Here is an 83017-nt window from a genome sequence, read left to right on the forward strand (position 1 = left end):
CGGTTCCCGCCTCGCTCGCCGGCCTGCCCGCCAGCAGCGTGCCCGCAGGCCTCAACAAGCAGGGCCTGCCGCTGGGCCTGCAGCTGATCGGCAAACCGCTCGACGAGCAGACCGTGCTGAACGCCAGCCTGGCGCTGGAACAGCGTTCGGCCTTCGACGCCAAGCCGCAGGAGTGGTGGACATGAGCGACTATCGCATTCAGGGCGAAACCGGCGAATGGGAGGTCGTGATCGGCCTGGAAGTCCATGCGCAGATCAGCAGCATCTCCAAACTCTTCTCCGGCGCGGCGACCGATTTCGGGTCCGAGCCGAACAGCCAGGTCTCGCTGGTCGATGCCGCGATGCCGGGCATGTTGCCGGTGCTGAACGAGGAATGCGTGAAGCAGGCGGTGCGCACCGGCATGGCGATGGGTGCGCAGATCAACCGCTATTCGCGGTTCGACCGGAAGAATTATTTCTACGCCGATCTGCCGCAGGGCTATCAGATTTCGCAGCTTTATCACCCGATCGTGGGCGAGGGCGAAGTGGTCGTGACGCTGGACGAGAAGGACCCGGACAGCGAACAGAAGACTATCGGTGTGGAACGCATCCATATCGAGCAGGATGCCGGCAAGCTGCTGCACGATCAGCACCCGACCATGTCCTATGTCGACCTCAACCGCTGCGGTGTGGCGCTGATGGAAATCGTGTCCAAGCCGGACATGCGTTCCCCGCAGGAAGCGGGCGCTTATGTGCGCAAGCTCAGAAGCCTTCTGAGATATGTCGGCTCGTGCGATGGCAATATGGAGCAGGGCTCCATGCGCGCCGATGTGAATGTGTCCGTGCGCAAACCGGGTGATGAATTCGGCACCCGTACCGAGACCAAGAACGTCAATTCCATCCGCTTCATCCAGCAGGTGGTGGAGGTGGAAGCCCGCCGCCAGGTCGATCTGATCGAGGATGGCGGCACGGTGGTGCAGGAAACGCGGCTGTTCGATGCGGCGCGCGGCGAAACCCGCTCGATGCGCAGCAAGGAAGATGCGCATGATTATCGCTATTTCCCCGATCCCGATCTGCTGCCGCTGGAGCTGACCGAGGAATTCTTGAGCGAATGCAAGGCGTCGCTGCCCGAACTGCCCGATGCCAAGCGCGCGCGCTATGAAAGCGAACTGGGCCTCAGCGCATATAACGCCGCCGTGCTGACCGCCGATGTGGAAAGCTATCGCAGCTTCGAGGAACTGCTGTCGGTGACCGCAGACAAGCTCGGCAAGAGCGAGAAGGATATCGCCACCAGCACCGCCAACTGGGCGCTGTCGATTGCGCCGGGCGTGCGCAACAGCCTGGGCGAAGACGCAGACCTTTCGCACGATACGGCAGAGGCCAGCGCGGCGATCCTGCAGATGCAGGCGGCGGGCGATATCTCCGGCGGACAGGCCAAGGAGATTTACGAGATCGTCCTGAAAACCGGCCGCGAACCGGCCGAGATCGCCGCCACCGAAGGGTTGCAGCAGACCAGCGACACCAGCGCGATCGAGGCGGAGATCGACAAGGTGCTGGCCGACAATCCGGACAAGGTGGAGCAGTATAAAGGCGGCAAGGACCGATTGTTCGGTTTCTTCGTGGGCCAGACGATGAAGGCCATGAAGGGCCAGGCCAATCCGCAGATCATCAACGATCTGCTGAAGCAGAAGCTGGGCTGACATGGCCGGGGCGGCGCGCGCAGAAGGCGACGCCGCCGCCGACCACGTCTCCGCCGACGACAGCGCCGACGCGCCGGTGCCGCCGCGCGGGCTGGCCCGGCTGCGCACCATCGGCCCCGGCATCGTGGCGGCGGCGACCGGGGTGGGCGCGGGCGATCTGGTGGCCACCCTCATCGCGGGCACGCGCTTCGGCTATGCGCTGCTGTGGGCGGCGGTGATCGGCTGTATCGTCAAGATCGCGCTGGCCGAGGGCACGGCGCGCTATCATCTGGTGACCGGACGCACGATCTTTCAGGGCTGGCAGACGCTGGGCCGCTGGACCAGCGTCTATTTCGGTTTCTACATTCTCATCTGGGGCGCGCTCTACGGGGCCACCGCGATGAGCGCGACGGCGCTGCCGCTGACCGCGCTGTTCCCGATCCTGTCCTTGCGCGGCTGGGCCGTTCTGGCGGGATTGTTCGGGCTGATCTTCGTCTGGTTCAACCGCTATCAGGCGTTCGAAAATGTGATGAAGCTGCTGGTGGCGGTGATGTTCGTCGTCATGGTGGGCCTTGCCATATTGGTGCTGCCCGATCTGGGCGCGATTGCCGAGGGGCTGATCCCGCGCATCCCGGACAATTCGCTGTTTTACACCCTGGGCCTGATCGGCGGGGTGGGCGGCACCATCACCACCGCGGCCTATGGCTATTGGGTGAACGCCAAGGGCTGGCGCGGCCCGGCCTGGATCCCGATGATGCGGCTGGACAATGGCACGGCCTATGTCGCCACCGGCATCTTCGTCATCGCCATGCTGATCGTGGGTGCGGAGCTGCTCTATGCGGCCGATATCGCGCTGGGCACGGGCGATGAAGGGCTGCTTGGTCTGTCGGACGTGCTGGCCGCGCGTTTTGGCCGCCCGATCGCGATCACCTTTCTCATCGGTTTCGCCGCCAGCGCGCTGTCCTCGCTGCTCGGCGTGTGGCAGGGCGTCAGCCTGATGTTCTCCGATTTCGTCCATCAGTTGCAGGGCGCGCAGGAGCGCCCGGAAGAGGCCGAGCGCAGCCGGCCGTTCCGCTTCTATCTGCTGTGGCTCACCTTTCCGCCGATGCTGCTGCTGCTGTTCGACAAGCCGTTCTTCCTCGTCATTCTCTACAGCGCGTTCGGGGCGTTCTTCATGCCGTTTCTGGCGATCACGCTGATCCTGCTGCTCAACCGGCGGGACATCGCTGCCGAGCATCGCAATGGCTGGATGACCAACGGGCTGCTGGGGGCATCGGCGGCGCTGTTTATCGCGCTATGCGGGCAGCAATTATGGGCGCTGGCGCAGTAAGACCGGTCCCTTGAAACTGGCGCCATATAGACGTCTCCTGTGCGCGCGCGGCACAGGCGCTCAATCGATCCAGCGCAATTCGGCCATGATCGGATAGTGATCCGAGGGATAGCGGCCATCCCGATGCGCGGCGATGGTCCGCGCCTGCGTCACCGCGAATCCCCGCAGCAGGATCCAGTCGATACGGCGCGTCGGCGTGCCGCCCAGAAAGCCATGATGGCCGGGCGTTGGCCCGTCGATCCGCGGCGCGAATTGCCAGACATCATAGAGTTGACGGGTGAGCAGGGCATGTGCGTCGCTGCCGGCCCCGGCGTTGAAGTCCCCGGTCAGGATGGCGGGCAGCCCGTCGTCGGCGGCGATGCGGTCGGCGATCAGCCGGGCCGCTTTGGTGCGGGCGCCGTCATCTTCCGGCCGATAGGGGAAATGCGTATCGTAGAGGCGGAAGCGCCGGCCATCGCGCGTTTCGAACAGCCCCCAGGCCAGCGTGCGGGGAAAGGGATGGCCCCAGCTGATGCTGCCCGGCACGTCCGGTCGCTCGGATAGCCAGATCTGGCCCGAATCCAGCAAAGTCAGCCGGTCGCGCCGGTAATATATGCCCATATGCTCATCGCCATGGCCGCCGCGACGATCGACCCCGAACCAGGCATAAGCGGGCAGTCTTTCGGTTATATAGTCGCCCTGCAGCTGGAACAGCTCCTGCGTGCCGATGAGATCGGGCGCGGCGTCGCGGATGACATCGACCAGCAGATCGCGCCGCGCCTCCCACCGGTTCTCCCCGTCCTGCGGACCCGGATAGCGCACATTGACGCTCATCACGCGGAGGTCCTGCGCCGCCGCCGGCGCACCCGCCGCAAGGCCGGCGGAAAGCACCAGCGCCAGCCAGATCATGATATGTCGCATCGCGCCCGCTCCCTGCGTCTTTAGATAGGCCTAGGCCCATAGCAGACCCGATGCGCAAATTTAACGACAGCGGATTTTGGCGACCGCAAGCCGCAGGGACCGGCTGTCAGGCCATCGGCTGACCGGGGGCAGGGGTGCCGGGCGGTTGCTGCGGGGAAGGCACATCGATATCCGGCGTTGGCGGGCTGATTTCCGGCGGCGGGGCGCTGGGTTCGCCGGGGTTCGGCGCGCCGGGGTTCTCCGGCGGCGCGGCGGGCGGACTGGCGGGCGGCGCGGATGGCGTGCCGGGTGTTTCCGGGATCGGCGGGGCCGGGGCCGGGTTCGGCTGGGGTTCGCTGGGCGGAATGGGGGGTTCTACGGGCATGGTTTTTCTCCTCTGAGTATCAGAAACCCGCTAAAAGCGCCTTGGCTCCCACGCAGATGGCTTGCCCTCATGCGCGTATCTCGCTAGACGCGCGGGCTTCGGCCCGGGCCGCGCGGGCGTGGCGGAATTGGTAGACGCGCTTGGTTTAGGTCCAAGTATCGCAAGATGTGGGGGTTCGAGTCCCTTCGCCCGCACCAAACCGCTACGCGGGAGGCGACCGGCATATCCGGGTCGAAACGGAATTCTTGAAGGCGCGGGCCGGCCAGTCCGGTGGCGCCCAGACATAAACGGAAAGAGCTTGAACCAGTCATGCAGAGCAAAGAGACGCTGAACGAAGGCCTGAAGCGCGCCTACACCATCACCATCCCTGCGAGCGAAATCGAAGCGCGTGTGGACAGCGAGGTGAAGAAGATCGCACCGCAGGTCCGCATGCCTGGCTTCCGCCCCGGCAAGGTGCCCGCCAATCTGGTGCGCAAGATGCACGGCGAGGCGCTGATGCAGGACGCGCTGAACGCTTCCATCCAGGACGGCATCCAGAAGACCATCAGCGACAACAATCTGCGCCCCGCGATCCAGCCCGATGTCTCGCTGCAGGACGGCTATGAGGCCGGCAAAGACGCCACGCTGGACATGAGCCTGGAAGTGCTGCCCGACGTGCAGGCCCCTGCGCTCGACGGCTTCAATCTCGAGCGTCTGACGGTCGAGCCGACCGATGTCGAAATCGAGGAAGCCCTCAGCCGCCTGGCCGAGAACCAGAAGAATTTCGAACCGGCCGCCAAGAGCTACAAGGCCAAGGATGGCGACATGGTCATCATCGATTTCGAAGGAAAGGTCGATGGCGTGCCGTTCGATGGCGGCAAGGGCGAAGCGATGGCCGTGCAGATCGGTTCGGGCCAGCTCATTCCCGGGTTCGAGGACCAGCTGGTCGGCGTGAAGGCCAATGACGAAAAGATGCTGAACGTCACCTTCCCCAAGGATTATGGCAATGACGATCTGGCGGGCAAGGATGCCACGTTCGACATCGTGGTTGGCGAAGTGCGCAAGCCCGCCGAAGTGGTGGTGAACGATGATTTCGCCAAATCGCTCGGCCTGGAAAGCGAAGAGCAGCTGCGCGGCCTGATCAAGGGTCAGCTGGAGCAGGAACTCAACGGCCTGACCCGCACCCATATGAAGCGTCAGTTGCTCGATCAGCTGGCTGGCAGCCATGATTTCGACGTCCCGCCGACCATGGTGGAAGCCGAGTTCGACCAGATCTGGCAGCAGCTGCAGGCCGAAGCGGCCAAGGAAGAAGACAGCGAGACGGCGCTGAAGGAAATGGAAGACGAGAAGGACGAGTATCGCGATATCGCGGTGCGCCGCGTGCGCCTCGGCCTGCTGCTTTCCGCCATCGGCCAGGACAATGGCGTGGACGTTTCACAGAACGAAATGAACATGCTGATCCAGCAGGCCGCGGGCCGCTATCCGCAGGAGCAGCGCCAGCAGTTCATGCAATATATGCAGCAGGACCCGATGGCCGCCGCGCAGCTGCGTGCGCCGCTGTATGAAGACAAGGTGGTCGACTTCCTGTTCGACAAGGCGGACGTGACCGAGCGCACCGTGACCCGCGAAGAGATCGAAGCGGCGATCGAGGCGGAGCCGGAAGCGGACGACGCCAAGAAGAAGCCGGCCGCCAAGAAGAAGGCCCCGGCCAAGAAAGCCGCAGCCAAGGACGCCGAAGACGACAAGGCCGACAAGCCATCCGCCAAGAAGGCGCCGGCGAAGAAGGCCGCTGCCGCCAAGGCGGATGCGGACGACGCTGCAAAGCCTGCCAAGAAGGCACCGGCCAAGAAGGCCGCCGCCAAGAAGGCCGACGAGCAGGACGCGGATGCGGACGACAAGCCGGCTGCCAAGAAGGCGCCCGCCAAGAAGCCTGCCGCCAAGAAGGCGCCAGCGAAGAAATAAGGGCAGGGGCGCCAGCGCCCTTCCCGCCGCGTAAAGATCATGTCGTCCCGGGCTCGAACCGGGGTTCGGGGGCAGGCCATGCGAAATGGTCTCCCTGGATCCCGGATCAGGTCCGGGACGATGCGTTTTGGCCAATGCGCAAGGGCGCGGGGCCGGATCGAACCGGACCCGCCACATCGCTGACAGCGCGATGATGGTTACCGCCCTTGACGCATAGGGCCGGGCATCCGATCTAGGCTCCAGAACAATTCTCTCCAGCAGCCACGGAATATTTATGCACGATCCTATTACCGACGCGATGGTCCCCGTTGTCATCGAACAGTCCAACCGGGGCGAGCGCAGTTGGGACATCTTTTCCCGCTTGCTGCGTGAGCGCATCATCTTCGTGACCGGCCAGGTGGAAGACCATATGGCCTCCATCATCACCGCCCAGCTTCTGTTCCTGGAATCGGACAATCCGAAGAAGGACATCTGGATGTACATCAACTCGCCCGGCGGCGTGGTGACGGCCGGCATGGCGATCCACGATACCATGCAATATATCCGTCCGAAGGTGGGCACGGTCTGCATCGGTCAGGCCGCGTCGATGGGCAGCTTCCTGCTCTCCGCCGGTGAACCGGGCATGCGTGTGGCCCTGTCGAACGCCCGCGTGATGGTGCATCAGCCGTCGGGCGGCGCGCAGGGCATGGCATCGGACATCGAGATCCAGGCCAAGGAAATCCTGCGGATTCGTCGCCGGATGAACGATCTTTACGCCAAATATACCGGCAAGCCGCTGGCGGAGATCGAAAAGGCGATGGACCGCGACACCTTCCTGGAAGCGGACGAGGCCAAGGCCTTCGGCATCGTGGACGAAGTGTTCGAAAAGCGCCCGGCCACACCGGACAGCGAGTCCGGCAGCTAGGCCGCGCGCGTCCGCGATAAAGCTGAATTGTTAACGGGCATGGGGTAACAGGAGACGTTGATTGCTCTTGCGCCCCTGCCGACCGGCGATAGGATGCGTCTTTCCGGTCGACGCGATACGCCCCGAAATGGCGGAAATGGAACGAACTGAATGACCAAATTAAGCGGCTCCGATTCGAAGAACACGCTCTATTGCAGCTTCTGCGGCAAGTCCCAGCATGAAGTGCGCAAGCTGATCGCGGGGCCAACCGTGTTCATCTGCGACGAGTGCGTGGAGCTGTGCAACGACATCATCCGGGAAGAGACCAAGGGTGGCCTGGTCAACAAGAAGGAGGGCGAAGTCCCTTCGCCGCAGGAAATCTGCGATGTTCTGGATGATTATGTCATCGGTCAGGCCCGCGCCAAGCGCGTGCTCTCCGTGGCCGTGCACAATCATTACAAGCGTTTGAACCACGCCGCCAAGAGCCCGGAGATCGAGCTCGCCAAGTCCAACATCCTGCTGGTCGGCCCCACCGGCTGCGGCAAGACGTTGCTGGCGCAGACGCTGGCCAAGACCTTTGACGTGCCCTTCACCATGGCCGATGCGACCACGCTGACGGAGGCCGGCTATGTCGGCGAAGATGTCGAGAACATCATCCTGAAGCTGTTGCAGGCGTCCGATTACAATGTCGAAAAGGCGCAGCGCGGCATCGTCTATATCGACGAGATCGACAAGATCACGCGCAAGACCGAAAATCCCTCGATCACGCGCGACGTGTCGGGTGAAGGTGTGCAGCAGGCGCTGCTCAAGCTGATGGAAGGCACCACCGCGTCGGTGCCGCCGCAGGGTGGGCGCAAGCATCCGCAGCAGGAATTCCTGCAGGTGGACACCACCAACATCCTGTTCATCTGTGGCGGGGCCTTTGCCGGTCTGGAAAAGATCATCGGCAACCGTATGGAAGGCAAGTCCATGGGCTTCGGCGCGCATGTCGCCGATCCGGACGAGCGCCGCACGGGCGAGGTGCTGGCCAAGCTGGAGCCGGAAGATCTGCTGAAATTCGGGCTCATCCCGGAATTTGTGGGTCGTCTGCCGGTCACCGCGACGCTGGAAGATCTGGACGTGCCTGCCCTGGTGCAGATCCTGTCCGAGCCGAAGAACGCGCTGGTGAAGCAATATGGCAAGCTGTTCGACATGGAAGATGTCGAAATCAGCTTCACCGACGATGCGCTGCAAGCCATCGCCAAGAAGGCCATCGAACGCAAAACCGGTGCCCGCGGGCTGCGCTCCATTCTGGAAGCCATCCTGCTCGATACCATGTTCGATCTGCCATCCATGGAAGGCGTCAGCGAGATCGTGGTCGACAAGGATGTGGCCGAGGGTCGCAAGGAACCCGTCCGCGTGTTCGCCGAATCGACCAAGGCGAAAAAGGAAGACGCTGCCTGATCATACTGTTGCTGCGCTGCAACAGTAACAACCCAAAGTGATTGTCGGCGGAACCGCCGGCTACGCTCAAGAGCCCGATTACCGCTGGTTTTCGGGCTCTTTTGTTTTTTGCAACTTGATCCAGGGCAAATGACAACTGCGCTTTCACAAAGCTGACAAATTCCATCGCCAATGGGCCCTCAACGCGCCGTCACGAATTTGGTTCTACGCTATCGTGGCGCGGGAGTTTTCGAACGTACAAAGGGGTACCCCATGAACTGCAAGACCTATCTCGCCGCCAGCGTGGCGAGTTTTACCTTGGCCATTGCGCTTGGCGCACCGGCACACGCACAGTCCACCGGCTCTATCGAGTTCAACGACGATGATGCGATCATCGTGACGGGTGCGCGGGAGCAATCGGTCGGCGGTATCGAAATTCCCGATACGTCGAAAGCGAAGCAAGTTCTCGATTCGGAGATCATTCGTCGCCAGCGTCCTGGCCAGACGGTTAATGATATTCTGAACCTTGTTCCCGGTGTCAGCTTCCAGAACAACGATCCTTTCGGTTCGGGCGGCGGTTCGTTCACGATCCGTGGCTTCACGTCCGATCGTATTTCGCAGACACTCGACGGCCTCCCGCTCAACGATTCCGGCAACTACGCGATTTACACTAACCAGCAGGTCGATCCCGAGACTCTGGAAGAAGTGAACGTGAACCTCGGCGTGACTGACGTGGACAGCCCCACCGCTTCCGCGGTTGGTGGAACGATCAACCTGCGTACGCGTGTGCCAGGTGACGAGATTGGCGCAGTGGCCAGTGCTTCCTACGGCAACATTCTTGCAAACGGTTCGGGTGATCGCCCTTATATCCGCGCGTTCGGGATGTTCGATACTGGTGATCTCACCGGTTTTGGCACCAAGGCGTTCGTGTCCGCCAGCTGGACGTCTTATGACAACCCGTTCAACAATTATGGCAAGGTCGAAAAGCAGCAATATAATGGCCGCCTGTTCCAGGAAATCGGCAATGACGGCGATTTCGCATCGGTGTCTTTCTATTATAATGAAAACCGTAATAACTTTTTCGGTTCTTTCGAACTGCCGGATTTCCCGACTTCCAAAGAGGGTCGCTTTTACGACATCAATTATCCCTGCACGAACAGCACGTTCTCGCCAGGTACCTCGGTGCAATATAGCGACCGCGATGGCTGCGGTGCCGAATTCGATCGCCGCTATAACCCGTCCGATACCGGCAACATCCGTGGCGCGTCGCGTTTCACGCTGGGGGACGGCATTACGCTGACGGTTGATCCAAGCTATCAGTATGTCAAAGCTAATGGCGGTGGTCCCGAGGACCTTCGTGAAGGTTTCGCCAACATCAATGGCACACCCTACACAGGCTTCTATCGCGGCGGATATTATTATGGCCGTGATCTTAACGGAGACGGCGATTTGCTCGATCGCGTTGCCGGCAATGACCCGAGCCACACCACGACTGATCGCTATGGCGTGATTTCATCGCTCGCTTACGAGATCAACCAGGATCATCGCGTCCGTATCGCGTATACGCTCGACCATGCCCGCCACAGGCAGACTGGTTCGACCGCGCTGCAGGCTGGCAATGGGGAGCCGACCGAATTCTTCCCGATCGATGATCCCCTGTTGGACGTGAACGGGAATATCCTCCAGAAGCGTGATCGTCTGTCCTATGCCATTCTCAATCAGGTATCTGGAGAATATCGTGGGCGGTTCTTCGACGAGCGGCTGGTCACCACGCTGGGTGTTCGCGCACCTTTCTTCAAGCGTGAGCTGAACCAGTACTGCTTCACCACCTCGGCGAACGGTTTTATCGACTGCATCGGCAACCAGGATCCGACGGCTTATCTTGCCGCCAATCCGAATGCCGTTCCCCCGATTTCACGCGATTATACTTACAACAAGGTGTTGCCGAACGTAGGCCTGGTCTACAAATTCACGCCTGCTGCTTCGGTCTTCTTCAACTTTGCCCAAGGCCTGTCGGTCCCCGGCACGGATCCGCTCTACGCTTCGCTATTCTTTGACGAAAATGCCGGCAGCGCGCGTCCCGATCCGGAAACCACGGACAGCTTCGATCTCGGTGCTCGTTTCACGAGTGGCAAGATCCAGGCACAGGTGGCTGGTTTCTACACCAAATATCAAAATCGCCTCGCAACGGCTTTTGACCCGATCCTCGATCAGGTTATTTTCCGCAACCTGGGTGCGGTCGACAAATATGGTGTAGACGGCAGCATTGCCTTCCGTCCGAACAGAAACCTGCTGCTGTATGTTTTCGGTTCTTATCTGAAATCCGAGATCAAGCAGAACGTTCAGGGCGGGACCTGCGGTCTCGATGGTGACGGCGCGCCTACGAATGCGGCATTTGGCTGTTCGCTCGGCAATGTTGGTCAGCCGTTTTTCTACCAGACTGAAGGCAAGCGCGAGAGCGGCTCTCCCGACTTCTCGCTTGGCGGTCGCGCGCAGGTTACCTTTGGTGATCTGGAAATAGGCGGTCAGGTGAAATACACCGGTCAGCGCTTCGTCAATGACGAGAACGTGCCGATCGCTGGCTACGGTGCAACCGTTGATGGTTATACGCTGGTCGATCTGGATGTCCGTTACAATCTGGGTGATCTCGGATTTGGTCGTAGTGCTGCAATCCAGTTGAACCTCACTAACCTGTTCGACGAACTTTATGTCGGTGGCTTCGGCGGATCTCTGGATCGCACCCAATCCCCGTTCGTGCAGATTGGCCCGCCGCGCGCTGGCTCGGTTTCTCTGGTGATCGGTTACTGATCGACGGAACGACTAGCGATAGAATTGAAGGCGCGGGAGGTGACTCCCGCGCCTTTTTTTATGGGCCCGCTAATGACAGAACTCACTGCGGGGTTTTGTCGTCATGTGTAGATACACCCATCCAGACCGTCGCGCTTCACCACGCCGATGCGTTTGGCGATGCTGTTACCGTAGCGGCGGACGAAGCCGGTGGGGTTGACGACGGAGCGGCGCTTGGGGAGTGGCAGGGCGGCGGCGATGCGGGCGGCTTCGGTGGGCGTCAGGTCGGCGGCGGATTTGTTGAAATATCGCTGCGCGCCCGCTTCGGCGCCATAGGTGCCGATGCCCGTCTCGGCGAGGTTGAGATAGACTTCCATGATCCGGTGCTTGCCCCAGATATTCTCGATCAGGAAGGTGAACCAGGCCTCCAGCCCCTTGCGAAAATAGCCGCCGCCCTGCCACAGAAAGGCGTTTTTGGCGGTTTGCTGGCTGATGGTGGAGCCGCCGCGAATGCGGCCGCCCTGCGCGTTGCGGCGCATGGCCTTTTCGATCGCCTCGGTATCGAACCCGTTATGGGTGCAGAATTTGCCGTCTTCCGCGCCGATTGCCGCGCGCACCAGATTGGGGGAGATGTTGGACAGCGGCTCCCAGTCCTTGGTGATGCTATGCTCGTCCATTGCCATGGTGATGGTGAAGGGCGGAGGTACGACGGCGTAGAGCAGCACCCACAGAACAGACAGGGCGATGAAGGCGATGACCAGCTTGAACAGCCAGGTGAAGAGGCGGGCGATAGAGCATGTCTCCTGATGGCGGTCGCTCAAGGCATATTCGCCCGGCGATGCGGTTGATCAGGAAAGGATGGCGGGTCCGTCTGCGAAACCCAAGAAAAAACCGGCCCGCCACGGGGGCAGGCCGGTCATATGTTCGGCAGTGGGTATAATCAGGCGGCGGCGGGGATCAGGCGCTTTTCGCCCGCGATCCGCAGCATGGCCTTCTGCACCTTTTCAAATGCGCGCACTTCGATCTGGCGGACCCGTTCGCGGCTGACACTATAGACCTGGCTAAGCTGTTCCAGCGTCTGCGGGCTCTCCGTCAGGCGGCGCTCGGTCAGAATATGCTTCTCCCGATCGTTCAGGCCGTCCATCGCCTCGAGCAGCATGTCATGGCGCACATCGGCTTCCTGCGCATCGGCCACGACCTTGTCCTGCAAGGGCTGCTCGTCGGTCAACCAGTCCTGCCACTGACCATCGCCATCCTCGCGCATCGGCACGTTGAGCGAGGCATCCCCGCCCATCGACATGCGGCGGTTCATGGAGTGAACCTCGTCCTCGGTCACGCCGAGATCGGTGGCGATCTTGTTGACGTCTTCGGGGCGCAGATCGCCATCCTCGAACGCCTGCAACTGGTTTTTCATCCGGCGCAGGTTGAAGAACAGCTTCTTCTGCGCGGCGGTGGTGCCGATCTTTACAAGGCTCCAGGAGCGCAGGATATATTCCTGGATCGAGGCGCGGATCCACCACATCGCATAGGTGGCGAGGCGGAAGCCGCGTTCGGCATCGAATTTCTTCACGCCCTGCATGAGGCCAATATTGCCTTCGCTGATCAGCTCGCTGACCGGCAGGCCATAGCCGCGATAGCCCATCGCGATCTTCGCCACGAGGCGCAGATGCGAGGTGACGAGCTGCGCTGCCGCGTCGCTGTCCTGATGCTCGGCATAGCGGCGCGCGAGCATATATTCCTGCTCGGGCTTCAAAATCGGGAATTTGCGGATTTCGCTCAGATAACGATTGAGGCTGTTTTCCCCCCCAAGGGCAGGGACGACCGCTTTTTTCGTGCTGGTAGCCATGATAATCTTCCTTCAGATGGTCGCCCAACGGCCTCATCAAGCACCGTAGAACAGACCGGTTTCGCTTTCCTGTATCTATACGCAAAGCGCCCTTAACAGTTCCTGCATATCGGCAGGAATCGGGCTCTCAAACCGCAGCTTTTCCGCAGTCAAGGGATGGATAAAACCAAGTACCGCGGCGTGCAAGGCCTGGCGGGGGAAGGCCTTCCTCTCGGCGGCCATGTTTTTCTTGGGGGTTCGTCCGTAAAGCGGATCGCCGATCAACGGGTGGCCGAGATGCGCCATATGCACGCGCACCTGATGGGTCCGCCCGGTTTCCAGCGTGCAATCGACCAGCGCGGCCTGCTTCAGCGCCTGCCGCGTCGCATAATGGGTTATGGCATGCTTGCCCTTGCCCTCGGCAACCACCGCCATCTTCTTGCGATGGTTGGGCGCGCGGCCCACCGCAGCGTCCACTGTTCCGGCCAGCGGCATGGGCACGCCGTCCACGATCGCCAGATAATGCCGATCGATGTCGTGTGCCTTGAACAAGGCGGCCAGCCCGCGATGCGCCAGATCGGACTTGGCGGCGACCATCAGGCCGGAGGTATCCTTGTCGATCCGGTGCACGATTCCCGGACGGCGTTCTCCACCGATGCCCGAAAGTGAGCCGGCGCAGTGGTGCAGCAGCGCGTTGACCAGCGTGCCGCTTGGGTGGCCGGGGGCCGGGTGAACCACCAGCCCGGCGGGCTTGTCGATCACGATGAGATGCGCGTCTTCGAAGACCACGGTGAGCGGGATGTCCTGCGGCACCAGATCGGTGGTAACGGGCGGGGGCAGGTCCAGCGAAAAGGCCTGGCCTTCGAACTTCCTGCTGGAGCCGGCGGTGATCGTGCGGCCATCGATCTGCAGACGCCCTTCGGCGATCAGCGCCTTCACCCGCTCGCGCGACAGATCGTCCGCCGCGTCGGCGATCGCCGCATCCAGCCTGCCGGGGGGGACGGTTCCTTCGATCCTGTTCATCACGCGGTGCATGTTGCACAAGGGACAGGCTATGACCATTCGGATCGCACACCAGACCGCCGCGATGATGCGCGCGCATGCCGATCGGGCCGCTCCGCTGGAATGTTGCGGGCTGTTGCTGGGGCAGGGGGACAGGATCGAAGCGGTGCGCGCGGCAGACAATGTCGCGGCGCAGCCGGAACGGCATTTCGAGATCGATCCCGCCGCGCTGATCGGTGCCGAACGGGCCGCGCGGCAGGGGCATGGCCTGGCCGTGATCGGCTATTATCATTCGCACCCCAATGGCCGTGCCGCCCCGTCGCCGACCGATCTGGCCATGGCAGCGCCGGACGGGCGAATCTGGCTGATCCTTGCGCAGGGCGCGATCGCTGCTTTTCGCGCGCCGGAGAGGGCGGGCGACACATTTCGTCGCTGCGGACTGCAGATCGATCCGTGAGGCCTTGCGCCGCACGCATGTGCGGGCCATGTCCGGCGCGCACCATTTACCGCTTAATGCTGGAACATCATGCCTGAAATGTCCGACGACCAAGTCGATCTCGCCGCCCTTCTATGCTCGCGCCTCTGCCACGATCTGTTGAGCCCTGTCGGCGCGATGAACAACGGGCTGGAGCTGCTGGCGGACGAAACTGACCCCGCCATGCGCGCGCGTTGCATCGATCTGCTGAACGAAAGTGCCGCGGCGGCGGCGAACAAGCTGAAATTCTTCCGGCTGGCCTTTGGCGCAGCGGGTGGCTTCGGCCCGACGGTGGACCCCACCGATGCCCGCGCGGTGGCGCAGGGTCTGGTGGAGGATGCGCGCACCAAGCTGGTATGGGATGTGCCCGAAGGGCCTTTGCCCAAGGCGGCGGTCAAGATCCTGCTCAACATGGTGCTGATTGCGCGCGAAGCCCTGGTGCGGGGCGGCACGTTGGCCGTGGGCGCGGAAAGCCGGGACGGGGAGACCGAAATCGTGGTGCGGGCCGAGGGGCCCAAACTGGTGCTCGATGCACAGGTGCGCGCCGCGCTGGAAGGCGGGCTCGACCCGGCGCAGATCGATTCGCGCACGGCGGCGGCCCATATGGTGCAGACGCTCGCCCAGCGCGGCGGCGGCATGGTGCAGATTGCCGGCGGGTCGAACGAGCCGCTGCTGATGGGCGCGCTCATCAAGTCCTGAGCGGGCGGGCATGGCCGCGCCCGGATGTGGCGGCTGGCTGCGGCACATCAGGGAAAGCGATTTCTTAACCATATGCGCTTTAGGACTGTCCGGAAACTACCGGGCGGAACGATGGACGATCTTCTTGACGATTTTATCGCGGAAACACGCGAGACGCTGCAAAGCATAGAAGGTGCCGTGATCGCCTGGGAGCGTGCGCCCGACGACCGGGAGACGCTCGACAGCATTTTCCGCTTCGTCCACACTGTCAAGGGCAGCTGCGGCTTTCTCGATCTTCCGCGCCTCACGACGCTCAGCCATGCCGCCGAAAACGCCCTGGATGCGGTTCGGCAGAACGAGCTGGTCGCCTCCCAGGCGCTGGTCACCGCAGTGCTGGCGATCATCGACCGGATTGCGGCGGTTACCAATGCGCTCGACACGCAGGACGCCATATTCGACGACGATCATCTGCTGATCCAGCGGCTGGCCGACGTCTGTTCCGGCGCGGCGATGATTCCGGTGCCGGCGCCCGAAGTCGAGCCGCCTCGCGAACGGCGCGATCCCCAGCGCGCGGCGCTGCAGCGCAATCGCTCGGCCAGGCTGTCGCTCGATCTGCTCGACAATCTGATGAGCGGCATTTCCGACATGGTGCTGGCCCGCAATGAAATGGCCCGGCGGCTGCGCGAGGACGATGTCAGCATCGAGGTCGACCAGCTGTTTTCGCGGCTGTCCTCCAGCATTGCGCAGATGCGCGATTCGATCGGGCTCGTCCGCCTGCAGCCCATCGACCGGCTGTTCGTCAGCTTTCCCCGGCTGGTGCGCGATACCGCGCTGGACCTGAAGAAGGATATTCTGCTGAAGGTCGAGGGCGGCGATGTCGAGATCGACCGGGAAATGGTCGACGTCATCCGCGATCCGATCATGCATATCCTGCGCAACAGCGTGGATCATGGCATCGAAACGCCCGAGGTGCGCCGCGCGTCCGGAAAAGCCGCGCAGGCGGTCATCCACCTGTCCGCACAGCAGGCCGGCAATCAGATCGTGATCGAAGTGGCCGACGATGGCCGCGGGCTCGATACCGAGCGGATCTGCGCCAAGGCGATTGCCAAGGGCATCATCGGGTCCGAGCAGGCCGCCACGATGAGCCAGCGCGACATGGCCGAGCTGATTTTCGAGCCGGGCTTCTCGACCTCCGAGGCGGTGACCGATCTGTCCGGGCGGGGCGTGGGCATGGATGTCGTACGCCACGCGATCGACCAGATGGGCGGCACGATTGAACTGCGCAACAATCCCGGCCATGGGCTCACCATCGTGATGCGCCTGCCTTTGACGCTCAGCATCATGCCAGGCCTCACCCTGCGGTGCGGCAACACCCTGTTCGCCATCCCGCGCAGCACGGTGACCGAAATCCTGTCGCTGAAAGGCGGGCAGGTGCGGATCGATCGGGCGGGCGGCAAGCAAGTGGCGTCGATCCGCGGCGCACGCATGGCCTGCGTTTCTCTCGCCGGCGTGCTCGGGGTCGACAGCGACGGTCCCGGTACGGTGATCGTCGTATCGATTTCGGGCGGGCGCCGTTATGCGCTGGCGGTCGATGCGGTGGTGGATCATGAAGAACTGGTGGTCAAACCGGCACCGCCGCTGCTGATGGCCTCCGGCCTCTATGCCGGCATTTCGCTGCCCGACAACGGGCGGCCGATCATGCTGCTGGATGCATCGGGCATTGCCGAGGCGGGCAAGGTTTCCGACCAGATCGACATGGCGGCGCCCAAGACAGCCGATGCGACGCATCACAAGGCCAAACGCGCGCTCATGTTCCTGTCGATGACGGGAGAGCGCAAGGCGGTGCGCCTGTCCGTGCTCGATCGGATGAAGGAGGTTCCGGCCAGCACCGTGCGGCATCGCGGCGGCGCGCTGCGATTTGCCCATGAAGGCCGGCATGGCGTCGTCCTGGGGTGCGAAGGCGAGCCGCAGGGAGAGAATGTCAAACTGCTCCGCCTGATGAGCGGCGAGAACGGCGTGCTCATGATGGTCCAGGAAATCCTCGATATTATCGACCTGGAAGTCGTGCGACCGGCAATCGGCACCCCCATGGTCGAGGCGGTGATCGAGCATGAAGGCGAACAGATCGAACTGATCGATGCGCATGCCTGTCTGGCGGAAGGTGCGCGTCTGCAGGGCAGTGACCTGGGGCAGGCGGGCGGAGCACTCTGTTATCTGGAGGCCGATCAGCAGGGCTGGATGGGCAATGTGTTGAAACCGCTGCTGGAGGCGGCGGGATACCGGGTGACGCATGATCCGGAGCAGCGCGCGGCGGCCTGGGCCGAATTGCTGAGCGAGGACGGCGGCAACGGCGCAGCGATCGATCCATCGCGCACCATCCTGCTGCACGATCGTCCGGGCCAGTCGGCAGACCGCAGCATCTATCGCTATGACCGCGCAGCCATCCTGCGCGCGCTGGCCGACAAGGCCGAGCCTGGCGGCATCGCGCCCGACGGCATCCGACAGGAGTATGTCGCGTGAAGGATCTGTATCTGATCGCTGAAATGGCCGGGACGATGGTGGCGATCCCCACGCAGGATGTGGAGGCGGTGGTATCGGTCGGCGAAACCGTGCCGGTGCCTGCTGCGCCGAGCCATGTTGCCGGTCTGTTTGCGCTGCGAAGCCGGGTGATCACGCTGATCGATCCCGCGCAGCTGATTGCCCGGAAACAAACCCGGCTGGATGCGGACAGCACGGCGATCATCGGTTCGATCGGCGGGAATGTCTATGGCTTCCTGATCGACAAGGTGGACGATGTGCTGACGATCCCTTCGGATCAGATCATGGATGTCGGCGGTGCGACGGACGCCTGGGCCAGATTGGCCACCGGGGTGGCCGCCGTGGAAGGGCGCGACATGATGATGGTGGTTTCCTTGGGCAATTTCATCCACTTGCCCCGGCAGATGGCCGCCTGAATTAATGATGCGCTAACGCGTTTGGTGCATGGTCCCGGGAGATTATAGCCCCGGAGTGATGCGCAATGAAAACATGTCTTGTCGTCGATGACAGCAAGGTGATCCGGAAGGTGGCCCGCCACATTCTGGAATCGCTGGAGTTCCAGGTCTGCGAAGCGGTCGACGGCCAGGACGGCGTGGAGCAATGCGAGACGGTTAATCCCGATGTCATTCTGCTGGACTGGAACATGCCGGTCATGGGCGGGATGGATTTTCTGAGGGCCGTGCGCGCCAAGGGCCAGACGGCCAAGGTGATTTTCTGCACGACGGAAAACGGTCTGCCGCAGATCGAAGCGGCCATTGCCGCCGGGGCCGACGAATTCATCATGAAACCGTTCGACCGCGACATGCTGCAATCCAAGCTTGAGCTCGTGGGCGCTGCCTGACATTCCATGAACGTTGCCGCCGCCCTGCATGCCCAAGAGCGGACATCCGAAGCCCCGGCTTCCGGATGCGATCAGCCGGTCCGCATTCTGGTGGTGGATGACAGCAGCGTGGTGCGCTCGGTGTTCGAGCGGATCATCCTGCGGAACAATCGCCTGGCCTTTGCCGGGAGCTGTGCCTCGGTGGACGAGGCGCTTCAGTTTCTCGCCAGACAAAAAGTCGAAATCATCCTGCTCGATATCGAGATGCCCGGCCGGAACGGCCTGGAAGGGCTGCCGGAAATCATCGCACGCAGCCAGGGCGCAGCCGTGTTCATCATCTCGTCGCATATCGAGGAGCAGGCCCCCAAGGCGGTCGAGGCGCTCACGCTGGGCGCGCATGACATTCTGGCCAAGCCGGGGGGCGCGGCCAACCGCCTGCGCTTTACCGATGCCCTGCTCGCCAAGATCGATGCCGTGATCTGCAAAACGCGCGCCGTGCCCGCAACGGCGCATCCACAGCCCGCAACAAGGGCGCCGGAAATGCCGCCAACGCCGGTCAGCGGCGGCGAGTTGGAATGCATCGCGATCGGCAGTTCTACCGGCGGGATCATCGCCATTCAGCAGTTTCTCAAAGCCCTGCCGCCGGCGATCGATTGTCCGATCCTCATCACCCAGCATCTGCCGCTGGACTTTATGAGTTACTTCGCCCGTCAGCTCGATCATCACATCGCGCGCACCGTTCTAGTGGGCAGGGACGACATGCCGATGGAGCGGGGCCATGTCTATATCGCCTCTGGCCTGGGGCATCTGGGCTGCGCCTATGTCAATGGCGTGCCCCGGTTGAAGGCCCTGCATGGCCTGACCGAGAGCAGATATCTTCCGGCTGTGGACCCGATGCTGCAATCGGTCGCGCAATGTTTCGGTGCGCATGCGCTTGGCGTGATCATGAGCGGTATGGGCCATGACGGGCTGATCGGTGCGGGCGAACTGCGCGCGCAGGGTGCCGCCGTCATCGTGCAGGATGAGCAATCCTCGGTCGTCTGGGGCATGCCTGGTGCCATCGCGAATGCCGGGCTGGCGTCGGCCGTCCTGCCGCCTGCCGCCATGGGCAGTCATCTCGCCAAGAAAGGCCTTGCAGCATGAACCGCCTGGTACCCGAAGGGGCACTTTCCATGCTGTCCGACCTCATTGAACGAAACGCAGGACAGGTTCTGACGCCGGATCGTTACTGGCGTGTGGAAACCATGCTGGCACCCATCATGCGCGCCCATGCGCTCTCTTCGGTCGACGATCTGGTTGCCGCGCTGTCCGCGGGCGGCAATCGTCTGCTCGAGCGGCAGACCATCGACGCGATGCTGAACCACGAGACCAGCTTCTTTCGCGATCAGGCGGCCTTCGCCCTGCTCACCGGCCCGGCGCTGTCCTCGCTGCGCGAAAGCCGCGCGGCGGACCGTCGCATCCGGATCTGGTCGGCCGCCTGCTCGACAGGGCAGGAAGCCTATTCGGTAGCCATGTCGATCCTGGAAAACCGCCGGCAATGGGACGGCTGGGATATCGAGATCATCGGCAGCGATGTGTCCACCTCGGTCGTCGAACAGGCCCGCGAAGGGCGCTATTCGCAGCTCGTTATCCAGCGCGGCATGCCGATCACGCTCATGCTGCGCTATTTCGCGAAGGATGGGGAGGACTGGGTTGCCAAGCCGGAACTGCGCGACATGGTGCGCTTCCGCCAGCACAATCTGCTCGATCCGGTGGAGAACAGAAACGAATTCGATCTGGTGCTCTGCCGCAATGTGATCATGTATCTGTTGCCGGAGCACCGGCCACGTGTGTTCCGGAACCTGGCACGCAGTATCAGGCCGGAAGGGCTGCTGATGCTGGGGGCTGCCGAGACGATCATGGGGCAGACCGATCTGTTCCGATCGAGCAAGGATTATCGCGGACTCTATCGGTTCGATGCCGACCAGCAGCATCTGAGCGCCGCCTGACCTGCGGGGCCGACGGGCGGTGCCTGGCAGCCGCCACGGCGCGTCCTGCCGCCTGCCATCTATGCAAGCAGGGCCTGACCACCTAAAGCGTTGATCCATGCTGTGGAAGCCATCGCCCAACTTCAACGATCGCGCATTGCCGATCTCCATGATCGTTCTGCATTATACCGGCATGAAGGACGCCGCGAGCGCGATTGAGCGGATGACGAGCGCGGAGGGCGGCGTCTCAGCCCATTATTGCATTACCGAGGAAGGCGAGATCGTGCAGATGGTGCGCGAGGAAGACCGCGCCTGGCACGCCGGGAAAAGCTATTGGTGCGACATTACGGACGTCAACAGCGCTAGCGTGGGCATCGAACTGGTCAATCCCGGCCATGAATGGGGCTATCGCCCGTTCCCCAAGGCGCAGATCGATGCGCTGGTGCCGTTATTGTCCGAACTGGTGCAGCTCTATCATGTCGATCCGTGCCATGTGGTCGGCCACAGCGACATCGCCCCGGCGCGCAAGGACGATCCCGGCGAGCTGTTTCCGTGGGATCGGCTGGCAAAACTGGGTCTGGCGGCGGAAAAACCGGTCAAGGCGCATGTCGATCCGGGCTGGGCCGATGCCAATTTCCTGATGGCGCTCAACCGCTATGGCTATGATGTGACGGATGCGCCCGCGGCCATTCGCGCATTCGAGCGCCGCTTCCGGCCCGAGTTGATCACCGGCGTGCCCGATGGGCAGCTGAGGGCCATGCTGTTCGCTTTGCTCTTGGAACGCGATACGGAAAGCTCTACCGGCTGATCTGTCAGGGGGCCGGGCAATCGCGGGCGGGCCGGCAGCAATGCCGGTCTGCGCGAGGAAAGTCCGGGCTCCACGGAAAACGGTGCCGGATAACGTCCGGCGGGTGCGCGTCTTCGGACTGGCATCAAGGGACAGTGCAACAGAAAGCAGGTCGCGCAGGCTTCGGCCCCGCGACAGTGAAAGGGTGCGGTAAGAGCGCACCGCGCGCGCCGGCAACGGCCGCGGCACGGTAAACCCCACCGGGAGCAAGACCGAATAGGGGCGGCACAGGGTGGCAACACCCGCTTTTATCCGGAAGGCCGCCCGGGTTGGTCGCTGGAGCGGCGGAGCAATCCGTCGCCTAGAGGAATGATTGCCCAGCTTCGTCAGCGAAGTGGACAAAACCCGGCTTACAGGCCCCCTGACAATCGATCTGCCCCGATCATGCAAAAAGGGCGGCGGCTATCTAGCCACCGCCCCTCGATGCGTTTCAGCGATAAAACCACCTAGTCGGTCTGTGGCAGCAGCACCGATTTGGGGGGATGGTCGGACCGGTCATAATTGTCCTTGTCCAGTTCCAGCAGCGGCTTGATCAGGCCGTCGCGCAGATCATAGACCCATCCGTGCAGCAGCAGGGGCTGGCCACGTTCAAAGGCCCCGCGAATGGTGTCCGATCGCGCCAGCGTCAGCAGTTGATCGCGGACATTGCATTCGACCAGCCGGTTGACGCGGTCGTCATTCTCGCCGGCACTGTCGACATCCTGCTTATGCGCGGCATAGACGTCCGCCGGGTTTTCCAGCCATTTCGCAATCGGGCCGGAAACGCCGCCGTTCAGCGTCGCAGCGATGCCGCCGCACCCATAATGGCCGCACAGCACGACATGCTTCACCTTCAGCACATCGACCGCGAACTGCACCACCGACATCAGATTGATGTCATCGAGATGCACCACATTGGCGATGTTGCGGTGGATGAAGATCTCGCCCGGCTTGGTCTGCGTCATCTGATCCGGGCTGACCCGGCTGTCCGAACAGCCGATCCACAGAATCTCCGGTTTCTGGCCGATGGTCTGCTGCGCAAAGAATTCGGCATTGCGCTCCTGCATTTCCTGCGACCATGCCCGGTTGGACAGGAGGAGTTCCTTGTAGCTTTTCATGAGTACACCACCTTCTTGCGCGGAGCCTTGATCAGTTCGTCGGTGCGATCGCCAAATTCGCCGCGGACCGAAACCTCGATATCGCGGAATTCGGCGTTGCGCGCGAAGGCGTTGATGATGTCGAAATTGTCCGGATCGACAAATTCCGCGCGGTCCAGATTGATAACGACTGTGGCACCGTCCGGAATGCCGGTCAGCTTATTCTGCAATTCATATTTATGGATGAAGTACAGGTTGCGCCGCGCGCTGACGAGCCAGCTGTCGCCATCGTTCACCACGCTCACGGCGGTGCGGAAATTGCGTGCCACCACGAAGACGAAGCCAACGGCCAGACCGATCAGGATGCCGATCAGAAGATCGGTCAGCAAAATGGCCACCACGGTCACCACGAACGGCACAAACTGGTGCCAGCCCTGGCGGTAGCGCTGCTTGTAGAGCTCGATCCGGGTCAGCTTGTAACCGATGTGCAGCAGGATCGCCGCCAGCGCCGCCAGCGGAATGAGGTTCAGCACGACAGGGATCAGAAAGACGCTCAGCAGCAGCCAGAAACCGTGCAGAACGGCCGACGTCTTGGTGATGGCGCCCGCTTCGACATTGGCCGAGCTGCGGATGATGACCGAGGTCAGCGGCAGACCGCCGATCAGGCCGGACACCAGATTGCCCCCGCCCTGCGCCAGCAATTCGCGGTTCTTGTCGGTGGTGCGGCGGCGCGGATCGATTTCGTCGATGGCCTTGACGCTGAGCAGCGATTCCAGGCTGGCAACGATCGCCAGCGTCAGCGCCGTGGTCCAGACCAGCGGCAGGCCGATGGCGCCGAAGTCCGGCGTGGCGAACTGACTGGCAAAGTCCCGCAGACCTTCGGATACGGGCACCTGCACCAGATGCGTCGGCGCAATGGCCAGGCTGGGCACCGCGGCGATGAACAGGGTGTTGGCCAGCACGCCGAAGATCACCACCACCAGCGGACCGGGCAGGAAGCGCAGCAGACCTTCGCTGGGCCGGGCCTTGTCCCACCAGAACAGGAACACCAGCGAAATGGATGCGATGATCAGCGGACCGGCCAGCAGCGACTGCGCGATCGCATGGGGCAAGGCGGACAAGGTGTTGAACCCATCCGTCTGCAAAAAGCTCAGGCTGCCCTCAAAATCACCGTCATAACCGATCGCGTGGGGGATTTGCTTCAGGATCAGGATCAGGCCGATGGCGGCCAGCATACCCGTGATGACGGAAGAGGGCACGAACTCGGCCAGTACACCGCTCTTGGTGAGCGAGAAGAGCATCTGCATCACGCCCGACAGGCACACGGCGATCAGGAATGCCTCATAGGTCGGCAGGGATTCGATCGCGGCCAGCACGATCACGGTAAGACCCGCAGCCGGGCCGCTCACGGACAGTTGCGATTTGGACAATATGCCCACGACAATGCCGCCGACGATGCCGGCGATCAGGCCGGAAAACAGCGGGGCGCCGGATGCGAGCGCGATGCCGAGACATAGCGGCAGGGCAACCAGGGCCACAACGATGGAGGCAGGAATATCCTGCCACAAATGTTTCAGAAATTCGGGGGATTTGGTCACAGAAGTCCAGTCCGTGTTTGAGTGCGCGGAGGCTTTGGGTGGCCTGTCGAGATGTTATATCGTGGGGATATAACAGCACATGGCTATCGTTTTTCGGTTACATTGCAAAGGATAATCGCTCGCAGCAACGATGGTCGGAAAGCTTGGCGAGACAAAGGCTGTTTTGCAAAGCGATGGAAATCCGGCGCTAATGTCCTTACCTACGGAAGCGATGGCAAAAGCAAGACGATCGAACGACTGGGGATTTCCCCGCTGGCGCGGCTATAGCGAAGGGCGTGAGGCCGAGGCGGTGCGCATCTGCGACCGGGTCGGCTGCAATGAAAAGGGCGATTGCCCGGCGCCAAAATCGCCCAACAGCCCGGAGCGCTGGTATTTCTGCCCAACCCATGCGGGGGAATATAATCGCAACTGGGATTATTTTGCAGGCCTGAGCAAGGAAGAGGCCGACAAGCGCGCGCGCGAAGAAAAGCGCGACGCTGGCGGCTATCAGGAATCGGCGCATTATGCCTGGGCGGGCCCCGGAGATGGCAGCCGCAGCCGGGATGAGATGCATGCGCTGGAATTGCTCGGGCTGGAGCCGGATGCCGATTTCGATACCGCCAAAAAGGCCTGGCGCGATCTGGCCAAGCGGACCCATCCCGATGTGAACCCCGGCAATGCCGAAGCGGCTGCCGAATTTCAGGCGGGGCAGGCGGCCTATGATGTTTTGAAGGCCGCCGAAGAACGCAAGCAGTGGCAGCCGGGGTGAAGCAGCAGGTCGACGCCAATTGGAGTCACGCCATTCTGGTTTGCAAGAAATGCTCGAAGAAGCTGAAAGGCGGCTTTGGCGATGGTGGCAAGACCAAATTGGCGGCGGAATTGCGGGGGCGGCTGGGTTCCGGAAAAGGCCGCAAGGGGCGGCTCGGCGTGGTCGAAGTGCCCTGCCTCGACGTGTGCCCCAAAAAAGCGGTGATGCTGGTCGACAGCCGCCAGCCCGGCGTCTGGCGGATCGTGCGGCCCGATGCCGATCTGGACGTTCTGGCGGCGGAGCTGACCGCAACGGAATGAGCAGCGGTCGCTCTCGCCCTAGATGGAAGCGCGCAATGGGTCGGCGAGAAGACCCCGCCGGAATGCCTATCGCAAGCGTGCAGCCGTCTCGTGGATCAGCGCAATCATGTTGGGGATGCCCTGGGTGCGATTGCTGCTGAGCTGATTTTTCAGATCGAACGGCTCCAGCGCCCCCTGGATATCGGCATCGGCGACATCGGCTGGCGCCCCGTCCTGCACCGTCTTCAGCACCAGCGCGATGATGCCCTTGGTGATCGCGGCGTTGCTGTCCGCCAGGAAATGGAGATGACCATCGTCGCGCCGGGTGGGATAGACCCAGACCGCTGCCGAGCATCCACGCACCAGCGTGGCATCAGTCTTCAGCGCATCGGGCATCGGCTCCAGATCGCGGCCCAGCTCGATGAGCAGTCGGTAGCGGTCGTCGGGATCGAGAAATTCATATTCCTCGCGGATGTCGGAAAGGCTGCGATCAGTCATGACGGGGCTGTAGCAGCGGTGCGGGGGCGGTGGAAAGAGCTGTCGAGAGCAATCCCGCCGCGCCTCAATATTCGATGCCGCTGGCAATCGCTTCCAGCTTGCGGACCCGCTCTTTGAGCGCGGCCACCTCGATCCGTGCGCCGCCCGCGGGTGAGCCGCGATCCTCCGACATCACGGCGTCGATTTCAGCCCGCTTGAGCTGGATCCATTCGCGCCAGCCGCGCAGCGCGATGAGGGACATGGTGAGCAGCGCGGCGAAGGCAAAGCCGGATATCACCAGAATGTTGGTCGGATCGGTCGTCATGACGGTCTCCTCTTCGGTCGCGCGCGATCAGCTGTCGCGCAGCTTGGCGATCTCGCGGTCCAGTTCGCGTGATCCATGTTCGTCGGTGATGAGGCGCTCCAGCACCGCGATGCGTTCTTTCAGCTGCTTGATCTCGGCCTGGCTCTGGGCGCCGTTGGGGTCGGTCACCCGGACATCGCGGCCCTTGTCATCCTCGTAAATGCCATGCTGGGCCTTGAACCTGGCGCGCAGGACGCCGGCAATGGAAACGATGAGGACGATCGCGACGACCATCGAGAAGGGATTGTTGAACATGACGGCGTTTTCCTTTCGGCAGTCGAGGGGGATCAGTTGGCGGAAGTGCGCAGGCTGTCGATCTCATCGCTCAGCCGGTGGCTGCTGTCGGTCACGATGCGCTCTACATTGGCCAGCCTGTCCTTCACCGCGCCAAGTTCGGCGTGCAGCTGGGCATTTTCCTGGCTGAGCAGCTTGATGCGCTCGACGGCCTGATTGTCGTTCTTGGGATAGAGCGCCTTGCCCCAACCATTTTCCAGCGGATAGCCGTTCTTGATCTTGAGATGCGTGGTGATCACCCATCCGCCGATGGCGATGGCGGCGACCAGGACGAAGCCGAGATTGTCAAAAAAGTCCATTTCATCATTCCCCTGTTTATATGCATTGCGTGTCGTTCAGATCAGCGCAGGCTTTCGATCTCGTCTGCCAGGCGCGTATTCTTGCTGGTGTAATAGACTTCCATGTCGGCCAGTCGGCGATCGACATCGCGAAAGCGCGAGCGGACTTCACGGGTGGTGCGGGTTGGCGACTGGCGCACGCCCTGCCAGAATTTGCGATCATTCTGATCGATATACAGGTCGATCGGCTTCTGCGGGGCGGCCCAGGCGGCGGCGATATAGGCGATCACCGTCCAGGGAAATCCGCCGGCCATGGTCAGGATCACGGTGGCGATGCGAACCCATACCACGTCCACGCCGGTATAATCCGCGATCCCCGAGCAGACGCCTTTCCATTTGGCATTCTGTTTATCGAGGTAGAATTTGCTGTGTAGGCCGGTCATCTTAGCGGTTCCTTTCCATCGCGCGGATCGTGTCCAGAGTGCGGTGCGGATCGTTGGTATCGGTGCGGCTGTCGTCCAGCCGGGTGGGGCGCCAGTCGGGATTATCGGCGGCAATGATGCGTTCGATCGTCTCGATGCGTTCTTCATAGCGGCGGGCGGTCTCGTAGAGATCGGACAGCAGCTGTTCGTCGTCGTTCGTCAGGGTGGCGGTGGTTTTCCATTTCGTGATGTAGTGGAAGATCAGCCAGGGCAGCCCGATGAAGATGGCCGCAATTGCAAAAATGCCTTCCATCGGATCAGCCCTCCTTCTTCATGGCTTGCTTCATCGCCTGCAGCTCGTCGTCGACCTGATCGCTGTTTTCCAGCGCCGCGATTTCGTCGCCGAGCGTTTTGGGGCCTTCGCTGCCGAGGCGCAGGGCATCGGCGCGGCCCTGCGCTTCATCGACGCGCCGTTCGAGTATATCGAAGCGCGAGAAGGCATCCTTGACCTTTTCACCATTATACATGGAGCGCAGGCGCACCTGATTTTCGGCGCTTTCCAGCCGCGTCATGATGTTGCTCTGGCGGCTGCGGGCATCCTGCAGCTTGTTCTGCAAATTCTGGATGTCGAGTTCGGACGCCTTGAGCGCGTCTTCCAGCACCGTGATCTCGGCGCGCAGCTGATCGCCCATATCGGTAGCCTTGCGCTTTTCGACGAGCGCGGCCTTGGCCAGATCCTCGCGGTCCTTGGACAGCGCGAGCTGCGCCTTTTCGGTCCAGTCCTGCTGCAGCGTATCGAGCTTGTCGATATGGCGGCGCAGTTCCTTCTGATCGGCGATGGTGCGGGCGGCGGATGCGCGCACCTCGACCAGCGTCTCTTCCATCTCCAGAATGATCATGCGGATCATCTTGGCCGGGTCTTCGGACCGGTCCAGGATTTCGGTGACGTTCGCGGCGACGATGTCTCGCGTGCGGGAGAAAATACTCATCAGGCGTACTCCTAGGTTACTGTTACGGGCGGGGGCGCTCAGGCCAGATAGGTTGCGGTCTGCCCACCAGCCTGGCTCGGCTCGGCGGCCGCCATCAGTGAGGGGCCGAGCGCGTTCAGCAGAACCACCGATGCCATAAGCATGAATGCTAAGGCTGCGGCTGCCAGTCGCTGGCTCTTGAAATCGCGCATGAGACGCTCCCTGAAAATGTTTATGTTCCATCTATCACCAGCTTTGCGAAAAGCGTGCCAAGCTCAGAGAACGGCGGTTTTCGGCCATATTTCACCAAAAGAGCATAACATATCTAGGTTTGTATTGCGACAGGTTGGTGAAATATGCCATTATTTGGGGATGGACCATAGCAGCAAGTTTATCGGACAATCCGGCGCCTTCCTGGACGCGGTCGAGCGCGCGTCCAAAGCCGCCGAGCTGAACCGTCCGGTGCTCGTCATCGGCGAGCGTGGCACGGGCAAGGAATTGATCGCGGAACGGCTGCATCGCCTGTCGCCGCGCTGGGGTGGTCCGCTCATCACGATGAACTGCGCCGCTTTGCCGGAAACGCTGATCGAGGCGGAATTGTTCGGCCATGAACAGGGCGCTTTTACCGGTGCCACGCGGGCCCGGGAAGGACGGTTCGAGGAGGCCGATGGCGGCACCCTGTTCCTGGACGAGCTGGGCACCTTGTCGATGGGCGCGCAGGAACGGCTGCTGCGCGCGGTGGAATATGGCGAAGTGACGCGGATCGGATCGTCGCGCCCGGTGCGGGTGGATGTGCGCATCGTTGCCGCCACCAATGCCCATCTGCCGGCCATGGTAGAGCAGAACAGCTTTCGCGCCGATCTGCTCGATCGGCTGAGCTTCGAGGTGGTCACGCTGCCGCCGCTGCGCGCGCGGGAAGGCGATGTGGCCGTGCTCGCCGAACATTTCGGGCGGCGCATGGCGGCGGAAATCGGCTGGGAGAGCTGGCCGGGCTTCGGCAAGCTGGCGGCCGAGGCGCTGGAGCGCCATGCCTGGCCCGGCAATGTGCGCGAGTTGCGCAATGTGGTGGAGCGCGCCGTCTATCGCTGGTCGGAAGCCGACGGCCCGGTCGATCACATCATTTTCGATCCGTTCAATTCACCCTGGCGCCCCGCCGTTGCCGCGTCCGCAGAAGAGGGCAAGGCGCGCAAGGATCTGTCGGAAAGCGTGGCGGATCACGCGCCGGCATCGAGCAGTCTCGATTTCGAGCAGATCACCGACCTGAAAGCGGCGACCGAAGCCTATGAGCGCAGCATCGTGGAATATGCGCTGGCCGCCAACCGCTATAATCAGCGGCAGACGGCCAAGGCGCTCGGCCTCAGCTATGATCAGATACGCCACTGCATCAAGAAGCACGATCTGGCGAGCTGAAGCCCGGCAGATCGCCTTGGATCAGTCGCCGAAAACCCGCGCAAAGATCGTGTCGATCTGCTTGAAGTGATAATCGAGGTTGAAGCGCTCCTCGATCTGTTCGTCGGACAATTTGGCCGTCACGTCCGGATCGGCCTTCAGCAGATCGAGCAGGCGTTTCTCGCCATCGGACTCCCACACCTGCATCGCGTTGCGCTGCACGATCCGGTAGGCATCCTCGCGGCTGATCCCGGCCTGCGTGAGCGCCAGCAGCACCCGCTGCGAGTGGACGAGGCCGCCCATCTTGTCGAGATTGGCCTGCATCCGCTCCGGATAGATCACCAGCTTGTCGATAACGCCGGTGAGGCGGGCGAGGGCGAAGTCCAGCGTGATGGTGGCGTCCGGCCCGATATAGCGTTCGACCGAACTGTGCGAGATATCGCGCTCATGCCATAGCGCCACATTCTCCATGGCCGGCACGGCATAGCCGCGCACCATGCGCGCCAGCCCGGTGAGATTTTCGGTCAGTACCGGATTGCGCTTGTGCGGCATGGCGCTGGAGCCCTTCTGGCCCGGCGAGAAATATTCCTCCGCTTCGAGCACTTCGGTGCGCTGCAGATGGCGCACCTCGGTCGCCAGCCGCTCGACCGAGCTGGCGATGACGGCCAGCGTGGCGAAATACATGGCGTGCCGATCGCGCGGGATGACCTGGGTGGAGACAGGCTCCACGCTCAGCCCCATTTTCTCGGCGACATGCGCCTCCACCTTGGGATTGATATTGGCAAAGGTGCCGACCGCGCCGGAAATGGCGCAGGTGGCAATCTCCTCGCGCGCCAGCTTCAGCCGCGCGCGGTTCCGGTCGAACTCGGCATAGGCCTGTGCCAGCTTCATGCCAAAGGTCAGCGGCTCGGCATGGATGCCGTGGCTGCGCCCGATGGTGGGGGTGAACTTGTGCTCCAGCGCGCGGCGTTTGATGGCGTCCAGCAGCTTGTCCATATCCTCCAGCAGGATATCGGTGGCGCGCGCCAGCTGTACCGCCAGACAGGTGTCGAGCACGTCGGAGCTGGTCATGCCCTGATGCATGAAGCGTGCTTCGGGGCCGACATGTTCGGCGACATTCGTCAGGAAGGCGATCACGTCATGCTTCACCTCGGCCTCGATCGCGTCGATCCGGTCGACCTCGAACGCGCCCTTGTCCCAGATCGCCTTGGCCGCTTCCCTTGGAACCACGCCCAGCTCGGCCAGCGCGTCGGTGGCGTGCGCCTCGATCTCGAACCAGATGCGGAACTTCGATTCCGGCTCCCAGATGGCGGCCATATCGGGGCGGGAATAACGGGGGACCATAAGAGCACCTTCAGTTCTGCGAGCGATGCCGCGCGGCTAGCAGAGCGCGCCGTTCCGGGCAAAAGCAAATGCAGTTGCAGCCAGCATGCGCAAGGTTTATGCGTATGCTGCTGTTGAAAGGAGCTTTGCCATGAATGCCCTGCCGCCCCGCAAGGCCACCAATCTCTCGCTGGATGCCGCGCTTGTCGACGATGCGCGCGCGCTCGACGTCAATCTGTCGCGCGCTGCAGAGGAAGGGCTGCGCAAGGCCGTCGCCGCGGAGAAGGGCAGGCGCTGGCTGGAAGAGAATCGGGCGGCGATAGAGAGTTCGAACGATTATATCCGCAAGCATGGATTGCCGCTCGCAAAGTACCGCCAGTTCTGATGGCGCAATATGATCTGCATGAAAGCGATGACCCGGACACGTTGCTCCTCGACGTCCAGTCAGACATCCTGTCCGGATATGAAAACCGGATCGTCATTCCGGTGCAACGGCCCCACATCGCGCCGATTGTTGCCAAGCGGCTGAATCCGGTGGTGGCGGTTGCGGGAGAGCCACATGTGCTGGTCACGCAATTCCTGGCTGCGGTACCCGTGGAAGCGCTTGGCGCTATGGTGACCAGCCTCAGCGAGCGGCACTTGGAAATTACCGACGCGGTAGATTTCCTCCTGCACGGTTACTGACCCCCGCTCAGATCAGCCCCTGGCTGCGCATGCTGCTGTGGCCGTCCTTGCCGATGATCAGATGATCGTGCAGCTGAATGTTCAGCCGCTTGCCCGCCTCCAATATATCGCGGGTCAGCGCGATGTCGGCGCGGCTGGGCGTGGGATCGCCGCTGGGATGGTTGTGCACCAGGATCAGCGCGGCGGACCCCAGATCCAGCGCGCGGCGGATGATCTCACGCGTATAGACCGCCGCTTCGTCGATCGAGCCCTCGCTGACCAGATCATCGCGAATCAGGCGGTTCTTGCTGTCCAGATGCAGCACGCGCACCCGCTCTGTGGTGCGATGGGCCATATCGGCATGCAGATAATCCGATAGCGCCTGCCAGCTGGACAGGACCGGCCGTGTGCGCGCCGGCTCGCTGATCATACGCAGCGCTGCAGCCTGCACGATCTTGAGCGCTGCCGTGCTGGTATCGCCCATGCCCGGCTGTTTTGCGATGGACTCGCTGTCGGCGCTCAGCAGCGCCGAAAACCCGCCAAATTCCCCGATCAGCGTCTTGGCCAGCGCTTTGGTGTCGCGGCGCGGAATGGCGAGCGCCAGCAGATATTCGATCAGCTCATGATCGCTCAGGGCATCGCCGCCCTGCCGCAACAAACGCTCGCGCAGGCGTTCGCGATGCCCCTTGCCGTGATGTGCCTGTGTCTCGCTCATGATTCGTCGCCCCCTCGACTGACGTAGCGAAAGCCATAATGATTGAAACCCCGCCGGCTTTGAAGCAAAGCCCTGCCCGTGGAAGCTGCGGATGAGCCCCAACCCAGAAGCCGGCGTTTCCGGCGTCGCCATATATTTTACGGCGCGCTGTTCCTGTTCGTGGCACTGCTGCTGTTCGCCTGGGTGCAGCGCGCGCAGATTGCGGACGGCTTCGTGCAGGACGAGCTGGCCAAGCGCGATGTGCGCGCCGCCTACAAGATCGCCGAAATCGGCCTGAAAACCCAGCGTATCGAGGATGTGGTGATCGGCGATCCCACCCGGCCCGATCTGACGGCCAACTGGGTGGAGATCGACGTGGTGCCCAATGGGCTGGGCGCCAAGGTGCTGCGTGTGCGCGCCGATGGAGTGCGGCTATATGGGCGATTGACGGACAAGGGCCTGAGCTTCGGGGAGATCGACAAGTTTCGCGATCCGGCCAGCACCGCCCCATTTTCCCTGCCCGACATCTTCGCCACGCTGTCCGACGCGCGGGTCCGGCTAACGACGGATTTTGGCGATGTCGGGCTGAAGCTGGTGGGGCAGGGTCGGCTGGCCGATGGGTTCGAGGGGCAGGTGGCCGCGGTGACGGACCGGCTGACGCTGGCCGGTTGCAATGCCGGGCGATCGACCTTTTTCGGCACGCTCTCCATCAAGAAGGGGCAGCCGCATATCGCGGGGCCGCTGCGCAATGGCGGCGTAACGTGCGACGGTTTTGCCGTCGGCGGCATGGAGCACGCTTTGCAGCTCACCCTGTCCGACGATCTGAAAAGCTGGACCGGCGATACCCGCTTCGATGCCGCCCGCATTTCCGCGCGCGATTACCGCGTGGCCGGCATGACCGGGTCGGTCGATTTTTACGGCAATGGACAGCGCAACCAGTTCCAGGTCGATCTGGATGCGAACGGCCTTGGCGGGCCGGAATTCTCCGCGCAGCGGGCGGCGTTGAAAGGCCAGCTGCGGCTCAGCCAGGGCGATCAGGGAATGCGCGCCAGCTTCAACGGCGAACCACGGGTCACGGGGCTGCGGCTGGCCGGCGATCTGGTGGCGCCGGTCGATGCGGCGGCGCGCGGCCTCGGGTCCACGCCGCTCCAACCCATATTGCGCCAGTTGGCCACGGCAGGGCGCGCCGCGCTGCGTGCGATCGATCTGTCGGCTACGCTAGAGGCGGCGGTTGGCGGCGCGGGCAAGCAATATGCCCTTCTGAAAGGTCTGCGCGCGGACGCCGCGTCCGGTGCTTCGGCGCGCCTGGTCGATGATCTGCGGATCGAGCGGACGGCCAGTGGCTGGAGCCCGCGGCTGGACGGGCAGATCCGGCTGGCCGGTGGCGGCCTGCCGGAAGCGGTGCTGGACCTGACCCCTTCCGGCAATGGATTTGCCGGACGCTTGCAGATGGCCGATTATGGCACGGCCGATGCGCGGCTTTCCCTGCCGGAGCTGGCTTTCCGTCCGGTGCGCGGCGGGACCGATCTTGCCGGACGGGCGCGGATGACCGGCCCGCTATTTGGCGGTTATGTCACCAATCTCGATCTGCCGGTGCAAGCCTTGATTGCAAGTGGCGGCACGCTGGCCCTGTGGAATAGCTGCCAGTCGATCGGTTTCGATGCCTTCCGCCTTTCCAGCCTGAGCCTCGGCGCGGATCGCCTGCGCGTCTGCCCCCGCTCCGGATCGCTGCTGCGCGTGGGCAATGGTCCGGCGCGCGCCGATGCCCGCGTCCTCTCACCCGCTGTGGAAGGCCGGCTTGCGGGCACGCCGATCAGCATCGCCGCCAATGGGGTGGACGTGACGCTGAAGGGTTTCGCGGCGCAGGCGCTGGCGGTGCGGCTCGGCACGCCGGAAAGCCGCACGCTGTTCGATGCTGCAAGCTTTACCGGGCGGTTCGGCGGCCAGGGACTGAGCGGCGACATGACCGGCGGGGCAGGGCGCATCGGCAATGTGCCGCTGCTGCTGAGCGAAGCCGATGGCGACTGGACGTTGCGGCAGGGCGTGTTCGATCTGGCCGGAAGCCTGCGCGTGGACGATGCCGCCCAGCAGAACCGGTTCGAACCGATGCGCGCGCGCGACGTCACGCTGCGCTTTGCCGACAACCGCATCACCGCCAGCGGGGTTCTGGCCGAACCGCGCACCGGCACCCGGGTCGCCGATGTGGATCTGATCCATCGCTTCGGCGATGCTTCGGGGCAGGCGGACTTCACCGTGCGTGCGCTGCGGTTCGACAAGGATCTGCAGCCCGACGCCCTGACCCGGCTGGCGCTCGGCACCGTGGCCAATGTCGATGGCAGCATATCCGGCACCGGGCGGATTAACTGGACCGGAGACCGTGTGACCAGCACGGGCACGTTCACCACCGATGGGCTGGATCTGGCCGCGCCCTTCGGCCCGGTGGAAAATCTGGCCGGCACGATCCGCTTTACCGATCTCCTCGGTCTGGAAACCGCGCCGGGCCAGATACTGACGCTGGGCACTGTCAGTCCCGGCCTCGATGTGTTCGACGGCGTGCTGCGTTACCGGCTGCTGCCGGGCCAGCGGGTGCAGATAGAAGGGGCGGACTGGCCCTTCGCCGGCGGCGTCATTCATCTGGACCCCACCATATTGGATATGGCGGGCGATGCGCCGAAATTGCTGACTTTTGACGTGACCGGTATGGACATTGCGGTGTTCCTGCAGCGCTTCGGGTTCGACAATCTGCAGGCGACCGGGGTTTTCGACGGCACGCTGCCGATGATTTTCGACCAGTCCGGCGGACGAATCGAGGGCGGGCGGCTGGTCTCGCGCGAGGGCGGCGGGACGATCGCCTATATCGGCGATCTCACCTATAAGGACCTGTCCTATTTCGCCAATCTGGCCTTCGACATGCTGAAGTCGATCCGCTACCGCGATCTCACCATCGGCCTGGACGGCGATCTTGGGGGCGAAATGGTGACGCAGGTGAAGTTTTCCGGTCTGCAGCAGGGGGAGGGCGCACAGCGCAACTTCATCACGCGGGAGATCGCCAAGCTGCCGATCCAGTTCAACGTCAATGTGCGCGGGCCATTCCTGCAGCTCATCGGCGCGGTCAAAAGCTATTATGACCCCAGCCTGCTGATCAAGCAGAACCTGCCCAGCCTGATCGAACAGCAGCAGAATTTGAATGAAATCCAGAAGCGGCTGGAGGAGGATAGCGCTCCGGGCGTTCAGCCAAGGGAAAGCGAGAGCATGCCATGAACACTATAAAGGTTTGCGGTCGGTTTGGTGCGGCGCTCCTGTACGGCGGCCTCTTTTCCCTAGGGGGGTGTGTCAAGGTGGAAGCGCCGACCAAGCCGATCGTGATAGAGCTGAACATCAACATTCAGCAGGAAGTCGTGTACAGGCTCGATAGTGATGCCCAGGCACTGATCAAAAAAGAAGCGGAGATATTCTGATGGCAAAGCGCATGATGAAGATGGCCATGGCCGCCGCAGCGCTGACGATGGTGGCGGGGGCTGCCTATGCCCAGCGTGATCCGGCCTATCAGGAGGCCCGCACGCAGGGGCTGATCGGGGAAAAACCGGATGGCTATCTGGGTTTTGTCGGTTCGCCTTCTCCGGCCATCCGCGCGCTGGTCGATGATCTCAATATCAAGCGCAAGGCAGCCTATACACGCAGCGCGGCCGGGGCCGGCTCCACAGTGGAGCAATTTGCCTTCACCACCGGCTGTCGCCTGATTCTCCAGACATCGCCCGGGGAAAAGTATCAGACGCCCGGCGGCCAATGGGCCACCCGCGACAATGGCCCGCCCACGCGCGATCCACGCTGTCCGTAACGGCAGGCGGCAACATATCCCTGGGGGAACGGCGCAGTCGCTCCGTCACCGGGAAAGCTTGCCCGCCAGTCTGTTGACTTGACCACGCGCCTTTCCTAAACGGGCCGCGCTTTTGCGGGGCGGTTCTCGCCATGTTTAGCCAGATACCGGTTTTTCCGAGTAAGGTACGCTTCCATGGAAGAGAAACGACCCGCCCGAACCAAGCTTGAAGAGGATGTGCGGATTGATTCGCTGCAACAGCGGATCGATGATGCACAACGCGAAGAGCTTGGCCGATCGGGGCGGAAAGACGCGCACGGGGTTGATAACAACTATCAGCTCGGCAGCCGCGTTCTTTCCTATCTGGTTGGCGGGATCGGTGGAGGCGGTTTGATCGGCTGGACTTTGGACCGGCTGATCGGAACGTCGCCTTGGCTGCTGCTTCTGTGCCTGTTTCTGGGTATTGGGGTGGCGTTCAGAAATGTGTACCGGATCGCGACGCGCAAATAGCGGCGGGCGCGATGCGGCAAGTTCGTTTCGCCGGATAGTGCCGGCGTAAAGATCGGATAAGGGTTTCAAGTGGCAGAAGCAGGTACGATCGATCCGATGCACCAGTTCGAGGTGCAGACCATTTTTGATGGCTTCCGTATTGGCGGTCATGAAATTGGTTTCACCAACAGCGCGCTCTGGATGATCGTGGCGATGCTGTGTCTTGGTCTGTTCATGCTGGGCGGCATGCGCCGTTCGCTGATTCCCGGCCGTTGGCAGATGATGGTGGAAAGCTTCACCGGCTTCATTGATGGCATGGTGACCACCAATATCGGCCCAGAAGGCCGCAAATATGCGCCCTATGTGTTCTCGCTGTTCATGTTCATCCTGGTCGCCAATCTTGTCGGCATGGCGCCGGTCGGCGTGATCGGCCTGCACCCGTTCACGGTGACGAGCCACCTGACGGTCACCGGCATTCTGGCGATCATCAGCTTCTCCATCGTTCTGCTGGTGGGTTTTGCCAAGCATGGCTTCAAGTTCCTCACCCTGTTCGTGCCGGACGGCACGCCGGTGTGGTTGCTCTGGCTCATTCCGCCGATCGAGTTCTTTTCCTTCATGGTGCGTCCGTTCAGCCTCGCGCTGCGGCTCTTCGTCGCCATGACCGCCGGGCATATCCTTTTGAAGGTGCTGGCCGGCTTCATTATCAACAGCACCAATGCCGGTGTGGGCTACGGCCTCCTCGTCGGCATCCCCAGCTTCACGCTGATGCTCGGCATCACCGCGCTGGAGCTGCTGGTGGCCGGCGTGCAGGCTTATGTCTTCGCGCTGTTGACCTCGCTTTACATCAACGATGCGGTGCACCTGCACTCGCATGAAACCATCGGCTGAGCGCCGTAAATCTAGGGAGTTTTATCATGGATCCAGAAGCAGCAAAATTGATCGGTGCCGGCCTTGCAGCCATCGGTGCAGGCCTCGCCTCGCTCGGTGTGGGCAATGTGTTCGCCAAGTTCCTTGAAGGCGCGCTGCGCAATCCGGGAGCGGCCGATCAGGAACAGGGCCGTCTGTTCATCGGCTTCGCAGCTGCCGAGCTTCTCGGCCTGCTGTCGTTCGTTATTGCCATCATTCTCATCTTCGTTGCTTGAGATAGATCAGGCGGGAATGGCCATGGTGCCGTTCCCGCCCGGTTCTGACCGGAGCATGTCATGCCTCAGATAGCCCAGGTTGCCGCAACCTACGCATCGCAGCTGTTCTGGCTGCTGCTGGTGTTCGGGACGATTTTCGTCGTCATCGGCCTCGGTATGTATCCAAAGATCCAGGGCACGGTCATCGCCCGCGATCGCAAGATCGAGGACGATCTGGCCGAAGCCCGCCATGCCAATGAGGCGGCGGACCGGCTGGAAGAAGATTATCGCAAGAAGCTGAACGACGAGCATGCCGCTGCGCATATCACCGTCGAAAAGGCCCGTAACGATGCCGCCCGGGAGACCGAGCGCAAGCTTGCGATTGCGAATGAAGAAAATGAGGCGCTGCTGGCTTCGGCCATGGCCGATCTGGCCCAGCGCCGGAAGGCCGCGCGTCAGGAAATCGAGCAGGTCGCGGCCGAAGCGGCCCGCGATCTCGTTGCCAAGGTATCGGGCGTTCAGGCCGATCCGGCCGAGGCGGCCCGCGAAGTAAAGGAGGTCATGCATGGCGCAGACTGACGCAGTTTCCGGCACGGTGGTGACCGGTGATAATGGCGCTGTCGTGACCCAGGAAGCCCCCGTCAGCGGCGGTAGCCCGCTCAATGACGAAGGCATGCCGCAGACCGGGATCGAGGCCATCGAGGCTGGCCATACCGTGGTGCATGACGAGCCAAGCGCGCTCGGCATGACGGCCACGGCATGGGTTTCGGTGGCGATGCTGGTGCTGATCGCGGTGGTCCTTTGGAAAAAGGTGCCGGCAGCGATCGGCAAGTCGCTCGATGGACGGATCGAGGCCATCCGGCACCAGCTGGCCGAAGCGTCCGAATTGCGCGCCGAGGCCGAAGCGCTGCGCACGCAATATGAAAAGCGCCTGGCCGATGCCCAGCAGGAAGCCGCCGACATCCGCGAGCAGGCCGAGAGCCAGGCCGCGGCCATGGTGGCCAAGGCGCAGGAAGACAGCGCCGCGCTGATCCGTCGCCGCAAGCGGATTGCCGAGGATCAGATTTCGGTCGCCGAACGCGCTGCCATCGCCGATCTGCGGGAAACCGCCGCCACCGCCGCTGCGGAGGCTGCGCGCCGCCTGATCGCCGAAAAGCATGACGCCAGTGCCGACAAGGCGATGGTGGATCGCACGATCCAGCAGCTCGGCACCAGCCTGCACTGACAATCCACGCATAATTGAACGCATGGGCGGCGCGCTCCCTTCCACAGGGGGCGCGCCGCGCCTATGTTCGGGCCATGCCGCCATCTGACGACAAAGCCGGTCGCCCGGATCAACCGAACGCGCCGAGCCGGTTCAACGAAGAAAAGTCCGCTTACACCGTGCGCGGGTCCGACAAGCCGGACCTGGAGGCGGGGGTGGCCGCGATCCGCAATGTCTGGAAAACATTGCCGCAGCGGCCCGGCGTCTATCGCATGCACGATAGCGGGGGTGAGGTGCTGTATGTCGGTAAGGCGCGCAGCCTGAAATCGCGCGTGGTGAACTATACCCAGTGGCAGCAATTGCCCGCACGGCTGCAGCGGATGGTTTCGCAGACCCGGACGATGACGATCGTGACGACGGAGAGCGAGGCCGAGGCGCTGTTGCTCGAAGCGCAGCTGATCAAACGCTATCGCCCGCCCTACAATGTGTTGCTGCGCGACGACAAAAGCTTTCCCTACATCCTGCTGCGGCAGGACCACGCCTTTCCGCGGATCCAGAAGCATCGCGGCGCGCGGCGGGCGAAGGGCAAATATTTCGGGCCGTTCGCCAGCGCCGGATCGGTCGGGCGGACGTTGAACGCGCTGCAGAAGATGTTCCTGCTGCGCAGTTGCACGGACAGCTTTTTCAACAACCGCTCGCGCCCCTGCCTGCTCTATCAGATCAACCGCTGTTCGGCGCCTTGCGTGGGCCGGATATCGGCGGAGGATTATGCGGAGCTGGTCGGAGACGCGGAGAATTTTCTCAACGGCAAGTCCACCGGGGTGCAGGAAAAGCTGGGCAAGCAGATGGAGCAGGCGGCGACCGATCTCGATTTCGAGATGGCGGCGCTGTACCGGGACCGGTTGAAGGCGCTCACCTTCATTCAGGGCAGCCAGGCGATCAGCGCGCAGGGCCTGTCCGATGCCGATATCTTTGCGCTGGCCAGCAAGGGCGGGCAGGTCTGCATCCAGGCCTTTTTCATTCGCGCGGGCCAGAATTGGGGGCATCGCAGCTTCTTCCCCAGCCATGTGAAGGATGTGCCGGAAGAGGAGGTGCTGGCCAGCTTTCTGGCGCAATTCTATGAGGAAGTTCCTCCGGCGCGCTTGCTGCTGCTCGACCGCGAACTGGCGGAGCCGGATCTGTTCTGCGACGCGCTGTCCGAACGCGCTGGCGGCAAGGTATCGATCAGCGTCCCGCAGCGCGGCGACCGGCGCAAGATGATGGTGCAGGCCGAACGCAACGCGGTGGAAGCGCTCGACCGCAAGCTGGCCGAGGGCGCCAGCCAGACGCGTCTTCTGGCCGAGGTGGCCGATCTGTTTGATCTGGAAGGCCCGCCGGACCGGATCGAGGTTTATGACAACAGCCATATCCAGGGCACCAATGCGATCGGCGCGATGGTCGTCGCCGGGCCCGAGGGTTTCCGCAAAAATGCCTATCGCAAGTTCAACATCAAGCGCCCCGAAACCGCGCCGGGCGATGACTTTGCGATGATGCGCGAGGTGCTGGAACGCCGCTTCGCCCGCGCGCAGAAGGAAGATCCGGACCGCACCAAGGGCGATTGGCCCGATCTGGTTCTGATCGATGGCGGCAAGGGCCAGGTTTCCGCCTCGATGGACGCGCTGGAGGAGCTGGGGATCGAGGATGTCGCGCTGGTCGGCGTGGCCAAGGGGCCGCATCATGGCCGCGACGGGCGTGAGATTTTCCACATGCCCGACGGGCGCGAGCTGACGCTGGCCCCCAATGCGCCGGCGATGTTCTATCTGCAGCGTCTGCGCGATGAGGCTCATCGCTTCGCTATCGGCGCGCACCGTCAGAAACGCGCCAAGGCCATGGGCAGCAGCCCGCTGGACGAGGTGCCCGGCATCGGCCCCGCCCGCAAACGCGCGCTCCTCATGCATTTCGGCACCGCCCGCGCGGTCAAAAGCGCCAGCCTGGACGATCTGAAACGCGCGCCGGGCGTGAACGACAGCGTGGCGCAGACGGTGTACGACTTCTTCCATGTGCGTTGAGCGCGTTCGTCAATCAGCGGATTGCCGTTCCGGCGAAGGCCGCAATGACGGCGGTTTGTAGATAGCCGCATGCCGCAGCTTTCCACCCAGGGCATCGTCTGCTCGGTCCGCCATCATGGCGAACATGGCGCGATCGTGCGGCTCTTCACGCCGGATGACGGGCTGGTGGCGGGCTATGTTCGCGGCGGGCGATCGCGCCGGATTCGACCGATCCTGATCCCGTCGAATCTGGTGGCGGCGGAATTCCGGGCGCGCACGGCGGACCATCTGGCCGGGCTGACGGTGGAGCTGGTCACCAGCCGCGCCCCGTGGATCGGCGAACCGCTGGCCTCCGCCGCACTGGACTGGGCGACGACTCTCACGGCGGCGACGCTGCCCGAGGAGAACGCCTATCCGCGGCTCTATTCGGCCTTGTCCGCGCTGCTGGATGCGATCTGTCATGCCCCGTCGGCACGCGGATGGGCCACGGCCATGGTGCGGTTCGAGCTTCTGCTGCTGGCGGAACTCGGCTTCGGGCTCGATCTCAGTTGCTGCGCGGCGACGGGCCAGCTGGACGATCTGGCCTATGTCAGCCCGCGCAGTGCGCGCGCCGTCTCACGCGGGGCGGGGCAGGGATACAAGGCCAGGCTGCTGCCCCTGCCGCCCTTCCTGCTGCCATCCACGGACGCGCAGCGCCGCCCTGAATGGCCGGATATCGTGGCCGGCTTTGCCCTCACCGGATATTATCTGGAACGCAGCCTCCTGGCCGATCGGCGCGGCGACGTCATGAGCGGGCGCACGCAAATGATCGCGCGCCTGCAACGGATGCTTGAATGAGGCGTGGCCGCAGGGCAGGGAAGCGCGCATGAAATCAGGCGATCATTCCGAAGAGCACCCCATCGAGCTGGCGGTGGTGCTGCCCACCTTCAACGAATCGTCCAATGTGGACCGCGTCATCGCGACGCTGGACCGCGTGCTCGCCGGCATCTCCTGGGAAGCGGTGTTCGTCGATGACAACAGCCCCGATCACACCGCGCAGATGCTGCGGGACCGGGCGCGCGAAGACCGCCGGATCCGCGTGATCGAACGACTCGGGCGGCGCGGGCTCAGCTCCGCCTGTATCGAAGGCATGATGGCCACCGGCGCGCCGCTGGTGGCGGTGATGGACGCCGATCTGCAGCATGATGCCAATCTTCTGCCCAAGATGGTCGCCGCGCTGAATGGCGATGCGAATCTCGATATCGTCGTCGGCTCGCGCTTCGTGGAGGGCGGCGGCACGGGCGACTGGGATGAGGCGCGCCTGCGCAAATCGCAGTTCGCCACGCGGCTCGGCACCAAATTGCTGAACCTCACGCTGAGCGACCCGATGAGCGGCTTTTTCATGATGCGGTCCGACCGGTTCCGCCGGATTGCGCCCAAGCTGTCCGGCATCGGCTTCAAGATCCTGCTCGACATCGTCACCGTGGCGCGCGAGCCGATGACGATTGCCGAACTGCCCTACACCTTTTCGGTGCGCGAGGAGGGGGAGAGCAAGCTGGACCGGGTGGTGGCGTTCGAATATCTCGTCGCGCTGTACGACCGTATGTTCGGGCGCATCCTGCCCGTTCGATTCGCCCTGTTCGCCACCATCGGCGTGCTCGGCATTGCGGTGCATTTCGCGATTCTGACGAGCCTGTTCGAGGGGCTGCAAACGAGTTTCCTTGCCGCGCAGGCCGCCGCGACCATTGCCGCGATGACCTTCAACTTCTTCCTGAACAATGCGCTGACCTATCGCGACAAGCGGCTGTCCGGTTTCACCCCGATGCTGCGCGGATGGATCAGCTTTTGCCTCTTCTGTAGCGTCGGCGCGATTGCCAATGTCGGCATTGCGGCATTTTTGTACGACGTGTCCGGCGTGGTCTGGACGCTGTCTGCCATTGCCGGAATCCTGGTCGGCGCGGTGTGGAATTTTGCGCTGAGCAGCCGGTTCGTCTGGGGCCGCTACTAGGCCCTATCGCCAGCTGTCGAGCCACATCCAGTGGTTGAAGGCCTGCGGGCCGCCCAGCGGTAGCGCGGCGATGATGGGATAGAAATCCACGAACACCGCCAGGATGGCGATCAGCAAGAGCGCAGGCGCGGCATATTTCCGGTCGCGCAGCCAGAGATAGTCGATCGCCGCCGCCAGCGCGATGGTAAGGAAAAAGCTGGGGATCAGATAATGGTGATAGAAGGTCACCTTTTTGGGCAGTACCGCCCAGATGTCCACGCCCACCAGCCATAGCCCGGTGGGCACGAACAGCGCCCAGTTGCGCTGCCTTTTGCCGATGATCACGCTGATCACCATCGCAGCAAGCCCGCCCCACATGATGATCGGGTTGCCGAGCAGCACCACGCCGCGAATGGCCCCTTCGGCCTCTTCATAGAGATACCAGATCGGCCGCTCGTCGATGATCCACTGCCACCACTGGCTGGAATAGGTATGTTCGGCCATATAGCCCGCCTGTCGCCGGGCCATCTCCACCTGATAGCTGAGATATTCGGACGGTGGCACGGCGTTTTCGGCGAAGAAGGACATGGGAATATAACAGGCGAGATAGGCGAGCGCCGGCAGCAGGCCGAGCAGCAGCCCCGCCTCCAGCAGCGATACGCCGCGCACCGGCCCGGCCCTGCGATCGAGCAGCAGCGTCTTCGGATTCCATGCCCGCTTGCCCAGCATGGCCGCGCGCCAGATGAAAAAACCGAGGCCGATGACGACGCCATAGGGCGCGGCGGTCCATTTGCAGCCGATCGCCAGGCCCAGCATCACCCCGGCCCAGGCCAAGCGCTGCCACGCCTGCCGCTCGGCGCGCACCGCTGCGGCGACCTGCCAGAGCGCCAGCATCAGAAAGGCCGCCATGAAGATATCCAGCATGGCGATGCGCGACTGGATGAACAGCAAATGCCCCGCCACCAGCAACACGCCCGTCAACACCGCGATCCGCGCGCTGCGATACAGTTCCCAGGCGAACATGACCGACGCGAACAGCGTGATGCCGCCGAACAGTGCGCTTGGCACGCGCCAGCCGAAATGATTGTCGCCCAATATCCGCATGCCCAGCGCGATGATGAACTTGGCCAGCGGGGGATGTTCCTCGTTCAGCGGACTGCTGAGCGCCAGCACATGCCGCGCGGCAGGCACATAATAGATCTCGTCGAAAAACAGCGAACGGGGATGCTGGATGTTGATGAGGAAGAACAGGAAGGCTGCCAGCCCGCCCAGCGCTGCCCACCCCTGCGCGCCCAGATCGCCACGGCGCAGACGTTCCAGCCAGCCGCTGTTCGGCAATGTCATTTTCGAACCCACGGCCATGTCTGCGCGTCTCCCTGTGCCCGCCCGATAGAAAATCGCGTGCGCCGCGACAAGCGCCCGCATTGACGCGCGGGCGCTGAAATCCCAAAGCAGGAAGCATGAAAAGACAGACCGGCCAAGACCCCGAGATTACCCGCCACTGGCGCCCGGCAACGCAGGCCATTCGCGGCGGCACCGCCCGCAGCGAATGGGGCGAAACGTCCGAGGCGCTGTTCCTCACCTCCGGCTATACCTATGATTGTGCGGGCGACGCGGCGGCGCGCTTTGCCGGCGATCAGGCGGGCATGACCTATTCGCGCCTGCAGAACCCCACGGTGGAGATGCTGGAAAAACGCATCGCCATGATGGACGGGGCAGAGGCGTGCCGCACGATGGCCAGCGGCATGGCCGCCATGAGCGCCAGCCTGCTGTGTCAGCTGGAAACGGGTGATCATGTGGTGGCGAGCCGCGCGCTGTTCGGCAGCTGCCGCTGGCTGACCGATACGCTGCTGCCCAAATTCGGTATCCAGACGACGGTGATCGACGGGCGCGATCTGAAGAACTGGGAGGCGGCCATCCGGCCGGAAACCAAGGTGTTTTTCTTCGAAACCCCGGCCAACCCGACATTGGAGGTGCTGGATCTGCGTGCGATCTGCGGTCTGGCCAGGGCCCATGGCATCACCAGCGTGGTCGACAATGCGTTCGCCACGTCCGTGCTGCAGCGCCCGATCGATCTGGGCGCCGACGTGGTGGCCTATAGCGCCACCAAAATGATGGACGGGCAGGGCCGCGTGATGGCCGGCGCGGTCTGCGGCACGGAAGAATTCATCGAAGGCGATCTGCTGAAATTCGTGCGCAACACCGGCCCAACGCTCGCGCCGTTCAACGCTTGGGTGGTGCTGAAGGGGCTGGAAACGCTCGATCTTCGGATCCGGCGGCAGAGCGAGAATGCGCTGGCCGTGGCGCAGTTTCTGGAACAGCGGGTCGCCCGCGTGAATTATCCGGGGCTCATGGCCAATCGCTATCACGATCTGGCCATGCAGCAGATGGAACTGACGGGCCCAATCCTGTCCTTGCATGTCGGCGGTGGCCGCGCGCAGGCCCATGCGCTGCTCGATGCGCTGCAGCTGATCGACATCAGCAACAATATCGGCGATTCGCGCAGCCTGATGTGCCACCCGTCCAGCACCACCCATGCCGGGATGGAGGCCGAGGCGCGCGAAGAGGTTGGCATTACCGAAGACATGCTGCGGCTGAACGTGGGGCTGGAAGATGTGCAGGACGTGATCGAGGATCTCGACCGGGCGCTTGGGGCAGCCGGGCTATGATCGAGCTGATGTTTCCCTATCAGGAAACGACCGACGGTATCACCGTGCGCGTGTCGGTCAGCTATCTGCCGGATCAGTCCGCGCCAGAGCAGAGCCGCTGGTTCTGGTCCTATCATATCCGCATCGAAAATCACCGGGAGGGGCCGGTACAGCTGATCACCCGCCATTGGCGCATCACAGATGGCATGGGCCTGATGACGCCGGTCGAAGGCGCTGGCGTGGTCGGTGAACAGCCGGTGATCCGCCCCGGCGCGGCGCATGATTATGTCAGCGGCTGTCCGCTGCCGACGCCCGATGGATCGATGCGCGGCCACTATATGATGGTGGACGAGGGGCCGGACCCGATCCTGGCGATGATCCCCGAATTTCCACTCGAAGCCCCGGCGAACGCCCGATGAAACGCACGCTCCTCCCGCTTAACGGCCTGCGAGTGCTGGATGCATCCGCCCGCCATCTCAGTTTTACCCGCGCCGCCGATGAGCTGGCGGTAACGCCCGCCGCCGTGGGCCAGCAGATCCGCGCGCTTGAAGATACGCTGGGCGTGGTCCTGTTCCGCCGCACGCCCAAGGGGCTGGAGCTGACGCCCGAAGGCGCACGGGGCTTGGATGCTTTGCGCGCAGGCTTCCTGCAGTTCGAGGATAGCGTGCGCGCGATGCAGCAGGGGCAAAGTTCCAAGCGCCTGACCATTGCAGCGCCGCGCGATATCACCCGCTACTGGCTGCTGCCACGCCTGGCCGCTTATGCCGAGACCGATCCCGATTTCCGCTTCCAGCTGATCGCGGCGGACGAGCCGCTCGATTTCACCGAAGCCAATGTCGATCTGGCGATGCGCTATGCCGCCGAACCGGATGAGATCGAGGGCCTGCCGCTGGGCGAGGCCGAGGCGGTGTGGGTCGGCACGGGCGATCGTATTTGCTGGGAAGGCGGCCATGGCGGCGATGTGCGGCTGTCGGTGGCCGATGCCGGGCTGGCGCTGGAGGCCGCGCGTGGTGGCCTGGGCCGCGCCCGCGTGCCGCGCCTGCTCGCCGAAGCGGCGGGCATGGCATGGGCAGAGGCCGAGCCCGCGCGCCGCCGCTATTGGCTGCTCGCCCCGCTGCCGCAATGGCGCCAGGCCAAGGTCAAGGCGCTGGTCGGCGCACTGACGGCCTGATGGCGCAGACCACGCCCATCGACAGCGAGCGGCTCCATATGCGCGCCACCGCGATCGAGGATGCCGAGGCGCTGCTGGATATCTATTCCGATGTCGACCTCATGACCTATTGGTCCAGCGCGCCCAAAACGACGGTCGCCGAAGTGCGCGATTACATGCGGCCGTTTCTGGCGCTGCCCGATGCGCGCAGCTGGTCGATCTGTCTGCGTGACGAGGACCGGGCGATCGGGACGCTGGCCGCGATGGAAAAACGCAGCGGCGTCACGGAGATTGGCTATACGCTGGTGCGGCATCATTGGGGCACGGGTCTGGCCAGCGAGGCCGTTACCGCGCTGATCGATCGCCTGTTTACTGATGAAGGTTATCGGCGGGTGATGGCCGATACCGATCCGGATAATGCCGCATCGAACCAGCTGCTGGAACGACTGGGATTCGAGCGTGAGGGCCATCTGCGCGAGGAGTGGGAAACGCATATCGGCGTGCGCGACAGCATCATCTGGGGTTTGCTCGCCAGCGAATGGCGGCGTTGACGCCTGAACGCTTCGGCTACTCGGCAGACGCCTTATTCGGCAGGAAGCGTCAGCTGCAACAACCGCCCCATGAGAGCGGTGACGGCGTCATTGTCCACCGCCGCATCCGGATCGGTCTGGCCGCCGACTATGGCATAGCATTCGCCGCTTTTCGCGCAGGCGAGCCAGGCCAGGAAAATCACGCCGGGTTCCGAACCGCCCTTGTATCCGACATAGTCCCAGCCATCGGTATGCGCCGCGCCGAGGCCCGGATTGACCGCCATGATCGCGCGGGCCAGCGGGGCATCGGTGGTGCGCAGATGGTCCAGCAGCGCCACCATGTCGCGCGGTGAGGCAGGCCATTCGATGGCCTCCACGAAGCGCGGCGCGCCGGTCAGCTGCACGATGTCGACCGAGCCGAGGCCGAGCTTGTCCTGATTCTGTTCCAGGATATCGCGCTGCTGCGCCTCGCTGGCGGCCATGAAGCGGTTCCGCAGATCGGCATTGCCGTCCATTTTCAGCGCAAAGGCTTCCACCGTGCTCAGAAAAGGCAGGATGGCGGCGGGATCGCTATGGCCGATCTTGGCCAGCCGCGCCTCCACCCGTTCGCGGCCCAGCGTTTTCAGCAGCATGTCCGTCGCCGTATTGTCGCTGATCGAGATCATCATGGTCGCCAAGGTGGCCAGCGTGACCGGCGACCCCTGCGGCCATGTCTGCAGGACGCCGCTGGGAAAGCTCTTGGTGTCGAGCATTACCACATCGGACCAGCTGCGCTCGCCCGCCGCGACCTGATCGGCCAGCTCGGCCAGAATGTAGAGCTTGAAGGCCGAGCCCGTGCTCAGCAGCGCGTCGCCCCTATAGTCGGCAACGGTGACCGGCCCCTGATCGGTCAGGCGGGCAACGGTGAAGCCAGCCTTGCCGCTCAGCGCCTCGAAATCCGTCCTCACGGCCTCGATGCTGTCATTCTCGGTCCTGAAACCGGTGATGAGCAGGCCCACAACCTTGTGGTCGCCTTCCTCGCTCACCGTCATGCGGATGTCGCCAATCGCGTTGGCAAACGCCAGATCGAACTGACCCTGATTGGGCGTGGTCATGCGATACGCGCTGGCGGCGCCGGCTTGGCCCTGCTGCGCCGTGATCTGCGTGCTCAGAATGCGGAACTGCGCGGCAGGCACCTGCGCCAGAAAGCTGGGCGCGAAATAATCGTTCGGATCGCCTGCGCCATTGATGATGGAGGCCAGCTCCTGCGCGCGCTGCTCGAACGCCGCGCTCGGTTCGATGTCCTGCGCCTGTGCTGGCAGCGCGGCACTGGCGGCCAGTAGCAACGCCAGCATCGCCCTCGAAAACATCTTAAGCATCGATGGCGTCCTCCTCAAGACTGGCCGCATTTTCCTGAATGAAGGCGAACCGCTCTTCCGGGCGCTTGCCCATCAACCGATCGACCAGCTGCGTCACGCCTGCGCGCTGCTCATATTCGGTGGGCAGGGTGATGCGGATCATGGAGCGAGTCTTGGGGTCCATGGTCGTCTCGCGCAGCTGCGAGGGGTTCATCTCGCCGAGCCCCTTGAACCGGCCAACGTCCACTTTCTTGCCCTTGAACAGCGTCGCCTCGATCTCGGCACGGTGCGCGTCGTTCGCTGCGTAGACGCTGGTCGATCCGCTGGTGAGCCGGTAGAGCGGGGGCCGCGCCAGAAACAGATGCCCGTTCTTCACGATGTCCGGCATTTCCTGAAAGAAGAAGGTCATCAGCAGCGTGGCGATATGCGCGCCGTCCACATCGGCGTCGGTCATGATGACGATGCGTTCATAGCGCAGATTGTCCGAATCGCAGTCCTTGCGGGTGCCGCAGCCGAGCGCCTGGATCAGATCCATGATTTCCTGATTGGCCACGATCTTGGCCGTGGTGGCCGATGCGACGTTCAGGATCTTGCCGCGGATCGGCAGGATGGCCTGCGTCTTGCGGTCGCGCGCCTGCTTGGCCGATCCCCCGGCGCTGTCACCCTCCACGATGAACAGCTCGGTACCGTCCGGCCCGGCTTCGGAGCAATCGGTCAGCTTGCCCGGCAGGCGCAGCTTGCGTGCGCTGGTGGCGGTCTTGCGCTTCACCTCGCGCTCGGCCTTGCGCTTCAGCCGCTCTTCCATCTTTTCCTGAATGAAGCCCAGAAGCGCCCGCCCGCGCTCCATATTATCGGACAGGAAATGGTCGAAATGGTCGCGCACCGCCGCTTCGACGAGCCGCGCCGCCTCGGGCGAGGTCAGCCGGTCCTTGGTCTGCGACTGGAATTGCGGCTCGCGGATGAAGACGGACAGCATCAGCTCGCATCCACCCATCACATCGTCGGCGGTCAATTGCGCAGCCTTCTTGTTCTGCGCCAGATCGGCAAAGGCGCGCAGCCCCTTGGTCAACGCCGCGCGCAGACCCTGTTCATGGGTGCCGCCGGCCGGCGTGGGGATGGTGTTGCAATACCAGTCGGTCATCCCTTCGCTCCACAGCGGCCAGGCGATCGCCCATTCCACGCGGCCCTGTTGATCGGGAAAATCCTGGCTGCCCGAGAAAAACTCGGAAGTGGCGCATTCACGGCCTTGTAAAAGCTCGGAAAGATGATCGGACAGGCCGCCGGGAAACTGGAACACCGCCTCTTCGGGCACATCGTCGCTGGCGAGAGACGGCGCGCATTTCCAGCGGATCTCCACGCCCGCATAGAGAAACGCCTTGGACCGGACCAGCTTGAACAGCCGCTTGGGCCGGAACGCCGCGCCCTTGCCGAAAATCTCGTCATCGGGAACGAAGCTGATCATCGTGCCGCGCCGGTTGGGCGTGCCGCCCAGCTCCTCCAGCTTGCCCTGCGGCGCGCCCTTGCTGAATATCTGCCGATATAGTTGCTTGTTGCGCGCAACTTCTACCACCGTTTCCGAAGACAGCGCGTTGACCACCGAGACGCCCACGCCGTGCAGGCCGCCCGAGGTGGCATAGGCCTTGTCCGAGAATTTGCCGCCTGAATGCAGCGTGGTGAGGATCACCTCCAGCGCGCTCTTGTCCGGATATTTGGGATGCGGATCGACCGGGATGCCGCGGCCATTGTCGGTGATCGTCAGGCGATTGCCTTCGCCAAGCTCCACCTCGATCCGATTGGCGTGCCCCGCCACCGCCTCATCCATCGCATTGTCGAGCACTTCGGCGGCAAGGTGATGCAGCGCGCGTTCGTCGGTCCCGCCAATATACATGCCCGGCCGCCGCCGCACCGGCTCCAGCCCTTCCAGCACCTCGATGGAGCTTGCGTCATATCCGGAGCTGTCAGCGGAAGCGCCCGCAGGGGCGCCGAAAAGATCATCGGCCATGAAGACCGGTATAGGGGGAGGGTGTTCGCGCTGGCAAGCAGGTGGCGCGTTTATCCACAGAGGGTGAGGCGGGCCGGGCCAATGCGGACCGCACATGTGTCAGCCGGAATGGAGAGATCGCCTGCGATCGACGAGCTTCGTTGCCATAGCGACTGCAATTGGGCCGGTTGCGGTCAGTCTTCTTTGATCAAACTTGCTCGGAAAGCCGCCATTTTCCGCTAAGCGGCCGTGTGACGACTTTCCGCGCTTGTCGAGAAATTAGTGAAAGCGTCCATTGCTGGGGAGGTAGAGCTCAGCGGCGCTGACGGATCTCTGGGATCAGATGGAGGACCACCGCCGCAACCCAGATTGCCAAGGTAAAATGCAGCAAGTTTGCCTTAGCAGAAAAGCCCCCGTCCCACAGCTGCGCGCTGAAGGCGGTGGTGCCGAGGGCGTTGATCAGGCCGTGCATCCACACTGCCGCCAGCGTGCTTCGGCGCGCCAGCAACCAGATCCGGGTCATCAGCAGCGAAAGGCCCATCACTGTCACCGTATAGGCGGGAAGGTAGATGGCGAAGCTCAGGCCGTCGCGCCATGCGGGAATCAGTGCCATGATCGGCAGATGCCAGGCCGACCAGATCACCCCAAGCAGGAGCGAAGCCGGCACTTCGCCGAGCCGGTCGAGCAGGCGCGGCAGCAGATAGCCGCGCCACCCGCCTTCCTCGCCCAGCGGACCGGCGCCGAGCACGGCGGTGACCACGCCGTTGAGCACCACTGCTAGGAACAGGGTGAGATAGGACATGACCGGGGGGACCCCTTCCATTGGCACCGGCCTGTAGCCAAGCGCCGCGGTCAGGCCGAGCACGGCCAGCGGCAACGGCAACGCAATTGCCGCGACACCCAGCCAGCCCATGCGCCAGCGCAGGAAGCCAGCCGCCCATTCACGCAGCCTTCCTTCGCGCGCGCTGAGCACCGCGCCGGCTAGGCCCGGGCCGAAGGAGCCTGCATAAAGCGCGATGATCATCGGCGTGGCAGTCAGCGAATCCGGCTGTCCGGCAGCCCACCAGCCAGATGGTCCAGCTGAAACCGAAAGCGAGTGCGAGGAAAGCCGGAACGGTGGATGCCCGCGCAGCAGAATTCGGGCGCGCTTCGGCGGCCCCGGAACCGAGGATAGTCATGACAGTCCTTTCTTGTATTACAAGGTAATGGGGTAAATTTTTTCGGAGGATATTACGTCGGCGGCAGGCTGCGCCGCAGCAACCGCGTAAGGAGAACATAGAGCAGCGCACAGAGCGCCAATGTCAGTGGCACCGACCATAGGCCGAGCAAGTCTTCCCCGCCGCCCGTGGACACCATACCGAAGGTCAGCGAACCGTTCGCCCCGCGGATCAGGCCGACATGATCGCCGAAGAATGGTTTGAGTACGGTCATGGCCGCAAAGATCACGAGCAGCAGATAGCCTAGGGCGAACAGTCCTGCGCGCCCGGCACGACCCGAGCCGGAGCGGATCGCGTGATAAAGTCCGCGTGAGATGAGCGGCGCTGAATAGCGCGCGGCGCCGCGCTCAATCAGTCCGTCGGCCAGCAATGGACGCAGGAAATCCTCCGGACGGCCGAGCCGCTGAATGGCGCGCTGCAAACGCGCTGCCTCCGAGCCGGCATCCTCGCTGGCGAAACTGTCCGCCAGATGCATGCGCAAATCGTCCGCCAGCTCCGCCGCGTCTGGCCCGATCAGCGCCACCATCCGGTCTATCTCGGAGACATAGCCGGTCCAAAGGGCGCGGGCGTCTGCTTGTGTGAAAGCGGGCGCGAAAGAGGTGCTCATTGATCGGTCTCCGGTGCGGTCAGCGCATCGACCGATGCAACCAGTTTAGCCCAGCCCGTGGTCATCGCTTCGAGCATGCGGCGACCATACGGCGTGACCGAGTAATATTTGCGCGGTGCCCCGCCATCTCCCTGCGCCAGTCGCGACTGGATCAGATCTTCTTTCGCCAGGCGCAATAGCAGCGGGTAGATAGTGCCCTCCGACAGTTCGAGCGAGGAGCGCTTGGCAATGCCGGAGATGAGTTCGAAACCGTATTTCTCATGTTCGCGAAGCGCCAACAGTATGACCATTTCGAGCACGCCCTTGCGCAGCTGGGTTTCCCAGCGCGCCACCGAATTATCAAGTCGGGTCTGTGCCTGCGTCATGATAACCTTGTATAACCATTATACTTGCATTGCAAGGGTACTGGTTATTCGCCTGATACGAATGGCAGCTTCCGATGTGATGCTCGAAAACTCTGTACGTCCGGAATTGGGCGTATTCTGTTGAAAAACTCCCGCTTGCGATCGGCGTGAAGTCCTGATTCAGTCATCCGCAGGCAAGCGGAGACGTGACGATGATGGGCGAGCGGACGGTGATGCAGGAGGCGCTGTTTTACAGCTTCCGCATCGAGGATCACGTGCCGGGCGATCACCTGCTGCGTTCGATTGATCGGTTCGTCGATCTGTCCTGCATCCGCGAGCACCTGAAGCCGTTCTACAGCGCGATGGGGCGGCCATCGATCGATCCCGAGCTGATGATCCGGATGCTGATCATCGGCTATTGCATGGGCATCCGGTCCGAGCGGCGGCTGTGCGAGGAGGTCCACCTGAACCTCGCCTATCGCTGGTTCTGCCGGCTCGACCTGGATGGCGCGGTGCCCGACCATTCGACCTTCTCGAAGAACCGGCACGGGCGGTTCCGCGACAGCGATCTCTTGCGCAAGCTGTTCGAGCTGACCGTCGAGCGCTGCATGGCCGAGGGACTGGTGGGCGCCGAGGGCTTCGCGGTCGATGCCAGTCTGATCCGCGCCGACGTCCACCGCCAGCGTTCGGTGCCGGGCGAGGAAGGTCTTCCGTCCGAAGCCACCGGTCGCGCGGTTGCCGAGTATCTCGACGTGCTCGACGATGCGGCGTTCGGCGGATCGACCCCGGTCACGCCCAAGCGGATCAACCTGACCGATCCCGCTGCACGCTGGACCGCGGCCACGCGTGAGCGGGCCTTCTACGCCTACAGCACCAATTACCTGATCGATCTCGACCACGCGGTCATCGTCGACGTCGAGGCGACAACCGCGATCCGTCAGGCCGAAGTGTTGGCGCAGCGCCGGATGATCGAGCGGACGCAGGAACACTTCGGGCTGTGGCCCGAGAAGCTCGTGGCTGATACCGCCTATGGCTCTGCGCCGAACCTGGCCTGGCTGGTCGAGGATCGGGGCATCGAGCCGCATATCCCGGTGTTCGACAAGTCCGCGCGGCGCGATGATACTTTCGAGCGATCGGCGTTCACCTTCGACCATGACGACGACAGCTACATCTGCCCCGGTGGCAATCGCCTGCGCCCATCGAACCGCAACTTCAGCACGCCGCGTCCCCGCGCCAACGCCGATGGCTTCATCCGTTATCGTGCGCGCGAGAAGGACTGCGGCGCCTGCAATCTGAAGGAACGTTGCACGCCGAAGCTTGCCGCGCGCAAGATCATGCGGTCGGTCCACGAGGCCGCCCGCGACCTGGCCCGCAATATCTCCACCAGCGATGCCTATCTCGTCTCACGACGCCAGCGGAAGAAGGTCGAGATGCTGTTCGCACATCTCAAACGCATCCTGAAACTGGACCGCTTGCGCCTGCGCGGTCCCAACGGAGCCAAAGACGAGTTCCACCTCGCCGCCGCAGCCCAAAACCTCCGCAAGCTCGCCAAGGTGAAGCCGGTCACAAGCCTCGCACCCGCCTGAACGCGAGGGGGAGGCTGCTCGCCCGCTGTCAGCCACGAGCCACACCGAGCTCCGGCAGCGACTTCTTCAACAGAATAGGGCGCAAAGCGGTCTCGACAAGAACCAGGTGCGACGCTGAATTGCTAAGTCGCGGTTCTGAGGGATATCTGTTTCTAGCATCTCAGAATGTCCAAGTCGCAAGGCAGAATGCATTCTCCATAACCCACTGTCCTACATCGGGCCGCTTCGGCATAGGCTGGTGGATGACAGACCCATCAGCACCCCCCTCCGCCCCGATCGACTTCACTCCTGCCGCCATCCGCACGCGCCGTGATGGCTGGACGCCGGAGCGGCAGCGGGCGTTTATTGCGGCGCTTGCGCTGCGGCCATCGGTGACCGCTGCGGCGGCCAGCGTCGGGCTCAGCGCGCGTTCGGCCTATAAGCTGCGCCAGAAGGTGGGGGCGGAAGGGTTTGCGGCGGCCTGGGACCGGGCGATCGAGGCGGCCTTTGCGGGCCGCATCGCGGCCGCGGCGGCGGCTGTGCCGGATATAGTAGGCGGCTCTACCGTGCCCTATTTCTATGGCGGACGGCAGCGCGGGGAATTTCAGTCGCTCGATAATGGCCGTCTGATCGCGCGGCTGCGCAATCTGGAACGGCAGCAATCGGCGCGCCTCGGTTCATCGATGAAAAGTAACGGTTGAACGGAATTCTGGCGGAACGGGGTGTGCCGAGTGCGAACTTCCAGCCGAACGAAAAAGGGCGCATCCAGCTGGACGCGCCCCCGATCTTCAATTCGGTCTGTTGCAACTCAGCGCACGCGTGGGCCGCCGAAAGGCAAGGGCGGCGGGGGACGGCGCGATCCGCGGGGCAGCTGTGCCTGATAGGCCCGGCCGCAATGTTCGACGCAATAGGGGAAGCCCGGGTTCACGTCCTGTCCGCAGAAATGGAAGTCGGCCTCGCCGGGATGGCCCATCGGCCAGCGGCAGACGCGCTCGTTCAGCTCCAGCAGACTGGTCTTGTCGGCAATCTCCGGGCTCGGCTTGGCGGGCACCAGACGGCGCGGCGGGGCCGGGGGGATCGGCGGCTGCTGATCGCCGGGGCCCTGGCGCATGAAGCCGCCGGGGCCGATCGAAACGATCTTCTGCTGCGGCTTGGCTTCTGCGGCTGCCGCTTCAGGCGCGGGTTCGTCCGGCGTGATCGCGGGGGCCGGCTCGGCAGCCTTGGGTTCGGGCGCGGCAGGTTTGCTGTCCGGCGCGGCCTTCTTCTCCGGCTCGGCCGCTTTCGACTCGCTGGATTTGACCGGGGAGGGGCGTGCCTTCAGGCCCAGCCGGTGCGCCTTGCCAATCACGGCATTGCGGCTCACCTCGCCCAGTTCCTCGGCGATCTGGCTGGCGGTAAGGCCTTTTTCCCAAAGGCTCTTGAGCAGGTCGATCCGTTCGTCGGTCCAGGCCATGACTGTCTTTCTTAGCTGTAATCGATCGCCGCGCGTGCACGGCAGTTGCGACATGAAGCGGCACTCGTTAGGCGATTGCACCATGTCCTCAAAGAGCGAATTTAGGGAACAGGCCGGTCCGGCGCAACCGGGCTTCGGCGTGGCGACCATATCCGGCGTGAATTGGGCGGGGCTGCGAACGCTCTATATCAAGGAAGTGCGCCGCTTCATGCGGGTGCAATTGCAGACGGTGTGGGCGCCGGGCATCACCACCTTGCTCTATCTCATCATCTTCACCGTGGCACTGGCGCGCGGCGGGCGCACTGCGCTGGGCGTGCCGTTCGTGGACTTTCTGGCGCCCGGCCTCATCGTCATGGGCATGCTGCAGAACAGTTTCGCCAATGCCAGCTTCTCGCTGCTGGTGGGCAAGATTCAGGGGACGATCGTCGATTATCTCCTGCCGCCGCTGAGCTATGCCGAGCTGATGTTCGCGCTGATCGCCGGATCGGTGACGCGCGCCTGCGCCGTGGGCGGGGCGGTGTGGCTGGCCATGGCGCTTTGGCCCGGCGTCTCGGTCGATCTCGCCAAACCCTGGGCGGTGATCTGGTTCGGCCTGAACGGCGCGACCTTTTTGGCGATCCTCGGCCTGTTCACGTCGATCTGGGCCGAGAAGTTCGATCATGCGGCCGCGGTGACCAATTTCGTGATCGCCCCGCTCGCGCTGTTGTCCGGCACCTTTTATTCGGTGGAACGTCTGGCCCCGACATTTCAGGCGGTGAGCCATGCCAACCCATTTTTCTACATCATCTCCGGCTTTCGCTACGGCTTTCTCGGCGTGGCCGATTCGCCCGTCATGATCGGTGCGGTGGTCGTGCTGGCGCTCAATCTTGTGTTCGGTACGGGCGTCTATCTGCTGCTGCGCTCGGGCTGGAAAATCCGCAGCTGACCGGACTGAAGCGTCCGATCAGTTACGGCGATGGGCGGGCAGGGCGTATTTCTCGCCCGACCAGGCGGCAAAATACTGGCCGACCTCGGGATGATCGACAGGGCCGCCGTCATGATCGTCCAGCAGATTGCCCTGGCTGACATAAGCGATGTAGCTGGAATCCTCGTTTTCGGCGAACAGGTGGTAGAAGGGCTGATCGCGCGCCGGTCTCAGCTTTTCGGGAATGGCCTCGTACCAATCCTCGCTGTTGGAAAACTCGGCATCGACATCGAATATGACGCCGCGAAAGTCGAGAAACCGGTGGCGCACGACATCGCCGATGCCGAACCGCGCCTTGGGGAAAGAGATATTGCTGTTCATATGGCCTGTCATATCGGTGAAACGCGCGAGAAATTCAACTGATCCGCTTGGCAAGTTGGATCGAACGCGTTAGGAGCCGCGCCTTGCCGAACGGTGGCGGGCCTTGTGCCCTTGACCAATGCCCCGTTCGCCTTGCGGAGAGGTGCCGGAGTGGTCGAACGGGGCAGTCTCGAAAACTGTTGTGCTCTTACGGGTACCGTGGGTTCGAATCCCACCCTCTCCGCCATTTATGCTTCCAGCCCGATCCGTGGTCATCCATAATACCCCGAAAAGCTTGCCGAATCTCTGGTTTTTCGTTTTTTTCCGTTCACCGAATTCCACGCCGAGCCAACGCAAATGGGGGTATTCTGGGGGTACAGGAAGCGGCAGATGGGCGTATTGGATGCTGACGGACAAACAGGTGCGGACGGCAAAGCCGAAGCCGAAATCCTACAAGATTACGGACCGAAACAGCCTGTTCCTTCATGTAAGCACCAAGGGCCATAGAACCTTCCGATACAAATACCGATTCGACGGGAAGGAGCAGTTGCTTGTCATCGGCGCTTCACTGGATGTCAGTCTTGCGCAGGCGCGCGGGACCGTTGAAAGTGCGCGCAAGTCAAAAGCATTCTTGAAACAGAAGTCGGGTGGTTGGGAATCCCTTCTGTCAACACGGCCTAGGTAGGCAAATTTGGAGGGCGCGCGCCTAAAAGCTTGTTGGAAATATTATGTCCGTACCGAATCAGTGGAAGTTCTAAAAAATTATAGGAGATGACTGCAATGGGAATGAACATGAGAGACGTTAACACTGGATAATCTGCATACAAGCCAGATGCTCCAGTTGAACGCCCTCCCCAATCGTTCGGAGCAAGACTGAGTTGCTGCCAAAGATAAAGACTATAGGAAATCAAGCCAACTTTGACCAAAACCTTATTGCTCAGAAATATTCTAAACCGCGAGCAGGATTGGTTATAAAGCGTTCCAAAAAGAATAAAAGAAACCAATATAGGTTGTAAGATAAAAACTAAATTAGAAATCATTGGAACGGGAAAAGTCAGAGGTTTAACCAATAAGATAACGGCCATCACAGCTACTATTCCCTTTGAAGAAAGTCGAGTGATTAGTTCTTTGAGGCTGTTGATTAGCGCAACCGCTGCGCCGATTGCGATATGGGCAAAAGGCAATAATATATCGAGCCAAGCAGAGCCAATGATTAGTGCCGTGGCAATTATTGCAATCCCGGTTTTGCGTCTCGTGCCTAACAGCGCAAACAATATCGGCCAACATAAGTAAAACTGCTCTTCTACGCTCAGGCTCCACGTATGTGCTAACCACCAAGAGCAAGAGAAGCCAGATACGTTGCAGATGTATAAGCTACTTCTTACAAAAGCTTCCGGCTTGGCTACAAGTGGTCCCCAAACTGTCAGGCAAAGCACGGCTATGATATACACATAGAATGCTGGCGAAATCCGAAATATTCTTCTGACGTAGAAGGCTTTAAAGCTAATTTTTCCCCGCTTGCGCTCTTCCGAAAATAGAAGGCTTGTTATGAGATAGCCGCTTATAACGAAAAAAAACTCTACGCCAACTTCGCCCAAACTGCCTGCGACACGTAACAGGAGGTTTAAAAAAAGATCTGCTGGGCTGTGCAATACATTTTTGATCGGCTCAACGTCTACACCGATCCGATAGCCTATTGCATGGCCGACCAGGACGAGAATGACGCTTACGCCCCGCCATCCGTCTATGATCTGGTTCCGACTACTGCTGGCCATCTGACATTAATCCAACAAGAGTTCGTGCAGGGCGAGTTCGGGAGTGCGATGTTTGGCCCAAAATCATGGAGCATCAATTATCGCAATTTGCCACAGAAAATGTGGTATTTGGACTGCTGAGACTTCGAGCTTTGCTTCAGCTGTGATTGGAGCCGGGCCGCGTTGTTGCGCATGAGCACGGTTGAAGCAATATGCTGCATAGCGAAGCCCGTAGGGCGTGGTATGAAGCAGCCCATTGCTTTTACATCGGAACGTCGAACGCAGCCGGTGCCCTGTAACCACGGAATGAGTGTAGCCAGAAGTGGCTGTAGTCATCGACCAGGCTAGCGATCTTGACTCGCGCGTAAGCCATGCTGAGGCACTGCGCCTCATTGAGAAAGTCGTGGAGCATCCGCCAATTAAAGCTGTCGCAGAAACCGCTCTGCATCGGCTTGCCTGGCGCGAGTTGATGTCATTCCACACCCATCTCCCCGCATCATGCCAGTACCTTGTTGCTGGTGAGCTCGGCGTCGTTATCGCTGACAATTATTCCCGCCTTGCTGCGCTGGACGAATGCCTGGCCCAGTTTCTCGCGAAGCTCGCCCTCAAGCGCCGGGCCTTGGACATCTCTAAATCGCCATACTTCGACGTTCAGTTGTAGGTCATCGCTTCCGATACGCCGTGCCGACGAGCGAGGTCATCGATCCTCGCGACCGCTCCAGCCTCATTCAACACGCCGATGATCTGCTCCTTTGTAAACCTCGTTCTCTTCATCCTATCCGTCCTTATGTCAGGGCCGGACTTTAATTGCTCGTTGATAAAAGTCAGGGGGTCACGTCATGATCAATCACCCGATGAATTTTCGTATGATAGCGCTCCTCTTATGACGTCTCCTCTCTGCAATCAGTAATTGCTCAAGCCGAAAAACTTATATATGTCGGACTTAATAAAGTCGGACCTCGTCGTGGGATCCAGGCATCGGGAGAGAGAGAATGTTTCGTCGAGCCATGCACCGCAGCGCCTTGGCTGTCTTGCTCAGCGCATCGATGCTGTCGAGCACCGCGCAAGCCGATACCGGCGGCAAGCCGACCAGCGCTACCATCCAGGCTGATCAACCTGGTCCGGTTTATCACAAAGAGATGTTTACCCAGTTCGCCGAGCATCTGGGCACAGGAATCTATGGTGGTCTGTGGGTCGGTGAGGACAGTCCGATCCCCAATACCCACGGTTTTCGCAACGATGTGGTCAGCGCATTGCGCGATCTGTCCGTACCGGTGATCCGCTGGCCAGGGGGCTGTTTTGCGGACGAATATCACTGGCGCGAAGGCATCGGCCCGCGCAGTGAGCGGCCGGTCAAGATCAACACGCACTGGGGCGGTGTGACCGAACCCAATACGGTTGGCACACATGAGTTTTTCGAATTGGTCCGTCAAATAGGTGCGAAGGCCTATGTCGCCGGCAATGTCGGCGATGGCTCGCCGCGGGAGATGGCGGAGTGGGTGGAGTATATCACGTCGCCCGCTGGCAGCCTGGCCGAAGAGCGCGCCGAAAATGGCCATCCCGAACCTTGGGACATGCCGTATTTCGGGGTCGGTAACGAGCTTTGGGGCTGCGGCGGCAACATGCGGGCCGAATATGCGGCGGACCTGACGCGGCGTTATTCGACGTTCATAAAGGCGCCCGACGGCACCAAGGTGCTGAAAATCGCCGCCGGTGCGAATGTCGATGATTATAATTGGACTGAAACGATGATGCGCGTTGCGGCCGCGCAGCTCGACGGCGTGTCACTGCATTATTATGTGCTGCCCGACGGGGGCTGGCCGCCGCATGCACCGGCCACCGGTTTCGACGAGACGGCCTGGGCGGACACGCTGCAGCAGGCCTGGCGCATGGACGAGCTCGTGACCAAGCACAGCGCGATCATGGACAAATATGATCCGGAAAGGCGCCTGTTTCTCGCCGTTGACGAATGGGGTGCCTGGTATGCCCAGGATGAGGGCACCACGCCCGGCTTCCTGCGTCAGCAAAACACGCTGCGCGACGCGCTGATCGCGGCGATCAATCTCAATATCTTCGCCAAGCATGCGGACCGGGTGCGGATGAGCGCCATCGCGCAGATGGTGAACGTGCTGCAGGCCATGATCCTGACCGATGGAGACAAGATGGTGCTGACGCCCACCTATCATGTGTTCGAGATGTACAAGCCTTGGCAGGACGCCACGGTGCTGCCGATCACCATCGACACGCCGACATACAGCAAGGGCGCATTCGCTTTGCCCGCCGTCAGCGGATCGGCGGTGCGGGGCAGGGATGGTAAAATCCATGTCGGTCTGGCCAATGCGGACCCCACGCAGGCCAACCGCGTCACGATCGCGCTGGACGGCGCGGCCGCACGTAGCGTGACCGGGCGGGTCATCACGGCGCAGGCCATGGACGCGCATAACAGTTTCGATGCGCCGCAGACGGTCGGGCCAGCAGTCTTCAACGGCGCCAGCATGCAGGGCGGCAAGCTTATGGTGACATTGCCGGCCAAATCGGTCGTCGTTCTGGAACTCCAGTGACTGCCGCCGCCGGAAATCGCGCCACCTCGCCTTGGCGCACGATGGTAGCGGCCTGCTGCGCATTGATCGGGCTCGGCATGCCATGCACGGCCATGGCGCAACCGGATGCCGCGCCAACATCGCTGAATGCGCGGCTGACCGGTGCAATCGTGCCGACGCATGATCCGGTGCTGATTCGTGAAGGTGACACCTATTATCTGTTCGCCACCGGTGGCCAGTATATCCAGGCCAAGACATCGACGGACCTGATCGCGTGGAAGGATGCCGGTTCGGTTTTGGATAAGATCCCCGACTGGGCGCTTGAAGCGGTGCCGGGTACCAAGGGCATCTGGGCCCCCGATATCTCCTATGTCGATGGGCAATATCGGCTCTATTATTCCATCTCGACCTTCGGTTCCAATCGATCGGCGATCGGCCTTGCCACCAGCCCGACGCTGGACCGGAGTGCGCCCGATTATGCGTGGACCGATCAGGGGCTTGTCGTGCAGTCGGTGCCCGGCGATGATTTCAACGCGATCGACCCCAATCTGGTGATCGATGCCGAGGGCGGGCAGTGGCTCTCGCTCGGCAGTTTCTGGACTGGCATCAAGCTGTTCCGTCTGGACCCGGCCACGGGCAAACCGTCGCCCGGCGCCACCCCATATGCGATCGCGCGGCGTCCCGCCCCCAATGGCGGACCCGCCCCGGTCGAGGCCCCGTTCATTTTCAGGCACGGCGGTGATTACTGGCTGCTCGTGTCATATGACTATTGCTGCAAAGGCGTGAACAGCACCTATTATACGGTGGTGGCGCGCGCCAAGGATGTCACCGGGCCCTATCTGGGCCGGGACGGCAGCGCGATGATGGAGGGCGGCGGCACCATATTGCTACGCGCCGATCTGCAAGAGCAGGAACGCTTTCGCGGCCCGGGCCACCCTGGCGTTTTTACCGATCAGGATGGCACCACCTATGTCGTCTACCACGCCTATGACCGGGAAAAGGATGGCGCGCCCACCCTGCGGATCGCGCCGCTGCGCTGGGATGAGGACGGCTGGCCGGTCGCCATGCCGTGACCAGAGCCATGCTGGCGAACGGCGCTGGAACTGATCGAGCATAAGGAGAGAGATGATGAGCTTCACCCTGACCCGGCGCGCTTTCGCGGCTGGTGCCGTCGGCCTTCCGATCGCGCTAAATGGATGGGCTGGATCGGCGCTTAGCGCCAAGGCTGCCCCCGGCTTGGCAGGGCTGAACAATCCGCTGATCAAGAACCGCGCGGATGCGCAAATCTTCCGGCATGGCGATGGCAGCTATTATATGACCGGGTCTGTGCCCGAATATGACCGGCTGATCCTGCGGCGCGCGCGCGCCATCGCCGGACTTGCCGACGCCGAAGAGCGCGTCCTGTGGCGACATGAGGCCAGCGGGCCGCTGGGCGGATTCATCTGGGCGCCAGAACTGCATGAAATCGATGGCCGCTGGTACGTCTATTTCGCGGCGGGCCCCAGCGGCGGCGGCGATGATGTGTTTCGCATCCGCACCTATGTCGCTGTGTGCGACGGTTCTGATCCGATGTCTGGCACCTGGTCTATCCTCGGCGAATTTCAGACGCCGTGGGACAGTTTCAATCTCGACTCCACGCTCTTCACGCATCGCGGGAAACGCTATTTCGTATGGGCACAGCGCGAACCGGATATCGAGACCAATTCGAATCTCTACATCGCGCCGCTTGCCACGCCGCTGACCCTGGGGGCCAAGGCGGCGCGTCTGACGGTGCCGACACTCGATTGGGAGGTGCGCGGATACAAGGTGAACGAGGCTGCTGCCGTGCTGGAGAAAAACGGGCGGCTCTTCATGACCTATTCGGCCAGCGCGACCGATGACCGCTATTGCCTCGGCTTGCTGACCGCCGATGCGGACGCGGATATCATGGACCCCCATGCCTGGACCAAATCCGGCGAGCCGGTGTTTCAGAGCAGCGTCGCCACATCCGTATACGGCCCCGGCCATAACAGTTTTACCGTGGATGAGCAGGGCCGCGACATTCTGGTCTATCATGGGCGGGACTATAAGGAGATCGAAGGCGATCCGCTGTTCAATCCGGATCGGCACACGCGCGTACAGCGGCTGTATTTCAAGCCGGATGGCACGCCCGATTTCGGTGTGCCGGTCGGCAACGGTCCGCTGCCCGAGCGGTTCTCGCCGGTCGGCGCGCCGGAACGCTATCTCGCGCATCAAGCCGAGCAACCGGTCGTCGCATCGCTGCCATTGGCCCAGACACAATATCGGTCCGTCGCGCATGAGGATGGCACGGTCAGCCTGTCGCCAATCCTGCGGCGGGATCACTGTCTCGGATTGAGCAGCGACGGCAAGATCACGCTCACGGCTTCCACCAATCGCGCTGCGATGCTGCGGTTTCGCCGACATGCTGGCAGTGATGGCTCCACGATAACATTGGCCTTGGCGAACGCGCCGAACAAGGCGCTGGCGTTTGCGGATGGCGCGCTGAAGATTGGTCAGGCTAATGATCGGTCTGCTTCATGGCGTGTGGATTGATCAAACGGGCTATGGGGGCGGAATCGGCATCGCGCGGGCGAATTCAGAGCAAATAGCGTGGTAAATTCGCCACGATCGACCGTAGACATGAGGTGTGCGTAAATTTCGCTTGCCAATAATAAATCAGACAAATAGCTAGTAGCTTACAAAAAGGCGGGATCTATACCGGCTAAACAGGAGAGGCTAGCTATGGCAATCAGAGCATTTGCATTGGGGTCCGCGTCGTTGTTGGCGCTCGGCCTGGCATCCGCCGCGCATGCGCAGACGACCACGGATAATTCGGGCGTCGACGTCGTCACCGACGAAGGCGATCAGGACGCAACGGCAGACAATGACGCCATTGTCGTCACGGGCGTGCGCGCATCGATCGTCGGGGCGCTCGACGTACGGCGCAATTCCACGCAGATCGTGGATTCCATCGTCGCGGAAAATGTCGGTAAGCTGCCCGATAACAATGTTGTCGAGGCGCTCCAGCGCGTCACTGGCGTTCAGGTGACTGATCGTGCCGGCGGCGAGGCGGCTGCCATCACGATCCGCGGCTTGCCGGATTCGCTCACCACGTTGAACGGGCGCAACATCTTCACCGGCGCTGGCCAGGGCTTTGCCTTGCAGGATATATCCGCCAATCTTGTAAAGCAGGTTGATGTATACAAGACACGCTCCGCCGACCAGATCGAAACCGGCCTGGCTGGGCAGATCGACGTCAAGACGCGGCGTCCACTGGATTTTGACGGATTCACCATATCCGGTCTCGCCCGCGCTATTTATAATGAGCAGGCCGATACGTTTAATCCCAACGCCGCACTGCTTGTCAGCGATCGCTGGGACACCGGCGTCGGAGAAATCGGCTTTCTGGTGAACGCCAGCTACGCCAAGACCGATTATCGCAACATGTCCACGACGGCAGGCGCCCTCATCCCTTTTGCGACCGAAACGCCGCCTGCAGGATCGGGCCTGGCGCCTCTGGAACGGATATTTCCCGGACCGAACAATCAGAACTGGCGGCCCGGTCTGGATGCTGGCTTGCCGACCGCACCCGGCTCCACACTGTCGATCAATGGCGTCGATACGCCCTATTATCTGTCACGCGATGCCGTGTTCAGCTCCGACCTCTATGGTGAGCGCGAGCGTCCTTCCGGGAACGCTGTGCTGCAGTGGAAGCCGAACAGCAGCTCGGTTTATACTGCGGAAGTGTTTTACGCCGGTTTCCGTGGAAACACGTTCAACTCACTGCAATTCAGCTTTGCCGACTGGTGGGGAAATCCCGGCCCGGTCGGGCTGTATGATGGAACCAACATCATCAAAACGCGCGTGGTGGACGATGTGTTCGGCTTCAACAGCGGCGATTACGGCTCGGCCAAGACCGATAGCCTGGTCTATGGCCTGAACGGCCAATGGGAGGTGGGCGACCGTGGTTTCCTGGTGGCCGATGTCGCCTATCAGGACAGCACGACGGAAACGACCTTCATTGCCCAGCGGATCAGCCGAGTGGCAAGTCAGATTACCGTCGATTTCAATCAGGCCGATGGCATTCCAAGCTTCAGCTTTTCGGATAACACGCTCCTGAACGATCCCTCGGCCTGGAATGTCGGCGAACTGTACGACAACGCCAATCGCGGCGAGGGCAGCGCGCTCACTCTCTCACTCGACGGCGGATATGACTGGGATTTTGGATTCCTTCGCCGGATCAAGGCCGGCCTTCGTTATGATGACCGCAAAGCGTCCACTTTCGTGCGCGATCAAAGCGCCGGCGCGCTCGGGGTAGGCTTCGATACCCTGGATGCCAATTATCAGTTCTATAATTCCGATTTTCTCGATGGCGTCGCCGATGTGCCGCATAGCTGGGTCGTTCCCAACGGGAACTTCATTGGCGAAAATCCGGATGTCGTTCGCACCCTTTACGGTCTGCCGACGTCGGAGTCGCTATCGCTGGAGCGCGTGTTCGATATCGACGAAATCACGATGTCGGCCTATTTCCTGGTCGATACCGAGATCGATCTCTTCGGCCGGCCGCTTCAGGCCCAGGCGGGTCTGCGCTATGTCAGCGCGACCACCAAATCCAATTATTTCGACCGTCTGAATGACAGCGCCTTGACCCGCGCGAGTACGGTGACCGAGGAGTTTCTGCCCAGCTTTACGCTCCGTTACGAGCTGACCGACGACATCAAGCTGCGCTTCAATTATGGCGAGACGCTGCGTCGCCCGGCCTTTGCCGACCTCAACCCGAACCCGACCCTGACCGGGGATCTGACCAATCTCGGTTATGGCAGCGGCTCAGCCGGCAATCCCGATCTGCGCCCGACCTTGTCCAAGAATTACGACGTCGCGGTCGAATGGTATTTCGCGCCGGACAGTGCGATCTACGTCACCGGCTTCCGGCGTGAGGTCGATGGTCTCGTCGTGCCGCAAACCACCTTAACCTTCATTCCGGACAACAACATCGTTGCCGGGGCGACTGATTCGTTTCTGCTCACGCGTCCAGTGAACGCATCCAACGGCGTGCTGAAGGGTGTGGAAGTCGGGCTGACCTATTTCCCCAACTATTTGCCGGGTCCGCTGGACGGGCTGGGCTTTACGGGCAGCCTGACTGCGCTGGACTCCACCCAGAACATTCCGGAATTCGACGCGGACGGCAATGTCGTGCGGCAGGACGAATCGCCGTTTTTCAACGTGTCCGATCTGTCTTATAACGCAACGCTCGCTTATGACCGGGGACCGTTCAGCGCGCGTCTGTCCTATATCTGGCGTCAGGAATTCCTGCGCAACAATGAAACGCGCCAGTTCGCCAACCCGATCGGCGTCTGGCGTCAGCCCGAAGACAGTCTTGATTTTCAGCTGACCCTGTCGGCTTTCGACAATGTCGGCATCACCTTTGATGCGGTGAACCTGCTGGAGAGCAAGGAACAGACCTATTACAGGTTCGGCGAATTTGGCGGGCCGGAGCAGTTCAATCTGGGCACCCTGCAACTCGCGCGTACATTCGCCCTCGGCCTTCGCTTCACCTTCGATTGATGCCAGGCGGCGGGGCCACAGGTCCCGCCGCTGGTAACGCGAACACCGCGCATGAAAAAGCCGGGAAGGACGATCTTGCCATCGTCCATCCCGGCTTTTTGTCTTTATCGGCGGCGCACCGGAGGGTGCGCCATGCGCTATTCGATAAACGGCTCAACCTGATTGATGCGGCCTGTCAGAAACGCGTCGGCCACCAGACGCAGCGGAGCCAGATCGACATCCGAGACGCCGGCGCGGATGATCGCGGCGAAGCGGCGGTAGAGGCCTGGATATTCGCCCTTCAGGTCATCGGCATCATCGGGGGCGTCGCCGCCCGCGATGGACAACTGGCCGCCGCCCTTGGCGAGGGTCAGCGTGCCGGCATCGGTGGTCACCACGATATCCCAGCTCTGTTCACCCTCCTGCCGGAAATCGAGGTCCATCTCGATCGGCAGGCCCGTACTGTCGCGGAACGACAGGCGCGCGGCGATGGGTGCGGCGCGGTTGGACGGAATATCCAGATCGGCCTTTTCCACAAAAAACGGCCGTGGCAAAATGCGTGTGGCGATGGATAAGGCGTTGATGCCCGGATCGAACACGCCGAAGCCGCCCGGCTCCCAGATCCAGTCTTGCCCGGGATGCCAGACGCGGACATCCTCGCGCCATGTGATCGCCACATGCGCGATCTCGCGGCCCTCGAGCCAGTTGCGTGCGGGCTCCACCCCGTCGGCGTAGCGCGAGTGCCAGCTGGCGAACAGGCTGATGTTTTTGGCTGCCGCCGCATCGCGCAGCGCGACGACCTCCGCCAGCGTGGCGCCGGGCGGTTTTTCAAGGAAGACATGCCATCCTTGCGCAATGGCGGTCTCGGCAATCTGCCGGCGCACCTGCGGCGGCGTGCAGAGCGATACGGCGTCCACATCCACGTCGCTGGCGGCGAGCGCCGCGATATCGTGGAAGAAGGGCAGGCCGTTCACGCTCTCGCCATGGCGGCTGACCGTGGCCACCAGTTCGAAATTGGAGGTGGCGGCGATGGCGGGCAAATGCTGGTCATGCGCGATCTTGCCCATGCCGATGACGGCGAGACGGATCGGCGCGGTCACAGTGCGCGCACCGTTACGGTTTCCGCCTCATCGAACGCCAGCGGGTTGGCAAGCGGCAGCGCGAACGGTGCAGCCTCGATCTCAAACCGGTCTCCGCTGCGCGTTTCGATATTGTCCGCGCAGGAAAGCGTGGCGGTGCCGAAAAAGTGCACATGGATATCGCCGGGCCGGCGGAAGAGAGAATATTTGAAATGATGCTCTTCCAGATTGGCGATGCTGTGGGACATATTGTCCTCTCCGGTGAGAAAGGGCTTTTCCCAGAGCGTCTTGCCGTCCCGGCTTATCCGGCTGGTGCCACGGATATCGCCCGGAATGTCGCCGATCAGCAACTCGGCCCCCAGCGCGGCCTGGCGCAGCTTGGAATGAGCCAGCCAGAGATAATTATGGCGCTCGGTAACATGATCGCTGAACTCATTGGCCAGCGTGACGCCGAGGCGCCAGGGGGTGCCGTCCTCGCCGATCAGATAGATGCCGGCCAGCTCCGGCTCCTCTCCGCCGTCTCCGGCAAAAGCGGGCGCGTGCAGCGTGTCGCCGGGGCCGATCATCGAGCGGCCATCGCCCTTGTAGAACCATTCCGGCTGCGCGCCGGTTTGGCCTGCGCCGGGCTTGCCGCCTTCGACGCCTTCCAGGAACATGCGCATGGAATCGGTCTGATGTTCGGCATCGGCGGCGGCCTTGTGCATCTTGTCGCGCCCTTCGGCGGAGCCGAGATGGGTGAGGCCGGTGCCCGCCAGCATGACGCGCGCGGCATCGGGATGATCGATGGCGCACAGCAGCCGCCCCGCATCATATTCCGCGGAGAGATCCACGGTTTCATCGGTGAGATTTGCTCTGGCGGTATTGAGCAGGCTGCTACTCTTGGCGATGGCCTGCGCTGCCAGTGCACGCACGGAAGCGATGGAGGGCTGCAGAAGCCGGGCGTCGTCGCCCGCCAGAATGACGCGGCGGTCGCCTGCGTCGCTGCGATGCTGCAATAAGCGCCAGTGCTGTGTCATGCTATGTCCTTATTTTGCCTGCGGGGAAGGGACGGGGCGAAAGCGCGGCCTCCTGCCCGGTTCTGGAATGGGATGGGTGCACGCGATCGGAACAGACGCGGACGGCCTGAGGCGCTGTGGCGCCGGGCGGGCTTGGGCGCAGAAAAACACCGCCGCCCCCACCTGGTGGGCGCGGCGGTTATCGCTTGTTCTGTCAACGGCCCAAAGGACACCGTATCCGGACACGCCACTCTCCCGCCTTCATCTTTATTTGTCAGACAATAGCGGGGAAGGCGTGGCTGTCAAGCAGGCGTACCGTCGATCATCTTTGGCAGATCCGTGCCGTCCCGCAGGGCATCCGGCAGCAGGCTGGCGGGCATGTCCTGATAGCAGACCGGGCGCAGATAGCGGTCGATCGCCAGCGTGCCGACCGAGGTGGTGCGGCTGTCCGATGTGGACGGATAGGGGCCGCCATGAACCATGGCGGGGGCCACTTCCACGCCGGTGGGCCAGCCATTGGCGAGGATGCGTCCGGCCTTGCGTTCCAGCACCGGGATCAGCGGTTTGGCGGCCTCATGATCGCCTGCGTCCATATGGATGGTGGCGGTGAGCTGGCCTTCGAGCGATTCGAGCACCTTGTGCAGTTCGCTTGCATCCTTGCAATGCACGATCAGGCTGGACGCGCCGAACACTTCCGCGCCCAGGGCCGGATCGGCCAGAAACGCCTCGGCGCTGGCGGAGAACAGCCGAGCAGCTTCGCGCGTGATGCCGTCGCCCGATACCCCGCAGGCCAGTTCCGTGATGCCCTTATGGCTGGCCATGGTCTCGGTGCCTTCGGCAAAGGCCTTGCGGATCCCACCGGTCAGCATGGGGGCCGGTTCATGGCCGGTCAGCGCTTCGCTGGCGGCCTGTTCGAACGCGTCCAGACCCTCACCTTCTATGGCGAGCACCAGGCCGGGATTGGTGCAGAACTGGCCCGCGCCCATGGTGAGCGACTGGACGAATCCTGCGCCGAGCTGCGCGCCGCGGTCGGCGAGCGCTTCCGGCATCAGGATGACCGGATTGATGCTCGACATCTCGGCATAGACGGGGATCGGCACCGCACGTTGCTGCGCAATGGCAACCAGCGCCAGGCCGCCGGAGCGCGATCCGGTGAAGCCGACAGCAGCGATATGCGGGTTCTTGACCAGCGCCGCGCCCAGATCGTTTCCGGTGCCGCGCACATGGCCGAACACGCCGTCCGGCATGCCGGTCTTGCGCGCCGCTTCGGCAATCGCGCCGGCGACCATGTCATCGGTGCCGGGATGGGCCGGATGGCCCTTGACCACCACCGGGCAACCTGCCGCCAGCGCCGAGGCGGTGTCGCCGCCCGCGGTGGAAAAAGCGAGCGGGAAGTTGGACGCGCCGAACACGGCGACGGGGCCGAGCGGCACCATGCGGGTGCGCAGTTCCACGCGCGGCATCGGCTCGCGGTCCGGCATGGCGGGATCGATGCGGATGCCCTGCCAATGGCCTTCGCGCACGGTTTTGGCGAAAAGCTTCAGCTGCCCCACGGTGCGGCCACGCTCGCCGGTCAGCCGTGCGGCGGGCAAGCCGCTTTCGGCCCCTGCACGCTCGAGCAACTTGTCGCCCAGCGCCATGATTTCATCGCCGATGGCCTCCAGGAAGGCGGCGCGCTTGTCGCTATCCATCGCGCGGTAGCTGTCGAACGCATCGGCGGCTTTCTGGCAGGCTGCCTCGACATCCTGCGTCGTGCTCTGCGAGAAGCCTGGGTCCATTGCCTTGCCCGTTGCTGCCTCGATAGCGTTGAATGTTCCCTGTGGATCGATATCGGCCATGATGCTTGTCCTTTCTGTCTGACTTATTAAACCTATAAGCAGCAAAGGGGCGGGCAACAACCGCCGCACGGGAATTAGATGGGGCAGTCCGGCCCCACGCCGGGGTGCAGGGATGGAGAGAGATATGACGGACGTTCGCGTCTTGTGGGATGGCCGCGCTTTACTGGGGGAAGGCCCGGTGTGGGACGCGCGAGAGGGGGCCTTGTGGTTCGTCGATATCAAGCGGCGGCATGTCCACCGGGTCGATCCGGTGGCGGCTGCCCATTGGCAATGGACCGCGCCGGCGCAGATCGGGTGGATTTTGCCGGCGGTTGGCGGCGGGTTCGTCGCCGGACTGCAGACGGGCCTGCATCATTTCGCGCCAGCACAGGGCAGCTTCCGCCATCTTGCCGATGTCGAGCCGCATCTGCCGGGCAATCGGCTGAACGATGCCACCACGGGGCCCGATGGCCGGATCTGGTTCGGATCGATGGACGATAGCGAAAGCGCGGCGTCGGGGCGCTTCTATCGCTGGGACGGATGCGACGTCCAGGACACCGGCATCGCCGCCGTGCCGATCACCAATGGCCCGGCGTTGTCTCCCGACGGATCGATCCTCTATCATGTCGATACGGCGGGCGGACTGATCCATGCGGCCTCGCTCGGTGCGGATGGCCGCGTGGAAAGCGTCCGGCCTTTCGCGGCGGTCGCGCCGGAAGAGGGGCACCCCGATGGCTTGACGACGGACAGCGCAGGCAATGTCTGGGTGGGTATCTGGGGCGGCTATTGCGCGCGCTGCTATCGCCCCGATGGATCGCTGTTACGCCAGGTCGATCTTCCGGCAGCCAACATCACCAAGGTCGCTTTGGGCGGGGCCGACGGCCGCACCGCCTTTGTCACCTCCGCCCGCATCGGGCTGGACGATGCGGCTCTGGCGGATCAGCCCCATGCCGGCGCAGTGTTCAGTTTCGAGGTGGATATTGCCGGAAAGCCTCTGCCATTGGCCCGGGCCCCCGCCTTGGCGCAATGATCTGAAAGGCCAAGGCGCCGGTCAAGGACGCCCGCATGGGCATCCCGCTTGGCCCAGCATCGGTTCCGGAGCCTAAAACCGGCGTTGCTGCCCCCGTGCCGGCCATGGGCCGGTGACGGGGGCAACGCGGTCAGGCCGTGGCTTCGCCGGTACCGGTCTGTTCCGCCGGCATGGCCAGCTTCTCGGTCACCCGGGAGCCCCAGACGGCGTAGAACAGGATGTAGAGTTCGCAGGCGGCCGTGAGCAGGAAGGATGTCTGCAAACCGAAGACATCGGCCAGCCAGCCCTGCACCACCACCAGCGCGCCGCCGGCGATCGCCATGATCAGCAGGCCCGAGCCTTCCTCGGTCAGCGGACCCAAGCCGCGGATGCCGAGGGTGAAGATGGTCGGGAACATGATCGAGTGGAACAGGCCGACCGAGATCAGCGCCCACATCGCCACCTCTCCGGTGGTAAACACGGTAATTAACATCACGACGAAGGCGGCGATCGAGCAGAAGGCCAGCACGGTCTCGGCGCGCACCTTCTGCATGATGGCAGAGCCGGCGAAACGGCCAACCATCATGCCGCCCCAGAGGAAGGTCAGATAGCGCCCGGCCTGCTCATGCGTCAGATTGGCGATATCGGGCATGCTGACGAAGTTGACGAACAGATTGGCAACGCCGATTTCCGCGATGAGATAAATGAAGATGGCCGGCACGCCGAAGACCAGATTGCGGTGCTTCCAGAGGCTGTGGTTCTTGCGGTCTTCCTTGGAGGCGCGGCTTGTGGATGATCCCATGGCGGGGAGCGGGAAGCGCGCAATGATGATCGCCAAGACAACAAGCACCACCGCCACGAGGATATAGGGCAGGATCACCGATTGCGCGTCGGCCAGCCGCTCGGCCTGGGTCAGCACTGTGCCCGCTTCGGACGTACCGCCCTTGGAGCGCCCCAGGATGAGATAGGCCCCGAACAGCGGCGCTAGCATGGTGCCCGCAGAGTTCAGCGCTTGCACCAGATTGAGGCGGGAGGAGGCGGTTTCCGGCGGACCGATGACCGCGACATACGGGTTGGCGGCCACCTGCAGCACCGTGATGCCACTTGCGATGATGAAGAGCATCAAAAGCGTGACGCCATAGGAGGGCAGGCTGGCGGCCAGCACCATGCCCAGCGATCCGGCAGCCATGATCAGCAGGCCGACGACTAGGGACTTCTGATAGCCGATCCGCTCGATTAACTTGGCCGACGGGATGGAGGCCACGAAATAGGCAATGAACCAGACCGATTCGATCAGCGTGGTCTGCGTGTAATTGAGGTCGAACACGCTGCGCAGATGCGGCAACAGCGTATTGTTAATGACGGTGATGAAGCCCCACATGAAAAAGAGGCTGGCGAGCAAGGTGAGGGCTCTGGTGTAGCCGGCTCCTCCGGCTGCCACTTTGGCGGGGGAGGGTGATGCGCCGCTTCCTCCGTCTCCAGAAACCACCGGTCCAGCCATCGTCATCTCCCTTTTTGGCGGTGCGACCTTGTGCCGTCACTCGCCTATTGCATGTTGTAATTAAGTCTGACTATATGCCTTTGGCAAGACCGGTCAATGCCCAAAAGACCGGCGCAGAAGGACGGGGATTAGGTGATGAAAGCAATGTTCATGCAGGCGTCTGGCCGCAATGTCGGCGGCGCGATCGCGGCCATGGCCACAGCGTTATATCTCGCGACCCCGACCCTATTGTCTGCCGCGACGGCCGAGCGTGGTTCCTTCGGAACGCTGCCGGATGGACAAGCGGTGGAAAGCGTAACCCTGACCGGCGAGGATGGCGTCAGCGCCGTCATCATCACCTATGGTGCCACGCTGCAGGCCTTCAACGTGCCTGACCGGGACGGGAACGTGGCAGACGTGACGATCGGCTATGACCGGCTGCAGGATTTCATCGACAAGCCCAATTACTGGGGTCAGACCATTGGCCGCTATGCCAACCGAATTGCCGATGGTCGTTTCGCCCTGGACGGCAAAGACTATCAGATCAGCCAGAATGACGGCACCAACACGCTGCATGGGGGCACCCTGGGCTTCGACAAGCGCAACTGGCGCATCCAGTCGGTCCGCCAGCAGGGCAAGATTGCAAGTGTCACGATGACCTTGCGCAGTGCCGATGGCGATCAGGGCTATCCCGGCCAGCTCGATGTCACCGTCACCTATTCGCTCGACGATCACGGCTCGCTGACCATCGACTTTGGCGCCAAGAGCGACAGGCCTACCATCGTCAACCTGACCAACCATGCGCTGTTCAATATGGCGGGCGAGGGATCGCCTTATGGAACCTATGGTCAGCGCCTGACCATTCCGGCGGCCCGCTACACCCCGGTCAATGAGAAGCTGATCCCGACTGGCGAGCTGCGCCCGGTGACCGGCACGGTGTTCGATTTCACCACCGGGCGGATGTTGTCGGATGGCATACGCAACGGGCGCGATCCGCAGATCGCCATCGCGCGCGGATGGGACCATAATTGGGTGCTCGACAAGGGGCGTACCGAAAAGCCCGGCCTGGCCGCGCGTTTGGAAGATCCGCGCTCTGGCCGCGTGCTCGAAGTGCTCAGCACCGAGCCGGGCCTGCAATTCTATTCCGGCAATTTCCTGACGGGCGAGCTCACTGGCAAGAACGGCCATGTCTATCGCATGAGCGACGGCATCGCCCTGGAGCCGCAACTCTTTCCCGATACTCCGAATCAGCCAGACTTCGGCTCGGCACGGGTCGAACCGGGCAAGCCCTATCGCCATCGCATGATCTACCGCGTCTCGACGGACCGGTGAGAGGAACAAATCGTTGACCAACAAGACCCCGCCCAAGCTGCGTAGCCGCGCCTGGTTCGATAATCCCGAAAATCCGGACATGACCGCTCTGTATCTGGAGCGTTACATGAACTTCGGTCTCTCGCTGGAAGAACTGCAGAGCGGCAAGCCGATCATCGGTATCGCCCAAACTGGCAGCGATCTCAGCCCGTGCAACCGCCACCATATCGTGCTGGCCGAGCGGGTGCGCGAAGGCATCCGGGAAGCGGGCGGCATCGCGATCGAATTTCCCGTCCATCCCATTCAGGAAACCGGCAAGCGCCCCACCGCCGGGCTGGACCGCAACTTGGCCTATCTGGGTCTGGTCGAGGCGCTCTATGGCTATCCGATGGACGCCGTGGTGCTGACCATCGGCTGTGACAAGACCACGCCGGCCGCGCTGATGGCCGCCGCTACCGTCAATATTCCAGCGATTGCCTTGTCGGTCGGCCCCATGCTCAACGGCTATTTTAAGGGCCAGCGCACCGGATCGGGCACCATCGTATGGAAAGCCCGCGAGCTGCTGGCGTCGGGCGAAATCGACTATCAGGGCTTCATCAAGCTGGTCGCTTCGTCCGCGCCGTCGACCGGCTATTGCAACACCATGGGCACGGCCACCACGATGAACTCGCTGGCCGAGGCGCTGGGCATGTCGCTGCCCGGCTCCGCCGCCATCCCCGCGCCCTATCGCGACCGGCAGGAAGTGGCCTATTATACCGGCAAGCGGATTGTGGAGATGGTCGACGAGGATCTGAAGCCTTCCGACATCCTGACTAAGCCCGCTTTCGAAAACGCCATTCGCGTTAACTCGGCCATCGGCGGATCGACCAATGCGCCGATCCATCTGGCGGCCATTGCCCGCCATATCGGCGTCGCGTTGCCGATCGGTGAGTGGGAGCGGGTGGGCCATGACATACCCTTGCTCGTGAACCTGCAGCCCGCCGGTGAATTTCTGGGCGAGGATTATTACCGCGCGGGCGGCGTGCCCGCCGTGGTCAATCAGCTGATGGAGCAGGATCTGATCGCGCGCGATGCGATGACGGTGAACGGCAAGACCATCGGCGAGAATTGCGGCGGTGTGGAGATCGAGGACGAGCGGGTCATCCATCCCTTCGCCGATCCGATCCGCAAGGCGGCGGGCTTCATCGTCCTGTCCGGCAATCTGTTCGATTCCGCGATCATGAAGACCAGCGTGATCTCGGACGATTTTCGCAAACGTTATCTGTCGGACCCCGATGACCCCGAAGCGTTCGAAGGAATCGCCGTGGTGTTCGACGGGCCGGAGGAATATCATCATCGGATCGATGACCCCACGCTCGGCATCACCGAAAAGAGCCTGCTCTTCATGCGCGGGGCAGGGCCGATCGGTTATCCGGGCTCGGCCGAAGTGGTGAACATGCGCCCACCGGTCCAATTGCTCGCCAATGGCATCGACTCGCTGCCTTGCATCGGCGACGGGCGCCAGTCCGGCACCAGCGGCAGCCCCTCTATCCTGAATGCCGCCCCCGAAGCGGCGGCGATGGGCGGATTGGCTCTATTACAAAGCGGAGACCGCGTGCGGATCGATCTGCGCAAGCGCACCGCCAATATTCTGATCAGCGATGAAGAGCTGCAGACGCGCCGCGATAAGATGATGGCAGAGGGCGGCTATGCCTATCCGGAAAGCCAGACACCATGGCAGGAAATGCAGCGCGGCGTGGTCGGCCAGATGGACAGCGGTGCCATCCTCGAAGGCTCGGAAAAATATCAGCGTATTGCCCAGACCAGAGGCCTGCCACGCGATAGTCATTGATTGCGCGCATGCGTGAGCGATGCTGGCCTTGTGCAGCGAATAGGGGCGCCCGACGGCGCTTTATGATTTGAGGACTTCGGCCTTCAGCGCTTGCTCGGTATCGTCCTCGGCTTGCTGAATCAGCTCGACAGCTACCCTGCGGGCCCCCTCTTCATCGCCTTCCGCAATGGCCTGAAATAGCTTGCGATGGTCGTCGATAGGGTCGCGCGGCTTGCTGGCGCTCTGATATTTGAAGAATGTGGTCCAGCGCACGGCCGCGCCGATGGTGGCCGAAAGGTTGACCATCAGCTCGTTGCCCGTCGCTTCCAGGATGACCGCGTGAAAGCGTTGATCGGCCAGCTGCCCTTCCGCCGTGGACAATGTATGGATCGCCATATTCTCCAGGGAATGACCCATGCTCGACAATTGCTCGGCCGATCGCTTGCGCGCAGCAAGTTGGGCCGCAGCAGGCTCGACGATCATGCGAAGCTCGAAAAGATTGCGCACGAAATGGGCCGATGGAACCGTTTCGAACATCCACGCCAGCAGGGTGGGATCCAGCATGTTCCAGTCACCGCGCTCGCGCACCCGCGTGCCGGTCTTCGGTTTGCTTTCCAGCAGGCCTTTGGCGCTCAACATGCGCAGGGCTTCCCGCACGACGCTGCGCGACACACCCAGGTCCTCGGCCAGCTCCAGCTCTTTAGGAAGCAGGCTGCCCGGCGCCCGCTTGCCGGTCACGATCGACGTGCCCAGGTCCTTGGCCACGGTCATATGGGCCGGTTCGCGCTTGGCACCATCTCCAGTCTGCTTGCTTTTCGCTGCCATCATCATTCCTCATTCGATATATCATCATGCAACCGCTGTCTGACGATTTAAATAGGCGTTTGTCCGACGGCAAAAAGGCTGGGCAATATGTAACGGTCGATATCCTCAATTGGCCCTAACCGATCCATGCCAGTGCGAACGGGCACCGGAAGCCTAGCCGCACTTGCATTGAAACTATAATCGTCCGCCATCAGCGCCAAAGGCACGAAATTTTCAGGCTAATTACGTGGAAGAACTGGATCACTCGGCCATTGGGTACCCATATCGGCGGCGTTATCCAGTGAAATAGGCAAGGCGTGAACTCCTTGCGAAGCGTGAACACCGCAACCTTCAATACCTTGAAATGCGTGTTTCCGTAGCTGTAGTTCAGGGATGTTATGCGAAGCCTTGCTGGTTCAGGCGTGGCAGTTGTCGCAAATCGTTCGACCAAGGAGGACTTGGCACCCTTGTCGAAGGCCTAGATGGCGACCGTCGTCCCTGCAAAACGACGAAGATCCGGTAGAGGCGCAGGCGGCGTCCGGTGCCGTTCGAGCGCAATAGCGGTGCACCGCTTGTCCAGGGTGACGAGAGGCGCGCGACCTTCGATGATCTGCCCGCTGAGAGCGATGATAATGCAATGAGTTCAGTCCAGACGGTTATGCGCTGTGCTGGTTCGCGACCTGACAGCATGTGAAACGCCACCTTGATTGCATGGCGGAACGGTGAGAACATATAAGGAACAAACAGGAAGTCGATTCGAACTGCCATGTCCCATGCCGATGCCATTCCATTGCCTGCAAATGATGCCGCGATTGCCTGCTTGCATGGTGCGCGCACTGGGGATTTATCGCTGGGCAACAGCCATGACGAATGGTCGCCGCAGCTGGAGCTTCCGCGGTCTCTTTGGGAGATATTCTCATCTGCCGACGATGCTGCCGGCGAGGCGCTGGCTTTGGCCTTTGCGCGGACGCATCGCCGCCATATCGACCAGGATGGCATCGACCAGGATGGCGCCTGGCTGTGGGTGCAGGATGCCAGCAGCATCCGGCGGGGCGGGCGGCCCTATCTTCACGGTCTTCCGGCCGAGCAGCGCAGCAACCTCATCCATGTCGCGGCGCGCAATGCAGCCGATGCGCTCTGGGCCATGGAGGAGGGCGTAAGATGCGGCGCGCTGTCCTTTGTCATCGGCGAGATTGCGGGCGATCCCAAGGCGCTCGATTTCACCGCGTCGCGCCGGCTGGTGCTGGCGGCGGAGCGGCATGGCGTGCCGCTCTATCTGGTACGGCGCGAAGGCTATGCCAATCTGTCGGCGGCCCGGCTGCGCTGGCGCGTGCGACCGGCCCCATCATCGGAGCAGAGCTGGAATACCACCGCGCCGGGCTTGCCGCGGGTTTCGGCCGAGCTGTTCCGGGGGCGGGGTGTGCGGCCCGGCCTGTTTACGCTGACCCACGGAATCGGCGGCCAGGAAGGATATGGGCATGAACCGGGCCATCGTCTCGATCTGGTTCCCGAACTTCGCGATCGATCGCTGGAGTCGCAGCACCGCCAGGCAGGGTAATGACGCTGCCGCCTTGCCCCCGGTCGTGCTGGTCACCGAAACCGCGCATGGCCCTGTCATCGATGCCGCGAACGCGCTGGCGCAAGAGGGCGGAGCGCGGGCGGGCATGCGGCTGGCCGACGCGCGGATGCTGGCTCCGCAGCTCGCTGCCTTGCCATCCGATCATGAGGGCAATCAGCGCATGCTGGAGAAGATGGCACTGGCCACCCAGCGCTGGGGGCCGTGGAGCATGGTCGATGGCCCGGACGGCATATTGCTCGATGCGACCAATGGCGCGCATCTGTTCGATGGGGAGGCGGCGCTGCTGGCCCAGATCGAAAACCGTTTCGCGCTGCAGGGCTTTGGCTGCAACGCGGCGCTTGCGCCGACCACTGGCGGGGCTTGGGCGCTGGCGCGTTATGGCGGGCCGCGCCGCGTGGTGATGGACGGTTCTGCCCTGCCTGCCGCTTTGGCCCCGCTGCCGGTTTCTGCCCTGCGGCTCAACGCCGATGCCGGGTTGCTGCTGAAACGCCTGGGGCTCAAGACGATCGGCGATCTCATGGCGGTGCCGCGCGAAAGCCTGGTGCGCCGTTTCCGTAACCGGCGTTCGCCGGCAGCCAATCCGCTTACCCGGCTCGATCAGGTCTTTGGCAGAACCCATGAGCCGCTGGTCCCGCTGATCGAAGAATATCCTCCCACGGCCGAGCGTCGTCTGCTGGAGCCGGTCCTCCACGTCTCCTTGCTGGCGCGCATCATCGGCGATCTCGCGGATGATCTGGCCCGGACGCTGGAGGCGGAACGCAAGGGCGTGCGCCGGTTGCTGCTGCATCTGTGGCGTGTCGACGGGGACAGGATAGAGCGCAGCGTGGAGCTGGCATCGCCATCGCGCGATCCCCAGCATCTGGCCCGGCTGTTCGAGGAGCGAATGGACGGGATCGAGGCCGGCTTCGGGATCGATCAGGCGCGGCTGACGGCGATATGGGCTGAGGCGCTGGACCGGCAGCAGGATCAGCTCGATGCCGCCGCCGTCAGGGGAACCGCGTTTCCCGTTCTGCTCGACAGGCTGGTGACGCGGCTGGGCAGGGACCGCGTATCGCGCCTTGCCCCGCGTGAGAGCCATTTGCCCGAACGCGCGCAGCGACGCCTGCCGCCCGATGCGGATCCGGCGGCGGTGCAATATGATCTGGGCTTTCATCAGCGACCGCTCAAATTGCTCGACCGGGCAGAGCCGATCACGGTGATCTATGCCACGCCCGAAGGCCTGCCCCGCCGCTTTCGCTGGCGCGGCGCCCTGCACGATATCGCCAAGGTGGAAGGGCCGGAGCGGATTGCACCCGAATGGTGGCGGGAACGCTCCACGGCACGGCTGCGTGATTATTACCGGATCGAGGATGAAACCGGCCGGCGGTACTGGATTTACCGTCACGGGCTGATCGGGGACGGGCGCGGCGGTGTGCCCGACTGGTATCTGCATGGGCTGTTCGCCTGATGCCCGATCAGCCGCTGACCCCGGATCGCCGCACGCTGGCCCGGCTTTCGGACGAGGATTTCGCCGGCAATCCACGCAGCGATTATGTCGAGCTGGGGGTGACGAGCTGCTTTTCCTTTCTGCGCGGCGCATCCGATGCCGTGGATCTGGTGCTGACGGCGTTCGGACTTGGCTATGACATGATCGGGATCGCCGACCGGAACACCCTGGCCGGGGTCGTGCGCCTTCACGGCGAAGCCAAGACCGCGCGGATGCGGCCGGTTATCGGCTGTCGGCTGGTCACGATGGAGGGGTGGCAGTTCCTCGCCTATCCGCAGGACAGGATGGCCTATGGGCGGCTGGCGACGATGCTCTCGGCGGGGAAGATGGCCACGCGCGATGGCGCATGGCAGGCCAAGGGCGAAACGCATATCGATCTGTCGCTGCTGGCCGATCATGCCGAAGGAATAGCGTTGATCCTGATGCCGCCGGACAGGATCGACGCGGCGTTCGAAACCGCGCTGGCCGATCTTGCCGCGCGTTTGCCGGGGCTGAAATATCTGGCCGCCGCCTATCTCTATCGCGGTGATGACGTTGCGCGGATCCATCGTCTGGATGCGCTGGCCAAGGCCAATGACATGGCTTTGCTGGCAACGAACGATGTGCATTATCACGCGCCCGAACGCCGTCCCTTGCAGGATGTGATGACCTGCATTCGCAAAAAGACGACCATTGCCCGGGCAGGCCTGTCGCTCCACGCCAATGCCGAACGCTATTTCAAATCGCCCGAAGAGATGATCCGCCTGTTTGCCAGATGGCCACATGCCATCACGGCCACGCGCGCACTGGCCGATGCCTGCACTTTCAGCCTGGACGAACTGCGCTACGAATATCCCGATGAGCCGATCCCCAAGGATCGCACGCCGGAAGACCAGCTGGCCCGGCTGGCATGGGCAGGGGCGGACTGGCGCTATCCCGGCGGTGTGCCCGAAAAGGTGCGGCAGGTGATCGTGCGCGAACTGGCCCTGATCGGCAAATTGCAGATTGCCCGCTATTTCCTGACCATCAAGGACATCATCGATTTTGCGCGCGCCTGCGATCCGCCGATTCTGTGTCAGGGGCGCGGCAGCGCGGCCAATTCCGCGGTCTGCTATTGCCTCGGAATCACCGCGGTGGATCCCGATGAGCATGAGTTGTTGTTCGACCGGTTCATTTCCGAAGAGCGCAAGGAGCCGCCCGATATCGATGTCGATTTCGAGCATGAGCGGCGCGAGGAGGTGATCCAGTATATCTATCGCCGCTATGGCCGGCACCGCGCCGGATTATGCGCCACCGTGATCCACTATCGCCCGCGCATGGCGATCCGCGAAGTGGGCAAGGTGATGGGCCTGTCGGAAGATACCACCGCCGCGCTCGCGCGGACGGTCTGGGGCAGTTACGGCAAAGAGATCGCGGAAAAGCACGCGCAGGAAGCGGGGCTCGACATGGCCGATCCGCAATTGCGCCGGGTGCTCAGGCTGACCGAGCAGATGATCGGCATGCCGCGCCATCTGTCGCAGCATGTCGGCGGCTTTATCCTGACGCAGGGGCCGCTGACGCAAACCGTGCCGATCGGCAATGGCGCAATGGCCGATCGCAGCTTCATCGAATGGGACAAGGACGATATCGACGCGCTCGGCATCCTCAAGATCGACGTGCTGGCGCTGGGGATGCTGACCTGTCTGCAAAAAGGCTTCGATCTGCTGCGCGCCCATCATGGCCGCGATCTGACGCTGGCGACCACGCCGCGGGAGGATCCGCGGGTGTATGACATGCTGGTAAAAGGCGACAGTCTGGGCGTGTTCCAGGTGGAAAGCCGCGCGCAGATGAACATGCTGCCGCGCCTCAAGCCGCGCCAGTTCTACGATCTGGTGATCGAAGTCGCCATCGTGCGGCCGGGTCCGATCCAGGGCGATATGGTTCATCCCTATCTCAAGCGCCGCCGGGGCGACGAGCAGGTCGTCATTCCCAAACCCGCGCCGGAACATGGGCCGCCGGATGAGCTTTCCTCCATTCTGCAACGCACGCTCGGCGTCCCGATCTTTCAGGAACAGGCGATGAAGATCGCGCTCGATGCGGCCAAGTTTTCCAGCATCGAGGCCAATCAGCTGCGCAAGGCGATGGCCACGTTCCGTTCGCGCGGGATGGTCGACGAATTGCAGGACAAGATGGTCGGTCGCATGATCGAGCGCGGCTACGACCCTGAATTTTCTGAGCGCTGCTTCAACCAGATCCGCGGCTTTGGCGAATATGGCTTTCCGGAAAGCCACGCCGCCAGCTTTGCGCATCTCGTCTATATTTCAAGCTGGATGAAGTGCCATTATCCCGCCGCCTTCGCCTGCGCGCTGCTCAATTCGCAACCGATGGGCTTTTATGCGCCCGCACAGATTGTGCGCGATGCGCAGGAGCATGGCGTGGAAATACGCGCGGTCGACGTCAATGACAGCGGCTGGGACAATCAGCTGGAAGAATGCAGGGCGGGCGGCCATCAGCCTCCCATGCGCCTGGGGTTTCGGCAGGTGGATGGGATGAGGGAAGTCGCCATCGCTCGGCTTGTCGGCGCCCGCGAAGCCGCCGGCCCTTATCGCAGCGTGGCCGAATTGCAGGAGCGGGCGAAGCTGGCGCCCGGCACGATCGAGCGGTTGGCCGCGGCCGATGCGTTCCGTTCGCTCGGCCTGGATCGGCGGCAGGCGTTGTGGGACGCCCGCGCGCTCAAGCCGCCCATCGATCTGCCGCTGTTTGCCGCCGCCGCCGCCCGGGACGAAGGCGCGGAAAAGGCGCAGCATCTGCTGCCCGAAATGCCATTGTCCGAACATGTCGTGGCGGATTATCAAACCACCCGGCTCAGCCTGAAGGCACATCCGCTGCATTTTCTGCGGGACGATCTGCGCCAGCGCGGCTTCACCGCCAATGCCGATCTGCGGACCAGGAATTTCCGCGCCCATGTGCAGGTCGCCGGGGTTGTGCTGATCCGTCAGCGTCCGGGCAGTGCCAAGGGCGTATGTTTCATCACGCTGGAAGACGAAACCGGGGTGGTCAACCTCGTCATCTGGCCCGACATGATGGAGCGCTATCGCAAGGTGGTGATGGGCGCGCGGCTGA

80 protein-coding genes, 2 tRNA genes, 1 other RNA gene and 1 pseudogene (2 of these 84 only partly in view) are annotated in these 83017 nt (G+C 62.6%); 52 read left to right on the forward strand and 32 right to left on the reverse strand.

Annotated features, from left to right (window positions below; translation table 11 throughout):
* The 3 genes in view from gatA to G410_RS0103370 are tightly spaced (at most 1 nt apart) and all read left to right on the forward strand, a layout consistent with a single transcriptional unit that may run on beyond the window.
* Positions 1-185, forward strand: partial view of an Asp-tRNA(Asn)/Glu-tRNA(Gln) amidotransferase subunit GatA gene (gene gatA / locus G410_RS0103360; protein WP_022672250.1) — the final stretch only. Its footprint begins 1303 nt before the window's first position; only the last 185 of its 1488 coding nucleotides appear in the window; its start codon lies beyond the left edge, outside the window; it ends in the stop codon at positions 183-185.
* Positions 182-1678 carry an Asp-tRNA(Asn)/Glu-tRNA(Gln) amidotransferase subunit GatB gene (gene gatB / locus G410_RS0103365; RefSeq protein ID WP_022672251.1) on the forward strand — a complete coding sequence of 499 codons (1497 nt, stop codon included), beginning with the start codon at positions 182-184 and terminating at the stop codon, positions 1676-1678. Before gatA ends, gatB begins: the two co-directional genes overlap by 4 nt.
* A 1-nt stretch (position 1679) precedes the next feature.
* Positions 1680-2987, forward strand: a complete 1308-nt coding sequence (locus tag G410_RS0103370; protein WP_022672252.1) for an Nramp family divalent metal transporter — start codon at positions 1680-1682, stop codon at positions 2985-2987.
* A 60-nt stretch (positions 2988-3047) separates the two neighbouring features.
* On the opposite strand, the gene G410_RS0103375 is transcribed toward G410_RS0103370, so the two are convergent.
* A complete protein-coding gene (locus tag G410_RS0103375; protein ID WP_022672253.1) occupies positions 3048-3887 on the reverse strand; it encodes an endonuclease/exonuclease/phosphatase family protein in 840 nt (279 codons plus the stop codon).
* Positions 3888-3993: 106 nt separating this feature from the next.
* Positions 3994-4251, reverse strand: coding sequence for a hypothetical protein (locus tag G410_RS17910; RefSeq protein ID WP_156851833.1), 258 nt, complete (start codon positions 4249-4251; stop codon positions 3994-3996).
* A 112-nt stretch (positions 4252-4363) separates the two neighbouring features.
* Between G410_RS17910 and G410_RS0103385 the strand changes: the two genes are divergently transcribed.
* The 5 genes from G410_RS0103385 (at position 4364) to G410_RS0103405 (ending at position 11305) form a co-directional block, all read left to right on the forward strand.
* Positions 4364-4448, forward strand: a tRNA-Leu gene (locus tag G410_RS0103385).
* A gap of 112 nt (positions 4449-4560) precedes the next feature.
* Positions 4561-6192, forward strand: a complete 1632-nt coding sequence (gene tig / locus G410_RS0103390; RefSeq protein ID WP_022672255.1) for a trigger factor — start codon at positions 4561-4563, stop codon at positions 6190-6192.
* 274 nt (positions 6193-6466) lie between these two features.
* Positions 6467-7096, forward strand: a complete 630-nt coding sequence (locus G410_RS0103395) for an ATP-dependent Clp protease proteolytic subunit (RefSeq protein ID WP_022672256.1) — start codon at positions 6467-6469, stop codon at positions 7094-7096.
* 150 nt (positions 7097-7246) lie between these two features.
* Positions 7247-8518 carry an ATP-dependent Clp protease ATP-binding subunit ClpX gene (gene clpX, locus G410_RS0103400; RefSeq protein WP_022672257.1) on the forward strand — a complete coding sequence of 424 codons (1272 nt, stop codon included), beginning with the start codon at positions 7247-7249 and terminating at the stop codon, positions 8516-8518.
* 252 nt (positions 8519-8770) lie between these two features.
* The gene (locus G410_RS0103405) at positions 8771-11305 is read left to right on the forward strand and encodes a TonB-dependent receptor (RefSeq protein WP_022672258.1); all 2535 of its coding nucleotides are present in this window, start codon (positions 8771-8773) and stop codon (positions 11303-11305) included.
* A gap of 101 nt (positions 11306-11406) precedes the next feature.
* Here G410_RS0103405 and mtgA read toward each other — a convergent pair whose 3' ends face one another.
* The 3 genes from mtgA to G410_RS0103420 form a co-directional block, all read right to left on the reverse strand.
* Positions 11407-12105, reverse strand: coding sequence for a monofunctional biosynthetic peptidoglycan transglycosylase (gene mtgA / locus G410_RS0103410; RefSeq protein WP_022672259.1), 699 nt, complete (start codon positions 12103-12105; stop codon positions 11407-11409).
* A 119-nt stretch (positions 12106-12224) separates the two neighbouring features.
* Complete coding sequence (gene rpoH / locus G410_RS0103415) at positions 12225-13130, reverse strand: RNA polymerase sigma factor RpoH (RefSeq protein ID WP_022672260.1); 906 nt, start codon at positions 13128-13130, stop codon at positions 12225-12227.
* A 75-nt stretch (positions 13131-13205) separates the two neighbouring features.
* Positions 13206-14132, reverse strand: coding sequence for an RluA family pseudouridine synthase (locus G410_RS0103420; RefSeq protein ID WP_022672261.1), 927 nt, complete (start codon positions 14130-14132; stop codon positions 13206-13208).
* Between the two features lie 31 nt (positions 14133-14163).
* Here G410_RS0103420 and G410_RS15460 point away from each other — a divergent pair, with 31 nt between their 5' ends.
* From G410_RS15460 to rnpB, 9 genes are all read left to right on the forward strand, one after another.
* The gene (locus G410_RS15460) at positions 14164-14568 is read left to right on the forward strand and encodes a M67 family metallopeptidase (RefSeq protein ID WP_022672262.1); all 405 of its coding nucleotides are present in this window, start codon (positions 14164-14166) and stop codon (positions 14566-14568) included.
* Positions 14569-14646: 78 nt separating this feature from the next.
* Positions 14647-15285 carry a histidine phosphotransferase family protein gene (locus tag G410_RS0103430; RefSeq protein WP_022672263.1) on the forward strand — a complete coding sequence of 213 codons (639 nt, stop codon included), beginning with the start codon at positions 14647-14649 and terminating at the stop codon, positions 15283-15285.
* A 111-nt stretch (positions 15286-15396) separates the two neighbouring features.
* A complete protein-coding gene (locus tag G410_RS15465; protein ID WP_022672264.1) occupies positions 15397-17784 on the forward strand; it encodes a chemotaxis protein CheA in 2388 nt (795 codons plus the stop codon).
* Entirely contained in the window at positions 17781-18218 is a 438-nt protein-coding gene (locus G410_RS0103440) for a chemotaxis protein CheW (protein ID WP_022672265.1), read from the forward strand. Before G410_RS15465 ends, G410_RS0103440 begins: the two co-directional genes overlap by 4 nt.
* 65 nt (positions 18219-18283) lie before the next feature.
* Positions 18284-18643 (forward strand): response regulator, encoded by a 360-nt coding sequence (locus G410_RS0103445; RefSeq protein ID WP_022672266.1) that lies wholly within the window; start codon positions 18284-18286, stop codon positions 18641-18643.
* A 6-nt stretch (positions 18644-18649) separates the two neighbouring features.
* Positions 18650-19765 (forward strand): chemotaxis protein CheB, encoded by a 1116-nt coding sequence (locus tag G410_RS0103450; RefSeq protein WP_022672267.1) that lies wholly within the window; start codon positions 18650-18652, stop codon positions 19763-19765.
* Positions 19762-20610 (forward strand): CheR family methyltransferase, encoded by an 849-nt coding sequence (locus G410_RS0103455; RefSeq protein WP_033317231.1) that lies wholly within the window; start codon positions 19762-19764, stop codon positions 20608-20610. Before G410_RS0103450 ends, G410_RS0103455 begins: the two co-directional genes overlap by 4 nt.
* A gap of 97 nt (positions 20611-20707) precedes the next feature.
* Entirely contained in the window at positions 20708-21397 is a 690-nt protein-coding gene (locus G410_RS0103460) for an N-acetylmuramoyl-L-alanine amidase (RefSeq protein WP_022672269.1), read from the forward strand.
* Between the two features lie 4 nt (positions 21398-21401).
* Positions 21402-21805: RNase P RNA component class A (rnpB, locus tag G410_RS17290), an RNA gene on the forward strand.
* Between the two features lie 77 nt (positions 21806-21882).
* Here rnpB and G410_RS0103465 read toward each other — a convergent pair.
* Both G410_RS0103465 and G410_RS0103470 read right to left on the reverse strand, forming a co-directional pair.
* The gene (locus G410_RS0103465) at positions 21883-22533 is read right to left on the reverse strand and encodes a carbonic anhydrase (RefSeq protein WP_022672270.1); all 651 of its coding nucleotides are present in this window, start codon (positions 22531-22533) and stop codon (positions 21883-21885) included.
* Entirely contained in the window at positions 22530-24110 is a 1581-nt protein-coding gene (locus G410_RS0103470; RefSeq protein ID WP_022672271.1) for a SulP family inorganic anion transporter, read from the reverse strand. The genes G410_RS0103465 and G410_RS0103470 overlap by 4 nt, the downstream gene beginning before the upstream one ends.
* A 211-nt stretch (positions 24111-24321) precedes the next feature.
* Here G410_RS0103470 and G410_RS0103475 point away from each other — a divergent pair, with 211 nt between their 5' ends.
* Complete coding sequence (locus tag G410_RS0103475) at positions 24322-24858, forward strand: J domain-containing protein (protein WP_022672272.1); 537 nt, start codon at positions 24322-24324, stop codon at positions 24856-24858.
* Positions 24855-25157 carry a hypothetical protein gene (locus G410_RS0103480; RefSeq protein WP_028971015.1) on the forward strand — a complete coding sequence of 101 codons (303 nt, stop codon included), beginning with the start codon at positions 24855-24857 and terminating at the stop codon, positions 25155-25157. The genes G410_RS0103475 and G410_RS0103480 overlap by 4 nt, the downstream gene beginning before the upstream one ends.
* A gap of 66 nt (positions 25158-25223) precedes the next feature.
* Here G410_RS0103480 and G410_RS0103485 read toward each other — a convergent pair whose 3' ends face one another.
* The 8 genes from G410_RS0103485 to G410_RS17915 form a co-directional block, all read right to left on the reverse strand.
* Positions 25224-25634 carry a SufE family protein gene (locus G410_RS0103485; RefSeq protein WP_022672274.1) on the reverse strand — a complete coding sequence of 137 codons (411 nt, stop codon included), beginning with the start codon at positions 25632-25634 and terminating at the stop codon, positions 25224-25226.
* Positions 25635-25698: 64 nt separating this feature from the next.
* The gene (locus tag G410_RS0103490) at positions 25699-25938 is read right to left on the reverse strand and encodes a hypothetical protein (protein WP_022672275.1); all 240 of its coding nucleotides are present in this window, start codon (positions 25936-25938) and stop codon (positions 25699-25701) included.
* A 27-nt stretch (positions 25939-25965) separates the two neighbouring features.
* Complete coding sequence (locus tag G410_RS0103495; protein WP_022672276.1) at positions 25966-26232, reverse strand: hypothetical protein; 267 nt, start codon at positions 26230-26232, stop codon at positions 25966-25968.
* Between the two features lie 32 nt (positions 26233-26264).
* A complete protein-coding gene (locus G410_RS0103500) occupies positions 26265-26570 on the reverse strand; it encodes a hypothetical protein (RefSeq protein ID WP_022672277.1) in 306 nt (101 codons plus the stop codon).
* Between the two features lie 41 nt (positions 26571-26611).
* Positions 26612-26992, reverse strand: coding sequence for an envelope stress response membrane protein PspC (pspC, locus tag G410_RS0103505; protein ID WP_022672278.1), 381 nt, complete (start codon positions 26990-26992; stop codon positions 26612-26614).
* Between the two features lies 1 nt (position 26993).
* Positions 26994-27284 carry an envelope stress response membrane protein PspB gene (gene pspB / locus G410_RS0103510; RefSeq protein ID WP_022672279.1) on the reverse strand — a complete coding sequence of 97 codons (291 nt, stop codon included), beginning with the start codon at positions 27282-27284 and terminating at the stop codon, positions 26994-26996.
* Positions 27285-27288: 4 nt separating this feature from the next.
* Positions 27289-27960 (reverse strand): phage shock protein PspA, encoded by a 672-nt coding sequence (gene pspA / locus G410_RS0103515; RefSeq protein WP_022672280.1) that lies wholly within the window; start codon positions 27958-27960, stop codon positions 27289-27291.
* Between the two features lie 38 nt (positions 27961-27998).
* The gene (locus tag G410_RS17915) at positions 27999-28151 is read right to left on the reverse strand and encodes a hypothetical protein (protein WP_022672281.1); all 153 of its coding nucleotides are present in this window, start codon (positions 28149-28151) and stop codon (positions 27999-28001) included.
* A 160-nt stretch (positions 28152-28311) separates the two neighbouring features.
* Between G410_RS17915 and pspF the strand changes: the two genes are divergently transcribed.
* Positions 28312-29349 carry a phage shock protein operon transcriptional activator gene (gene pspF, locus G410_RS0103525; RefSeq protein ID WP_022672282.1) on the forward strand — a complete coding sequence of 346 codons (1038 nt, stop codon included), beginning with the start codon at positions 28312-28314 and terminating at the stop codon, positions 29347-29349.
* 21 nt (positions 29350-29370) lie between these two features.
* On the opposite strand, the gene purB is transcribed toward pspF, so the two are convergent.
* The gene (gene purB / locus G410_RS0103530) at positions 29371-30672 is read right to left on the reverse strand and encodes an adenylosuccinate lyase (RefSeq protein ID WP_022672283.1); all 1302 of its coding nucleotides are present in this window, start codon (positions 30670-30672) and stop codon (positions 29371-29373) included.
* A 130-nt stretch (positions 30673-30802) separates the two neighbouring features.
* Here purB and G410_RS0103535 point away from each other — a divergent pair, with 130 nt between their 5' ends.
* Positions 30803-31036 carry a type II toxin-antitoxin system CcdA family antitoxin gene (locus G410_RS0103535; protein WP_028971017.1) on the forward strand — a complete coding sequence of 78 codons (234 nt, stop codon included), beginning with the start codon at positions 30803-30805 and terminating at the stop codon, positions 31034-31036.
* Entirely contained in the window at positions 31036-31335 is a 300-nt protein-coding gene (locus G410_RS0103540) for a CcdB family protein (protein ID WP_022672285.1), read from the forward strand. Before G410_RS0103535 ends, G410_RS0103540 begins: the two co-directional genes overlap by 1 nt.
* A 7-nt stretch (positions 31336-31342) precedes the next feature.
* Here G410_RS0103540 and radC read toward each other — a convergent pair whose 3' ends face one another.
* Entirely contained in the window at positions 31343-32029 is a 687-nt protein-coding gene (gene radC / locus G410_RS0103545) for a RadC family protein (protein WP_022672286.1), read from the reverse strand.
* Between the two features lie 78 nt (positions 32030-32107).
* Between radC and G410_RS0103550 the strand changes: the two genes are divergently transcribed.
* The 11 genes from G410_RS0103550 to G410_RS0103600 all read left to right on the forward strand — a co-directional run bounded on the left by G410_RS0103550 (position 32108) and on the right by G410_RS0103600 (position 42653).
* Entirely contained in the window at positions 32108-35269 is a 3162-nt protein-coding gene (locus G410_RS0103550) for an intermembrane phospholipid transport protein YdbH family protein (protein WP_022672287.1), read from the forward strand.
* Positions 35266-35466 (forward strand): YnbE family lipoprotein, encoded by a 201-nt coding sequence (locus tag G410_RS15470; RefSeq protein WP_022672288.1) that lies wholly within the window; start codon positions 35266-35268, stop codon positions 35464-35466. The genes G410_RS0103550 and G410_RS15470 overlap by 4 nt, the downstream gene beginning before the upstream one ends.
* Positions 35466-35846, forward strand: coding sequence for a YdbL family probable chaperone protein (locus G410_RS0103560; RefSeq protein ID WP_022672289.1), 381 nt, complete (start codon positions 35466-35468; stop codon positions 35844-35846). Before G410_RS15470 ends, G410_RS0103560 begins: the two co-directional genes overlap by 1 nt.
* Before the next feature lie 174 nt (positions 35847-36020).
* Positions 36021-36335 carry an AtpZ/AtpI family protein gene (locus G410_RS0103565; protein ID WP_022672290.1) on the forward strand — a complete coding sequence of 105 codons (315 nt, stop codon included), beginning with the start codon at positions 36021-36023 and terminating at the stop codon, positions 36333-36335.
* Positions 36336-36431: 96 nt separating this feature from the next.
* Positions 36432-37202, forward strand: a complete 771-nt coding sequence (locus G410_RS0103570; protein WP_084488940.1) for a F0F1 ATP synthase subunit A — start codon at positions 36432-36434, stop codon at positions 37200-37202.
* Positions 37203-37228: 26 nt separating this feature from the next.
* Positions 37229-37456 carry a F0F1 ATP synthase subunit C gene (locus G410_RS0103575; RefSeq protein WP_022672292.1) on the forward strand — a complete coding sequence of 76 codons (228 nt, stop codon included), beginning with the start codon at positions 37229-37231 and terminating at the stop codon, positions 37454-37456.
* Between the two features lie 60 nt (positions 37457-37516).
* Positions 37517-38014 carry a F0F1 ATP synthase subunit B gene (locus G410_RS0103580; RefSeq protein ID WP_022672293.1) on the forward strand — a complete coding sequence of 166 codons (498 nt, stop codon included), beginning with the start codon at positions 37517-37519 and terminating at the stop codon, positions 38012-38014.
* Positions 38001-38660 carry a F0F1 ATP synthase subunit B family protein gene (locus G410_RS0103585; protein WP_022672294.1) on the forward strand — a complete coding sequence of 220 codons (660 nt, stop codon included), beginning with the start codon at positions 38001-38003 and terminating at the stop codon, positions 38658-38660. The genes G410_RS0103580 and G410_RS0103585 overlap by 14 nt, the downstream gene beginning before the upstream one ends.
* 74 nt (positions 38661-38734) lie before the next feature.
* Entirely contained in the window at positions 38735-40687 is a 1953-nt protein-coding gene (gene uvrC / locus G410_RS0103590; RefSeq protein ID WP_022672295.1) for an excinuclease ABC subunit UvrC, read from the forward strand.
* A 69-nt stretch (positions 40688-40756) separates the two neighbouring features.
* On the forward strand, positions 40757-41503 hold the full coding sequence (gene recO, locus G410_RS0103595) for a DNA repair protein RecO (RefSeq protein ID WP_022672296.1): 747 nt from the start codon (positions 40757-40759) through the stop codon (positions 41501-41503).
* Positions 41504-41531: 28 nt separating this feature from the next.
* Positions 41532-42653, forward strand: a complete 1122-nt coding sequence (locus G410_RS0103600) for a glycosyltransferase family 2 protein (protein WP_028971019.1) — start codon at positions 41532-41534, stop codon at positions 42651-42653.
* 3 nt (positions 42654-42656) lie between these two features.
* Here G410_RS0103600 and G410_RS0103605 read toward each other — a convergent pair whose 3' ends face one another.
* A complete protein-coding gene (locus G410_RS0103605; RefSeq protein ID WP_022672298.1) occupies positions 42657-43994 on the reverse strand; it encodes a glycosyltransferase family 39 protein in 1338 nt (445 codons plus the stop codon).
* 98 nt (positions 43995-44092) lie between these two features.
* On the opposite strand from G410_RS0103605, the gene G410_RS0103610 reads away from it, so the two are divergent.
* The 4 genes from G410_RS0103610 to G410_RS0103625 are packed head-to-tail and all read left to right on the forward strand — an operon-like array spanning position 44093 to position 46981.
* Positions 44093-45301, forward strand: a complete 1209-nt coding sequence (locus tag G410_RS0103610; protein ID WP_022672299.1) for a trans-sulfuration enzyme family protein — start codon at positions 44093-44095, stop codon at positions 45299-45301.
* Positions 45298-45699, forward strand: coding sequence for a Co2+/Mg2+ efflux protein ApaG (gene apaG, locus G410_RS0103615; RefSeq protein ID WP_022672300.1), 402 nt, complete (start codon positions 45298-45300; stop codon positions 45697-45699). Before G410_RS0103610 ends, apaG begins: the two co-directional genes overlap by 4 nt.
* Positions 45696-46451, forward strand: coding sequence for a LysR family transcriptional regulator (locus G410_RS0103620; protein WP_022672301.1), 756 nt, complete (start codon positions 45696-45698; stop codon positions 46449-46451). Before apaG ends, G410_RS0103620 begins: the two co-directional genes overlap by 4 nt.
* Positions 46451-46981: a GNAT family N-acetyltransferase gene (locus G410_RS0103625; protein ID WP_022672302.1), complete on the forward strand. Its 531-nt coding sequence runs from the start codon at positions 46451-46453 to the stop codon at positions 46979-46981. The genes G410_RS0103620 and G410_RS0103625 overlap by 1 nt, the downstream gene beginning before the upstream one ends.
* A gap of 32 nt (positions 46982-47013) precedes the next feature.
* Here G410_RS0103625 and G410_RS0103630 read toward each other — a convergent pair whose 3' ends face one another.
* The 5 genes from G410_RS0103630 to G410_RS0103650 all read right to left on the reverse strand — a co-directional run bounded on the left by G410_RS0103630 (position 47014) and on the right by G410_RS0103650 (position 52467).
* Complete coding sequence (locus tag G410_RS0103630) at positions 47014-48318, reverse strand: serine hydrolase (RefSeq protein ID WP_022672303.1); 1305 nt, start codon at positions 48316-48318, stop codon at positions 47014-47016.
* Positions 48311-50299, reverse strand: coding sequence for a DNA topoisomerase IV subunit B (gene parE, locus G410_RS0103635; RefSeq protein WP_022672304.1), 1989 nt, complete (start codon positions 50297-50299; stop codon positions 48311-48313). Before parE ends, G410_RS0103630 begins: the two co-directional genes overlap by 8 nt.
* A gap of 292 nt (positions 50300-50591) precedes the next feature.
* Entirely contained in the window at positions 50592-51302 is a 711-nt protein-coding gene (locus G410_RS15475; protein WP_022672305.1) for a CPBP family intramembrane glutamic endopeptidase, read from the reverse strand.
* A 206-nt stretch (positions 51303-51508) separates the two neighbouring features.
* Positions 51509-52102 (reverse strand): hypothetical protein, encoded by a 594-nt coding sequence (locus G410_RS0103645; RefSeq protein WP_022672306.1) that lies wholly within the window; start codon positions 52100-52102, stop codon positions 51509-51511.
* The gene (locus G410_RS0103650) at positions 52099-52467 is read right to left on the reverse strand and encodes a PadR family transcriptional regulator (RefSeq protein ID WP_022672307.1); all 369 of its coding nucleotides are present in this window, start codon (positions 52465-52467) and stop codon (positions 52099-52101) included. Before G410_RS0103650 ends, G410_RS0103645 begins: the two co-directional genes overlap by 4 nt.
* 191 nt (positions 52468-52658) lie before the next feature.
* Here G410_RS0103650 and G410_RS0103655 point away from each other — a divergent pair, with 191 nt between their 5' ends.
* Complete coding sequence (locus G410_RS0103655) at positions 52659-54032, forward strand: IS1182 family transposase (RefSeq protein WP_022672308.1); 1374 nt, start codon at positions 52659-52661, stop codon at positions 54030-54032.
* 242 nt (positions 54033-54274) lie between these two features.
* The gene (locus G410_RS17265) at positions 54275-54712 is read left to right on the forward strand and encodes a hypothetical protein (RefSeq protein ID WP_022672309.1); all 438 of its coding nucleotides are present in this window, start codon (positions 54275-54277) and stop codon (positions 54710-54712) included.
* 107 nt (positions 54713-54819) lie between these two features.
* Here G410_RS17265 and G410_RS0103665 read toward each other — a convergent pair whose 3' ends face one another.
* Positions 54820-55464, reverse strand: a complete 645-nt coding sequence (locus tag G410_RS0103665) for a GcrA family cell cycle regulator (protein ID WP_022672310.1) — start codon at positions 55462-55464, stop codon at positions 54820-54822.
* Between the two features lie 82 nt (positions 55465-55546).
* On the opposite strand from G410_RS0103665, the gene G410_RS0103670 reads away from it, so the two are divergent.
* Complete coding sequence (locus tag G410_RS0103670; RefSeq protein WP_022672311.1) at positions 55547-56389, forward strand: ABC transporter permease; 843 nt, start codon at positions 55547-55549, stop codon at positions 56387-56389.
* Positions 56390-56407: 18 nt separating this feature from the next.
* On the opposite strand, the gene hspQ is transcribed toward G410_RS0103670, so the two are convergent.
* A complete protein-coding gene (hspQ, locus tag G410_RS15485) occupies positions 56408-56749 on the reverse strand; it encodes a heat shock protein HspQ (protein ID WP_245559285.1) in 342 nt (113 codons plus the stop codon).
* Positions 56750-56885: 136 nt separating this feature from the next.
* On the opposite strand from hspQ, the gene G410_RS0103680 reads away from it, so the two are divergent.
* Positions 56886-56975 (forward strand) — tRNA-Ser (locus G410_RS0103680).
* A 156-nt stretch (positions 56976-57131) separates the two neighbouring features.
* Complete coding sequence (locus G410_RS18435) at positions 57132-57413, forward strand: Arm DNA-binding domain-containing protein (protein WP_022672312.1); 282 nt, start codon at positions 57132-57134, stop codon at positions 57411-57413.
* Here G410_RS18435 and G410_RS17625 read toward each other — a convergent pair.
* A complete protein-coding gene (locus tag G410_RS17625; protein WP_084488898.1) occupies positions 57406-58503 on the reverse strand; it encodes an acyltransferase family protein in 1098 nt (365 codons plus the stop codon). The two genes, G410_RS18435 and G410_RS17625, sit on opposite strands and share 8 nt — an antisense overlap.
* A 149-nt stretch (positions 58504-58652) precedes the next feature.
* Positions 58653-59256 (reverse strand): annotated as a pseudogene (locus G410_RS17630) (integrase core domain-containing protein); the annotation flags it as partial.
* A 233-nt stretch (positions 59257-59489) separates the two neighbouring features.
* Between G410_RS17630 and G410_RS0103705 the strand changes: the two are divergent.
* From G410_RS0103705 to G410_RS0103720, 4 genes are all read left to right on the forward strand, one after another.
* Complete coding sequence (locus G410_RS0103705; RefSeq protein WP_022672314.1) at positions 59490-61043, forward strand: alpha-N-arabinofuranosidase; 1554 nt, start codon at positions 59490-59492, stop codon at positions 61041-61043.
* A gap of 92 nt (positions 61044-61135) precedes the next feature.
* Entirely contained in the window at positions 61136-62095 is a 960-nt protein-coding gene (locus G410_RS0103710) for an arabinan endo-1,5-alpha-L-arabinosidase (protein ID WP_342662448.1), read from the forward strand.
* 55 nt (positions 62096-62150) lie between these two features.
* A complete protein-coding gene (locus tag G410_RS0103715; protein ID WP_028971026.1) occupies positions 62151-63575 on the forward strand; it encodes a glycoside hydrolase family 43 protein in 1425 nt (474 codons plus the stop codon).
* Between the two features lie 189 nt (positions 63576-63764).
* Positions 63765-66587: a TonB-dependent receptor gene (locus G410_RS0103720; protein WP_022672317.1), complete on the forward strand. Its 2823-nt coding sequence runs from the start codon at positions 63765-63767 to the stop codon at positions 66585-66587.
* A gap of 137 nt (positions 66588-66724) precedes the next feature.
* On the opposite strand, the gene G410_RS0103725 is transcribed toward G410_RS0103720, so the two are convergent.
* The 3 genes from G410_RS0103725 to G410_RS0103735 all read right to left on the reverse strand — a co-directional run bounded on the left by G410_RS0103725 (position 66725) and on the right by G410_RS0103735 (position 70478).
* Positions 66725-67666 carry a Gfo/Idh/MocA family protein gene (locus tag G410_RS0103725; protein ID WP_022672318.1) on the reverse strand — a complete coding sequence of 314 codons (942 nt, stop codon included), beginning with the start codon at positions 67664-67666 and terminating at the stop codon, positions 66725-66727.
* A complete protein-coding gene (gene araD1, locus G410_RS0103730; RefSeq protein WP_022672319.1) occupies positions 67663-68661 on the reverse strand; it encodes an AraD1 family protein in 999 nt (332 codons plus the stop codon). The genes G410_RS0103725 and araD1 overlap by 4 nt, the downstream gene beginning before the upstream one ends.
* A gap of 281 nt (positions 68662-68942) precedes the next feature.
* Positions 68943-70478, reverse strand: coding sequence for an aldehyde dehydrogenase (NADP(+)) (locus tag G410_RS0103735; protein WP_022672320.1), 1536 nt, complete (start codon positions 70476-70478; stop codon positions 68943-68945).
* Between the two features lie 124 nt (positions 70479-70602).
* On the opposite strand from G410_RS0103735, the gene G410_RS0103740 reads away from it, so the two are divergent.
* Positions 70603-71487 carry an SMP-30/gluconolactonase/LRE family protein gene (locus tag G410_RS0103740; protein ID WP_022672321.1) on the forward strand — a complete coding sequence of 295 codons (885 nt, stop codon included), beginning with the start codon at positions 70603-70605 and terminating at the stop codon, positions 71485-71487.
* A gap of 130 nt (positions 71488-71617) precedes the next feature.
* Here the strand turns inward: G410_RS0103740 and G410_RS0103745 are convergent, their stop codons facing one another.
* Positions 71618-72967 (reverse strand): sugar MFS transporter, encoded by a 1350-nt coding sequence (locus tag G410_RS0103745; RefSeq protein WP_028971027.1) that lies wholly within the window; start codon positions 72965-72967, stop codon positions 71618-71620.
* Between the two features lie 144 nt (positions 72968-73111).
* Between G410_RS0103745 and G410_RS0103750 the strand changes: the two genes are divergently transcribed.
* Both G410_RS0103750 and G410_RS0103755 read left to right on the forward strand, forming a co-directional pair.
* Positions 73112-74278, forward strand: coding sequence for an aldose epimerase family protein (locus tag G410_RS0103750; protein WP_425411243.1), 1167 nt, complete (start codon positions 73112-73114; stop codon positions 74276-74278).
* Between the two features lie 13 nt (positions 74279-74291).
* On the forward strand, positions 74292-76088 hold the full coding sequence (locus G410_RS0103755; RefSeq protein ID WP_022672324.1) for an IlvD/Edd family dehydratase: 1797 nt from the start codon (positions 74292-74294) through the stop codon (positions 76086-76088).
* Positions 76089-76148: 60 nt separating this feature from the next.
* Here G410_RS0103755 and G410_RS0103760 read toward each other — a convergent pair whose 3' ends face one another.
* Positions 76149-76892 carry a FadR/GntR family transcriptional regulator gene (locus tag G410_RS0103760; RefSeq protein WP_022672325.1) on the reverse strand — a complete coding sequence of 248 codons (744 nt, stop codon included), beginning with the start codon at positions 76890-76892 and terminating at the stop codon, positions 76149-76151.
* Positions 76893-77637: 745 nt separating this feature from the next.
* Here G410_RS0103760 and G410_RS17920 point away from each other — a divergent pair.
* The 3 genes in view from G410_RS17920 to G410_RS0103775 are tightly spaced (each overlapping or abutting the next) and all read left to right on the forward strand, a layout consistent with a single transcriptional unit that may run on beyond the window.
* Positions 77638-78429 carry an ImuA family protein gene (locus G410_RS17920; protein WP_022672326.1) on the forward strand — a complete coding sequence of 264 codons (792 nt, stop codon included), beginning with the start codon at positions 77638-77640 and terminating at the stop codon, positions 78427-78429.
* Positions 78350-79897, forward strand: a complete 1548-nt coding sequence (locus G410_RS0103770) for a DUF6504 family protein (protein WP_022672327.1) — start codon at positions 78350-78352, stop codon at positions 79895-79897. Before G410_RS17920 ends, G410_RS0103770 begins: the two co-directional genes overlap by 80 nt.
* Positions 79897-83017 carry the 5' portion of an error-prone DNA polymerase gene (locus G410_RS0103775; RefSeq protein ID WP_022672328.1) on the forward strand. The gene runs 299 nt beyond the window's last position, so the window shows 3121 of its 3420 coding nt (coding positions 1-3121); its start codon is at positions 79897-79899; the stop codon falls past the right edge of the window. The genes G410_RS0103770 and G410_RS0103775 overlap by 1 nt, the downstream gene beginning before the upstream one ends.

Origin of the sequence: Novosphingopyxis baekryungensis DSM 16222 (genome assembly GCF_000420305.1) — a bacterium.
GTDB classification, from domain to species: domain Bacteria; phylum Pseudomonadota; class Alphaproteobacteria; order Sphingomonadales; family Sphingomonadaceae; genus Novosphingopyxis; species Novosphingopyxis baekryungensis.

Coding starts and splice junctions, on each gene's coding strand:
- gatB (WP_022672251.1), top strand. CDS start 182: ATGAGCGACTATCGCATTCAGGGCGAAACCGGCGAATGGGAGGTCGTG.
- G410_RS0103370 (WP_022672252.1), top strand. CDS start 1,680: ATGGCCGGGGCGGCGCGCGCAGAAGGCGACGCCGCCGCCGACCACGTC.
- G410_RS0103375 (WP_022672253.1), bottom strand. CDS start 3,887: ATGCGACATATCATGATCTGGCTGGCGCTGGTGCTTTCCGCCGGCCTT.
- G410_RS17910 (WP_156851833.1), bottom strand. CDS start 4,251: ATGCCCGTAGAACCCCCCATTCCGCCCAGCGAACCCCAGCCGAACCCG.
- tig (WP_022672255.1), top strand. CDS start 4,561: ATGCAGAGCAAAGAGACGCTGAACGAAGGCCTGAAGCGCGCCTACACC.
- G410_RS0103395 (WP_022672256.1), top strand. CDS start 6,467: ATGCACGATCCTATTACCGACGCGATGGTCCCCGTTGTCATCGAACAG.
- clpX (WP_022672257.1), top strand. CDS start 7,247: ATGACCAAATTAAGCGGCTCCGATTCGAAGAACACGCTCTATTGCAGC.
- G410_RS0103405 (WP_022672258.1), top strand. CDS start 8,771: ATGAACTGCAAGACCTATCTCGCCGCCAGCGTGGCGAGTTTTACCTTG.
- rpoH (WP_022672260.1), bottom strand. CDS start 13,130: ATGGCTACCAGCACGAAAAAAGCGGTCGTCCCTGCCCTTGGGGGGGAA.
- G410_RS0103420 (WP_022672261.1), bottom strand. CDS start 14,132: ATGAACAGGATCGAAGGAACCGTCCCCCCCGGCAGGCTGGATGCGGCG.
- G410_RS15460 (WP_022672262.1), top strand. CDS start 14,164: ATGACCATTCGGATCGCACACCAGACCGCCGCGATGATGCGCGCGCAT.
- G410_RS0103430 (WP_022672263.1), top strand. CDS start 14,647: ATGTCCGACGACCAAGTCGATCTCGCCGCCCTTCTATGCTCGCGCCTC.
- G410_RS15465 (WP_022672264.1), top strand. CDS start 15,397: ATGGACGATCTTCTTGACGATTTTATCGCGGAAACACGCGAGACGCTG.
- G410_RS0103445 (WP_022672266.1), top strand. CDS start 18,284: ATGAAAACATGTCTTGTCGTCGATGACAGCAAGGTGATCCGGAAGGTG.
- G410_RS0103450 (WP_022672267.1), top strand. CDS start 18,650: ATGAACGTTGCCGCCGCCCTGCATGCCCAAGAGCGGACATCCGAAGCC.
- G410_RS0103455 (WP_033317231.1), top strand. CDS start 19,762: ATGAACCGCCTGGTACCCGAAGGGGCACTTTCCATGCTGTCCGACCTC.
- G410_RS0103460 (WP_022672269.1), top strand. CDS start 20,708: ATGCTGTGGAAGCCATCGCCCAACTTCAACGATCGCGCATTGCCGATC.
- G410_RS0103465 (WP_022672270.1), bottom strand. CDS start 22,533: ATGAAAAGCTACAAGGAACTCCTCCTGTCCAACCGGGCATGGTCGCAG.
- G410_RS0103475 (WP_022672272.1), top strand. CDS start 24,322: ATGGCAAAAGCAAGACGATCGAACGACTGGGGATTTCCCCGCTGGCGC.
- G410_RS0103485 (WP_022672274.1), bottom strand. CDS start 25,634: ATGACTGATCGCAGCCTTTCCGACATCCGCGAGGAATATGAATTTCTC.
- G410_RS0103490 (WP_022672275.1), bottom strand. CDS start 25,938: ATGACGACCGATCCGACCAACATTCTGGTGATATCCGGCTTTGCCTTC.
- G410_RS0103495 (WP_022672276.1), bottom strand. CDS start 26,232: ATGTTCAACAATCCCTTCTCGATGGTCGTCGCGATCGTCCTCATCGTT.
- G410_RS0103500 (WP_022672277.1), bottom strand. CDS start 26,570: ATGGACTTTTTTGACAATCTCGGCTTCGTCCTGGTCGCCGCCATCGCC.
- pspC (WP_022672278.1), bottom strand. CDS start 26,992: ATGACCGGCCTACACAGCAAATTCTACCTCGATAAACAGAATGCCAAA.
- pspB (WP_022672279.1), bottom strand. CDS start 27,284: ATGGAAGGCATTTTTGCAATTGCGGCCATCTTCATCGGGCTGCCCTGG.
- pspA (WP_022672280.1), bottom strand. CDS start 27,960: ATGAGTATTTTCTCCCGCACGCGAGACATCGTCGCCGCGAACGTCACC.
- G410_RS17915 (WP_022672281.1), bottom strand. CDS start 28,151: ATGCGCGATTTCAAGAGCCAGCGACTGGCAGCCGCAGCCTTAGCATTC.
- pspF (WP_022672282.1), top strand. CDS start 28,312: ATGGACCATAGCAGCAAGTTTATCGGACAATCCGGCGCCTTCCTGGAC.
- purB (WP_022672283.1), bottom strand. CDS start 30,672: ATGGTCCCCCGTTATTCCCGCCCCGATATGGCCGCCATCTGGGAGCCG.
- G410_RS0103535 (WP_028971017.1), top strand. CDS start 30,803: ATGAATGCCCTGCCGCCCCGCAAGGCCACCAATCTCTCGCTGGATGCC.
- G410_RS0103540 (WP_022672285.1), top strand. CDS start 31,036: ATGGCGCAATATGATCTGCATGAAAGCGATGACCCGGACACGTTGCTC.
- radC (WP_022672286.1), bottom strand. CDS start 32,029: ATGAGCGAGACACAGGCACATCACGGCAAGGGGCATCGCGAACGCCTG.
- G410_RS15470 (WP_022672288.1), top strand. CDS start 35,266: ATGAACACTATAAAGGTTTGCGGTCGGTTTGGTGCGGCGCTCCTGTAC.
- G410_RS0103560 (WP_022672289.1), top strand. CDS start 35,466: ATGGCAAAGCGCATGATGAAGATGGCCATGGCCGCCGCAGCGCTGACG.
- G410_RS0103565 (WP_022672290.1), top strand. CDS start 36,021: ATGGAAGAGAAACGACCCGCCCGAACCAAGCTTGAAGAGGATGTGCGG.
- G410_RS0103570 (WP_084488940.1), top strand. CDS start 36,432: ATGCACCAGTTCGAGGTGCAGACCATTTTTGATGGCTTCCGTATTGGC.
- G410_RS0103575 (WP_022672292.1), top strand. CDS start 37,229: ATGGATCCAGAAGCAGCAAAATTGATCGGTGCCGGCCTTGCAGCCATC.
- G410_RS0103580 (WP_022672293.1), top strand. CDS start 37,517: ATGCCTCAGATAGCCCAGGTTGCCGCAACCTACGCATCGCAGCTGTTC.
- G410_RS0103585 (WP_022672294.1), top strand. CDS start 38,001: ATGGCGCAGACTGACGCAGTTTCCGGCACGGTGGTGACCGGTGATAAT.
- uvrC (WP_022672295.1), top strand. CDS start 38,735: ATGCCGCCATCTGACGACAAAGCCGGTCGCCCGGATCAACCGAACGCG.
- recO (WP_022672296.1), top strand. CDS start 40,757: ATGCCGCAGCTTTCCACCCAGGGCATCGTCTGCTCGGTCCGCCATCAT.
- G410_RS0103600 (WP_028971019.1), top strand. CDS start 41,532: ATGAAATCAGGCGATCATTCCGAAGAGCACCCCATCGAGCTGGCGGTG.
- G410_RS0103605 (WP_022672298.1), bottom strand. CDS start 43,994: ATGGCCGTGGGTTCGAAAATGACATTGCCGAACAGCGGCTGGCTGGAA.
- G410_RS0103610 (WP_022672299.1), top strand. CDS start 44,093: ATGAAAAGACAGACCGGCCAAGACCCCGAGATTACCCGCCACTGGCGC.
- apaG (WP_022672300.1), top strand. CDS start 45,298: ATGATCGAGCTGATGTTTCCCTATCAGGAAACGACCGACGGTATCACC.
- G410_RS0103620 (WP_022672301.1), top strand. CDS start 45,696: ATGAAACGCACGCTCCTCCCGCTTAACGGCCTGCGAGTGCTGGATGCA.
- G410_RS0103625 (WP_022672302.1), top strand. CDS start 46,451: ATGGCGCAGACCACGCCCATCGACAGCGAGCGGCTCCATATGCGCGCC.
- G410_RS0103630 (WP_022672303.1), bottom strand. CDS start 48,318: ATGCTTAAGATGTTTTCGAGGGCGATGCTGGCGTTGCTACTGGCCGCC.
- parE (WP_022672304.1), bottom strand. CDS start 50,299: ATGGCCGATGATCTTTTCGGCGCCCCTGCGGGCGCTTCCGCTGACAGC.
- G410_RS15475 (WP_022672305.1), bottom strand. CDS start 51,302: ATGATCATCGCGCTTTATGCAGGCTCCTTCGGCCCGGGCCTAGCCGGC.
- G410_RS0103645 (WP_022672306.1), bottom strand. CDS start 52,102: ATGAGCACCTCTTTCGCGCCCGCTTTCACACAAGCAGACGCCCGCGCC.
- G410_RS0103650 (WP_022672307.1), bottom strand. CDS start 52,467: ATGACGCAGGCACAGACCCGACTTGATAATTCGGTGGCGCGCTGGGAA.
- G410_RS0103655 (WP_022672308.1), top strand. CDS start 52,659: ATGATGGGCGAGCGGACGGTGATGCAGGAGGCGCTGTTTTACAGCTTC.
- G410_RS17265 (WP_022672309.1), top strand. CDS start 54,275: ATGACAGACCCATCAGCACCCCCCTCCGCCCCGATCGACTTCACTCCT.
- G410_RS0103665 (WP_022672310.1), bottom strand. CDS start 55,464: ATGGCCTGGACCGACGAACGGATCGACCTGCTCAAGAGCCTTTGGGAA.
- G410_RS0103670 (WP_022672311.1), top strand. CDS start 55,547: ATGTCCTCAAAGAGCGAATTTAGGGAACAGGCCGGTCCGGCGCAACCG.
- hspQ (WP_245559285.1), bottom strand. CDS start 56,749: ATGAACAGCAATATCTCTTTCCCCAAGGCGCGGTTCGGCATCGGCGAT.
- G410_RS18435 (WP_022672312.1), top strand. CDS start 57,132: ATGCTGACGGACAAACAGGTGCGGACGGCAAAGCCGAAGCCGAAATCC.
- G410_RS17625 (WP_084488898.1), bottom strand. CDS start 58,503: ATGGCCAGCAGTAGTCGGAACCAGATCATAGACGGATGGCGGGGCGTA.
- G410_RS0103705 (WP_022672314.1), top strand. CDS start 59,490: ATGCACCGCAGCGCCTTGGCTGTCTTGCTCAGCGCATCGATGCTGTCG.
- G410_RS0103710 (WP_342662448.1), top strand. CDS start 61,136: ATGGCGCAACCGGATGCCGCGCCAACATCGCTGAATGCGCGGCTGACC.
- G410_RS0103715 (WP_028971026.1), top strand. CDS start 62,151: ATGAGCTTCACCCTGACCCGGCGCGCTTTCGCGGCTGGTGCCGTCGGC.
- G410_RS0103720 (WP_022672317.1), top strand. CDS start 63,765: ATGGCAATCAGAGCATTTGCATTGGGGTCCGCGTCGTTGTTGGCGCTC.
- araD1 (WP_022672319.1), bottom strand. CDS start 68,661: ATGACACAGCACTGGCGCTTATTGCAGCATCGCAGCGACGCAGGCGAC.
- G410_RS0103735 (WP_022672320.1), bottom strand. CDS start 70,478: ATGGCCGATATCGATCCACAGGGAACATTCAACGCTATCGAGGCAGCA.
- G410_RS0103740 (WP_022672321.1), top strand. CDS start 70,603: ATGACGGACGTTCGCGTCTTGTGGGATGGCCGCGCTTTACTGGGGGAA.
- G410_RS0103745 (WP_028971027.1), bottom strand. CDS start 72,967: ATGGCTGGACCGGTGGTTTCTGGAGACGGAGGAAGCGGCGCATCACCC.
- G410_RS0103750 (WP_425411243.1), top strand. CDS start 73,112: ATGTTCATGCAGGCGTCTGGCCGCAATGTCGGCGGCGCGATCGCGGCC.
- G410_RS0103760 (WP_022672325.1), bottom strand. CDS start 76,892: ATGGCAGCGAAAAGCAAGCAGACTGGAGATGGTGCCAAGCGCGAACCG.
- G410_RS17920 (WP_022672326.1), top strand. CDS start 77,638: ATGTCCCATGCCGATGCCATTCCATTGCCTGCAAATGATGCCGCGATT.
- G410_RS0103770 (WP_022672327.1), top strand. CDS start 78,350: ATGAACCGGGCCATCGTCTCGATCTGGTTCCCGAACTTCGCGATCGAT.